The following is a 115,343-nucleotide window of genomic DNA, read 5'->3' as shown; positions in this document are numbered from 1 at the left end:
CGGAAGTCGACAGCGACGTCACCGAGCTGTTGGTCGAGCTGAGGCCCGTGGACAACGAGTTGATGCCCGTCGAGGTCGACGTGGACAGCGAGCTGATCGAGCTATTGGCCGACGACAGACCCGTCGACGTGGAGGTCGAGAGCGAGGCCACCGAACTGTTGGTCGAGCTCAAGCCCGTGGACAGCGAGTTGATGCCCGTCGAGGTCGAAGTGGACAGCGACGAGATCGAGCTGTTCGCCGACGACAGACCGGTCGACGCGGAAGTCGACAGCGACGTCACCGAGCTGTTGGTCGAGCTGAGGCCCGTGGACAACGAGTTGATGCCCGTCGAGGTCGACGTGGACAGCGAGCTGATCGAGCTATTGGCCGACGACAGACCCGTCGACGTGGAGGTCGAGAGCGAGGCCACCGAACTGTTGGTCGAGCTCAAGCCCGTGGACAGCGAGTTGATGCCCGTCGAGGTCGAAGTGGACAGCGACGAGATCGAGCTGTTCGCCGACGACAGACCGGTCGACGTGGAAGTCGACAGTGAAGTCACCGAGCTGTTGGTCGAGCTCAGGCCCGTGGACAGCGAGTTGATGCCGGTCGAGGTCGAGGTGGACAGCGAGCTGATCGAGCTATTGGCCGACGACAGACCCGTCGACGTGGAAGTCGAGAGCGAGGCGACCGAGCTATTGGTCGAGCTGAGGCCGGTCGACAGCGAATTGATGCCGGTCGAGGTCGAGGTGGACAGCGAGCTGATCGAGCTGTTCGCCGACGAGAGACCCGTCGACGTGGACGACGACAGCGAAGCCACCGAACTATTGGTCGAGCTGAGACCCGTGGACAGCGAGTTGATGCCCGTCGAGGTCGAAGTGGACAGCGACGAGATCGAGCTGTTCGCCGACGACAGACCGGTCGACGCGGAAGTCGACAGCGACGTCACCGAGCTGTTGGTCGAGCTGAGGCCCGTGGACAACGAGTTGATGCCCGTCGAGGTCGACGTGGACAGCGAGCTGATCGAGCTATTGGCCGACGACAGACCCGTCGACGTGGAGGTCGAGAGCGAGGCCACCGAACTGTTGGTCGAGCTCAAGCCCGTGGACAGCGAGTTGATGCCCGTCGAGGTCGAAGTGGACAGCGACGAGATCGAGCTGTTCGCCGACGACAGACCGGTCGACGCGGAAGTCGACAGCGACGTCACCGAGCTGTTGGTCGAGCTGAGGCCCGTGGACAACGAGTTGATGCCCGTCGAGGTCGACGTGGACAGCGAGCTGATCGAGCTATTGGCCGACGACAGACCCGTCGACGTGGAGGTCGAGAGCGAGGCCACCGAACTGTTGGTCGAGCTCAAGCCCGTGGACAGCGAGTTGATGCCCGTCGAGGTCGAAGTGGACAGCGACGAGATCGAGCTGTTCGCCGACGACAGACCGGTCGACGCGGAAGTCGACAGCGACGTCACCGAGCTGTTGGTCGAGCTGAGGCCCGTGGACAACGAGTTGATGCCCGTCGAGGTCGACGTGGACAGCGAGCTGATCGAGCTATTGGCCGACGACAGACCCGTCGACGTGGAGGTCGAGAGCGAGGCCACCGAACTGTTGGTCGAGCTCAAGCCCGTGGACAGCGAGTTGATCCCCGTCGAAGCCGACGTCGAGAGCGAGCTGATCGAGCTATTGGCCGACGACAGACCCGTCGACGTGGAGGTCGACAGCGAAGCCACCGAACTATTGGTCGAGCTCAGGCCGGTCGACAGCGAGCTGATCCCCGTCGAAGCCGACGTGGACAGGCTGGCAATGCTCGACGTCGTCGTACTGGCGACCGCATAAAGCTGGCTGCCGTTGATCGCGTCCGTGCTGGTCGCGCTGACCAGGCCCGCGGCGACGTTCTGAATGCGCCGCTCCGCCCCGGCCGCGCCGACGCTGACCACGCCGGCGGCGGAACTCGCGCCGGCGTAGGTGCCGAACGTCTGGCTGCCGATCGTCGTGCTGCTGACGGAACCCGTGCCGCCGGTCGCCGTGTTCGCGGTGCCGTTCGTGACGGCATTGGAACCGAGCGCGACCGAACCCGCCACGCTGGCGTTGGCGTTGGTGCCGAAAGCCTGGGCGTTGGTGGCGCTGGAGACGGCGCCATCACCGATCGCGGTACCGAAGGCGCCATTGACAGTCGAGCCACGACCGACGGCGATACCCGACGTGGCGGCCGATCCGACGGACGATTGCCCGCCGATCGCGATGCTGTCCGAGGCGGCCGTTTGCGCGCCCTTGGTTGCGTTGCTGCCGATCGCGATCGAACCCGCACCGGATGCGATGGTCGAGTTTGCCTGCGACAGCGGCGTCGTGCCGTTGCCGCCCGCGCCGCCGATTGCGACCGAGTTCAGCGCGGTTGCGGTCGAGCCGAAGCCGAGCGCGGTGGAGCCGGTGCCGCTGGCGGTCGTTTCGAGACCTGTCGCCACACCCCACAGGGCTGCGGAGGATTGCATGCCGGTCGCGACGGCGCCGTTGCCAGTCGCTTGCGCAAACGAGCCGTATACCGTGACGCCGGTGAAAAGGTTGCCGTTGGAGTTACAGCCTGCGACGACCGAATAGGTGCCCGAACCGTCCCCTGCCTGATTTGCCGTGCCACCCGGGTTCACGCGGCCGACCGCGCCGTTGCTTGTCGTGAAACAGGTCTGCTGCGTGTTGATCGTGTTGGCCTCCGCGAGCGCGGGGAGGCCCAGTGCGAGCACGGCGGCGACGGCGACCACGACAGCGGATTTGTTCGGCTTGCCCCGTGCCGAATCATGTTCGGATGCAGCGACCCAGGCGCCGAGGGCTTCGTTCCAGATCGAGCGGTATGTGCGGTTCATGTCCTACTACCTCCAAATAAGCACGCCACACACCGGTCTCTTTCGTTAGATGAATCTGCCGTGCGTTCGCGCGAATCTCAAAATTGATGGGCGGAGTTTATTTGAGGCGCTATTTTGAGATTGACAAACAGTGAAAAATGGAACGTTCCTAAAGTTAAAAGATGGTTAATACATCGCGTGTTGATGTATTCGATTGTAAGAAAATTGAAAATATGTGGAATGTAGGGTGAAGGGTGTTGCTGGGTGCGGTGGGTTATAAAAAAGTCTATAAAAATCAAGCACATGAATGTTTGATGTGTGCCGTGCCGCACATTGAGTGGCACGAAAAGTAAGACAAATGAAAAAGCAAACGTTTGCGGCAAACGTTAGCCTTTCACGATTGTAATGTTTGATGTGAGGCTAGCTCGGATCGATCGAACGACCTTGTTAATTTGTTAATTTGAGATTTAAAGCGGATTTTCAATTGCATTTGCTGGGTTTTCCTGAAAATCAAAAAACATGAAAAAAGGATTGTTCGGCTATGCTGGTTTGCGCATTTCGCCGGCCGTGCGCGCCCGTGGGGCGGGCCTTCCCCGGCGGTCCGTGTCACAAAGTTGTAAAAAAGTGCTACAGGCGCATTGACCCGACTATTGGGATTCCTGTTTGGAATCTGCTCTATTGACGAATTTCATGTGATGGGTTCGGAGGCGAATTGGACGACGAGCCGGGTCGTCCACGACGACGGTCCGAGACGCCCACGTGCGGACGCCGCGAGCAGCGAGCAGGAAACGTCAGATGTGAGCCACGGTCACTCGACCCTGCTGGCCAAGATGGGCATTCGGCGGGAGGAAAAACGACGCGCAAGCGCGTCGGACGAGCGCTTTCGGGCAGATGAGTGCGCGCTGGCTGGCGTGACGCCGCGCGCGAATCGAGAGACGCGAGCTGGAGGGTTGCTCGTTTTCGTCCGAAAGGGGGTGTCGCCGTGCGAATCACGGTCGTGGCCGCACGTCGAGGTTGTGCCGCCCGGTGTCCGGGCGACGCAGTACATCGCCCCGGACGAGACGCCGCCTGCAACCTGCGGTCGCGGCCTTATTTCTTCAGGAATCGCAGCGCGAGGCGCGCCATGCGCGGCACGAACATCGGGCGCAACAGCCGTTTGTCGTACCCGGCCATCCGGCGGTCGTTCTCGCTGAGGCACAGTTCGATCAGTTCGCGCGGGTTGAGCGCATCGCCGATGTCCGCGGTGCTCGTCGCCGGAAAGTTCGCGTCGTGCGCGGCGCCGTCCGCATCGATCCCGCGCGCGATACTGATGCGGTCCCGGATCAAGAACGCCCACACGGCCGCGACCCGTGCGAAGAACCATGGCCGGCGCCACCACGGCAAACTCCGCCAGTACCACGCATACCAGTTCACGAAGAACAGGATGTGCCGGCCTTCCTCCTGGATCACGGGTTCGAAGGTGTCGACGAGTTCGGGCGGGAAATAGCCGGAGCGCTGCGCCGAGCGGAACAGGCCGAACGCGAAGAAGCTGTCGATGCACTCGCTGAAGCCGGTCATCATCCACGACCACTCGGGGTCGTTCGGCGCCGGATAGGGCGGTTCGGGGGCGAGCGCGATGCCGTATGCCTGCACCAGCTTCGACAGCACGACCTTGTGCCGGGCCTCCTCGGCGCCGTCCATCTCGAGCGCCCGGCGCAACAGCGGATCGCCGACGGTCGCCGCGAAGGTGGCGACGCGGATCGACGCACGGCCTTCGGTCTGCACGGCGATGTCCCAGATCGGCAGCGACGTGAGCCGCTTGAGTTCGTCGGACTTGAGCGGCGGCCAGTCGATGACGGCCGGTTTGTACGGGTTGTGCGTATCGAGCAGCATGCGGCAGAACATCTGCCTGTGCGCATCGGAACCGATCCTGACCGGACCCTGAAGCTCGAAGGTCCAGTTGCGCATGGCGTGATCTGCCGCTGCGTGGTCTTCCTGCAGCGTGTCGGACATGGCTGTTGTTATGCGATTACGAGTCGAAAGATTCTTGCATAGCTTTCGTAATCGCGTATTTTCGAGCCGGCCCGCGCTGCCGTGCGCTGCGCTCAGGCCTGCGTGTCGATCCAGAGGCGTCCCCAGCGGGACGCATACGCGAGCGCGTGCTCCTCTTCGAAGAAGAAGTCGATCGCGTCGAACGACACGGCGCGCGGCGACGGACCGCCGCTTGCCTTCTCGATCGTCAGGTTCGCGGCGAACAGCCCGTTCGGCAGCCGGGCGGCAGCGGGGGCGACTTCGTAGCCCTTGTAGCGGATCGTGCGGTTCATGGCGTGCGCATGGAAGGTTCGGGCTTTCAGCGTACGAAAACCCGCGGCACGCGTGAACCAATCTTTCGGCCAATGCAAATCACGTGGCGGGCCGGATCGTTATCGGCGAGGGGCGACGGCATGAAGAAGGCGGCGACGGCGCGATGCGCACCGCACCGTCGGACACGCGCGCCCGCGCGCGGCGAACGTCGTCGGCCGGGCGCGGGCGGCGGGGAGGCTGGGGTTAGTGGTTGGCGATCTTCAGCACAGGCGCGAGCGCGTCGACCGATGCGGCATGCGTGGCCGCGCGATGCGACGCGAACGCGAGCGCGAATTCGGCTGCCTGCGAGCCGACGGTCTCGAGCTGTGCGACGACCTTCGGATCCGAGCAGCTGTCGGCGCTGTCGAAGCGCGTTTCGAGCGTGTTCACGGTGGCGCCGAACGGGGTCGGCCAGCCGCGCAGCGCGTGGACGATCGACCGCAGCGACGTCAGCACGGTGCCGGCGGCCTGCCAGCCGTAGGCCGTGACGATCAGGCCGACCGCGCGGCCGTCGAGGTACGGGCGCTCGTCGGCGCGCAGTTCCTCGAGCGTGTCGAGCGCGTTCTTCACGAGGCCGGACACGCCGCCGTGATAGCCAGGCGTCGCGATGATGATCGCGTCGGCTTCGCGCACGGTGTCGATCAGCTCTCGCTGCGCATCGGTCAGCGTCTTGTGTTCGGGGGCGTAGTGCGGCAGCGTATGCAGGAACGGGCCGTCGAACAGTCGCGTGCGTGCGCCGGCGGCCTGCGCGCCGCGCAGCGCGAACGACAGCGCGCGTTCGGTCGACGACGCGGCTCGGGTGGTCCCGCCGATGCCGACCACGAACGGGCGGCGGTGTTGATCGAATGCAGTCAAGGGGCGCTCCTTGGGGATGGCTTGCCCGGCTAAGCACAGGCTTAAAACCAGATGGTAACGACCCCGCCGCCACTCTGAAAACGACTTTTCGTTCTATCGATATGCCGTGCACACGGGTCGCGCGTGCGCGCGGCGACGCAGATCGATAGCAGAAATGCTTGGTTGGGACGGCGTGCCGCGCTCGATAAGATGGGCCCGTCTCCTCCATGATGTCTCTACTGACATGGGTTGGCCCCGCCACGCGGATGCAGGCGGGGCTTTTTTTCGTCCGGCGCCGGAAAGCGGGGCGACGCGCGGGCGTGATGCGGCGTTACGCGAACACCGGCCGGAAAAAGCTGCGCTCGTAGCTGACGATGCAGCGCGTTTCCTCTGCATACCGGAACGCGGCCTGGCAGGCGGGATCGGTTTTCGAGCGTTCGCGGTAGTGCTCGTATTCGGCGAGGCTCGGGAACGAGAACATCGCGAGCGCGATGTTGCTGGCGCCTTCGGAAGGCAGGAAGTAGCCGTGGTGCGTGCCGCCGAATTGCTCGACGAGCGGAATCCACATCTTGCCGTAGGTTTCGAACTGCTCGAGTTTGTACGGATCGATGACGTAGCGAAGGAAGCAGGTAACCATGGGCGCTCGCGGTGCTGTGGAGGATCAGCGAGTCTGGAGCGCGTCACGGGGCGTGTCAACGAGGAGCCGGCCGCGCTCGCGCCGGCTTCGTGCATCGCGGACAAGGTTTCGCGCGTGCGGGCTTGCGCGTCACGGACTGCTTGCGGGCGCAACGGTCGATGAATTCCGCCACTTGTACGAAGGCGCCGAACGCATGAGCATGCACGCCGTCGTGCCATCGTTCCGCTTCGATCTCGTGTGATGTTCACGACATGTTTCTTGCGACGCCTCGCGGCGCGCGGCTGCGGCCCGATTCGTCGTGCCGGTGTGGCCTGCCTCAATCGTCGCGTGTGTGCGTGTCGCTGCCGCCGCGCGCGAGGCGCCATGCGATCGTGCCGAGCACGCCGACCGCAACGACCAACGCCACCCACAGCACGTAACGGCGGATCGCATCCTTGTCGGCGGCCGGCTCCGACGGGGCCGCCGAAACCGGCAGTGCCGCGCCGACGCGCGCGGGCCGCACTTCCGGCGCCATCCCGACGAGCAGCGCTTCGCGGCCCACGGCCGACGACGGCAGCGACGCATTGCCGACGCCGAGCGTGAACGGCGGCGTGCCGCGCGCGACGAAGGTCAGGGCGGCCGGATGCCAGCCGACCGCGACGGCAGGCTGGCCACCGCCGAGACCGCCGTTGCGCATGTCGACGACGATTCGCCATGCGCGATCCGGATTCGACGCGAACGCCAGCGGCGGGTTGCGCTGTTCGCCACCCTTGCCCTGCAGCCGGAACAGCACCACGTCGGCAACGTCTCGCCACGGCGTCTGCGCGCCGGGGCGACTCTGTAGCGTTGCGCGCGCAACCGTATTCGGTTGTGGAAGGTCGATGCGCACGCGGTCGACCGGATAGGCGCCGTCGGTGTCGAACAGATACTCGCCGGGCGCGCTGCCGGCGCGCACGTGCACGGCTTCGCGCCATTGGCGCGGCACGGCCGCGCTGTCCGCCGTGCGTGCATCGTGCGGTTGCGTTTCGATCTCGATCGACCCGATCGTGGGTGCGCCGTCGAGCCAGTCGAGCCGCAGGTAGCGCGGCCCCGTACCTTCGAGCGCGATGCGTTCCTGCATCAACATGTCGCCGCCGCGCCCGACCTTCAGCAGTTGCGTGCTGCCGAGCGAGCGCCAACTGCGCAGATCGTCGCTCGCCGCGACCGCGACACGCCCCTGGTAGCTGTCGTCGCTCACGTGTACGAGCAGTGCGTCGACCTCGCCGTCCGCGTGCGACAGGTCGACGAGATCGGCCGCATGCTTCGCGCGCGCCGGCGCGGTGACGGCCGCGCGCAGCGAGCCGTCCGGCGCAACCGACACGCCGAGCGGCGCAGGCCCGTCGTCGGCGCGCGCCGGCGGCAACGGGAACCAGTGCACTGGCGTGCGCGACGGCGGCACGGCCGCCGCCGCCGGCGCATCGAGCGAGTAAGGCACGGGCTCGCCGGTGCCGTTGAAGATGCGCACGTCGCCGAGATCGTCGCGCCGGCTGGCCGCATAGACGGCCTGCGGCACGGTGAGCTGGTAATACGCGGCGCTGCCGTCGAGATCGAGCGAGAAGCGCTGGGCAACGCGTTCGGCGCCGGGGGTGCCGTCGGCCGCCGCGAACGACGTCAGCAGGCTCAGGCCGAGCAGGGCTGCGAGTCGTTTCATGGTTGGCGATCGTCCCGTTGGGCCGCGGCCTTCGGCGGCAGCGGCGAGAAATAGCCGATCAACAGCAGCAGGATGCCGATGCCGATGAACGACACGATGCGTTCGATGCCAGTGACGTGCGACAAGTCGAACAGGAACAGCTTGATCACCGTGAGCGCGAGCAGCGCGGCACCGACGAACCACAGCGGACGCAACCCGCGGCGCGTGGCCCAGATCATCGTCGCGAGCGCGCAGAGCGTCCAGTACACGGAAACCGACGCCTGCACGAGCGTCGATTCCGCCATCGCATCGAATGCGTACGGCACGCCGGTCCAGTGATGCAGCGTGCGCAGCAGGATCGCGTTCAGCCACAGGAAGGCCGTCGCGCCGGCCGCGCCGAGCAGCTCGACGCGGTAGTTGCCGAACGACCAGCCGAGCTTGCGCGCGCGCACGAACCACGACGCCGCGAGCGCATAGACCACCACGAGCACGAGGTCGAGCGGATTGAGCAGCGGGACACGCGCCCAGCTGCCGCCGTCCTGCGTGAAGTTCGCGTAGAAGGTCCAGACCCACATCACGACGATCAGCGGCAAGGACGCGAGCGCGCACACGCGCGCGATGCTGTCGCGGCGCGTCAGCCACATGCCGGCGAACGCGAACAGGCTCCAGCCGACCATGAACACCTGCTGGATGCCGAACGACGACAGCACGGCGTCGATGTCGTAGGCAAGGTGGAAACGGTGATGCAGCGTGCGCAGCAGCAGCGCGTTGAACCACAGGAACACGGTCGCGAGCGCCGCCAGGTCGGCCGCGAGTGGATGCCAGCCGACACCGAGCGTCTTCAGGCGGCGCAGCCAGGTGGCGAACGCGACGAAGATCAGCAGTTGCGCGACGTCGAGCGGATTGAGCAGCGGCAGCCAGAACAGCGGCGACGCATCGCCGTCGCTCGTCACGCTGGCGATGCTCCACAGCCACAGCAGCGCGGCGAGCGGCGCGGCGCCCCACACCTGATACGCGCGCGGGAACGCGGCGACGGGCCAGCGCAGGCGGGAGCCGGGGCCCGAAACCAGCAGAAGCAGCGCGCCGAAGCCGTAGGCCCACGCGCTCCAGCTCCACGCGCCTTCGGGCACGAACGCGCGCAAGCGCCAGAAGCCTTCGAGCGAGAACAGCCCGCACAACGTCCAGAACATCAGCGTGTGAAGCGGCGCGATCACCGGCGTGAGGGTGACCGCCACGGCCGACGTCCTCGACGTGCCCGTCGCGCCCGTGGCCGGACCAGCCGCCGCCGTGCCGCGCGACTGACGCAGCAGCAGCGCATAGCACGCGATGATGGCGATCGGCCACGCGAACGCGCCCATGCCCGACAGCGGCGCCTCATGCGCATCGAACGCGCGCAATGCGAGCAGCGCGAGCACCGGCGTCAGCGCGAGTGAGGGCCATTCGGCGATCGGCCAGACGAGCTTGCGGCGCGCGACGTGTGCAAGCCATGCGGTGCCGGCTGCGAACAGCGCGGCCGCGTCGACGACGAAGCGGTCCGCATGCAGATCGACGTGGCGGCTCGCATAGACGAGGATCTCGTGCAGCCCGCTGCTCAGCCACCACAGCAGCCCCCAGGCCGCGGCCGCCGCGCCGACGTCCGGCATCCATGCGTGCCACGCGCGCGCTTCGTCGCGCCCGTGCAGCCACCAGCCCGTGAACAGCCCGGCGAGCGCGATCAGCAGCATTGCGATGTACGGGCTGTTGAGCACCGGAAGCGCGTTCGTGTCGGTCGGCCCGAGCAGGCTCGTGAAAAATGCGCCGGCCGCGGCGATCTGCATCAGCAGGCCGAAGCCGAACGGCGCAAGGCGCTTCTCGCGCACGCCGACCCACACGATCGCCGCGCCTTCGATCGCCCACGCGGCACTCGTCGTCGGGCCCGAAAATGCGAGCGGCACCGCGAGCGTCGCGAAGATCACCGCCAGCGCGAGCATCGCCTCGAACAGCAGCGCGAGACGATCGCGGCGCCGCGCGAGCCATGCGGCGACCGCGACGTAGAACGCCGACAGCGCGACCGCGCTCCACGCGAGCCCGAACGGCATGCCCTTCACGAGCGATGCCTGCAGCGCCGTCGCGACGATCGGCGTGCCGAACACGAGCGTGCCGTCCACGTAGTGGCGCAGCGCCAGTTCGCGTTTCACCGCGTACAGCAGCGCGATGCCGACGTACATCAGGAAGAACAGGATCAGGAACGGCTCGGTGGTCGCGAACAGCGCGGGGCGGTATGCCGTCACGCCCCACGCGGAGCCGATCGTGAACGTGAACACGAAGCCGAGCAGGTTCAGCGGACGCCACGCCTTGAACCATGCGATCGCGAAGATGCCCGCATTCAGCAATGCGTAGTAGCTGAACAGCGCGACATGGCTGCCGTGGCCGGTCGACAGCAGCACCGGCGCGAGAAAGCCGCCCGCGCTGCCCATGAATGCAAGCGGCAGCGCGTTCTGCTTCACCGCGAGGAACGCGCTCAGCGCGCACACCGCGACCATCAGCGGGAACGCGGCGCCGACCGGCAGCAGCGCGTAGAGCTTGGTCGCGGCGAAGATCGTCAGGTACAGGATGCCGATGCCGCCGCCCTGCAGCACGAGGCCGTATGCCGCGCGGCGCGCACGCACGCGCCAGCCGATCGCGAGCAGCGCGGCCGCGGCGAGTGCCGTGCCGGCGAGGCGGAATTCGATCGGCAGCAGGTTGTTGTCGGCCGCGTACTTGAGCAGGAACGCGACGCCGAAGAACAGCACGATGATGCCCACGCGCACGACCGTATTGCCGCCGAGCAACCAGTCGCGTGCGGCGCGGAACGCGCGTTCGGCGATGCTAGGTTCTCGGGGTGTCGGCGGGGCGGGCGGGGCGGATGGTGAAGTCGTCGCGGGCGGATTCGTCGGCGCGCCGGCAGCGGCGGTCGCTTCGCTCATCCGCGTGGCGACGGCCGGTGCGGGAGCCGGGATGGACGTCGACGGCGGCGCGTCGGCGCGCGCGACGGCCGGCTGCACGGACGGCCGCGGCGGCATTGCGGCGGGTGCAAGCGTGACCGAGGCGGGCGTCGCCGGTGGCATTTGCGCGGCGCTGCCGGCCGTGGCGGCACCGGCCTTCGCGCCCGCGAGCTGACCACGCAATACGTCAAGCTCGCGCGTGAGCGCGTCGACCGTCGCTTCGAGGCGCGCGACGCGATCGGCGAGCGGCACGGGAGCGGGCTGTGGTGTCGCGGGATTGGCGTAAATCGCGAACGCGTCGGGTATCGCGTCGCCGCTCTTGCGCTTGTGTTGCTTGAGCGCGTGACCGATGCAGAACCCGACCGCCGCGCCGAGCAGCGTGCCGTTGGCGGCGGAGAAATCCCCGAACAATGCGGCGATACCGCCCACGATGAAACCGATTGCGGCAAAAGCCCAATTCATCGCCTTGCTCCCTCTCTCATTTCGTTATCGTCCTTCGATCGGCGCACGGCCCGATCGAGGCTGTTTCAGTATGGCCGGCAGGCGAACCGGCATGCGCACGCCGTCGGCGCGGCGCCACGCCCAAGGCGCGCGGCGACGTCGCGATCAGCGTGATTGCCGGCAATGTATCACAATGGCCATGGGGAATTTTCTGGGTTGCGGGCGGGCGGCGAAACGTGCCTGTCGCACGTTCGCGATGCGGGTTTTCGTACGACCATTCCTTTCTCAAGAAGGGGACAAGCGACGCCGTCCGATCGGACGTGGAATTGTCGCAAAGCGACGCGCGGCTTCCGCGGGTTGGTGCAAAACGGCGCCGTTCGCGCGTCGCGCTGCTGCGCACAAGCCGCGCCCGGGATGCCCGCCATTATTGGCTGAGCGCGTATTGCGTTGCCGCAATCGAGTGCCGCCGGGCGCTGTGCCCCGCGTGGCGGGGCCGCCGGGTGTGTCGTATTTGCGCAAGCGTTTGTCGTAATTCGTCGGCAGGTCGGGGTTTTTTCTGGCAACTATGTAGGCACGCTAGACACGCGTGAGTCCCCGCTACACGAGGAGAAGGTTTCGATGGATGCCCCCAAGGTCGTGGTCGAAGGTCTGTGCAAGGTATTTGGAAGCAACCCGCAGCAGGCGCTCGACATGCTCGCTGCCGGCGCGACGAAAGACGATGTGCTCAAGCGTACCGGTCAGGTCGTCGGTGTGCACAACGTATCGTTCGACGTGCAGGAAGGCGAAATATTCGTGCTGATGGGCCTGTCCGGCTCCGGCAAATCCACGCTGATCCGCCTCGTGAACCGGCTGGTCGATCCGAGCGCCGGCAAGGTGCTGATCGATGGGCTCGACGTCGCGTCGGCACGCCGCTCCGCGCTGACCGCGCTGCGCCGCAAGGACATGAGCATGGTGTTTCAGTCGTTCGCGCTGATGCCGCATCGCAGCGTGGTATCGAATGCCGCGTTCGGCCTCGAGGTCGCAGGCGTCGGCAAGAAGGAACGCGAACGCCGTGCGATGGAGGTGCTCGAGCAGGTCGGCCTCGCACCGTTCTCGCACAAGCTGCCGTCCGAGCTGTCGGGCGGCATGCAGCAGCGCGTCGGCCTGGCCCGGGCGCTGGCCGTGAACCCGTCGCTGATGATCATGGACGAGGCGTTCTCCGCACTCGATCCGCTCAAGCGCCGCGAAATGCAGGACGTGCTGCTGCAACTGCAGAAGGAACAGCGCCGCACGATCATGTTCGTGTCGCACGATCTGGAAGAGGCGCTGCGCATCGGCAACCGCATCGCGATCATGGAAGGCGGCCGCCTCGTGCAGGTCGGCACGCCGCAGGACATCATCGCGAATCCGGCCGACGACTACGTGCGTGCGTTCTTCGACGGCATCGACACGAGCCGCTATCTGACGGCGGGCGACCTGATGCAGACGGGCGCCGTGCCGACCATGTCGAAGTGCGATGCCGCGAACGTCGCGGCGACGCTGAACGGCAGTGCCGAATACGCGTTCGTGCTCGACGCCGCCCGCAAGATCCGCGGCTTCGTCACGCGCGACGCGATCGGTCAGGACACGCCGTCCGTGCGGCCGATCGAAAGCATCCGGCGCGATGCGTCGCTCGAGCATGTCGTCGCGCGCGTCGTCGCGAGCCCGAATGCGCTGCCCGTCGTCGACGACGACGGCTGCTACTGCGGCTCGGTCGACCGCGCACTTATCCTGAAGGCCATCACGCGTTCGCGAGGCTCCCATGTCTGAAATGATTCCGCTCGGTAGCTGGGTCGACCAGTCCGTTCACTACCTGCTCGACCATGACGCGGCGACGTTCGATACGATCGGCCGCGCGATCGAGGGCCTCGCCGCATTCGTCGAGCACAGCCTGCAGGCGATCCCGATGTGGCTGATGATGGCGATCTTCATCGGTGTCGGTCTGTGGCGCGTGGGCTGGCGCTTCGCACTGTTCACCACTGCGTCGCTTCTGCTGATCTTCGCGACGGGCTTCTGGGACCAGACGGTCATCACGCTCGGCCTCACGCTGTCGTCGACGATCGTCAGCCTCGTGCTCGGCATTCCGCTCGGCATCTGGGCGGCGAAGAGCAAGTGGGTTGCCGCGATCGTGCGTCCGATCCTCGACCTGATGCAGACGATGCCGGCGTTCGTGTACCTGATTCCGGCCGCGATGCTGTTCGGTCTCGGCCGCGTGCCGGGGATCCTGTCGACGGTGATCTTCGCGATGCCGCCGGCCGTGCGCCTGACGAGCCTCGGCATCCGTCACGTGAACCGCGAGATCGTCGAAGCCGGCCAGGCATTCGGTTGCACGCCGTGGCAGCTGCTGTACAAGGTCCAGTTCCCGAACGCGCTGCCGTCGATCATGCAGGGCGTGAACCAGACGATCATGATGGCGCTGTCGATGGTGATCATCGCGTCGATGGTCGGCGCGGGCGGCCTCGGCAACGACGTGCTCGCAAGTATCCAGCGCCTCGACATCGGCCTCGGCTTCGAAAGCGGTCTGTCGGTCGTGCTGCTCGCGATCATTCTCGACCGCATCACCGAGAGCTTCGGCCGTGCGCCCGGCACCGTGAAAGCACCGCTGTTCTCGGGCCTGAAACAACTGTTCCGCGCGAAGGCCACGCCCGCGCAAGCGTAAGCAACCGGCGGCCGGTTCGCCTTCCGGCCGCCTCCCCCGATTCGATACCGGCTTCCGTGGCGTGTGCCACGGGGCTGGCTGCGTGCAACCTGCTCAATTCGCCAGGAGCCCGATGTGACGTCCGCCGCCGCTGCCGCCGTGCCTGCCGCTTGCGTTTCACCGGTTTCGTCCCTTGCCCATTTCGGCTTCCTGACGCTGCCGAACTTCTCGATGATCGCGTTCTCGAGCGCGGTCGAAGTGCTTCGGATGGCGAACTACGTCGGGCGATCCGATCACTACAAGTGGTCGATCTATTCGCTCGACGGTGCGCCCGTGCATGCCAGCAACGGCATCGCGGTGCGTCCGACCCAGGCGCTCGACTACACGAACCTGCCGGACGTGATGATCGTGTGCGGCGGGATCCACATCCGCAACGTGGTCGACGACGGCGCGCGCGACACGCTCGCGGCGCTCGCCGAACGCGGGCTGCCGCTGGGTGGCATCTGCACCGGTGCGTATGCGCTGATGTCGGGCGGTCTGCTCGACGGCTATCGCTGCACCGTGCACTGGGAGAACCTGTCCGCGCTGCATGCGGAGTTTCCGCAGGTCGGGTTCGCCGACGAGCTGTTCGTCGTCGATCGCGACCGGCTCACGTGCACCGGCGGCACCGCGCCGCTCGACCTGATGCTGAACCTCGTCGGCATGCGTTTCGGCCAGCAGCTCGCCGCGCAGGTGTCCGAGCAGTTCATCCTGGAGCGCATCCGCAGCTCGACCGACACGCAGCCGATTCCCGTCGATGCGCGCGTCGGTTTCTCGCGCGCGGAGCTGATCGAGGTCGTGCGGCTGATGGAGGCGAACATCGAGGAGCCGCTGTCGCTCGAGGAACTCGCGCGGCTCGTGCGACTTTCGCAGCGGCACCTGCAGCGGATGTTCAAGGTTTATCTGAACGTGTCGCCCACTCACTATTACCTGACGCTGCGTCTGAAACGCGCGCGCGACCTGCTGCGCACGACCGACGCATCGATCGCGCGCGTGACGACGACGTGCGGATTCCATTCGCCGTGCCATTTCAGCAAGGCGTATCGCGCGCAGTTCGGTCACGCGCCGAGCTACGAGCGACGGTTGCCGGGGCGCTGACACGACCCGAGCGAGCCATTCGGTCCGCGACGCCGCCGGGATCTCGGCGCGCGGTTTCAACACTCGATCCCGCACCCATGAAAAACGACGTCACTTTGAGGAGAAGACAGATGAAGCGCCTATTGATCGCAGCGGCATGTGGGATCGGGATTGCAGCACCGATGTCGGCGGTTTACGCGGCCGACCCGCCCGTGTGCAAGAACGTGCGCTTCGCGGACGTCGGCTGGTCCGACATCGCGGCCACCACGGGCCTCGCATCGACGATGCTGCAGGGTCTCGGCTACACGCCGACCAAGACGATCGCGTCGGTGCCGATCACGTTCGCGGGCATCAAGAGCAAGCAGATCGACGTGTTCCTCGGCTACTGGTCGCCGACGATGGATCCGATCATCCAGCCGTTCACGAAGGCCGGCACGATCAAGGTGCTCGCCACGCCCAACCTGACCGGCGCGAAATACACGCTCGCGGTGCCCGACTACGTGTACCAGGGCGGCCTGAAGTCGTTCGCCGACATCCAGAAGTTCGCGGACAAGCTGAACGGCAAGATCTACGGGATCGAACCGGGCAACGACGGCAACCTGCTGATCAAGAAGATGATCGACGGCAATCAGTTCGGCCTCGGCAAGTTCAAGATGGTCGAGTCGAGCGAGGCCGGGATGCTGGTCGAGGTGAATCGCGCGATCCGCGACAAGCAGTGGATCGTGTTCCTCGGCTGGGAACCGCATCCGATGAACGTGCAGATGAAGATCGACTACCTGAGCGGCGGCGACGACGTGTTCGGCCCGAACTACGGCGAAGCGAAGGTGCTGACCGCGACGCCGCCCGACTACGCGCAGCGCTGCCCGAACGTCGCGAAGTTCGTGTCGAACCTTCAGTTCACGACGACAATCGAGAACCACGTGATGGTGCCGATCATGAACAAGGAAGACCCGAACAAGGCCGCGGCCGAGTACCTGAAGGCGAACCCGCAGGCGCTCGACAAGTGGCTCGCGGGCGTGACGACGATCGACGGCAAGCCGGGCCTGCCGGCGGTGAAGGCGTATCTCGGCGTGCATTGAGCGACCGGACGAACGGCGCGCCGGCCGAAGGTGGCGCGCCGGCGTGATGAAACGCGGCCCTCCCGCATCGTGCGGGCGGGCCGCGTCGTTTTCGGGCCGCGAGTGGATTGGCGAATCGCCGCGCAGTGAACCAGCGTCACGATTCCCTCGTCGCCGCCGGTACGTCGAACACGCGGTCGAACGCCCACTGGAACACGAACGCGTAGCAGAAGAAGAATGCGAACAGCCCGATGTCGACGACGAACGCGTCGAACCACGAGATGTCGAGCCACCACGACACCACCGGCACGAGGATGAAGATCAGCCCACCCTCGAATGCGGTCGCGTGCAGGATCCGCCGCGCGAGCGTGCGCCTGGGCCGACGGCGCGACGCTTCCCAGCGCTCGAACAGCGCGTTGAAGATCATGTTCCACAGCAGCGCGATCGCGGACATCGTCGCCGACAATGCGCCCGAATAGACGAGGCTTTGCTTGAAGATCGCCGCGATCGCGGGCGAGATGCAGGAGATCGCGATCGCTTCGTAGAGCACCGCCTGCGTGATCCTGCGCGATAGGCCTTGCACGTTGTTTCTCCGGTTCGACGGTGACTCGACGGTCGCTTGCGCGGCACGGCGCCGCGACGTCCCGCAAGGCTACGTGCGTTGCGCGAGCGCTTCAATTCACCTAATCTCACCCGGATTGAATCGAATTCAACCCGGCCGGACCCGGCCCGCGAGGCCCCGTGTTCTCGAAAATTCCCCTGACCGCATTGCGTGTATTCGAGTCGTCGGCACGGCTCGGCTCGTTCAAGGCCGCGGCGGACGAGTTGTCCGTGACGCCGGCGGCCGTATCGCATCAGATCAAGTCGCTCGAAAGCCGGATCGGCGTGCTGCTGTTCGAACGCGGCCCGAGCGGCGTGCGGCTCACGGAGGAGGGCGAACGGCTGTTTCGCGCGAGCCACGACGCGTTGCTCGCGCTGAGTCGCGGGCTCGACGCGGTGCGGCCCGAAGCGGCCGACGAGCGCACGCTCGTGCTGACCACCACGCCCGCATTCGCCGCGATGTGGCTGATTCCGCGTCTCGGCCGGTTTCGGCAGGTCGATCCGCAATTGAACATCAAGGTCGAAACCGGCAACACGCTCGCCGATCTCGACCGCGACGCGCGAATCGATCTCGCGATTCGCGCGACGTCGCGCACGTTCCCGACGCTGCACGAGATTGCATTGATCGACGAGTATTTCGGCGCGTATGCGGCCACCGGGTTCGATGCGCATCGTTCGGACGAGCGCCTCGATTTGATCGAGACGGTGTGGGATACGCCGTTGCCGATGTCGATCGATTGGGCGTCGTGGTGTCGTGCGGCGGGTCGGGGAGCGTGGCTCGAGCGCGCGGTGTTCCGGCATTACGACGACGAGCACTACGCGTTGCAGGCCGTGTTGCACGGCCAGGGCGTCGGGCTGCTCAGCTCCGTGCTGGTCGCCGAGCATGTCGAGCGCGGCGCGCTGATGCCGATCGAGCCGTCGGTGCGGCTCGCCGGCGCGCGCTTCGTCGCGCTGTGCCGGCCCGGGCGGGAACGCGAGCCGCAGGTCAGGCGGTTTCTCGACTGGCTCGAAGCGGAAATCGCGCGCACGCGTGGGGCGGTGGCGCGGATCACGCCGCATGTGTGACGCAACGGTCCGGCGCTTCCATTGCGCTGCGACGCGTGCGAATCGTTCGTTACCCGAAACGCACGCAATACACCGGCGGCAAATGCGCGGAGACCTGCCGCCAGTTGTCACCGCCGTCGCCGGACGTCCATAACCCGCCCGTCGTCGACGCCATCGCGAGATGCGTGCCGGAGTCGTCCACCGCGAGCCCGTGCCGATACACGAGGTCGTAGGCCGGCTCGGGCGGCAGCCCGTTCAACAGCGTCTCGAAGCTGCGGCCGCCGTCGCGCGTGCGCGTGACGACGAACCGGCCATTCACCGGAATCCGGCACGCATCCTTCACGGCCGGCACGAACCACGCGGTGTCAGGATCTGCCGGATGCACGGCGACCGCAAAGCCGAAGCTCGACGGCTGCGCCTCGATCCGCTGCCAGTGCGCGGCGCCGTCGGTCGAGCGGAAGATCGCACAGTGATGCTGGGTCCACAGCACATCGGGAGCGGCTGCACACTGGACGACGCGGTGCGGATCCTGCACGTTGGGTTCGCCGCGCCGCTCGGGCGGCATGTAGTCGGCTTCCATGCCGTCGGCGCTGACGCGCCAGGTCGCGCCGCCGTCGAAGGTCTGCCAGACGCCGCCGCACGAAATCCCGATCGTCACGTGCCGGCTGTCGCGCGGATCGATCATCACCGAATGGATGCCGGCGGCATCGTAGCCGCCGCCGAACCACTCGGCGCGCTCCGGGCGGTCCCATAGCGCGCGGTTGAGCACCCACGAATCGCCGCCGTCGTCGGAGCGGAACAGTCCGCCCGGTATCGTGCCGGCCCACAGCACGCCCGGCTCGTCGGCGCCGCCGGCTTCGAGCGACCAGATCTGCTGAAGCGTCCACGGTGGGCGCGGCGGAGCAGGTGCTTCGTCCTCCGAATCGCCGGCGCCTGCGTGGGTGCCGGTGTCGGCGCGAGGCGTGTCGGCGGGCTGCGGCGGATAGACGGGCACCGCACATTCTTCCCATGCGGCGGCACCGGCACGCCGCCGATGCAGCTTGACGCCGAAGTGGCCGAGATTGAGCGCCGCATACAGCGTGCCGTCGCGCGGGTCGGCCAGCGCCATGCTGACGGGTTCGCCGATGAAGTGCGGCTCGCCGAGCGACCAGCCGCCGTTGCCGTCGGCGTGCAGCACGAACAGGCCCTTGCGGGTCGCGACGAGCAGTCGATCGTTCATGTCGGGTGTCTCCAGTTGGTCCGACCGGGCACTTGCTTCGATGGAGATGCGTCCCTTTATCCGCCGGACAGCGCCTGCACGACATAGACGCGGCTGGCATCGCCGAGCGCGTCGGACAGGTGTTGCCGGTCGCGCACCGGCTGGCCGTCGATGAACACCGACAGGTGCTTTCGCAGCGCACCCTGGTCGTCGACGATATAGCCGCGCAGCCGCGGCTGCTCGCCGAAGACGGTTTCAAGCGCTTCGCCGAGCGTCCGTGCGTCGATGTCGCGCTCGGGCGTGTCGATATGGCGCTGGATCGACGCCGCGAAGAAGAGGTGGGCCATGGTAGTGGCTGGCAGGAGCCGCGCGGGGGGACGGTCTGTAGTGTAGGCGATCGATCGGGCCATCAGCGGCATTTGCGGTACGGCCGGCGGCGCGGCGACGTTGCTGCGCCGCGCAACGATCCGGCTATGCGTACTTGTCGCCGACGGTACTTCGCACCGGATGCGTGTCGTAGATGATGACCATGCGCTCGATGCGCGCGTTGTCGTCGAATTCGAAGACGTCGACGCATTCGAACCGCACCTCGGCGCCGTCCTTCAGTCCCCAGTCGTAGACGAAATAGCCGGTGGCCCGATGTGCGCCCGTCGTGCTGACGCAGATGTCGATCGGCGTGATCCGGCTTTGTCCGGATGCCGCCGCGACTTTTTCGAAAAAGGGCTGCGGCGCCATCCAGCCGAGAAACGGCGAGAATATCCGCGCATCCGGCGCGAACAGCGCGCAGATCTCGGCGACGTCGCCGCGTTCGAGCGCTTTCAGGTAGGTATCGACCTGCCGCGTATATAGTGCGTCGGACGACGAGACCATGGTATTTCTCCGTTGATAGATGACGAGCCGTCCGCGACAGCCGTCGCGAGCCGGTTCAACCACGATAGCGATGCAGCGATGACCGAACAAACGAATAATCCGCAACCCGGGTATGCCGCCCGCGCATATCCGCTGGCGGATCTCACGCGTGCGCTGCCGCCGCTGACGGCGTTCCAGGCCTTCGTCGCCGCCGCCGAACTCGGCAGTTTCAACCGCGCGGCCGAGCATCTGTGCCGGACCCAAGGTGCGGTGAGCCGTCAGGTGCAGCAACTGGAAGCGCACTACCGGTGTGCGTTGTTCGTTCGTCATCCGTCGGGATTGACGTTGACCGCGGAAGGCGGCGCGCTGCTGACGGTGGCCATCGACGTGCTCGCGCAACTGGCGCGACACGCGCATGCCCATGCGCATTCCGCGTCGACCCTGACGTTGCGCTTGCCATCCACGTTCGCGATCCGGTGGCTGCTGCCGCGGCTCCCGGCGCTCAATCACGCGTTGCCGCGAACCGAATTGCGCATTCACACGTCGGCGGACGACACGCCGGATTTCACCGACGCCGATTTCGATGCCATCGTCGTGCGCGGTACCGGAAACTGGGTGGGAATGGTGGCGGTGCCGCTGTTCGACGAGTGCCTCACGCCGATGTGTACGCGCGAGATCGGTGCGTCGTTGAAGTCGATCGCCGATCTCGCGCATGCGACGCTGCTGCATCCCGCACGCAATCGCGACGAATGGCGATGCTGGCTTGACGCCGTCGGCGCAACGCGGATCGACCCGGGCACCGGGCTCGTATTCGATACGCTCGAACTGACGTTGACGGCCGCGGCTGACGCGCACGGCGTCGCGATCGGCGATCCGCGCATGGCGGCGGACCGGCTGGCAGCCGGCGCGCTGGTCACGCCGTTCCCGGAGGTGGTGCGCAACGGCCTCGGTTACTACCTCGTCTACCCGACGCAGCGCGCCACGCAACCCGCGATTCAAGCGCTCGCGGAGGTCCTGACGCGTCTGGCGCGCGAGGATTGACCGCGACGGGCGGCCGCGGTGCGGATGGCTAGACCGGGATCGATTGCCCCCGCATCCGGATTCCGAGCCGCACGACGCCGATCACCGCATTCGACAGCCACGTCAGCAAGCGCGGCATGCCGCGCCGTCGGATATCGAGCAGCAGCACGATTCGCACTGCGTCGCTGTCGTTCCACACCTCGTGCACGAACGTGTCGTCCCACAGCAGGAAGCGGCCTTCTTCGAGCCGGTATTCATGGCCATCGATCTTCAGCACTGCAGCCGGCGTGCCGTCGGCGCGCTTCGGCATCGACAGCACGAGATAGCCGCGCAGGATGCCGCGGAACGGTCCGCGATGCGGCGGAATGTGTTTGCCGGGCGCGAGGAACGACAGCGACGCGGACAACACGTCCGGCGACGCCGCGACGATCGATTCGACGGTCGGGCAACGCGACAGGTTGCGCGGAAACGGCTGGCCGTACGCCTGCATGATGAACATCCGCCAGTCGCGTGCATCGTTGGCCGAGATGTCGTGCTGCTCGCGCATGATCTCGTGGAAGCGCGGGATGCGCGGCAGGTCGCGCGCGACGGCCAACGCTTCCGCGCGAATGGCCGGCCACGCGCGGACGAATCGCTCGGCGTCGGGGAACATGGCCGGGTCGAGCACGGCACCGCTGTCGATATGACGGTCGAACAGCGTGCGAAGCAGGCCGGCTGCATAGTCGTAAGCGACGGACATGATCGAGGCGCGATCCACAAGGTGTCGTCAGTCTGCCCCACGCGCGGTGGGGCCTGCGTTACGTCAGGTTACGCCGGCTGACGAAAGAATGACAGTTCGATGAATGTCCTGCGCAAGCGGTTCGCCATTCCGGGAATAAACGGGCACCCCGCGTCGTCATACGGGTGTAGCACGTCGTTTCGTTGACTTCCGAAGGAGTGAGCATGAATACGCATTGGCTGGTGGCCGCCACGGTGGCGGCGATGTCTGTCGCGAGTGTCGCGACGCCTGCGTCGGCACAGGCACTGACGCGCGCGCAGGTCAGGCAGCAATTGATCGACGCCGAAAACAACGGACTGCGCTTCGTGACCGATACGTCGTATCCGGACGTGAGTCCGCTATTCCGGCAGCAGGCCGAACAGATGCCTCGGCATCAGGCCGAAACCGCGGTCGGCAGCGATCCGGCCGCGACTTCCGATGCGGGGAGGCCGACGATACTGCCGTCGCGTCCGCGCTCGGCCGCGTGCGTGGGCCCCGAGAGCTTCTGCACGCCGTATTTCGGAAGCTGAAGTAGCGGGCCACCGCGGCCGGCCCGACATCCACGAAGGTCGATCGGCACGCAACATTGAAGGAGTTCATGATGAAAACTTGCATCGCACTACTGATGATGATCGGCGTTGTATCCGGTCAGTCTGCATTCGCGCAATCGAATGCGCCGCTCACGCGTGCACAGGTTCGCGAGGAACTGATTCGTCTGGAAGCAGCGGGCTACGATCCGTCGAAGGGGGACGACGGAGAATATCCGGCGGACATTCAGGCCGCGCTGGCGAAGGTCGCCGAGCAGGATCGGGCGAGGATGGCGGCTTTGCCCGCCGCGCCCGCGCCGGCCGCCGTCATGCCGGCGCAGACCGACTAACTAGGTGCCGACATGTACGTATGTGTCTTCGGGCCGACGTGCTCGCGGTACGGCAATACGCACGCCGCTCGCGGCACGCGGCCTGGCCGAACCGCACGGACGGCGAGGCCGTCGATCGCGCGCCGCTTCGCGCGGCGCCGCGATCAGCGCGTTGCCCGATTCCGATGGGCGCGCAGGTGGATTGCAGGGTGAGCCGCGATGCAGGCGAGCGCGCGATCCGTCATTGCCGGATCGCTGCCTGCGATGGTGCGCCATGGCGCATGGTGGCGAGATTACCAGGGCATCATCCGTTGCATGACGCCGTCGCGCAGGACGAAACGATGCGCGACCGCGGCCGCGACGTGAAGGCAGATGCCGCCGAACAGCACCCACGCGAGGATGCCGTGCACGTCGCCCATCGCGTGCCCGAAGCCCGAGCCGGCTGCCGACAGCGCCGGCAGCGGGACGACACCGAACAGCGTCACGGCCCATGCGCGCGACGACGCATTGATCCAGCCGAGCAACGGCACCGCGATCAGCAATGCATAGAGCCCGAAGTGCGTTGCGCCGGACACCGCGCGCATCGCAGGCGACAGTTCGTCGGCGGGCGGGCGATGCGTCACGCGCCAGAGCACGCGGCAAGCCATTGCGGCAAGCAACGCGGTGCCCACGATCAGGTGCGCGGCGATCAGGCCGACCGGTTGCGTGTCGCGATGCACGTCGGGCATCGTCCAGCCGATTAGATACTGCGCGACGACCAGCGCCACGATCAGCCAGTGAAGAAGGCGTGCGACTGCGTCGTATCGGGTGGTTGTAGACATGAAAGCTCCTGGCAAGCGGATGAGGACCGTATCTTCCGGCGGATTTTACGGCCGAATCCTTAACGAAACGTTAAGCGTGCGGTCGCGCACCGGCTTCGTCCGATAACGCCTGCGTGCGATCAATCCGGGCGGATTCGGCCGACGGCATCGAGATCGTGACGCCGAGGCCGCGGCCGCCGATGCCGGCCCCGAATTGCACGGTGCCGCCGAAGTATTGCGCGATGCGCTGGACGATCGACAGCCCGAGCCCGCTGCCGGGCAACTGCGTGCCCACGCCGCGATAGAAACGATCACCGAGCCGCTCGTGCTCGCCGGGGGCGACGCCGGGCCCGTCGTCGCGCACGACGATGCGCTGCGCGGCGCCGTCGTCGTGTACGTCGATCTCGATGCGGCCCCCCTGCCGGCCGTACTTGACCGCGTTGTCGAGCAGGTTGTCGAGCAGGATGCCGAGCAGGATCGGATCGGCCTGAATCGCTCGCCCGGGCGTGCCGCTGGCGACGATGGCGATGCAGTGATCCGACGCCTTCGCGAGATGCCGCTCGATGGCCGCGTCGACCAGTTCGCGGACGACGACGGCGCGCACCGGAATGCGTTCGTATTCGTCGAGCCGCGCGAGCAGCAGCAACTGTTCGGCGAGACGCGCGCTGCGGTCGACGCCTTGTACCACGCGCTGCATTGCGAGCTGCTTGCGCACCGGATCGTCGGTCGCGAGCGCCACCTGAGCCTGAACCTTGATCGCGGCCAGCGGCGTCTTGAGTTCGTGCGCCGCGTCGGACGTGAATGCCCGCTCGCGCACGATGGACTGCCGCAATCTGGCGAGCAGGCGGTCGATCGCGTCGACCAGCGTGCGGACTTCTTCCGGAACGGTCGTGACGCCGAGCGGTTCGAGCGAGCGCGCATCGCGCGCGCCGATCAGCGTCGACAGTGTTTTGAGCGGCGCGAGACTGCGCCCGATCAGGAACCAGAGCAGCAACGCCAGCACCGGGAGCGCGACGATCAGCGGCCAGACGATGCCGCTCGCGATGCCCGTCGCGAGATCGCTGCGCGTGTTGGCCGGCTCCATCACCCGTATCCATCGTCCCGACGCGTCGTCGCGCAGCGTGTGCGTGCGCCATTGCGCGCCGCGCACGACGATCGTTTCGGGGGTGTCGCTTCGGCCGGCTGCATCGGGCCGGCCGGGAGCGTCGACCGGCAGGCTCGACGCGACGACGTTGCCCCGCGCGTCGCGGACTTCGAACAGTACGTCGCGCGGCAGACGATCGCCGTCGTTGTCTCGGGCGGCGGCCGGCGTGCCGTGAGCCAGTTCGATGCGCGCGTCGGGCGGGAAGCGGGCGAGGCGGTCGAGGTCGGCCGGCGCGAGGTCGACGAGCAGCGACGCATATTCGACGAGACGGGCGTCTTCCCATTCGCCGATCTCGCGTGTCGCGTGCCGGAAGCTGCCGAACACGGCGACGATCCAGACGACGGTCACGCAGCCGAGCGCCATCGCCGAAACGCGGCGCCGTATCGAGCGCGAGATCATGGTTTGTCGACGACGTAACCGATGCCTCGCACCGTCCGGATCAGTTCCGCGCCGAGCTTCTTGCGCAGATTCGAGATGTGAACCTCGATCGCATTGCTTTCGATGCCTTCCTGCCATCCGTACAGGCCGTCCTCGAGACGCGCCCGCGACTGGGGCATGCCCGCATGACTGACGAGCTGAACGAGGATGGTCCATTCGCGTGACGTCAGCGCGATGCGCGCCGCATCGCGTGTCACCGTTTGGGTGGTCAGGTCGATCGTGATGTCGCGCCACACGATCTCGTCGCCGGCGCGACCCTGGGAGCGGCGCACGAGCGCGCGGCAGCGGGCGAGCACCTCGGACAGCTCGAACGGTTTCGCGAGATAGTCGTCGGCGCCGTCGTCGAGGCCGCGGACCCGATCGGCCACGGTGCCGCGCGCGGTCAGTACGAGCACCGGCGTGGTATCGCCCGCGTCCCGCATCGCACGCAGCAGTTCCGTTCCCGATTTGCCGGGCAAGCCGAGATCGAGGGCGACGAGGGCGAAGCGCGTCGTCGCGAGCGCGGCGGCGGCGGCATGACCGTCGCGCAGCCAGTCGACCTGATAACCAGCCTGACTCAGGCTGATTTCGAGGCCGCTGCCGATGAGGTCGTCGTCTTCGACAAGGAGGAGTCGCATGGTCGATTCGTGTGCAGATATATGCAATTGTACGAGCCGGACTGTGCGCGTCGTGCAACGGATTGTAATTGCGCTCCCTCAAATATCGCCCGATTCTGAAGATCGCTTAAGGTTCGGCACCGGCATTCCGGCTACGATCGGCCACAACATTTCTCGGGTCGAACTCCGCTTCCCCTGATCCCCGAACCGGGTTCCGCGCGTCCCGCACGCGCTTGCCCGTCCACCCCCGCGACCGTGTCGATCGAAGCAGGATCGATGCGGGTCGTCCGCACGGGAGGTTCATTCCTGATGGCACCCTCGACGATCGAGCGATGGCGCGCCTATCTGTTGATCGCCGCGCTCGCCGGCATGTTCATTCAGTGTTTCGTGCTGGTTTCGTTGTTTGCGCTGCGCGTACCCGAAGCGTTTTTCACGACGATGACATTCCGCATCTGGGCCGTCGTCGCGGTCGCGACCGCGATCCTGTCGGCCCGTAAGGTGGCAGACGCGGCGTTCAGGGCCGCGGATGTCTGCGGCTATGTGCGCGTGTCCGGAATCGATCGCCGCACGGTAGCCGTGTCATCTGATTGCGCGTACCGTCGGCTGGTCGTCCTGCATATCCGGCTCAACGGGAATCGATACGGCGGCGTGTACGGGTGAGCGCGCGTTCGCGCGTGCCGGCCCCGAGCGTCGCCGTCATTGGGCCACCACTGGGGAGAAGCATGGTCTTGCTGCATGTGCTGTACGCGCTGGCCGGCGCGATGTCGATCGCCTGCGGGCTGGGCGTGTTGCTCGGCATTGCCTACACTGTCACGGCCAGCGTGCTGGTCGGCCGGTTCTTTTCGCGCGCGCGGGCGGTGCCGCGCGACTATCCGGGCGTCACCGTCGCGAAACCGCTGCACGGCGACGAATGGAACCTCGTACAGCATCTTGAAAGCTTCTTCGTCCAGGATTATCCGGGGCCGGTACAACATCTGTTCGGCGTGCACGATGCGGGCGACGCGGCGCTCGCGGCCGTCGAGACGCTTCGCGCGCGCCATCCGGACGCGAACATCAAGGTCGTCGCCGATGCGCGGTTATACGGGCCGAATCGCAAGATCGCGAATCTCGTCAACATGCTCGAACACGCGGAACATTCGGTGCTGTGTCTCGCCGACAGCGATGTGCTGGTCGAGCGCGATTATCTGCGTGCCGTCGTCGGCGCGCTACAGCAGCCGGAAGTCGGCATCGTGACGAGCGTGTATCGCGGCGTCGCGTCGCCGGGCTTCTGGCCCGGTGTCGCAGTCGCGATGACGAACTACCATTTCCTGCCGGGCGTCATTACCGGGCTTTTCATCGGGCGTGCCCGTCCGTGCTTTGGCCAGACGATTGCGATCACGCGCGCGACGCTCGAACGCATCGGCGGACTCACGCGTTTCGCGCACCACCTGGCCGAGGATCACGCGCTCGGCGAAGCGGTGCGGCAGGTCGGCGCGCAGGTCGTCGTTCCGCCGTTCGTCGTCGGACATGCCTGTGTCGAAGAGACCTTCGCCAGGCTGTATGCGCACGAATTGCGCTGGAGCTGCACGATCCGCGCGGCGGACCGGCTCGGTCACGCCGGGTCGGTGCTGATGCATCCGCTGCCGCTTGCATTGCTGGCCGTGCTGTTTTCCGGCGGCACGCTCGCCGCCTGGTGGCTGGTGGTCGCGGCACTCGTCGCGCGGGCGCTGCTGATGTTCCGGACGAGCCGCGCCACCGGGGCGGGTCTGCGCGGCGCGCTCTGGCTGCCGTTCGTCGATTTGCTGCAGTTCGCGGTGTTCGTGTCGAGCTTCTTCTCGTCGCACGTCGTCTGGCGCGGCACGCGCTTTCGCGTCGACCGCGAGGGCTTGTTGTCGCCGGCGGGGAAATCATGATGCACGACGCGCATTCCGATGTCGAAGGCGCGGACCGGCCGCCCGCGCGTCGCGACGCACGGTTGCGGCATGCGGGGCGAGCGGCGGCGCTGGCCGGGCTGGTGCTCGCGGTGTGGCTGATCTGGCGCGAGCATCCGCTGGAGATCCTGCACCGGTTGCGGATTGCCGGGGCCGGGTTGCTGGTCGCCGCGCTGGCCCACATCCTGCCGATGCTCGCGAATGCGTGGGACTGGCGGATGCTGATCCGTGGTCCGCGCCGGCCGTCGTTCGCGACGATGCTCAAGCTCGTATGGATCCGCGAATCGATCAACGGGCTGTTGCCGGTCGCGCGGATCGGCGGCGAGATCGTGTCGTTCAGCCTGCTGCGGCAGGCGGGCGTGCGCCCGGCGACCGCCGTGGCGAGCCTCGTCGCGGACATGCAACTGACGCTGATCAGCCAACTCGTGTTCGCGCTGGTCGCGATCGGCTACGTGCTCGAGCACGTGTCGTCCGACGCCGCGCAGGTGGCCGCGCGCCTCGCCATCGGCATGGCGGCGCTCGTGCCGGTGCTGCTGCTGTTCGCGCTGGTTCAGCACGCGCGGCCGTTCGAACGCGCGATGCGCGTGGTCAACCGCGTCACGAGCGGCAAGGTGGTGGCGCTGGTCGGCGAATCGGCACGCACCGATCAGTCGATCCGGATGATCTGGAGAAAGACGGGTGTCGTCGTCCGCTATCTGGCGATCTGGCAGACGCTGCAATTTGTCGGCTATTCGCTGGAAATCTGGCTCGCGCTGCATTTCCTCGGCGCCGATCCGACGTTTGCGCAGGCGCTCGCGATCGAAGCGCTGATCCAGCTCCTGAGCAGCATCGCGTTCCTGATGCCGGGCGGACTGGGCGTGCAGGAGGGCGGGTTCGTGCTGATCGGCGGGCTGCTGGGGTTCGACGCGCCGACCTGCCTGGCGCTCGCCGGCGCGCGGCGTGTGCGCGACTTGCTGTTCTATTTGCCGGGCTTGCTCGCATGGCAGCATGCGGCCGGCGCGGCGCGCTCGCCGTACCAGGCGAAGCGCGCATCGATGCCCGTCGGGGAGTCCGCCGGGCCGCGTTGATGCGGCCCGACGTTGCCGGCCAGCCAGGCGGGCAGCGGTCCGCCGACGCGGCCGCTTGCCTCGCCGGGCGGCGCGGCGATCAACGTTGCTCGTCGGCGATGTAGCTGCGGATCACGTCCGCGAACGACGTGTCGCCCTTCAGGCCGAGCGCTTCGGCGCGCGTCGTGTCCCAGCGGCCCGGCCAGCTGCCGACGATCTTCTCGACGCGTTCGTCCGGCGCATGGCGGATCAGCTTCACGACGTCGTCGCCCGCGACTTCGCGCAGTGCCGCGATCATTTCGTCGACCGACACCGACAGGCCGGGCAGGTTGATCACGCGCTTGTTGCCGAGCTTCTCGCTGTCGATCTCGCAACCCGCGACGAGCGCGTCGATCGCGCCGCGCGGCGACAGCAGCCACAGCCGCGTCGAACCGGGCACCGGGCACACGCTTTCCTCGCCGTTCAGCGGTTCGCGGATGATGCCGCTCGCGAACGACGACGCCGCCGCGTTCGGGCGGCCCGGCCGCACGCTGATGGTCGGCAGCCGCAGCACGCGGCCGTCGACGAAGCCGCGCCGTGCGTAGTCGCACAGCAGCAGTTCGGCGATCGCCTTCTCCGCGCCGTACGACGATTGCGGATTCAGCGCGGTGTCGTCCTGCACGACGTCGGGCAACACGCCGCCGTAGACGGCCACCGAGCTCGTGAACACGACGCGCGGACGATGGCCGCGCGCGCGGCACACTTCGAGCAGCGTGCGCGACGCGTCGAGGTTGATCCGCATGCCGAGATCGAAATCGGCTTCGGCCTGCCCGCTGACGATCGCCGCGAGATGGAAGATCGCGCCCGTCCGCGCGTCGATCGCGCTTTCGAGCACCGTGCGATCGGCGATGTCGCCGACGATCGACGTCACGCGCGCGTCGCCGAAATCGCTGCCCTTCACGACGTCGAGCAGCACCAGCTCGTCGATCTTGCCGGTTCGGCCGTCGGGGCCGATCAGTTCGCCGCGCTCGAGCAGCTTGCGCGCGAGACGCTGGCCGAGAAAGCCGGCGCCGCCGGTGATCAGTACTTTCATGTTGTGAGACCTCTTCGGAATACGTGGATTACAGATAAGGCTTGAGCCAGCCGAGCCCTTCGGACGTGCCGGCCTTCGGGCGATATTCGCAGCCGATCCAGCCGTCGTAGCCGAGCGCGTCGATCAGCTCGAACAGATACGGGTAGTTGAGTTCGCCGATGTCCGGCTCGTGACGCTCGGGCACGCCGGCGATCTGGATGTGGCCGATGCCCGCGAAATCGCGCTTGAGCTTCATCGCGAGGTCGCCTTCGACGATCTGGCAGTGATAGCAGTCGAACTGCACCTTCAGGTTCGGCGCGCCGACTTCCGCGCGGATGTCATGCGCATCGTCCTGGCGGCTCAGGAAATAGCCGGGCATGTCGCGCTGGTTGATCGGCTCGATCAGCACCGTGATGCCGTGTGCGGCGGCGGCCTCCGTCGCATGCCGCAGGTTCGCCACGTAGGTATCGCGATGGCGCGCGCGGTCGGCGCCCGGCGCGACCATCCCGGCCATCACGTGCAGCTTCTTGTTGCCGAGCACGCGCGCATAGTCGAGCGCCTGGTCGATGCCGCGCCGGAACTCGTCCTCGCGGCCCGGCAGCGACGCGATCCCGCGCTCGCCGGCGGCCCAGTCGCCCGGCGGCGCGTTGAACAGCGCCTGCTCGAGATTGTGCGCGTCGAGGCGCGCGCGGATGTCCTCGGCGGCGAAGTCGTACGGGAACAGGTACTCGACGGCCTTGAAGCCGTCGTACGAGGCAGCGGCGAAGCGTTCGAGGAACGCGTGCTCGGTGTACATCATCGAGAGGTTGGCGGCGAAGCGAGGCATGGCAGCGGGTCCTGTGAATGAATGGGGCAGGGCGCACGGCGCCCCGCGTCGAATGACGGATCAGCGGTTCACGAGTTTCGCGGGCGTGAGCCACACGGCGATCGCGCCGATCACGAGCATGGCGGCCAGCACGTACATGCCGGACGACGTGCTGTGCGTGACGTCCTTCAGGTAGCCGATCACGTACGGGCTCGCGAACCCGGCGAGGTTGCCGACCGAGTTGATGATCGCGATTCCTGCGGCCGCGGCGGAGCCGGCGAGGAACGCGGTCGGCAGCGACCAGAACAGCGGTGCGCAGGTCAGCACGCCGCCTGCCGCGAGCGACAGGAACACGATCGACACCGCCGTATTGTGCGAGTACGACGCGGCGACCGCAAACCCGACCGCGCCCATCAGCGCCGGCACGATCAGGTGCCAGCGGCGTTCGCGGCGCTTGTCCGCGCTGTGGCCGAACAGGTTCATCACGACGATCGCGACGACGAACGGAATCGCCGACAGCAGGCCGATCTGCAACGTATCGGTGATGCCGGTCGACTTGACGAGCGTCGGCATCCAGAACGTGAGACCGTACTGGCCGGTGACGAACGCGAAGTAGATCAGCGACATCCACCACATGCGCGGATCGGAGAACACGGCCTTCAGCGAATGGCCGTGCTGTTGCTGTTCCTGCGGCTGCGCGGCGATTTCATCCTCGAGGATCTGCTTCTCGCGCTCGTCGAGCCACTTCGCGCTGCGGATGCTGTTGTCGAGATACAGGATCGTCGCGATGCCGACGAGCACGGCCGGCACGGCCTCGATCATGAACATCCATTGCCAGCCGTGGAAGCCCGAGCCGCCGTGGAAGCGCTCCATGATCCAGCCCGACAGCGGGTTGCCGAAGATGCCCGACACCGGAATCGCCGACATGAACACCGCGATGATCTTCGCGCGGCGATGCGACGGGAACCAGTACGTGAGGTACAGGATCACGCCCGGATAGAAGCCGGCTTCCGCGAGACCGAGCAGGAAGCGCAGCACGTAGAACTGCGTCGGCGTCTTCACGAACGCGAACAGCGCGGACAGCAGGCCCCACGTGATCATGATCCGCGCGATCCAGATGCGCGCGCCGATGCGGTGCATCAGCATGTTGCTCGGCAGTTCGAACAGGAAGTAGCCGAGGAAGAAGATGCCGGCGCCGAGGCCGAACACGGTTTCGCTGAACGCGAGGTCTTGCGACATCTGCAGCTTCGCGAAGCCGACGTTGACGCGATCGAGATACGCGACCACGTAGCAGAGCATCAGGAACGGCACGATGCGCCAGAACACTTTCTTGTAGGTGCGGTCGAGCTCGCCCGATTGGGCGGGTGCGGCGGGCGAGCGGCTTGCGGCCGCGTCGAGAGCAGTCATCGTCGTCTCCTGGGATGTCATGTGCCGGCGGCGCGCACGCCGCCGGATTGTGTCGTGTGTGCTGATGGAAGGGCCCGCGCACACGGCAGGCATGGGAATCGGTGCGTAGTCCTGCGTGATCCGGGCGCGATGCGTTGCGTTACCAGCGTGCGCCGAAGGTCTGGCGCAGCTCGTCGAGCGCGGCGTCGGACAGCGGCTCGGGCTTCGGGTTCGTCATCAGCCAAAGCCGCGCGGTTTCCTCGAGCTCCTCGAGCGCGTACGACGCGTGCGACACCGACTGCCCCCACATCACCGGGCCGAGGCGGTCGAGCAGCACGCCGCGCACCTGATCGGCGAGTGCAGCGACTTCGGCCGCGACGGCCGGGTCGCCGGGGCGGCGATAGCGGATCAGCGGAATGTGGCCGACCTTCATCACGTAATACGGCGTGATCGGCGGCAGCACGTCAGTGTCGCGCCATACGCCCGCGAGCGTGAGCGCGACGAGGTGCGTCGAATGCGTATGGACGATCCCGTTCGCCTGCGCGTTGCGCGCGTAAATGCCGCGATGCAGCGCGAGCGTCTTCGACGGCTTGCCGCCCGAGAGCGGCTGGCCGTCCAGGCCGACCTTCGCGATGTCGTTCGGGTCGAGGCGGCCGAGGCAGGCATCGGTCGGCGTGATCAGCCAGCCGTCGTCCAGACGCGCGCTGATGTTGCCGGCGCTGCCGACTGCATGGCCGCGCGCATACAGGCTCGCGCCGACGACGCAGATCTCCTCGCGCAGTTTCGCTTCGTGGCTCATCATGCGGCTCCGTCGAGCGCGCGCAGCGCCTTGTCGAAAAAGTCCACCGTGCCGAAGTTGCCGGATTTCAGCGCGAGGCCGAGCGGCTGCGCGTCGATGGTGGCCGTCGCCGGCACGCCCGGATCGATCTGCGCACCGATCTGCAGCGACTTCACGTCGAGCGCCTGCACGACCGCGCCGGACGTCTCGCCGCCGGCGACGACGAACTTGCGCACGCCGAGCTCGCGCAAGCCCCTGGCGATCGCCGCGAGCGTGCTCTCGACGAGATGGCCGGCCGCATCGACGCCGAGCACTTGCTGGACGGCCTTCACTTCGTCGGGTGTCGCGGTCGCGTAGATCAGCACGGGTTGCGGCAGGTGCGAGCGTGCGAACGCGAGTGCGGCGTCGACGACGGGCTCGCCGCGCGAGGCCGCGAGCGGATCGATCCGGAAGCTCGGCCGGCTTTCGCGCCACGCGGCGACCTGGGCGTTGGTTGCCTTCGACGCGCTGCCGGCGAGCACCGCCGACAATCCGTCGATGCGCGGCAGCGAGGCCGCGTTGTCGCGCTCGGGCAGCTGATCAGCGCGACGGAAATTCGCGGGCAGGCCGAGGGCGACGCCCGAGCCGCCGGTGACGAGCGGCAGGCCCGCGCACGCTTCGCCGAGCACGTAGAGGTCGCGATCCGACAACGCGTCGGCGATCGCGAAGCGCGCGCCTTCCGCGCGCAGCTGCTCGATCCGCGTGCGCACGGCGGCCGCGCCCAGCGCGATCGTGTCGTAGCGGATCAGGCCGACCTGCGACTTCGTTTGCCGCTGCAGCACGCGCACGAGGTTCGCGTCCTTCATCGGCGTGAGCGGGTGGTTCTCCATGCCCGATTCGTTCAGCAGCACGTCGCCGACGAACAGGTGGCCGCGGAAGATCGTGCGGCCGTTTTCCGGGAACGCCGGGCACGCGATCGCGAAGCCGCCGCCGGCCGCATCGAGCAGCGCATCGGCGACGGGCCCGATGTTGCCCGCGTCGGTCGAGTCGAACGTTGAGCAGTACTTGAAGAAGAATTGCCGGCAGCCCTGCGCGCGCAGCCATTCATGGGCGGCGAGCGATTGCGCGACGGCGTCGGCGGCGGGAATCGTGCGCGACTTCAGCGCGACGACGATCGCGTCGGCGTCGACTGCGGCGCCGCCGGCGGGCACGCCGATCGTCTGCACGGTACGCATGCCGCTCTTGACGAGCATGTTCGCGAGATCGGTCGCGCCGGTGAAATCGTCGGCGATGCAGCCGAGCAGGGGACGGGAAGCGGAAGCGGTCATGGCAGGAACGTCGTTCGAATCAGCGGGCGGGCGGCAGCGTGATGCCGGGGAAAGTCTTGATCACGGCGGAATCGTCCTCGCCGCCGTGGCCGGCGCTCGACGCGCTCATGAACATCTGGTGCGCGGTGGCCGACAGCGGCAGCGGGAATTTGCTGCGCCGCGCGGTATCGAGCACGAGGCCGAGATCCTTCACGAAGATGTCGACGGCCGACAGCGGCGTGTAGTCGCCGTTCAGGATGTGCGGCACGCGGTTCTCGAACATCCACGAGTTGCCGGCGCTGTGCGTGATCACGTCGTAGAGCGCGTCGGCATCGACGCCTTCGCGCAGGCCCAGGGCCATCGCCTCGGCGGCCGCCGCGATATGCACGCCGGCCAGCAGCTGGTTGATGATCTTCACCTTCGAGCCGATGCCGTGCGCGTCGCCGAGGCGGTACACCTTGCCGGCGATCGCGTCGAGCACGTCGTCGCAGCCGGCATACGCGGCGGCGGGGCCGGACGTCATCATCGTCATCTCGCCGGAGGCCGCGCGCGCGGCGCCGCCGGACACCGGCGCGTCCAGCATCTGCAAGCCCGCGGCCTCGATGCGCGCGCCGAGCGCGACCGCGAAGTCGGGCGCGACGGTCGCGCTCGCGATCACGACGCCGCCCGGCTTCATCGCCGCGACCGCGCCGTGCTCGCCGAACAGCACCGTTTCGGTCTGCGCGGCATTGACGACGAGCGTGACGACGACATCGCATCGCGCGCCGAGTTCGGCCGGGCTCGCGCAGGCCACGCCGCCTTCGGCCGCGAACGCCTGCAGCACGGTGTCGCGCACGTCGCATGCGTGCACGCGGAACCCCGCGCGCAGCAGCGAGCGGGCGACGCCGAGGCCCATCGCGCCGAGGCCGATGACTCCAACATTTCGTGACATGGTCAACCTTGATCGATTCGGGAAAGGTTCGGGACAACGACGGCACCGGTTCGGTCCGGGCCGCCGCATTCAGTAATCGTTCATCAGCAGATGCCGGCTTCCGCGAGACGGCGGGCGGCGTTATACATGTGCGTGCGCGCCGCGTTGCGCGCCGCCATCGGGTCGCGCGCGCGGATCGCGTCGGCGATCGCCGCGTGTTCCTCGCGCACCTGCCGCGAGAAATCCTCGCGCGTCGCTTCGTTGCGCCGCGTGACCTTCACGCCGGCCTCGAGGTACTGGTTCAGAAACTGCAGCGTCTTCAGGAAATACGGGTTGCCGGTGACGGCAGCGATCGTGCGGTGGAACGCGACGTCTTCCGCGACGCCGTCGCGCCCTTCGGCCGCCGCGTCGTCGATCTTGCGCAATGCGTCGTCGATGTCGGCCATGTCGTCGGCCGTGTGGTGCAGCGCGGCTTCGGCCGCGACTTCAGCCTCGATCGCGCGGCGCACCGCGAGCAGGTGCGGCAGCGAGCTCGCCTCGACGGCTTCCGCGTAGTCGATCCGCAGCGGCCGGATCGCGCCGTGCTGGTTCACGTATACGCCGCTGCCCTGGCGCGGCTCGACCACGCCTTCGTTCTTCAGCCGCGAAATCGCCTCGCGGATCACGGTGCGGCTCACGCCGAATTCCTGCGCGAGCACGGCCTCCGTCGGCAGCTTGCCGGTGGCCGAGAAACTGCCGACTTCGATCTGTTTCAGCAGCTGCTGCGCGACGTGGTCGCTCATCGCACGGGCGGGAATCTTCTCGAACATGGCGCTCTGGTTTGTAAGGTGATGTGGTCATCATACAAATTTGAAGGTGCGTCAGCATCCGGGATAACCCTCGGTTACCGGGCTGCAACGTCGGTCAAGTTGACTGGAACCGGTTCCAAATCGCGGGAAAATGCCGCGATCTTGCGAGGTCCAAGGCGCAGGCAGGATAAGGAAAGGGCGCGCGCGGGCGGCGCGCGCGATCGTCAGTCGGCGATGTCTTCGACGGGATCGGAATCGGCGGTCACCGGCACGCCGGCTTCCGCGCCGTCCCCGCCGCGCTCGCGATAGGTCGCCGGTGGCACGCCGAACTGCTTGCGGAACTCGCGGCCGAGGTGCGACGCGTCGGCGAACCCGCAACTCGACGCGATATCGGCGACGGTGCGGTCGGAACTGGTCAGCAGCCACGCGGCCGTGCGCAGCCGCACCTGCTTCGCGAACGCCTGCGGGCTCTTGCCCGTCTCGGCCTTGAACAGCCGCTCGAGCTGGCGCGTCGACATGTCGAGCTTGCACGCGAGTTCCTCGAGCGGCAGCGCGCGGCCGACATGCTGTTCCATCAGGAGAATCGCGCGCTTGACCTTCGGGTGCGTGGCCGGCTCGAGGCCCGGCGGATGCGGCTGCGGCGCATTGCCCTTCTGCATCTCGCCGACGAGCAGGATGCGCAGTGCCTTCTGCACGGTCGCATGATCGAAATGGCGCAGCAGGATCGCGGCGGCGACGTCGATCGACGCGCGGCCGCCCGAGCAGGTGATCCGGCGCCGGTCGATCACGAACAGGCGATCGGCGATCAGCATGTCGGGATCGGCGTTCGGGAAGCGCTCGATGAAATCCCAGTAGTGGAACCAGCTCACGCATGTGCGGTAGCCGTCGAGCACGTTCGCGCGCATCAGCGTGAACACGCCCGTGCAGATCCCGACGACCGTCGCGCCGCCCGTCGCCGCACGGCGGATGAAGTCGAGCGTTTCGGGGCCGGCTTGCGGCCCCGAATGCAGCAGCCCGCCGACCACGACCACGTAGTCGAACGGTTCGGCGCTCTCGAAGGTTTCCCACGGCGTGATCTGGATCCCGCAACTCGCGCGCACCGGCGCCAGCGTTTCGCCGATCACGCTCCACGCGCAGCGCACCGGCTTGCTGTAGTCGCCGTCGTCGGCCGACAGCCGCAGCATGTCGACGAAACCCGAAAAGGCCGTGAGCGTGAAGTTCGGCAGCAGCACGATGCCGAAACGGATGCGCTGCGGCGCGGGTTCGGCGAGGGGGGAAGCGGGTACGTCGGGTGTCATCGCGGTCAATCTCGTCACGCCGGGAAGGCGGGTCTCACTCGTTGCAGTCTGTTCGCGGGCACGGTTGCCGGCTGGCGCACGCGCCGGCCGACTTGTGGTTTTTCGTCGTCAATCATCGTCAAAACGCACTTTCCGGCCGTCCTGCGCGGGGCTTGGCGGCGGTATCCCACGCCGATGCCGTTTTTGTTCTATCGGCCAATTTTACGCTTTGATGTACTGATGCCAACGACATTTCACGTACGCCCACCCAGAGGAAGTCAGATGAACGTCAGCGCGTTCGACCTGTTCAAGATCGGTATCGGCCCGTCCAGCTCGCATACGGTCGGCCCGATGATCGCCGCGTGCCGCTTCGCGTCGCACATCGAGGACGCGAACCTGCTCGGCTTCGTGCGCCGCGTGCGGGTCGAACTATACGGCTCGCTCGGTGCAACGGGCAAGGGCCACGGCACCGACAAGGCGGTGCTGCTCGGCCTCGAGGGCCATTTGCCCGACACGATCGATCCGGACCTGATCGAGCCCCGGCTCGCGGCGATCCGCGCGGAGAAGTCGCTGGCGCTGCTCGGCAAGCAGACGATTCGCTTCGACGAGAAGGAGAACATCGGCTTCTATCGCAAGCTGATGAGCGGCACCAGCATCGTCCATCCGAACGGGATGCGCTTCCAGGCGTTCGACGAGCACGGCCAGCTGCTCGTCGAGAAGGAGTATTACTCGATCGGCGGCGGCTTCGTCGTGAACCGCGACGGCGATCGCGTAAACGGCGTGCGTGCTGCGGCCGACGTGCCGTATCCGTTCCGCACCGGCGACGACCTGATGCGCCAGTGCCGCGAACATGGGCTGTCGATCGCCGAGCTGATGCTGCGCAACGAATGCACGCTGCGTCCGGAAGACGAGGTGCGCGGCGGGCTGCTCGCGATCTGGCGCACGATGGCCGCGTGCGTCGAGCGCGGCTGCAAGGTCGAGGGCGAACTGCCGGGCCCGATGCGCGTGAAGCGCCGCGCAGCCGAACTGAACGGCCGCCTGCGTGCGCGTTCGGAGGAGTCGCTGCGCGATCCGCTGTCGATGCTCGACTGGGTCAACCTGTATGCGATGGCCGTCAACGAGGAGAACGCGGCGGGCGGCCGGGTCGTCACCGCGCCCACGAACGGCGCGGCCGGCGTGATCCCCGCGGTGCTGCACTACTACGTGAAGTTCGTGCCGGGCTCGAACGAAGCCGGCATCGTCGAATTCCTGCTGACGGCCGCCGCAATCGGGATCATCTACAAGGAAACGGCGTCGATATCCGGCGCGGAAGTCGGCTGCCAGGGCGAAGTGGGCGTCGCGTGCTCGATGGCCGCGGCCGCGCTCGCCGCGGTGATGGGCGGCACGCCCGACCAGGTCGAGAACGCGGCCGAGATCGGGATGGAGCACAACCTCGGCATGACCTGCGATCCGGTTGGCGGGCTCGTGCAGATTCCGTGCATCGAACGCAACGCGATGGGCGCGATCAAGGCGCTGAACGCATCGCGGATGGCGCTCAAGGGTAACGGCCAGCACTACGTATCGCTCGATTCGGTGATCAAGACGATGCGCGAGACGGGTGCCGACATGAAGACGAAATACAAGGAAACGTCGCGCGGCGGTCTTGCCGTGAACGTCATCGAATGCTAACGAAGGATCACTAACATGAGCCGCTACTCGATATTCAGCCTGTTCCGCAACGGCCTCTCGTATCACGAGAACTGGGAAAAGCAGTGGAAGAGCCCGGAACCGAAGAAGGAATACGACGTCGTGATCGTCGGCGGCGGCGGCCACGGCCTCGCGACCGCGTATTACCTCGCGAAGGAACACGGCATCACGAACGTCGCGATCCTCGAGAAGGGCTGGATCGGCGGCGGCAACACCGCGCGCAACACGACGATCGTGCGCTCGAACTACCTGTGGGACGAATCGGCCGCGCTGTACGAGAAGGCGATGAAGCTGTGGGAAGGGCTGTCGCAGGACCTCAACTACAACGTGATGTTCAGCCAGCGCGGCGTGATGAACCTCGCGCATACGCTGCAGGACGTGCGTGACACCGAGCGTCGCGTGAACGCGAACCGCCTGAACGGCGTCGACGCCGAGTTCCTGACGCCCGCGCAGATCAAGGAAATCGAGCCGACGATCAACCTGAACAGCCGCTATCCGGTGCTCGGCGCATCGATCCAGCGCCGTGCGGGCGTCGCGCGTCACGACGCGGTGGCCTGGGGCTTCGCCCGCGGCGCCGACCGCGCCGGCGTCGACATCATCCAGAACTGCCAGGTGACAGGTATTCGTCGCGAAGGCGGCGCGGTGGTCGGCGTCGATACGGTGAAGGGCTTCATCAAGGCGAAGAAGGTCGCGGTGGTCGCAGCCGGCAACACGACGACGCTCGCCGACATGGCCGGCGTGCGCCTGCCGATCGAGAGCCACCCGCTGCAGGCACTGGTGTCGGAGCCGATCAAGCCGGTGGTCAACTCGGTGATCATGTCGAACGCGGTGCACGCGTACATCAGCCAGTCCGACAAGGGCGACCTCGTGATCGGCGCGGGTATCGACCAGTACACGGGCTTCGGCCAGCGCGGCAGCTTCCACATCATCGAAAGCACGCTGCAGGCGATCGTCGAGATGTTCCCGGTGTTCTCGCGCGTACGGATGAACCGCCAGTGGGGCGGCATCGTCGACGTGTCGCCGGACGCGTGCCCGATCATCACCAAGACCGACGTGAAGGGCCTCTACTTCAACTGCGGCTGGGGTACCGGCGGCTTCAAGGCGACGCCGGGCTCGGGCTGGGTGTTCGCGCACACGATCGCTCGCGACGAACCGCATCCGCTGAACGCGCCGTTCGCGCTCGACCGCTTCTACACGGGCCACCTGATCGACGAGCACGGCGCCGCCGCCGTCGCGCACTGACCCCCGCACTGAACGAGGAGAAAGAAACATGTTGCTGATCGAATGTCCGTGGTGCGGGCCGCGCGCCGAATCCGAGTTCACGTGCGGCGGTGAAGCCGACATCGTGCGCCCGGTTGCGAACGAGAACATGACCGACCGCGAATGGGGCGAATACGTGTTCATGCGCGAGAACAAGCGCGGTATCCACCGCGAGCAGTGGCTGCACACGCAGGGCTGCCGCCGCTGGTTCAAGGTCACGCGCGACACGGTGACCTACGATATCAAGGGCTACGAAAAGTTCGGTGGCGCAGCCGCCGGCAACGCACACGAAGAGGGCACGAGCAAATGAGCCAGAAAGACCGCCTCGGCACCGGTGGCCGCATCAATCGCGCGATTCCGCTGACGTTCACGTTCAACGGCCGCACGTATCAGGGCTTCCAGGGCGACACGCTCGCGTCTGCGCTGCTCGCGAACGGCGTGCACTTCGTCGCGCGCAGCTTCAAGTACCACCGTCCGCGCGGGATCGTGACGGCGGACGTCGCGGAACCGAATGCCGTCGTGCAGCTCGAGACCGGCCCGTACACGGTGCCGAACGCGCGCGCGACCGAGATCGAGCTGTACCAGGGCCTCGTCGCGACGAGCGTGAACGCGGAGCCGTCGCTCGAGAACGACAAGTACGCGATCAACCAGAAGTTCTCGCGCTTCATGCCGGCCGGGTTCTACTACAAGACCTTCATGTGGCCGCGCAACATGTGGCCGAAGTATGAAGAGAAGATCCGCGAGGCCGCCGGCCTCGGCAAGGCGCCCGAGGTGCTCGACGCCGATCGCTACGACAAATGCTACGCGCACTGCGACGTGCTCGTGGTCGGCGGTGGCCCGTCGGGCCTCGCCGCCGCGCATGCGGCCGCGACGGCCGGCGCACGCGTGATCCTCGTCGACGACCAGCGCGAACTCGGCGGCAGCCTGCTGTCGTGCCGCGCGGAAATCGATGCGAAGCCGGCATTGCAGTGGGTCGAGAAGATCGAGGCCGAACTGCGCAAGCTGCCCGACGTGACGATCCTGTCGCGCAGCACCGCGTTCGGTTATCAGGACCACAACCTCGTGACGGTCACGCAGCGCCTGACCGATCACCAGCCGGTGTCGATGCGCAAGGGCACGCGCGAGCTGCTGTGGAAGGTCCGCGCGAAGCGCGTGATCCTCGCGACCGGCGCGCACGAGCGTCCGATCGTGTTCGGCAACAACGACCTGCCGGGCGTGATGCTCGCCGGCGCGGTGTCCACCTACGTGCATCGCTACGGCGTGCTGCCGGGCCGCAACGTGGTCGTGTTCACGAACAACGATCGTGCATATCAGACCGCGCTCGACCTGAAGGCATGTGGCGCCAAGGTGACGGTCGTCGATTCGCGTGCGTCGTCGAGCGGCGCGCTGCCCGCGGCCGCGAAGCGGCAGGGCGTGACGGTGATGAGCGGTGCGGTCGTGTCGGCTGCTTCGGGTAAGTGGCGCGTATCGTCGGTCGACGTCGCGTCCTACACGAACGGCCAGACCGGCGGCAAGCTGCAGTCGCTGCCGTGCGACCTCGTCGCGATGTCGGGCGGCTTCAGCCCGGTGCTGCACCTGTTCGCGCAGTCGGGTGGCAAGGCGTGCTGGAACGACGAGAAGGCCTGCTTCCTGCCGGGCAAGCCCGTGCAGGCGGAAGCGAGCATCGGTGCGGCCGCTGGCGAGTTCGGTCTCGCCCGTGCGCTGCGGCTCGCGGTCGACGCGGGCGCCGAAGCGGCGAAGGCAGCGGGCTTCACGGCCGCGCAGCGCCCCGTCGCGCCGCAGGTCGCGGAAACCGTCGAAGGCGCGCTGCAGCCGTTGTGGCTCGTCGGCAGCCGCGAGGCCGCCGCACGCGGGCCGAAGCAGTTCGTCGACTTCCAGAACGACGTGGCGGCCGCCGACATCCTGCTGGCCGCGCGCGAAGGCTTCGAGTCGGTCGAGCACGTGAAGCGCTACACCGCGATGGGCTTCGGCACCGACCAGGGCAAGCTCGGCAACATCAACGGGATGGCGATCCTCGCGCAGGCGCTCGGCAAGACGATTCCGGAAACGGGCACGACGACGTTCCGCCCGAACTACACGCCCGTGTCGTTCGGTACGTTCGCGGGCCGCGAGACGGGCGACTTCCTCGACCCGATCCGCAAGACGGCCGTGCATGAATGGCACGTCGAGCACGGCGCGATGTTCGAAGACGTCGGCAACTGGAAGCGGCCGTGGTATTTCCCGAAGAACGGCGAGGATCTGCATGCGGCCGTGAAGCGCGAATGCCTGGCGGTGCGCAACAGCGTCGGCATCCTCGACGCGTCGACGCTCGGCAAGATCGACATCCAGGGTCCGGACGCGGTGAAGCTGCTGAACTGGATGTACACGAACCCGTGGAACAAGCTCGAGATCGGCAAATGCCGCTACGGGCTGATGCTCGACGAAAACGGGATGGTGTTCGACGACGGCGTGACGGTGCGCCTCGCCGACCAGCATTTCATGATGACGACGACCACCGGCGGCGCGGCGCGCGTGCTCACGTGGCTCGAGCGCTGGCTGCAGACCGAATGGCCCGACATGAAGGTGCGGCTCGCGTCCGTCACCGATCACTGGGCGACGTTCGCGGTGGTCGGCCCGAAGAGCCGCAAGGTCGTGCAGAAGGTGTGCCAGGACATCGACTTCGGCAACGAGGCGTTCCCGTTCATGAGCTACCGGAACGGCACCGTCGCGGGCGCGAAGGCGCGCGTGATGCGGATCAGCTTCTCCGGCGAGCTCGCCTATGAAGTGAACGTGCCGGCCAATGCGGGCCGCGCGGTGTGGGAAGCGCTGATGGCGGCAGGTGCCGAATTCGACATCACGCCGTACGGCACCGAGACGATGCACGTGCTGCGCGCGGAGAAGGGCTACATCATCGTCGGCCAGGATACCGACGGCTCGATCACGCCGTTCGACCTCGGGATGGGCGGGGTGGTCGCGAAGTCGAAGGACTTCCTCGGCAAGCGTTCGCTGTCGCGCTCCGATACGCAGAAGGAAGGCCGCAAGCAGTTCGTCGGCCTGCTGACCGAGGACGAACAGTTCGTGCTGCCGGAAGGCGCGCAGATCATCGCGAAGGACACGCAGGTGTCGGCGGTCGATCCGACGCCGATGATCGGCCACGTGACGTCGAGTTATTACAGCCCGATCCTGAAGCGCTCGATCGCGCTGGCGGTGGTGAAGGGCGGCCTGAACAAGATGGGCGAGAGCGTCGTGATTCCGCTGGCCAACGGCAAGCGCATCACAGCGAAGATCTCGAGCCCGGTTTTCTACGATACCGAAGGGGTGCGCCAGCATGTGGAATGAAACCAGAAACCAGTCGCAAGTGGCGGGCGCGGGCGTGACGCTTGAATCGCCGTTCGTCGGCGCGGCCGATGTGCTGAAGCCGCACCAGGCGCGCGCGTCGAAGAAGTTCTTGCTGCGCGAGCGGGCGTTTCTTGATCTCGTGAACGTGCGCGGCGAGCTGAGCGACCCGGCATTCGTCAGCGCGTTCGAGCGCGTGGTCGGCTGCCGGCCGCCGTCGGCACCGAACACGGTGGCGCGCGGCGCCGAGTACGACGTGCTGTGGCTCGGTCCCGACGAGTGGCTCGTGCGTTCGAACGGGCCCGTGCAGGCGGGCGTGCTCGAGGCGCAACTCGCGGAGGCCGTGCAGGGTTCGTATGCGGCGGCCGTCGACGTCGGCAGCGGCTACACGGTGGTCGAGGTCAGCGGCGAACGCGTGCGCGATGTGATCGCGCGCGGCTGCCCGCTCGATCTGCATCCGCGCGTGCTGAAGCCGGGTCAGTGCGCGCAGTCGCACTACTTCAAGTCGCCGATCACGCTGATCCCGACCGGCGACGATACGTTCGAAATCGTCCTGCGTCGCAGCTTCGCCGACTATTTCGTGCGCATCATGCTCGACGCCGCGGCGCCGCTCGTATCATGAAGCCGTTCGACGAACCGTTCGTGGCGATCGACGCGCCGCGCCTGCGCGGGCGTGGCTGGAGCGTGTTCGTCGACGAACTGAAGGTGCCCGCGCGGATCGGCATCCACGCGCACGAGCACGAGGCGCCGCAGCCGATCGTGATCGATGCGCGGCTCGGGTATCGCTGCGAGCCGAGCGAGCAGGGCGAGTGGATCGACTACGACGGCTACTGCGCACGTGTCGCGTCGTTCCTGTCGCACAAGCCGCATACGCGGCTGCTCGAAACGCTCGTCGCCGATCTCGCGGTGATGTCGTTCCGCGAATGGCCCGCGCTGGAGTCGCTGACGCTGTCGATGTACAAGCCGAAGATCCGGCCGGGGACGAAGCGCGTCGGCGTGTCGCTCGACTGGACGCGTGGGGATTACCTGCGGTGGACGGGAGCGGCGGGGCAGCTGTGATGGGCTGAGCAGTCCGTATCGTTTCAAGGCGGCGCGTCATGACGAAGTCACGACGCGCCGATTCCCGTCCATGCGATGACCGAAACGCGTTTGCTGCCTGCGAAAACGCAGCATTTCATCGAGTTTATGCGTGCGCATTTCGCGCGCGAGTAATGGACGGTCGGTGTGTAACGTCGTGTGTCGTGCCGCTTCAGGATCGCACGTGCGGTGCGCAGTGCGCTTACTTCGCGTTGCGGCTCGCGGCGGGCGCCGCGGTCGACGGATCGCTGACCGGCACCATGTGCGCGTTCGTATCGTTCGCGCTCTTCGCGCCGTCTTCGGGTTCGAGCACGAAGCGGAACGTGTCGACCCGCTGCATCACCTTTGCCGCATACGCATTCGATCCGCCGTAGCTTTTCAGCCCGGCCTGCACGTTGCCGCCGGCCGCCCGCACATAGCCCGACAGGATCTTCGAGCCGGCTTCGACGTTCGCATTCGGTTCGGTCAGGTCTTTCACATTGCGCAGCATGCCGCGGTGCGCGGAAGGCACCACCTGCATCAGCCCGGTCGCGCCATGCTGGCCGCGCGCCTTTTCCTGGAAGCGCGATTCGATCGAGATGATGGCGTAAACGAGTGCCGGAGGCAGCGAATATTTCGTCGCGGTCATGCTCACGATATCGGCGAGCTTCGCGGCACGCTCTTTTGCGACACCGAATTTCTTCGTCAGGTAGGACGTGATGCGGCGGTTTGCTTCGTTGGGCTGATCGTTCGCGAGCGGGGCGGAGGCCTCGGCCGGCGCGGATGCCGCCGCTTCGGGCGCGGAGGCAGGCAACGCGGGCGCCTGCTGCGCCGAGGCCTGGTGCGCGATGCCGAGCGAAAGCACGATCAGCCAGAGAAACCGTCGTCGCATGGTGGAGTGCGGGGAAATGAGAGGCGCATAGTATATCGGCCAATCGTCGGATGTGTGCGAGCGCGGGCTTGAATGAAAGCGTGATGTAGGCTTTTGTCGGCGCGTGCTCCGGACAGGCTTGATCGTTGCATCAACACGTATCGGAGTCCGGATGAAGCACGGCCGGGTTTTCTCTCGCGTCCCCTATTTCATGCGCGGGTTAGCGATCGCGGATGCGTATTACGTACGCCGCGCGCTCGCCACCCGTGCAAGCGCGCCGATCGCGTCGCTGACCAGCACCGCGAGCAGCCCGACGATCACGCCGCCCTGCAGCACGAATGCCGTGTTCGACGTCTGCAGGCCCGCGATGATCACGTCGCCGAGCCCGCGCGCGGCGACCGTCGACCCGATCGTCGCGGTGCCGAGATTGATCACGACCGCGAGCCGGATTCCGTTTACGATCACCGGAAACGCGAGCGGCAGCTCGACCGACACCAGTTGTTGCCAACCGCTCATCCCCATCCCGCGCGCGGCGTCGACGACATCGCGCGGCACGTCTTCGAGCCCTGCGATCGTGCTCTCGAAAATCGGCAGGAGCCCATACAGAACGAGCGCGATCAGCACGGGTTTCAACCCGAAGCCGACGGCCGGCACCGCGAGCGCGAGCACCGCGACGGGCGGAAAGGTCTGGCCGATGTCGACGACGCTGCGCGCAACCGGCAGGAAATCCGCGCCGGACGGCCGCGTCACCGCGATGCCGGCCGCGACCGCGACCGCCGTGCCGATCAGGCTCGACAGCGCGACGGTGCCGAGATGCGCGAGCGTGAGGTCGAGCAGGCTCGCACGATCGTAGATGACGGGCGCGCCGTTGTCCGCGAACGGTGCGAACACGCCCTGCAGCCACGCGGGGCGCAACAGCAGCACGAGCAGCAGCGCGAACGCGGCCGCGCGCGCGACATGCGCGGGCAGCCGCTGCGGCAGGGGCGAACGCGCGAGCCGAGTCGTCATGCGGGTTTTCTCGCGTGTGTGCGGATCGCGTCGAACGTGATGCGGCGCGGCGCATCTCGCCCGTCGCCGCCTTCGACCGGCAATGCGTCGGCTCCGCGCCACAGCAGCTCGGACACCGCATCGCGCAGCGTGCGCGTCGCGGCGATCGGTTCGCCGTCGGCGTGACCGGGCTCGGCGACCGCGTCGATCGGCGTCAGCGCGAGCAGGCGCAGCGGCCGGTCGACGCCGGCGACGAGCTGCTCGACGACACCCGCGGCCGGCTTGCCGAGAATCTCGGCCGGCGGCGCGACCTGCAGCAGCCGTCCGCCGTCCATCACCGCGATCGTGTCGCCGAGTTTCAGCGCTTCCTCGATATCGTGCGTGACGATCACGACCGTGATGCCGAGGCGGCGCTGCAGCGCGTACAGATCGTCCTGCGCCTTGTTGCGGATGATCGGATCGAGCGCGCCGAACGGCTCGTCCATCAGCAGCATCGCGGGTTCGGCCGCGAGCGCGCGTGCGACGCCGACGCGCTGCTGCTGGCCGCCCGACAGTTCGTGCGGCAGCTTGTCCGCGAATTCGGCCGGTGCGAGATGAAACAGGTCGAGCAGTTCGCGCACGCGCGCGTCGATGCGCTCGGCCGGCCAGCCGAGCAGGCGCGGCACGGTCGCGATGTTGCGCGCGACGCTCCAGTGCGGAAACAGGCCGTGCCCCTGGATCACGTAGCCGATGCGTCTCCGCAACTGCTCGGGCGGCACGCTCGCGGTGTCGACGCCGTCGATGCGGATCGTGCCGGCGGTGGGCGCGATCAGCCGGTTGATCATCCGCAGCAGCGTCGACTTGCCGCTGCCCGATGCGCCGACGAGCGCGGTGATCGTGCCTTGCTTCATCGTCATCGATACGTCGTCGACGGCGACGACATCGCCGAAGCGTTTGCCGATGCGTTCGATCTCGATCATGCGGTACGTCCCTTCGCGAGCGTGGTCGCGGCTTCGAACACGACGGCGGCCGCCAGCGCGAGCGCGATCGTCGGGATCGCGCCGAGCAGCACGAGATCGGCGGCCGATTGCCCGATCCCCTGGAAGATGAAGGTGCCGAAGCCGCCGCCGCCGATCAGCGCGGCGACCGCGGTCAGCCCGATGTTCTGCACGAGCACGATGCGCACGCCGCTCAGGATCACCGGCAACGCGAGCACGAGGTCGACGCGCAGCAACCGCTGCGCGCGCGTCATGCCCATCGCGCGAGCCGCTTCGGTCACATGCGGCGGCACCTGCTCGAGCCCGACCACGACGCTCGACGCGATCGGCAGCAGCGAGTAGAGAAACAGCGCGAGCACGGCCGGCGCGACGCCGATCCCGCGGATGCCGAGCGCGGCCGCGAGCGGCACATGCGCGGCGAGCAGGCCGAGGGGCGCCATCATCAGCCCGTACATCGCGATGCTCGGGATCGTCTGCACGATATTGAGCACCGGCATGACGACGGTGCGCACCGGTGCGACCCGCGCGCACGCGATGCCGAGCGGCAGGCCCGCGACGAGCGCGGCCGCGACCGATCCACCCGCGAGCGACACGTGCCGGATCGCCTCGCGCCAGAAGTCGTCGCTGCGCACCGCGTATTCGCGCATCACGGACAGGCCGTCCCACCAGCCGCTCGCGAGCGGCAGCGATATCGCTGCGATCGCGACGACGAGTGCGACGAGGCGGCGCCACGGGCCGAATGCGAGCCGCGCGAGTGCGTCGGCCACCAGCACGGCCCACGCGAACAGCAGCAGCCAGGCGCCCGCCGCGGGCGACACGCGTGCGAGCACGTCGTCGGGTGCAACGACGTGCGTCGCCGCGGCGCCGACCGCGTAGGCCAGTGTCGCGAGCCACGTGCAGCCGGCCGCGAGCCGCCATGCAGGACGGCTCGCCGTCATCGCCCACAACGCGCCGACGACCCACAACGCGGCGAGCGCGGCCCCCTGCACGGCGGGCAGCGCGGCGAACGCCGACAGCCCCGTGCCGGCCGCGATGCGGTTCGGCCGAAGCACCATGAACGGCATGCCGAATACCGCCACGATCGTCAGGACACCGATCAGGATGCCGACCTTGTCGAGCGTGACGCGCCGCGCGGACGGCACCGCGCGACCCGTCACTTGACGAAGCCTTTCGACTTCAGGTAGCTCTTTGCCACGCCGGCGGCCGGTTCGCCGTTGATTTGAATGCGCGCGTTCAGCGTCTGCAGCGTCTTCAGGTCGAGGCTTGCGAACACCGGTTTCAGGTATTCGGCGATTTGCGGATGCGCTTTGAGCACGACTTCGCGAATCACCGGCGTCGGCGCGTAGACGGGCTGCACGTGCTTGTCGTCGTCGAGCACGACGAGGCCGCTCGATGCGATCCCGCCGTCCGTGCCGTACACCATCGCCGCGTTCACGCCGTCGGTCTGGTTCGCGGCGGCCTTGATCGTCGCGGCCGTGTCGCCGCCCGACAGCACGACGAGCTGATCCGGTTTCAGCTTGAAGCCGTACGCCTTCTCGAACGAAGGCAGCGCGGACGCGCTGTTCACGAATTCGGCCGACGCCGCGAGCTTCAGCTTGCCGCCGCCCGCGATCCACTTGCCGAAATCGGAGAAAGTCTTCAGGTGCTGTGCTTGCGCGACCGGCGCGAGCACGGCGACGCCCCACGTGTTGTTCGCGGGCGCCGGTTCGAGCCAGACGAGATGGTTCGCCGCATAGTCGAGCTTCTTCGCGGTGTCGTAGCCCTGGCTCGCGTTCTTCCACAGGGGATCGTCGGCCTTGTTGAAGAAGAACGCCGCGTTGCCCGTGTATTCGGGGTAGATATCGATCTCGCCGCTCGTGAGCGCCTTGCGCACGATCGGGGTCGTGCCGAGCGCGATCTTTTCGGTGACGGGGATGCCGTGGGCCTTCAGCACCTGTGCGATGACGTTGCCGAGCAGGTTGCCTTCGGTGTCGATTTTCGACGACACCACGACGGGCGTGTCGGCGTGCGCGCCGGGTGCCACGATAGCGGCGGCGAACGCGAGGCCCAGGATTCGGGCGGGCAGGGCGAGCTTCATCGGGGCCAATCTCCAGAACGGGGACGTTACGCCGAAAGTTACTTGACTGAGTCGGCTTTGGCAAACCATGTGCGGCGGCACGTCCACAGCGCGCGTGGGGGTAACCCGCACGCGTCACGCGCCGTTGTTACACTGGAGCGCATTCCCGCCTGCGGACATTTGCTGACATGAAGCCTGAGCTGCTGGTCCTTATCGCGCTGCGCGACGACGCGCAGCGCCAGATCGCCACGTCATACGACGTCCATCATGCACCGACCGCCGATGAACGCGCGCGCGCGATTGCCGAACACGGCAGCACGATCCGCGCGGTGTTGACCAACGGCAGCACGGGCCTCACTGCCGCCGAAATCGATCGTCTGCCGCAGCTCACGTTCGTCAGCGCGCTCGGCGCGGGTTACGAGCACATCGATGTCGCGCATGCGAAGGCGCGCGGCATCACCGTGGTGACGGGCGCGGGCACCAACGACGATTGCGTCGCCGATCACGCGTTTGCGCTGCTGCTGGCGGCGGTGCGCAACGTCGTGCAACTCGATGCGAACACCCGCGCCGGCGTATGGCGCGACGCGCTGCAGATGCCGCCGAACGTGTCGGGCAAGAAGCTCGGCATCGTCGGGCTTGGCAAGATCGGCGAGAAATGCGCGCGGCGCGCGGCCGGCTTCGACATCGAGATCGGTTATCACAACCGTTCCGCGAAGGAGGTTCCGCATCGCTATTTCGACCGTGTCGATGCGCTTGCGCAATGGGCCGATTTCCTGATCGTCGCGACGCCGGGCGGCGCGGGCACGCGTCATCTGGTCAATCGCACGGTGCTCGACGCGCTCGGCCCCGGCGGCTTTCTCGTGAACGTGTCGCGCGGCAGCGTTGTCGATACCGCTGCTTTGGCGGATGCGCTGCGCGAACGGCGCATCGCGGGCGCCGGGCTCGACGTGTACGAAGGCGAGCCGGAGCCGCCGCGCGCGCTCACGGCGCTCGACAATGTCGTGCTGACGCCGCACATGGGCGGCTGGTCCCCGGAGGCGCTCGATCGTTCGGTCCAGCAGTTTCTCGACAACGCCGCCCGGCATTTCGCGGGCGAGCCGGTGCTGACGCCGGTGTGAGCGGGGCGGCGCCGGGTGTGAAAGGCGAAAGGGGTGAAAGGCGCACCGGCGCGAAGTTGAACCGGCCCCGCCAACAAGAGAAAAAATTGCGTCGCGGCCGCGAATTCAGTGCTGTGAAATGCGTGTCGCATGGCTGACGCGATCGCGTTGCCGATGAAGAATGGCGCCGTGCGACGGTGAAGCAAAGTCGCACGGCGCCTTCGGTACGTTCCGCTCGGCGTCACGCGCATGCGATCGGGAGCGATCGCATGCGCGTGGCGGTCGGTCGTGCCGATCGACCGCGCCGGCTCAGGACGAAACCAGCGGCACCGTCACTGACGTGCCGGCCGGATCGAGCGCGAGCCCCGTGCCCGGTGTTGGCCGCAGCGTCGCCTCGTTGTCGCTCGACAGCACGACGAGGCCGAGCTTGTGACCCGCTTCGAGCTTGTAGTCGCGCGGCATGAACGTCAGCTTCAGGTCATACGGCATCCCCGGCAGCACGGGCTGCGAGAACCAGTCCGACACGCGATTGCGCGGATCGGTCCATGCCCGCGTGACGATCGTTGCCGAGCCATCCGGTGCGCGGTCGACCAGCAATGCCGTCACGTTCGCGACGCCGGTGAAGGTCAGCCGCACGCGTGCGGTCGCGGTGCCCGACAGGCGCGTCGCGGCCGTGAACGGCGCCGTCTCGAAGCGGCTGCGATGCTCGCCGGTCGCGGCATTCGCCAGCGTGAGCGCGGGGATCGACGCATCGTCGGTGAAGCGCGCGAGCGGACCGCCGCTCGGCAGCCGCAACAGCGTGCCGGTGCCCGCGCCGTCGCCGCCCGCGAAGTACGCGACCGGCGTGGCGTGCCGCGCGGCCCAGTCGGCTTCCTTCAGCAGCGTGCCGTCGGCCTGCTCGACCACCGCGCGCGAATCGCGTTCGACGCCGTTGTCGACGCCGATCAGGTAGCGCGTGAACCAGCGGTTCACTTCGGCGGTCCATGCATCGGCCATCGCCGGCACGCGGGTCGGGTCGGTGTGCTTCAGGCGGTGCAGCCACAGCTGCGTCGGCACGCCCTGACGCCGCATCGCCAGATACCATGACGTCGACTGGTCGACGCGCACGTTGTCGTCGGTCAGCCCCTGCGCGACGAGGGCCGGCGCGACCGCCTGTGCGGTCGGAATGTCGCGTGCGGCCCAGAACGCTGAATAGTCGCCCATCTTGCGGTCTTCCTGCTGCAACGCCTCGTCGATCAGGTGCGTGCAGCGCTCCGGATGCGCGTTCGTCAGCAGTGCCTTGATATAGACGTCGACGTCCTCGCCCTGATAGCCCTCCGGCGCGCGCACGAGCCCGCCCGAGCGGTAGTAGCCGTACATGTTCGACAGGCCGGCGATCGGCACGATCGCGTCGAGCCCGCGCGTGCGCAGGCTCGCGACCATCTTCGGCAGCGTGCCGTCGTACGACACGCCGTACATGCCGACGTGGCCCGTCGACCAGTTCGCGACGACCGGCTTGCCGCTCGCGTCCTTCGCGGCGGCATCGCGGCCGAGCCAGCGGATCACCGACGCCATCGCGACGGATTCGTCGCGCGTGAGGATCGTTGGGCAGCCGTCGGAACCGGCGGTGCCGAGCGAATCCGCATACACGATCGTGAAGCCGCGCGGAATGAAGTAGCCCTCGATCCACGAACGGCCGGCCGCGGCCGCCTCGAGCTGCTGCAGCATGCGCGTCTGCGGCGCCGCGGCCATGATGCGCGCGGAGGCGCCGGTGGCTGCCGCCGCCGCAGTGGCGGCCGGATGCGGGGTGCCGTCGAGTTCAACGTCGACGTCGTGGTTCGGGCTGTCGGCGAGCCCTGCATAGTACGGGCTTGCGAGCACGATGACCGGCGTGCGTGCGCCGTTGGCGGTTTCCGACGGACGCACGATGCGCACGTGAATGCGGTCGCGCGTACCGTCGCCGTCGGAGTCGACCGGCGTGTCGACCCACGCGTTTTCCTCGATCGTGCCGCCGGATAGCGACGGCTGCACCTGACCGTTGGCGATCACCGGCTTGTAGCGCCCGCCGCTGGCGGGATTCGCGTACGGGACGCCGGACGGCGACACGCGCCCTTGCGCATTGTCACCTTGCTGATCCTGGTTTTGCCCTTGACCTTGCGCGAGCGCGGACACGCCCGCCACGCTGCCGCCGTCATCTCCGCCGCACGCGGCGAGCGTCGCGGCTGCAACGAGCGCGGGTAGCCATGCGCGGCGCGATCCTCTGAAATGAAATTGCATTGCCGACCTCGTTCTTTTGATTGTGTGGATACGACCGTTCCGCGATACGCCCCCTGCGGGCCGGGCCGATTACTGCATGCGACGACAAGAAAACAGCACCATCGGGACAACGCCGTGCGATATGTGCCGGCTGGAAAGCAGCGGCTTCGTACGGCACGTCATGCAGGACTGCAAAGTAAATGTGCGCATGCCGCGCGTCCTTCCAGGTGAGACGGAACGACATCATTCGATGAGACGGGGATGTTGCGAGCTGCGGTGCTGCGCTGCGGAAAAACACGATGCGACGCGCGTGCGGCGACGGAATGAAACGGATCGGCGGTTTCGGCCGCGCCGCGCATCGTGATGGCTTGCCGGTTCGCGTTTGCTTTCCGGAAGCTTGCGCAAAAGTTATCTCAGTGAAAACGGCGTGTCAAACTTTTTTAACCGTGAGTAAAAAATATTTGAAGCGCCGTCGATGCGGCGCGTGGGGTGTGCTGGCGGCACGTGTGTTCGGCGATGCGCCGGCCGCCGCTTCGCGCTGCATCGGCCGATGCAAAACGGGCGATGACGAATCGTCTTCGCCATCGCCCGCTCGCTGGTGCTTTCAGCCTTCCTTCCATTCATGAACGCCGGTGAGGGTCACCCGTCGTCGGCCTTCGCCTGCAGATCCTTCAACCCTTGGATCACGACCAGCAGTGCGCGCCCGTGCTCGTCGGAGCCGTCCCAGGCGTCGACGATCGCGTCGCGCAGCAGGTCGTTGTACCGGCGGCGCGCCGGGCGGGTATCGACGCCATAGAAACTGCATAGCTTGTTGAATGGCGCGCTGCGTCGCAGCCGGTGCCCGTTCGACAGCCGAAGGCGCGACACGGTCGGCTGGCTGACGCCGGAAAGCCGCGCAATTTCGCTGGACGAGCGCGTGTCCGCCATCAGACGGCGTAACAGGTCTTGTACAGGAAAATCGTGGTCCGGGGCTTCCATGCGATGCATTATACCTATACAGTTACGGTTGTTGAATGGGCTTGCTGTCACCAGCGAGGCTGTATCCCGAGAAAGTTGATGACACTGAAACACCTCCCTCCCACGTTCTGCTGGACGAAGATCGGTACCGAGTCCGGCGAGGAACTGCCGACCGTCGTGCTCCGCAAGGAATGGGAGCGCCGGCTCGGGGGCGGGCGCTTTCTGTGGGGGATCAACCAGCCGCTCGGCAGCAGCGCGCAAGTCGCCGCGCATCGCACGGGCTCGCTGCTCGCGCTGTTTTCGCCGGTCGCGTCGCGCACGCGGCCGGGCGAGCGCAGGCGCGAGGACGCGCTGCTGTGGAATGCATGGATCGACGCCAGCGGTCAGGTGCGGCCGCTGCCGCCGCACACGTTCATCGCGAGCCGCTCGACGCTGCCGTCGGGCCGGCGGCGCGAACAGCACTACGCACTCGTCTGCGCATCGTCCACCGCACTGACGGTCGGCACGCAACTGCGCGTATTTCCCGATCACCTGCGCAGCGTGAGCACGGGCAAGCCGCTCGGCGTCGCGCAGGGCGCGGCCGTGGTCGACTGCATCGGGCGCGCGAAGGAACAAACCGGCAAGAGCTATCCGCTCGCGCTGTCGGTCGAACTCGAAGCGCCGTATTTCGTGCGGCTCGCGCAGCCGTGCGTGTTGAAGGCGCGCGATCTTGCCGAGGTGAACAAGGCGACGCGCGCCGGCGATTTCGATCGCTTCGTCGAACTGGTCGCGCGCTTGCGCGGCCGTTCGCCGACGGATGCCGTGCGCGGCGTCACGCGCGACCTGTTCGACGTGCCGCCGATCGAAACGGCGGCCGCCTACGTCGCGCCCACGCATGGCGTGCGACTGCGCAGCCGGCCCACGGCCGAGCATCCGCACGAGCTCACCGGCGATCTGTTCGATCTGTCGCCCGGCGAAGCGGCCGCGTTCGGTGGTCTCGCGCATCCGCGCATCGGGCGCGCATGACGTTCTCGCCGCGCATGTGCGGCGCGTGACGCGAAGCAGGATCGCTGAATGTGCGTGCAACGACACGCATGCATGTGGCCGCCATCCGGGCGTGCGCAAGAATTTGTTGCAATCTCGCCGTAGCGGATCGGCAAGCGTCGCGCGACAATCGCCACGAAGCGTGCCGCGCGGTCGCGCGTGTGTCGACAGGCTGCTCGCCGTCGTTCACGCCGCCGACATGCGCACCACGTACGGTGGTGCGTCGGCTTGCTTCACGCTGCAATCCTGAGGGAGAAGTGTCGATGTCGACCCACATCTGTTCGCGGGAAGCCCAGGCGGCTCAACGCTTCGTCGAAGCGACGCGCAACGTCGATCAGGCGTTTCGCGCCGTGCGCGGCGAAAGCGACGACGACGTCTCGTCGGCCGAATATGCGCGTGCGATGTCGCGCCTCGATCACGCGCTCGACGAACTGGCGCGTGCGCAGGAGTGCTTCGATCGCGTGGTGAGTGCCGACGCGGCGCACGGCAACTGAACTCGATTCGCGGCTTCCACTTTCACTTCTGCTTATGCCGTGTCGCGCCGACCGGATGCTACGCGTAGCCGCCGTGCTGGAACGACGTCGCGAAGAACTGCATCTGGTAGCGGATCGCGTGCGCCCAGTAGTCCCATGTATGTCCGCCCGGACGCTCCGCATAGTCGTGCGGCACGCCGAGCGCGACGAGTCGTTGATGCAGCGTGCGGTTCGAGCCGACGAACGAGTCGTCGCGGCCGCAGTCGATCGTCAGGTCCAGATGCGCGCGGACGAACGCGCGCGCGTTTTCGACGATCGCGTTGCGGTTCCAGAATGACGGATGGCGGCCGGGGTCGCCGAATACGTGGTCGATGCCCGGTTCGTCCTCGCAGCAGCGCGGATCGACCGCGCCGCTGATGCTGCCGACCGCGCCGAAGGTGTCGGCCCGGTCGAGCGCGATGCGCAGCGCGCCGAAGCCACCCATGCTGAGCCCGGTGATGGCGCGCGCGCCCTTGGTCGCGATCGTTCTGAAGTGCATGTCGACATACGACACGACTTCGTCGCCGACGAAGGTTTCGTAGCGGCTGCCCGAGTCGAACGGGCTGTCGATGTACCAGCTTTCGTGCCCGCCGTCGGGCATCACGAGGATCACGCGGTAGCGATCGGCCAACGCGGCGATGTGCGTGTTCGCGGTCCAGTCGGTGTGGTCGCCGCCGGAGCCGTGCAACAGGTAGACGACCGGAAAGCGCTCGACGCCGCGTTCCGGGCCGTGGCGCAGGCGTGCGTAGTCGTCGGGCAGCACGACGGTCGCCTTCAGCGTCTGGTTCATCGCGGCACTCGGAATCGCGACGACCCGCGCCTGATAGGCGAGGGCTGGGCCCGCGGCAGCGAGCAGCAGCAGTAGCCAGAACGCGCGTACCAGATTCATGGAGCCTCGCATCGGGAAAACCCTGTTCAGCGACTCTAGCAATCGTCCCTTTCAGCCATATTTCGGCGAAACCTACGGATTGTCAGGTGGCGGGCGCGCAGCCGGGCGACCGTCCGCGTCAGGCGAGACGGCGCGCGAGCGTCTCCCGGAACGCGGCGGGCCGCTCGGCCGGTATCAGGTGCCCGCAGCCGGCGATCGTTTCGAAGCCGGCACAGCGCGCGAGCGCCCAGTCCGGCACGTGCCAGCCCGCACGCGAGCGTTCACCCGCGACGAGCCACACCGGATGGCGCTCGAATACGTCGGCGAGCGCCTGCAGATATTCGGGTTCGCCCGTCGTCGCGACGACCGAGCGTCCCATCGCGCGCAGCGTCGACGCCGGCTGATGTGCGAGCCAGCGGCGTGCATCGACGAGCTGGCGTGGCGACGGATCGTCGATCGAGCCGCGCAACCAATCGAACGGATCGCCGCGCAGGCCGTCGAGCATCGCGTCGGCTTGCGCGGCCGACATGCGACTGACCGACGCCGACCAGAACGCATCGTCGAGCGTGAAGTTGCCTTCGACGTTGACGATCCGGCGCACGCGCGCTGGATGCGCATGGGCGAACAGCATCGCGATCGCGCCGCCGACGGAGTGACCGACGATATCGACCGGCTGCGCGCCGAAGTGGGCGTCGATGGCCTGTCGCAGATGCTCGACCTGTGCGGCGAGCGTGATCGCGTCGAACGGCGCGTCGCGATGAATGCCGTAGCCGAGCAGGTCGGGGGCGAGATGCGGGCCGGGCCATTCGGGCACATCGAACGTGCCGATGAAACCGTGGACGAAGACGACGGGCGGGGTGGGCGGGCTCATTGGGCGGTTGACGACGGAAGGGGCGGCAATTCGAGTTCGGCGAGCAGTTCGTCGAGTTCGAGTACATGCGTGCGATCGTGGTCGAGCAGTTCGCGCACGAGTTCCTCGAGCGACATCCGGCGGATGCCGTCGCGCAGCCCGCAGCGCGTGAGTTCGGACGGTTGCAGCGCGGCGGCTGTCGCGCACAGCGCGGCGCGGCCGGTGCGGAACGCGGCAAGCGCGTCGTCGAGCGGCTGTGCAAGGTAGTCGCGCTGCGCGGCGAGTGCCGTCCCGTCGACGGAGGCGATCACCGGCAGTTCGTGCGCACGCACGACTTCGATGCGTTCGGCGAATACCGCGTCGAGGTCGCGCAGGTGGCATGCATGCTCGACGAGCGAGAAGCCTGTGCCGGCGGGGCGGCGCGTGATCAGCGCGGCGGGAACGTGCGCGGTATATGCGGCGACCCGGTCGGGCATCGCGGCCAGCGTGGCGACGACGTCGGCGAACGGCAACACCAGCGGAAACGCGCTGAATACCGCGCCGTAGCTGAACAACGCGCCGCCGATCCGGCCGCGCGCCTGCACGACGTCGTGCCCGTGGCGGCGCATCACGTCGGCGACCATCGCGCCGCAGAACTGTCGGGCGGTCGTATCAGCTTCGATTTCGGGGAATTTGTGCGCGATCTCGTGCTGGATCGCGCCGATCGCCGCAACGCCGACTCGCGACAGCGCCGCGAATTCGACATAGCGTCCGGGTTGCGTAATCAGCGCTTCGAGCTGCGCGCCGAGGGGTGTCGCGCGAAAACGGTCGAAACGAGAATGCATGATGACAAGGCCTCGCCGAGTAACGTATCAAAACGATACGTTACTCGGCGAGGCGCCGTCAATCCGTTTATGCAGAGGATTCGGCCAGGGCGCCTGTTTCGATTGCGCTGCTGCGCCCCGGCCGGGCTACCCTTACGCGCCGTGCTTGGCGTCCAACTCCGCGCGCAGCCGTGCTTCCTGTTCCTGCAGTTCCGGCGTGAATGCCTCGCCGAAGTCCTCGGGCGAGAAGACCTGGCGGATCTCGATGTCCGATTCGGTGGGCATCGGATTCGGGCAGCGCTTGACCCATTCGACGGCTTCCTCCATCGAATTCACCTGCCACAGCCAGTAGCCGGCGATCAGTTCCTTGGTCTCGGCGAACGGGCCGTCGATGACGGTCCGGTCCTTGCCGGAGAAGTGCACGCGCTTGCCGCGCGAACTCGGGTGCAGCCCTTCGCCGGCCAGCATCACGCCGGCCTTCACGAGTGCCTCGTTGTACTGGCCCATCGCGGCCAGCAGTTCGGTATCGGGCATCGTGCCCGCTTCGGAAAAGGCCGTTGCCTTGACGATCACCATGACGCGCATTGTCGCTACTCCTTGAACGGGAAAGGGGGAATCCGCAATCGGCCGGCCGTGCGGACGGCAAAACGATCGGTTACGACACTACGACGCGTGACGATCGCGCGAATCGACATCGCCTGCAAAAAATTTGATCGCCGACGACGGGGAGGCGGCAGGCGTTCGCAGCATCGCGTAACGGACGAGGCGCCCGGCGTGGACGATTCGCTCGTGCGACCGGATGTGAACGGCACCGGTAACGGCCGCGGCGCGGCGCGGCGAGTCGCGCAAGCCGGCCGATTCCGGTACGGGGCGATCGTGCGGCGGCGCGTCGGAGCCCTGGGGCAAAACTGGTATGCTGGTCAGCATCACGTTCATGTGGAGGGCGCCATGGCAACGAAGGAAGTCTCGAAGAAAAAGTACCTGAAGATTCTGAACAAACGCCTGCGTGCCGAGCCGGATGCGCCGGCCGGCGCGTCGTTCGTGTTCTTCCCGCTCGGCGCGAAGGCCAAGCATGCGACGGGCGTCATATCCGGCGAGCCGCGCAGCAAGCGCGAACTCGCGGTGATGGCCGCTATCCAGAGCAAGGCGGCCGCCGAATTCGTCGTGACCGGCGTCTGACCGGCGACGGGCGGCCGGCGTCCGGCGGCCGCACGCGGCAGCGCGTGCGTTACGCCGCGGCCGCCTCGCAATACGCAATCACACCGGCGATCACGCGCGCAATGTCGTGCGTGATCGCCGGGCCGTGCATCGGCAGGATGATGTCGAGATCGAGCGCCTGGATGCGGCGCAGCGCGCTCGCCAGGTGCGCGAGCGACGGCAGGTAGTCCGAGCGCGTGATCGCGTCGAGGATCGCCGGCAGCGGGTCGTCGGTCTCCTCCCTGCCGAAGCGCATCAGGATGTCCGACGACAGCAGTGCCTTGTACGCCGGCAGATACACGACGAGCGCATCCCACTGATGCACGTGCTTCGTGAAGACCGGCACGACGTCGATGCCCGACAGCGTCGTCGGCTCGCCGTCCTTCAACGGAATCGCGCGCACGCCGAACACGTCGGCGAGCCCCCATGTACACATCGGATGTCCGTACGCGACGAGCGCCGGGTTGGCCGCGAGGAAGTCGGGCAGCGCGCCCATTTCGTCGGCCTCGAAGTGCGGGACGATCACGTTGCTGACCATCGACGGCGCGATGCCGACGGTGTCGAGCGCCGCGCTCAGTTGCGTGAAGTTGGAGCGCGTGCCCGTTTCGACGCACAGCACGTCGCCGTGCGACGATCGTACGAAGAACTGACTGAAGCTCAGGTTCAGCGTGTCGACGTAGGACGTGGCGCGAAACAGGCCGTCGCGGACGGCGTCGATTCGGGAGGCGCTCATCGGGGATCCTCGCGCAGGGAAGGGGGCGGGCGCCGCGCCGCCCGCGCACCGCGCGTTGCGGTGCGGCAGACGACGGCAGTCGATCTTCCGATCCAGTCTAGCAGCGCCGCTCCGGATCCGCGAACCGGGGCAACCCCGTGGCGCGCCGCGTCAGTTCTTCAGCTTGTAGCCGGTGCGGAACATCCACGCGACGATCGCGAGCAGGATCGCGAGGAACAGCGAGGTGGCCGCGAGGCTGATCCCCACGTGCACGTCGGCCAGCCCGTAGAACGACCAGCGGAAGCCGCTGATCAGATAGACGATCGGGTTGAACAGCGTGACGATGCGCCATGCGGGCGGCAGCATGTCGACCGAATAGAAGCTGCCGCCGAGGAACGTGAGCGGCGTGATGATCAGGAGCGGCACGAGCTGCAGCTTCTCGAAGCTGTCGGCCCAGATGCCGATCACGAAGCCGAACAGGCTGAAGGTGATCGACGTCAGCACGAGGAACAGCACCATCCAGAACGGATGCAGGATGTGCAGCGGCACGAACAGGTCGGCCGTCGCGAGGATGATCAACCCGAGCAGCAACGACTTCGACGCGGCCGCACCCACGTACGCGATCACGATCTCCCAGTACGACACGGGCGCGGACAATATCTCGTAGATCGTGCCCGTGAAGCGCGGGAAGTAGATGCCGAACGACGCGTTCGAGATGCTCTGCGACAGCAGCGACAGCATCACGAGGCCCGGCACGATGAATGACCCATAGCCGATCCCGTTCACGTCGCTGATGCGCGAGCCGATCGCCGAGCCGAACACGACGAAGTACAGCGACGTCGAGATCACCGGCGCGATGATGCTCTGCATCAGCGTGCGGCGCGTGCGGGCCATTTCGGCGCGGTAGATCGCGCGGATGCCGTGGAAATTCCAGTTCGCCATGTGCGTTAGGCCCCTTGTGTGCCGTTGCGGCGGTTGTCGATCAGGCTGACGAAAATGTCCTCGAGCGAGCTCTGCGTCGTATGCAGGTCGCGAAAGCCGATGCCGGCCGAGCCGAGCGCGTTGATCAGCTTCGCGATGCTCGCGTCGTCGCGCTGCGAGTCGTACGTGTAGACGAGCGCGGCGCCGTCGTCCGCGCGTTCGAGCCCGAACGCGGCGAGTTCGCCCGGCACGGTCGCGAGCGGATGCTCGAGCTGCACCGTCAGCTGCTTCTTGCCGAGCTTGCGCATCAGCTCGCGTTTCTCTTCGACGAGCACGAGCTCGCCGCCGAGGATGATGCCGATCCGGTCGGCCATTTCCTCGGCTTCCTCGATGTAGTGCGTGGTCAGCAGGATCGTCACGCCGCTTTCGCGCAACGAGTCGACCAGCTTCCACATGTCGCGGCGCAGCTCGACGTCGACGCCGGCCGTCGGTTCGTCGAGGAACAGGATGCGCGGCTCGTGCGACAGCGCCTTCGCGATCATCACGCGGCGCTTCATGCCGCCCGAGAGCGTCATCAGCTTGTTGTCGCGCTTTTCCCACAGCGACAGCGCCTTCAGCGTCTTCTCGATGTGCGCAGGATCGGGCGCCTTGCCGAACAGGCCGCGGCTGAACGATACGGTTGCCCAGACGGTTTCGAACGCGTCGGTCGTCAGCTCCTGCGGCACGAGGCCGATCATTTCGCGGGCGGCGCGGTATTGATCGCGGATGTCGTGCCCGCCGACCGTCACGCGGCCTTCGGTCGGCGTGACGATGCCGCAGATCGAGCCGATCAGCGTGGTCTTGCCCGCGCCGTTCGGCCCGAGCAGCGCGAAGATCTCGCCGGGGCGGATGTCGAGGGTCACGTGCTTCAGCGCCTGGAAGCCGGACGCGTAAGTCTTGGAGAGGTCGGAGACGGAAAGGATCGGTTGCATGCTCACGGATGGCACGGCCGGTCGGTTCGACGCTGCGCGCCGCGCGTGCCCGGCGCCGCCGCTGCGAAGCGGCCGGTGTCGAGCGCGGCATGGCGAACGGGCGTCATGTCGAACGGCGTTGTGGTGCGGGATCGCAGGACCGCCATATTAGCAATCGGAAGATGGAAATGCATTTCGACGCAAAGGACGTGCGATGCGCGTGCCGGATTTGCGGCAAATGTGTGTAAGTCATTCAATAAAGCGATGCTTTATTTGAATCGGGCGAACAATGCGTGCGGTTTTCGGGCAGTCGGATAGTGATCGCGCTTGCGCGCGGCAGCGTGGCGCGCAGCAGGCCGACTGTGCCGCCCGAACGCCGTCGCGCCGTACCGGGACGGCGTGCGCCGCGCTCGCGATAATGCGTTCCTTTCACGTCGCGGAGCGAAGCGTATGTCTTTGATCGATTTCAAGTCCGTCGCGGCCGCGCAGGCCGTTGCATGGAAATCCACGATCGTCGGCGAAGTCGGGCCCGCCCGGATCAAGGTGCTGCGCATGGACGCGCAGCCGTACGAAGCGGAAGTGCACGACTACAACGAAGGGCTGCTGGTGCTCGACGGCAGGCTGATGCTCGAGGTCGACGCGAAGACGGTCGTCGTCGAGGCCGGGCAGATGTACCTCGCGGTCGCCGGCTTGCGCCACGCGGTGCTGCCGGGCAGTCACGGCACGCTCGCGATCATCGACGTGTGAGTTTGCGTCACGGCATGCGTGCGGTCGCCGGAGGCCCACACGCCGGGCCTTGCACGAGGTCGACCGCCGACATTCAAACGCGCGTTATACTGCCTCGGTATTTGTCTGAGCAAATAAATTGAAGGCTGTTTGAAAAACTGTCAAACACCATGCTCGCACTAGGATCGCGCGGTTCGGCACGTTTGGAACTCTGCATCCATTTACTTGTGCGTAGCGTCCGATCATAGTCTCGACAAACGACGCATCACGATAACGAATCAAGCGTACGTACGGAGACCAATACATGAGACGCCTATCCGAGGGCCTTGTCGCATCGCCGTTTTCCTGCTTTTCGCCGGATGCGGGCACGACGCGCATCGCGTGCTGCCTGAGTCATCGCATCGCGTTGTCGCTGTAGCGACGCACCACATTCCATTTCGATTTCCCCGATGGCGCCGTGCCGCATGACGGCGGCGCCGGATAGCGCTTGCCTGCCGCGTCGGTCCTGATCGCATTCGCGTGACCAGCGACGCGGCGCGCATTGTGCGCATCGTCATGCGCCGCGCGTCGTCGCGACGGCGCGATACCAACCGGCGGGCCACGCAGCCCGTTCGGGCGAGACCTGTCTTACCTCACAAGGAGGGGTTGATGCTTTGCATTCCTGATTGGCGGAAGGCGATCCTGTCGTGCGCCGTGCTGGCGCTGCCGTTCGTTGCCGGTTGCGGCGGCGGCGACGATCCGGGCCCGATCAACGTGCCGCAGTGCTCGGGCAGCGCATGCGGGCCGAGCGGCGCGGAAACGACGCCGCCCGTCGTGACGAAGCTGTGTCCGGATTCGCTCGACTACACGACGACCTACACGGGTGGCGCCGGCAGCGGCGAATACGTGAAGGTGAAGTTCGACACGACGAAGCTCACTTACCAGATGCAGTTCATCGAATCGTCGGTGCCGACGTCGGCGGGGCAGGTCAACAACACGCGTGCGGGCCTGACGATCAGTGGCGCATTCCACCATCCGACCAATCTGCCGACCGCCGAGCAGAACCGCTGCGCGTTCGTGCTCGACAGCGGCGCGACGAGCGACGGCGCGTATGCGGTGACGATCAATCGCGCGGATCCGCCGATGCTGTTCGTCGGCAACGGGGTGGTCGGCGGCGGGATTCCGGGTGCGACGATCGCGTTCGCCGGTCTCGAGCCGTTCCCCGGCGTCGTGCTCGGCACCGTGCCGTCGCGCACCTTCGATTTCTATCCGTTCATCGGCTTCACCGACACCGAAACCGACTTCTCGAAGGTCGCCGGGAATTACAACGAACTCGGCATCCACCTGTCGCCGGTCGGCGGCAGCGCGCAGAGCAGCACGGGGGCGATCGGCTGGCAACCCGATGTCGTCAACTGGAACCAGACGTTCAACGCCGACGGCTCGTGCACCATCACGGCAGGCAGCGACTACTCGTGCCAGACCACCGGAACGCCGTGGGCGTTGCGCAAGAACGCGGACGGTTCGTCCGACAACGTGTTCGTGAGCCATCCGCTGGCGAACGCGGGCGGCAGCCTCATCTATCCGTTCGCGGGGCAGGGCTCGGCAATCGTCATCGTCGCACCGAGTCAGGCGAAGGGCATCATGATCGTCGGCAAGCTGAACGGCGTGCTGGTGCCGGTCGTGATTCGCGTGGGCTACACGCATATCGACGCGAGCAACCTGCTGGCGTCGGTCGCCGATGCCGAGGTGGGGATCTCGATGCTGTCGCGGACCACGGCCGTCGCGGCCAATTCGTTGAAGGGCGGTTTCATCGGCGCAACGAGCGCGTCGGCGTGCGGCGTCGTGGCGCCCAGCACCGCGACGTTCGCGATCGCGACGGCGGGGCCGAGCTTCAACAACAACATCCCGCATCCGGATCTGCCCGGCACCTTCGACGGTACCTTCTTCCTGGCACAGGCCGGCAGTTGCAATGACGGTACCGCCGTATCGACGATGGCCGCGAACTATACGTCGACGCTGTTCCAGGGCGCCACCGCGGCGTTCATCGACCCGCAGACGTCGTCGGTCACGTCGCAGTTCGCGCTCGACTACACGCAAGCCACGCCCGGAAAGATCAAGGTCACGGCCTCGCAGGACTTCAACGCGAAGGGGGCGAACGGCAACGTGGCGATCTTCAGCAAGGGCGACACCGGCTGGATCGTGACGGCCGGGAACATCTACGCGATGGTCGTCAACAACAACAAGGTCAACCCGTTCTTCACGGTCGGAGCGTTCGTCCAGTAACGGCGGCACACCTAACACGGAACACCGGCGGCGCACGCGTCGCCTCCGGCGAATCGAAATTCAAGAGGATTCCTATGAATGTGAAGCATTGGATGGCCGCGGCGTCGCTCGCGCCCGTGCTGGTCGCGTGCGGCGGCGACGGCGACCCGCCGCCCGCGCCGGTGGTCCGGCTGTGCCCGCAGACGATCGACTACAACACAGTGTTCATCGGCGGATCCGGCTCGGGCGAGCTCGTGAAGGTGCAGCTCGACACGACGAAGATGACGTACCGGATGACCTACCTCGCATCGCCGGTGCCGACGACCACCGGCACGGTTCAGCCGACGCGCGACACGGCGCCGGCCAACGTTGTCGACGGCACGCTGGCCGACGAAACCGGCTTGCCGACCATGAAGCTGAACCAGTGCACGTTCCGGATGCAGAACGCGAGCCTCGACCCGAGCCGGCCGGCGCGCCTGTTCCTCGGTGAGGGCGTGCTGGGTGGCGCGATTCCGGGCGCGACGATCCAGTTCGACGGCGTGATCGGCGTGGGCAAGATTCCGAAGACGACGTTCCCGTACTACCCGTTCATCAGTTTTTCGTCGCTCGAAACCGATCTGATGAAGATCGCCGGCACGTACAACCAGCTCGGCTACCACCAGGTGCCGTCGCAGAACTTCCAGCCGGTGGCACTCGACCAGCAGGTGACGATCAACGCGGACGGCAGCTACGTCGAGACCGACAACTTCGGCAAGAAGAACGGCGGGCAGCCGCTCGCATCGAGCGCAACCGTGAACCAGCCGTTCACGCTGCGCCCGGATGCGCCGGCGTTCCAGTCGCTGAACTACCAGCCGCAGATTCCGCCCACCCTCGCCGCGCTCGATCCGGCGAAGGCCGGCAAGGGCATGCTGATCGTCGGCAAGCTGCGTAACCAGCTCGTGCCGGTCTTCATCCGCACGGGTGCCGCGAACGCGGACCTCACGCAGGGCCCGCCGAGCGCGGACGACGAGTCGGGCATCTCGTTCCTGAGCCCGCAGACGGCCATCGCCCAAGGCTCGCAGAACGGCGAGTACACGGGTGTCGACAGCGCGTTCAACTACCGCGCGACCGCGCTCGTCGGTGCGCAGGCGACGCTGCTCGATCCGTTCAACGCGTCTCAGGCCGCGCTCACGCGCGCGCTGAACCTCGATTACACGCAGAAGGTGCCGGGCGTCGTGACGACCGTGCACGCGGACGCGGCGTCGGGGCCGGCGACCGGCAAGTTCGTGTTCACGGGCGGCGTGTTCGGGTTCCTCGACATGGCCGATACGAGCAATCCGTACTTCACGGTCGGCGCGTTCGTGCAGTGATCACACGCGGATGGAGACACGGCGGCGTCGCGCATGGCTGCGCGACGCTCCGAAAGAACGAGGGGGAGACTTCATGAAGAAGCTGATTGTCGCGGGTGTCGTCGCAGGCATGTCGACGCTCGCATCGGCCCAGCAGGCGGGCGACAACGTCGCGACGCTGGGCTGGCTGCACATCATGCCGCAGGATTCGACCAACGGGCTGACGACGAATCTCGCGAGCATGCCGATCAACGGGCCGCTGCGGCTGCCCGGCTCGTTCACGTCGCCGGGCACCAGCCTGACGGTCAACAACGCCGATACGGTCGGCCTCACGCTCACGCACTTCTTCACCGACCATATCGCGGTGACGTCGGTGCTCGGCGTGCCGCCCGAGTTCACGCTGACCGGGCACGGCGTGATCCGGCCACCGGGCCCGGCCGGTTCGCTCGGCAGCGTCAACATGGACAATCCGTCGAATCAGCCGGCCGTGAAGAATGCGCGGCAATGGAGCCCGACGATCATTCTGCAGTACTACTTCAATGCACCGACCGCGAAGTTCCGCCCGTTCGTCGGGATCGGCGTGGCCTACAGCTGGTTCAGCAACATCGAACTGAACGGCAACTTCGCGAAGGACATCAACGAGAACCTCGGCAGCGTGCTCGCGGCCGGCGCCGGCAAGCCGGGGCCGACGTCGGTGGAGGGCAAGGCATCGTCGTCGTTCACGCCGGTCTACAACGTCGGCGCGAGCTATGCGATCGACAAGCACTGGGGGCTGACGGCGACGCTGACCTACATGCCGCTGAAGACTTACTCGTCGCTCGTGATCAAGGCTGCCGACGGTTCGACGCTCGCGACCACGCGCACGCGGCTGAAGGCCGATCCGCTGATCACGTTCGTCGGGATTTCCTACAAGTTCTGAGCCGTCCGGCGTGCATTGCGCACGCCGGCGGCTTCCTGCGACCGAGCGGCCGGGCCGATCCGGCCGGGGTGTCGCGTTCCTGGCGGCATGCCGCCATTTGTGAAGAGAGAGGGGGCAGTTCAAATGAGCATTCGCAAAATCGTATCGCTTGTTGCTGCAGTGGCATTCACCGCGGTTTCGGCCGCGCCTGCTTTCGCCGTGACCGTCTCGCGTGCCGACGGGCAGGCCATGAACCCGAACGGGGAGCCGTTCTCCGCGACGGGCCTCACGGTCCTGGCCAAGGGCTCGATCAACGCGACCTGCAACGCGACGTTCAACGGCACGATCTCCTCGACGGGCATCGTCAACATCACGTCGACGACGTTTACGGGCGCCGCGACGTGCGGCCTGATCAGCGGCAGCGCGACCAGCGCATCGCCGTGGACGGGCCAGGCCGACAGCACGACGCAACTGTCGATCAACAACGCGAAGGTGACCGTTTCGCTGCTCGGCGCCTGCGGGCCGAGCAAGGTCGTGACGACGTGGAGCGATCCGAACTCGTCGCTGACGTTCAACAACGCGGTGTTGACGCCGGACTGCACGGTCAGCGGCACGGTCGCCACGTCGCCGAAGTTCCACGTGCAGTAAGCGTCGCGCGATCGGAACCGGGCGCCCGCCAGGGATGAGGGCCGTGCAACGATGCGCGGCGGGTGTTCCGGTTTCGCGATGCATTCGCGTCGTCGCGCGTATCGGCGTGACGACCGGCCGGCCGCCTGCTTCGCGATCCGATGCGGGCGGCCGTGCAGGGGCCGGTGCGATGCACCGTGCCGGCTGCTTCGAACGACATAAAACAACCATTCCGGACCACCCATGCTCACCGACCCAGCGAAGTATGGCGATGCCCGCGCTGCGACGCCCGACCGGCTGCGCACGGCCGCGTGGCTGCAATACCTGATCGAACACCTGAACGAAGCGGCGTGCGCGGCGACGGACGACGTCGCCGCGACGGCCGCCACGCCGACGCACGCGGCACGCGTGCGTGCCGGCGCGAACCTGTCGCATGAAGCGATCGCCGTCCTGCACGAACTCGCGCCATGGATCGCAACGGACGGCGGCGGTTGCGCGTGCGATACGACCGATGCGTGCATGCACGTTCCCGACACGCGGCAGCTCGCGCACGCGGAACGGTGCTGCCCCGGATCGCGCGCGGTATTCGATGCGGCGCATGGTTTCGTCGATGCGTGGGCCTTCGACGATCCGAACGACGGCTGGGCCGCGCTCGAGCGGATTGCCGGCGGCGTCGGACCCGGCAGCGACGAAGTCGGCGGGCACGAAATGCGGGAGCGACTCGCGAACGGCGAGGCGCCGCCTGCGAAGAACCTGAGAGAACGACATGCGGCCGTCGCCGCGGCCTGCGTGGCGCCGTCGGCCGGGCCAGGGGCCGTCATCGACGCGATCGTGCTGCGCGTTTGCGGGCCGCGCGACGACGCAGCGCGCATCGACGAGATGGCCGCACTCGCGATGTACTGCGCGGAGCTTGCCGCCGGCAAGGGGATGTCCTTCACCGCGTACGGCGGTCGGCACAATCTGGTTGCGCGCGCGATTCGCGAACGGCGCACCGATCTCGCGTCGGTCGATGGACTGCTCGCGGCGGTGTCCGTGTGCCGGCTCGACCGGCTTGTCGGCGCGGGCAGTTTCTGGGCGTATTACCTGCTGGCAGGCATCGTGATCGCGACGCCGGGCATGGTGCGCGAGTTCGCGCGCCGCTTTCATGGCGACGCGTGGCAGGCGTGGCTCGATGAAGTGCTCGCGTGGCCGGCGGTCGGCCGCTTCGGGATGAAGGAGGATGTCGCGTTCGAACGTCTGAGCGGCGCGATGAGCCTGACGTCGCGATCGAATCCAATCGTGCGCGCGAAACGCGTGCGGCCGAGGGGGGCTGCGATCACGCGCTTCAGTACGGGGGGCGAGAGCAGCCAATGAAATGAAAAACGGCTCGCGGCGAGAACGCCACGAGCCGTGCAGGTTGCTGCTGCTGCGCTCCGGGGAGGGCGCTTGCGCGGTTACGCCGTTTCCGGCTGCCGCACCGCCTTAGCGAGATTCCGCGCCATCGCGCCGTTCGCGACGAAGTAAGGCACGTCCACCCGCGCCAGCGGCGTGCGACCGCGAATCTTGTCGGCGATCTTCTCCGCGATCATGATCGTCGGCGCGTTCAGGTTGCCGGTCGTGATGATCGGCATGATCGATGCATCGACCACACGCAGCCCTTCGAGCCCGTGCACGCGACCTTCCTCGTCGACCACGGCCATGTCGTCGTAACCCATCTTGCACGAGCACGACGGATGGAACGCGGTTTCCGCGCGGGCCCGCACGAACGCGTCGAGTTCCTTGTCGGTCTTGCAGTCGGCACCCGGGTTCAGCTCGCGGCCGCGATAGCGGTCGAGTGCGGGCTGCCGCATGATCTCGCGCGTTGCACGGATCGCATCGCGGAACTCACGCCAGTCGAGCGATTCGGCCATGTAGTTGAACAGGATGCTCGGGTGATCGTTCGGATCGCGCGAGCGCAGTTTCACGCGGCCGCGGCTCGGCGAACGCATCGAGCCGACGTGCGCCTGGAAGCCGTGCATCTCGATCGCGTTCGAGCCGTTGTAGTTGATTGCGACGGGCAGGAAGTGATACTGGATGTTCGGCCACAGATCGTCGTCGCGCGTGCGGATGAAGCCGCCCGCCTCGAAGTGGTTGGTCGCGCCGAGGCCGGTGCCGTTCAGCATCCATTCGAGGCCGATCTTCGGCTGGTTCCACCACTTGAGCGCCGGATACAGCGACACCGGCTCCTTGCACTCGTACTGGATGTACATCTCCAGGTGATCCTGCAGGTTCTGGCCGACGCCGGGCAGATCGAGCACGACGGGGATGTCGAGTTCCTTCAGCCACGCGCCGGGGCCGACGCCCGAGCGCTGCAGCAACTGCGGCGACGCGATCGCGCCGCTGCACACGAGCACTTCGCGGCGCGCATGCGCGGTCGCGCGCTCGCTGCCGCGCAGGTACGTGACGCCCGATGCGCGCTTGCCGTCGAAGAGGATGCGGTCGGCGAGCGCATGCGTGACGATCTCGAGGTTCGGCCGCACCTTCGCCTGGTCGAGGTAGCCGCGCGCGGTGCTCGCGCGGCGGCCCTTCGGCGTGACGGTGCGGTCCATCGGGCCGAAGCCTTCCTGCTGATAGCCGTTCAGGTCGTCGGTGCGCGGATAGCCGGCCTGCACGCCCGCATCGACCATCGCCTCGAACAGCGGGTTCACGCCCGGCTTGCTGGTCGTGACCGACACGGGGCCGTCGCCGCCGTGATAGTCGTTCGGGCCGACGTCGCGCGTCTCGGCCTTCTTGAAGTACGGCAGGCAGTCGAGATACGTCCAGTTCTCGAGCCCCTTGTGCGTCGACCAGTTGTCGTAGTCGAGCGCGTTGCCGCGGATGTAGCACATCCCGTTGATCAGCGACGAGCCGCCGAGCCCCTTGCCGCGGCCGCATTCCATCCGGCGGTTGTCCATGTGCGGCTCGGGGTCGGTCTCGTAGGCCCAGTTGTAGCGACGGCCCTGCAGCGGATAGGCGAGTGCCGCCGGCATCTGCGTACGGAAGTCGAAGCGGTAGTCGGGGCCGCCCGCTTCGAGCAGCAGCACCGTGACGTTCGGATCTTCCGTCAGGCGCGTCGCGAGCACGTTGCCCGCGGAACCGGCGCCGCAGATGATGTAGTCGTATTCGCGTGTCGTCATGACGGTGTATCTCCTGTCGTTCTCAAAACACCGGGTTGTAGCGGCCGAGCTCGACCTGTACCGATTTGATTCGAGTGTAGTGTTCGAGCGTCGTGATGCCGTTCTCTCGTCCGACACCGGATTGCTTGTATCCGCCAACCGGCATCTCGGCCGGCGATTCGCCCCACGTGTTGATCCAGCAGATGCCGGCTTCGAGGCGGTGGATCGTGCGATGCGCACGCGACAGGTTCTCGGTTACGACGCCGGCCGCGAGGCCGTAGTGCGTGTCGTTCGCGCGGGCAATCACTTCGTCCTCCGATTCAAAATCGAGGATGCTCATCACCGGCCCGAAAATTTCTTCGCGGACGATCTTCATGTCGTCGCGGCAGTCGCCGAACACGGTCGGCGCGACATACTGGCCGTTGCCGAAGTGGCCGTCGGTCAGGCGCGTGCCGCCCGCGAGCAGCTTCGCGCCTTCGGCCTTGCCGCTCTCGATGAAGCCGAGCACCTTGTCGAGCTGCGCGGCCGACACGAGCGGGCCGAAGTTGGTGTCGGCATCGGTCGGCTTGCCGACGCGAATGCGCTTCACGCGTTCGAGCACCTTCTGCGTGAATGCATCCTTGACCGAGCTGTGCACGAACACGCGCGTGCCGTTGGTGCAGACCTGGCCCGAGCTAAAGAAGTTGGCGGTGACCGCGATGTCGGCGGCGCGGTCGAGGTCGGCATCCTCGAACACGATCAGCGGGGACTTGCCGCCGAGCTCCATCGTCACTTCCTTCAGCGACGATGCGCCTGCGAGCGACATCACCTTCTTGCCGGTCTCGACGCCGCCGGTGAACGACACCTTCGCGATGTCCGGATGGCCTGTCAGCAGCGCGCCGACCGAACCGTCGCCCTGCACGACGTTGAACACGCCGGCCGGCACGCCGGCTTCCGTATAGATTTCGGCGAGCTTCAGCGCGGTGAGCGGCGTGACTTCGCTCGGCTTGAACACCATCGCATTGCCGGCCGCTAGCGCGGGCGCCGTCTTCCAGCATGCGATCTGGATCGGGTAGTTCCATGCACCGATACCCGCGCACACGCCGAGCGGCTCGCGGCGCGTATAGACGAACGACTCGGCGCGCAGCGGCACCTGCAGCCCCTCGATCGCGGTCGCGAGGCCCGCGTAGTACTCGATCACGTCCGCGCCGGTGACGATGTCGACCGCGAGCGTCTCGCCGATCGGCTTGCCGGTGTCGCGCGTCTCGATCGCCGCGAGTTCGTCGTTGCGTTCGCGCAGCAGGTCGACCGCGCGGCGCAGGATTCGCGAGCGCTGCATCGCGGTCATCGCGGCCCATTCACGCTGGCCTTCCTGCGCCGATGCGACCGCGCGGTCGACGTCGGCCGCGCTCGCCTGCTGCACCTGCGCGAGCAGTTCGCCCGTGGCGGGATCGAAGGTATCGAAAGTCTTGCCGCTGGTGGCGTCGACGTAACCGCCGCCGATGTAGAGGCGCTGCAAACCGTATACGGACATGAGAATCTCCTTGAGGGCGACTGCGTGACGCGTCAGTCCGACGCGAGCAGCAGGTCGATGTAATTGTGGGCGAGCTTCAGTGCAGCCCGTGTGTCGATCGGGCCGCCGGCGAGCGCGCCGCGCAGCCACAGGCCGTCGATCAGTGCGGCGAGGCCGCTGGCGGCTTCCCGCGCCTTCGCGCGCGGCAACGCCTTCGCGAATTCCGCGCACAGATTCGAATGGAGGCGCCGCGTGTTGACGTGCTGCAGGCGCTTGAGCATCGCGTCGTGCATGCTCTGCGACCAGAACGCGAGCCAGGTCTTCATCACGGGCGCGCTGACCTGCGTGTCGTCGAAGTTCGCGGCGACGATCGCGCGCAGCCGGGAACGCGGGTCCTTGCGTGCCGCGACGCGGCGGCGCGTGGTGGCCGCCCACAGATCACGCAGCACGTGCCGCATCGTGGCTTCGAGCAGGCCGTCCTTGTCGCCGAAGTAATGGCTGACGATACCCGTCGAGATGTTCGCGCGCTGCGCGACCGATGCGAGTGTCGTGCCGGGCAGGCCAGCCTCGTCGATCGAGCGCAGCGTCGCGTCGATCAACTGTGCGCGACGAATCTCCCGCATTCCGACTTTCGGCATCGCGACTCCCTTCGCCCGGACGGGCCGTTCCTGGAAGTCGAGAGCTTAGCGGTTTTTTATTGAACGTTCAATCAATAAAAAATCGGGGTCCGACGGGAAATCGTGTGATCGGCTTGAGGGGCAGATGCTGCTGCGACGATTGTGCAGGTGCGGAAAAACGAATTGAAAGGAGGTTAAATAAATTGAAGTTTGTTTAAAACGATTTCCGAAAAGGTGACGCAATGGTTGGGAGAGTTTCCCGATTCGATTTATTACACGTCGAAAGAATGTCGAGCTATGTGAGATTTTCGGAAATCCGAAAATTCTGATCTCGCGTACCGTCATAGGGAATTTCATGGAATTCGTTTCAATCAATCGATTTAAACTTCATATCTCATTGAATTTAAAGGAAATATTGTGAGTTTGAGATCGTTTATCGGCTCGGCCGCAAACGATTGCCATCAACCCGTGATCGATTCCGTCTACCATAAAAAATGCCAAAAATATTTGAATCGAGCCTATTTCCAGATGGAGTAGAGGGGATCGTTGGAATGACTTGAGTAAGTAATATTGCCCGTATTAGTATGGCGCCGAACCAAAAGGAATGAATCGGCGCCGCGGGTTTTTCCCGCGGTGCGTCTGCAATGGGCGCGGCCAACGACCGCGACACGGCCGGCGCCCGCCATTGCGCACCTGCAGCATGCCGCGACGCCGAGACGCCGCATCCACCGGAGAACGACGATGCCGACCGAAAAACACGTGGTCCCGCTACCGAATGGTCTGAAGGTCTACGTCGAACGGAACGTGTTCGATCCGTCGTTCGACACGGCGATGCTCGTCAACGGCGCGCTCGCAACGACCGCATCGTTCGGGCAGACCGTCCAGTATCTCGGCGAGCGGATGAACACGATCTGCTTCGACCTGCCGTATGCGGGGCAGTCGCGCCAGCACAACCCCGGCTGCTTCATCCTGACCAAGGACGACGAGGCCGCGATCCTCCAGCACCTGGTCGAGCGCTTCGCGCCGGCGTTCCTCGTATCGGTGTCGTGGGGCGGCGTCGCGTCGCTGTTCGCGCTCGCGCGCGGCTGCCCGAGCGTGCGGCGCGCGGCGATCTGCTCGTTCTCGCCGTTCCTGAACGACGCGATGGTCGACTACGTGACGCGCGCACGCGACCACATCGCCGCCGGCGAGAACCTGAAGGCCGCGCAGTTGCTGAACGATACGGTCGGCCGCTACCTGCCGCGCATCATGAAGCTGTACAACTACCGCTATCTGACGCGCCTGCCGCGCGACGAGCAGGACCAGGTCGCGTTCCACGTCGACCAGATCCTGTCGCTGCAGCCGGAGCGCTACCTGAGCGAGTTCTCGAACATCGGCTGCGAGCTGCTGTTCCTGAACGGCGAGCGCGACGAATACACGACGCCGGCCGATGTCCGTCAGCTCGCCGCACACGTTCCGCGCGCGCGCTTCGCGACGATTCCCGACGCCGGCCATTTCCTCGACATCGAAGGCCGCGCGCAGCGCGAAACCACGCGCGCGGCGCTGCTCGACTTCTTCTGCGACACGCCGCCCGTCGCCGCGGGCATCGCGCTCGGCGCCGCGCACGCATGCGTGTCCGCGCCGATGCCGGCGCTGTCGTCATGACGCAGCACGTCGCGCACCGGGCACACCGGGCGCATCCGAATTCTCTTCCACACGAGGCAGGCCAGCCGTGAATATCGTTCAGACCATCGCCATCGTCGTTCCCTGGGCCGCGTGGCTCGCCTACTGGATCATGACGTCGCAGGCCGTGAAGACGACCGTGCGCAAGGAGGCGTCGCGCTCGCGCACGCTGCAGTCGATTCCGCTGATCGTCGGCGGTGCGCTGATCATCCTGCCCGATCCGTCGTGGCAGGCACTCGTGCCCGACTGGCAGCGCTTCGGGCTGCAGGCGCAATGCGGGCTCGCGGTGCTCGTCGCGGGGCTGCTGTTCTCCGTGTGGGCGCGGCTGCATCTCGGCACGAACTGGAGCGTGTCCGTCACGCTGAAGGAAAACCACGAACTCGTCCGCACCGGCCCGTACGGCCTCGTGCGCCATCCGATCTACACCGGCTGCCTGATCGCGCTGGTCGGCGCCGCGCTGATCGGCGGCGAGTGGCGCGGCGCGCTCGGCGTCGCGCTCGTGTTCGCATCGCTCGCGTACAAGGTGCGCGTCGAGGAGAGCTGGCTCACCGGTCATTTCGGGCCGGCGTACACGCAGTATCGCCGCGAGGTCGCGGCGTTGATCCCCGGCTTCTATTGACCCCCGCGAGGCGCGCGATGGCGAAGGTGATCGTGACCGCGATCGGCTCGGCGGGCGACGTGCATCCGCTGCTCGGCGTCGCACGCGCGCTCGCGTTGCGCGGCCACGACGTCGTGTTCTGCACGCATCCGCCGTTCGCGGCGGCCGCGCGCCGCTGCGGCTTCACGTTCGTGCCGGTCGGCACGGCGGCCGAGTACGAGGCCGCGATGGCGAACCCGGCGCTGTGGGATCCGCGCACGTCGTTCCGCACGCTGTGGCAGGTGATCGCGCCGGTGCTGCGCCCGCATTACGACACGCTGCGCACGCTGACCGATCGCGACACCGTGCTGGTCGGCACGTTGTGGGCGTTTTCCGCGCGCTTCATGCAGGAGTTGCACGGCACGCCGTATGTGTCGGTGCAGGTGTCGCCGTCGACGCTGTTGTCCGCGCATGTGCCGCCGACGCATCCGCGCCTGACGATCCCCGCGCGCTGGCCGCTGCCGGTGAAGGCGGCGCTGATGACGCTGATCGAGCGACAGGTGCTCGACCGCGTGTGCGGGCCGGCGCTCAACGCGGTGCGCCGCGACCTCGGTCTTGCGCCCGCGCGGCGCGTGCTCGGACGCTGGCTGCATTCGACCGACGGCGTGCTGTGCCTGTTTCCCGACTGGTTCGCCCCGGCGCAGCGCGACTGGCCTGCTGGCGTTCTGCAAAGCGGCTTTCCGTTGTTCAACGACATCGCGACACCCGACGACGATCGGGCGCTCGACGCGTTTCTTGCCGCCGGCGAGCCGCCGGTGGTCTTCACTGCAGGGTCGACGCGGGTCGATCACGCCGCGTATGCGCGCACGGTCGCGGGCGCGCTGCATGCCACCGGCGCGCGCGGCATCCTGTTGAGCCCGCACGATGTGGCACCGGGCGGCGACCGGCTGCTGGTGCGTCGCTTCGTGCCGATGCGCACGCTGCTGCCGCGTTGCCGCGCACTCGTGCATCACGGCGGGATCGGCACCGCGGCGCTCGCGTTCGAAGCCGGAATTCCGCAGGTCGTGACGCCGTTCGCGCACGACCAGTTCGACAACGCGCAGCGCGTCGCGGCTAGCGGCGCCGGCGTGCGCGTCGACGGTGCGGTCGACGGCGTGCGTCTCGGTGCGGCGCTCGCGCGCGTGCTGGATGAACCCGAATTCTCCGTGCATGCCGAACGCACGCGTGCGCTGATTCACGCGGCACCGGACGGCTGCGAAACGGCTGCCGATTACATCGAGCGCTTCGCGCCGAACCACGAGCGCGCGATCTCGCGGCCCGTTGTCGCGATGGCGGGCACATGAGCACGGCATCGCCGCTTCGGGACACACCCGCCGTCTTCGACGCGAGCGAACCCGCACCCGTTGCGCCGCCGGTGCGCGGCGCGCGGCTCGCGCTGCTGACGTTCGCGCTGTCGCTCGCGACCTTCATCGAAGTGCTCGACTCGACCGTCACCAACGTCGCGGTGCCCGCGATCTCGGGCAGTCTCGGCGTCTCGAACAGCCAGGGCACGTGGGTGATCAGTTCGTATTCGGTCGCGGCCGCGATCGCGGTGCCGCTGACCGGCTGGCTCGCGCGGCGCGTCGGCGAGCTGCGGTTGTTCGTCGGCGCGGTGCTGCTGTTCACGCTGACGTCGCTGCTGTGCGGCCTCGCGCGCGACCTGCACGTGCTGGTGGTCTGCCGCGCGCTCCAGGGGCTGTGCTCCGGGCCGATGGTGCCGTTGTCGCAGACGATCCTGCTGCGCACGTTCCCGCCGGACAAGCGCACCGTCGCGCTCGCGCTATGGGCGATGACAGTGCTGCTCGCGCCGATCTTCGGGCCGGTGGTCGGCGGCTGGATCGTCGACAGCTTCTCGTGGCCGTGGATCTTCCTGATCAATTTGCCGATCGGGCTGTTCTCGTTCGCGGTCTGCACCGCGATGCTGCGCCCCGACGCGCAGCGCGGCGCGGCCGGCCCGATCGACGTGCCGGGTATCGTGCTGCTCGTGATCGGCGTCGGTTCGCTGCAGGCGATGCTCGATCTCGGCCACGACAAGGGCTGGTTCGATTCGCCGCTGATCGTCACGCTCGCGGTGGTCGCGGGGCTCGCGATCGTGTCGCTGCTGATCTGGGAGGCGGGCGAGGCCCATCCGGTCGTCGACCTGAGCCTGTTTCGCGATCGCACGTTCTCGTTCTGCGTGCTGATCATCTCGCTCGGGATGATGAGTTTCTCGGTAGTGGGCGTCGTGTTCCCGCTGTGGATGCAGGCGGTGATGGGTTACAACGCGTTCCACGCGGGGCTCGCCACCGCGTCGCTCGGCGTGCTCGCGCTCGTGTTCTCGATTCTCGTCGGCCTGCACGCGCACCGCTTCGACGCGCGCGTGCTCGCGACCTTCGGCTTTCTCGTGTTCGCGGCCGTGCTCGCATGGGACGCGCATTTCACGCTGAAGATGACGTTCGCGCAGATCGCCGCGCCCGGGCTGATCCAGGGGATCGGGTTGCCGTGTTTCTTCATTCCGCTGACTGCCGCGACGCTGTCGCGTATTCCGGACGACCGGCTCGCGGCCGCGTCGAGCCTGTCGAACTTCCTGCGCACGCTGTCGGCCGCATTCGGAACCGCGATGAGCGTGACGCTGTGGGACAACCGTGCGACCTATCACTACGACGTCGTGTCGCAATCGGTCACGCACGCATCGACGAACACGCAGCGCTTCGTGCACACGCTGAACGCGATGGGCGTGGACGGCGTGCGCGAGCTATCCACGCTGCACCAGGTCGTGATGCAGCAGGCGTACATGATGGCGACGGGCGACATGTTCTGGATGGCGAGCATGACCTGCCTCGTGCTTGCCGCGATGATGTGGCTCACGCGGCCGAAGCGCGGCGCGGCGGCTTCATTCGGACATTGAGGAGAGCGGCATGACGACACTCGGCGCACTCGTGATCCTGTATCACCCGACCGACGCGCAGCTCGCGGCGCTCGGTGCGTGGCGGCATGCGTGCGACGCGCTGCTCGTCGTCGACAACACGCCGCAGCCGGACGCACGCGCAAGTGAAGCATGCGCGCGCGACGGCATCGCGCTGCTGCATCACGGCAATCGCGGCGGAATCGCGGGCGCGTACAACGCGGGGCTCGCGGCGCTGTTTCGCGACAACGTCGACGCGGTCGCGCTGTTCGACCAGGATTCGTCGGTGCCGGCCGGGTACTTCGCGACGATGCGCGACGCCTGCGCGGGGCTCGCGGGGCGCGCGTTCCTCGCCGGCCCGCGCATCTTCGACGAGAACGCACGCAGCTTTCTGCCCGAACTCGCGACCAACGGGATTGCGTTGCGCCGGCTGCACGTCGATCCTGATGCGCGACTGCAGCGCTGCGCGTTCCTGATCTCGTCGGGCTGCGTCGTGTCGCGCGCCGCGTTCGATGTGCTCGGCCGCTTCGACGAGACGCTGTTCATCGATCACGTCGACACCGAGTACAGCTTCCGCGCGCTTGCGCGCAACGTGCCGCTCTACGTCGTGCCGTCGCTGGTGCTGCCGCACCGGATCGGCGCGAAACAGCGTCACGCGTTCGGCCCTTTCGAAATGACGTCGATGAATCACCCGTGGCAACGGCGCTACTACAGCGCGCGCAATGCGGTGCAGCTCGGGATGCAGTACGGGCTGCGCTTTCCGGTGGCGATCGTGCCGAACCTGCTGACCGTGTGGCAGGTCGTGCAGATCGCGCTCGTCGAGCGAGACAAGCGCGACAAGCTCGCCGGCATCCTGTTCGGCATCGCGGACGGCCTGTTCGGCCGGCTCGGTCCGCTCGAGCGCACGCGGCCACGTCTGGCTGCACGGGCGCAGCGCGTCCAGCAAGGGTGAGGGAAGCGATGCGGCGTGTGAAAGAAAATGCGGCAGAGCGGGCGCGTAGCGTGAAGGGCGGTGCGTTGATCGGAGCCGCGGCGGTGGCGATGGCATTGGGCGGATGCGTGCCGACGGGCTTCCTGCCGTCGCTGTCGTTGCACGCGCCGTCCGACGATGCGCTCGCGCTTACGGCCGGCCCCGGCGTGGACGGTGCATGGCCCGCACCCGACTGGGTGAAGCAGCTGCAGGATCAGCAGCTTGACGCGCTGGTCGCCGAGGCATCGCAAAACAACCCCGACCTGCAGGTCGCGCAGGCGCGGCTGCGGATCGCGCAGGCGCAGCTTCAGCAGTTCGATTCACTGACGGGGCTGACGGGCACGGCCGGCGCGACGGTCAGCCGCGCGCGGATGCCGAAGCCGGGCGACGACGTCGCCAACGTGTCGGTCGGCGGCTATCGCGTGCCGGTAGAGATATTTGGCGATCCGAACGTATCGCCGTCGTCGGTGTTCGTCGGGCTCAACTACCAGCTCGACCTGTGGGGCAAGAACCGCGCGGCGACGAAGAGCCTGATGTCGCTGCGTGAAGCGGCTCGGGTCGAGGCCGAGCAGGTGCGGCTCACGCTGGCGGTCGCGATCGTCACCGTGTACTGCCAGCTCGACCAGGCGTACGCGACGCAGGATCTGCTTCAGCAGAAGCTGAAAGTCAGTCAGCGCGTGACGACCGTGCTGCGCGAGCGTACCGCGCGCGGGCTCGACAACGCGTACGACGCGAGCGATGCGTCGATCAAGCGCAGCAAGCTGCTCGCTCAGATCGCGCTGAACGACGAGCAGATCAAGCTCGCGCAACTTCAGCTCGGGGTGCTGTCGGGCCGCGGCCCGGAGCGCGGGCTCGCGCTGCAGCGGCCACGCGTCGGCGCATTGGCCGGCGGCGCGCTGCCCGCGCGGCTGCCGGCCGATCTGCTGGGCCGTCGGCCCGACATCGTCGCCGCGCGGCTGCGTGTCGAAGCCGCGTTCGCGAATGCCGATTCGACGCGCGCGCAGTTCTATCCCGACGTGAACCTCGTCGCGCTCGGCGGCGTGTTCGCGCTGACGCCCGCGTCGCTATTCTCGCGCGACGCGCTCGGCGCGTCCGTCGGCCCGGCGATCTCGCTGCCGGTGTTCGATCGCGGTCGGCTGAAGGCGAAGCTCGGCGCGGACGTCGCGCAGGCCGACGTCGCGATCGGGCTGTACAACAAGACCGTCGACGACGCGCTTGGTCAGGTCGCGCAGATCGTCACGTCTCTGCGTACGTCGCAGACGCTCGTCGCGCAGCAGCAGGACGCGGTCGCGGCCGCGCAAAAGATCGTGGAGATTGCGACCGACCGTCATCGGCGCGGCGTGCTGATGCAGAAGGACGTGGATGTCGCGGATCTCACGCTGATCGACGAGCGCGCACAGATGATCGCGTTGCTTGGCCGGCAGCGGACGCTGCGTGTCGGATTGATCGGCGCGCTGGGCGGTGGGTTCGACGCGGGCGCGACGGTCGCGCAGGCGCCGACCGGGCATCGGGCGCGTGGCGGGGCGGCGAAGCGTGGCACTTCGCCCGCCGCGCCCGCCGTGGCGGCTGCAACCGCCAAGACCGCACCGACCGCCGCCGCCGCGAGCCAGTCGGTGGCGGGGCCGTCGGCCGATGCGCGTGCGCAGAGCGTGGCCGCCCCGCAGGTCGTCGCTGCATCGAATGCGGCGGCCGCACGACGCGACGAGGCGGCACGCATGCCGGCCATCGGCACCACGCCTCGCGGCGCTCCCGTTTCCTCTCGCGCGGCGGCGGCGAATCCAGCGCCGATCCCCCTGTTCCAGCATGACCGCCTGATCGTTACGCAAAGCGACTGATGCACCACGACAACCTTCATACCGCCGCGCAGCCGGCTGCCCTGAACGATCCCGCACTCGACGCGCGCCGGGCGACGCGCCGCAAGCGCTTCATGCTGTTCCTCGCGGCCGTGCTGCTGGCCGCGCTCGTCTGGATCGCGTTCTGGCTGTTGCGCGACCGCTATGACGAAGACACCGACGACGCGTACGTCGCGGGCAGCATCGTGCAGGTTGCCGCGCAGATTCCGGGCGCGGTGACCGACGTGCTGGTCGCCGATACGCAGGCCGTGCGCGCCGGGCAGACGCTGGCGAGGCTCGACGACACCGAGGCGTCCGTCGCGTTCGCGCAGGCGAAGGCGCAACTCGTGCAAGCCGTGCGGCAGGTCGCGAACGCGAAGATTTCGAACACGATGTACGTCGAAGCCGTGAACGCGCGCCAGGCCGACCTGTCGCTCGCGCAGCGCGCGCTCGCCGCGCGTTCGGGCGCGTCGGTCGAGATCGTCGCGCCGGAGGAACTGGCGCGCGCGCGCGCGGCGGTCGCCGGCGCGCAGGCCAATCTCGCGGCCGCACAGGCGCAGCTCGATGCGGCGCGCGCGCTCGGCACCAGATTGCCCGTCGACGAAAGCCCGTCGGTCGTGCAGGCGGCCGCGCAGTTCAAGCTCGCGTATCGGAACCTGAAACGCACGACGATCGTCGCGCCGGTCGACGGCACGATCGGCCAGCGTTCGGTGCAGGTCGGCCAGCAGGTCGGGCCCGGCGTGCCGCTGATGTCGATCGTGCAGCTCAATCGGTTGTGGATCGAGGCGAATTTCAAGGAAGGGCAGATCCGCCACATGCGCGTCGGGCAGCCGGTCGAGGTCGTGTCGGATCTCTACGGTTCGCGCGTGACCTATCGCGGCCGCGTGCAGGGCTTCTCGGCCGGCACCGGCAGCGCGTTCTCGATGCTGCCGTCGCAGAACGCGGCCGGCAACTGGATCAAGGTCGTGCAGCGCGTGCCGGTCGTGATCGCGATCGATCCCCGCGACCTGGCCGCGCATCCGCTGCGGGTCGGGCTGTCGATGCGCGCGACGGTCGATACGCGCAACCGCGACGGCCATGCGCTCGACAGCGAGCCGCCGACGCCGGCCGTCAGCACGCGCGTGCACGACGGGGTGGCGAGCGACGCGGAAGCGGCGGCCGCCGCGATCATCCGCGAGAATCAGGGCGGCTAATGCGCGCCCACCGGCGCGCCCGACCGGCCGATCGCGCCGATCGGCCGGGGCGCGCGCTCACGCGTTCCGTGCCTTCCACGATCCCGCCCTCCGGCCGTTCTCCCTGACCCGACTTTCGCATTTCCGCCATCGATGTCGGCACCGTTCAAACGCATGTCGCGTTTGAGACATCGGGCCCCCCACCTCCGGGACTACTCTCGAACAGCACGTTGCGTAGCACCGCATCTGCCGGCGCACAGCAGCGCCATCCAACGAGACATGGAGACAATACGATGAGCAGCAATCGAGGTGTCGTCTATCTTGGGCCGGGCAAGGTCGAAGTTCAGAAGATCGATTATCCGAAGATGGTCGATCCGACCGGCCGCGCGATCGGCCACGGCGTGATCCTGAAAGTGGTGAGCACGAACATCTGCGGTTCCGACCAGCACATGGTGCGCGGCCGCACGACCGCTCCGGTCGGCCTCGTGCTCGGTCACGAGATCACGGGCGAAGTGGTCGAGGTGGGCCCGGACGTCGAGACGCTGAAGATCGGCGATCTCGTGTCGGTGCCGTTCAACGTCGCATGCGGCCGCTGCGCGATGTGCAAGGACACGCATACGGGCGTGTGCCTGAACGTGAACCCGTCGCGTGCCGGCGGTGCTTACGGCTACGTCGACATGGGCGGCTGGATCGGCGGCCAGGCCGAGTACGTGCTCGTGCCGTACGCGGACTTCAACCTGCTGAAATTCCCGGACCGCGATCAGGCGATGGCGAAGATTCGCGACCTGACCTGCCTGTCCGACATTCTGCCGACCGGTTATCACGGCGCGGTGAGCGCGGGCGTGAAGCCGGGCTCGACGGTCTACATCGCGGGCGCGGGCCCGGTCGGCATGGCGGCGGCCGCGTCGGCGCGCCTGCTCGGCGCGGCGGTGACGATCGTCGGCGACATGAACGCGGAACGCCTCGCGCATGCGCGGGCGATGGGCTTCGAGACGGTCGACCTGTCGAAGGACGCGTCGCTCGGCGAGCAGATCGAGCAGATCCTCGGCGTGCCGGAGATCGATTGCGCGGTCGACTGCGTCGGCTTCGAGGCGCACGGCCACGGTTCGTCGGGCCATTCCGAGGAAGCGCCCGCGACGGTGCTGAACTCGCTGATGGAAATCACGCGGCCGGCCGGCGCGATCGGCATCCCGGGCCTGTACGTGACGGACGATCCGGGCGCGAAGGACAAGGCCGCGCAGCACGGCAGCCTGAGCATCCGCTTCGGCCTCGGCTGGGCGAAGTCGCACTCGTTCTTCACGGGCCAGACGCCGGTGCTCAAGTACAACCGCAACCTGATGCAGGCAATCCTGTTCGACCGTCTGCCGATCGCGAAGATCGTCAACGTCGAGGTGATTTCGCTCGACCAGGCGCCGGAAGGCTACAAGAAGTTCGACGGCGGCGCGCCGCGCAAATTCGTGATCGATCCGCACGGCTTGCTGGCGGCCTGACGCACGAACGACACGCATGAAGCGGGCGGCACCGGAGACGGTGCCGCCCGTTTTTCGCTGTGGGCGTGGCTGCGGTCGCGATGCGCCGCGCGCTCAATGCCCGCGATAGACCATCGCCAATTCGGCTCCGCTCGCCGTGGTTCGCCGACCATGACGCGTATGCACGCTCACGCGGCGTATCGCGTGCCCGTGTCGCGTTGCGGCGGCGCCGCCTTTCCAGTCGGCGACGCGAACGCCGCCGCCGCGCGCGCCGTTCGGTCCGTGAATCGGCGGCGCGTGCCGCACGAGCGTCGTCGTCGGGCGCCCTGCCGCGTGTCGGGGCGTGCCCGCGTTGCCAGGTTGGGCGGCCTTGATCGACCGATCGGCGTCGGTGTCGACGTTGGCGTCGGCGAGCCGATCGGTATCGACTGCCGCGCGCTCGGCCGGATGAAATGCCTGGACGGGCGCCGCCGCGGGTGCGGGCGCGGGCCCGACCGGCGACGTTGGCGCGTCAGCCGCATGCAGATTCGCGTAGGCCGTTGTCACCGGGCGCGACGCGCCAGGGCCGCGACAGGCGGGATCCGCCCGGCACGTCCGGTCATACGTCACATAGCCGCCGACCAGCATCACGAGGGTCAGGATGCTCAGCAGCGGCGCGCTCGACGCGCTCGGCCGCTGGACCGCCGCGCCGCGCACCGCGGCCGCGACGCGCGACGACCACGTCGGGACGGGCTGCACCTCGTGCGGGGGCGTGGCCTGCGCGGCGGGTGCATCGTCGCTCGATTGATGCAGCGGCGCGAACGGCCAGTCTCCCAGTCCGCAGACGGGGCACTGCTCGCTGGCGCGGAACGCCATGAAGCCGCACTGCCGGCAGCGCTGGCTGACGGCGGCGCGCGGCTCGGCACGCAGGTTCAGTGCGCCGCGCAGCGTGTCGCGCGTGCGGACTTTCCGGTTGGGCAGGACTTGCATGATCGTTGCTACCTCGTCTGCTGTTGCCGCCCCGCGAGCGTTCCGATCGTCTGCATCGCGTCTTCGACGGCAGGGGTCCACGGTCGGCCATAGTTCAGCCGGACGTAGCGGTGAAAGGCGCCCGTCATCGAAAAGATCGGCCCGGGCGCAAGGCTGACCCCGTTCTCCATCGCGTCGCCGAACAACTGCATCGCATCCACGTGCGGCGGCAATTCGATCCACAGGAAATATCCGCCGCGCGGGGCATACACCTCCGTGTCGGCCGGGAAATACGCGCGAACGGCCGCGAGCATCTGCGCCTGGTGCGCGGCCAAGTTGCGCCGGAGCCGGCGCAGGAAGCGGTCGTACGCGCCGTTGCGCAGGTAACTGGACACGGCCATCTGCGCGGGCACGTCGGCGGCCGGCGCGCTCGCGTTCTTCACCTGCCTGATCTGCTTCACGTAACGTCCGGCCGCGACCCAGCCGACCCGGAATCCGGGGGCGAGGCACTTCGAGAACGAACCGCAATGCAGCACGAGCCCGTTATCGTCATACAGCTTCGCGGGACGCGTGGGCGTCGGGCCGAAATGTAGTTCTCCGAACACGTCGTCCTCGATCAGCGGCACCTGATGCGATGCGAGCAGTTCGATCAGCGCGCGCTTGCGCTCGTCGGGCAGCGTCGCGCCGGTCGGGTTGTGGAACGAGGTCATGAACCAGCACGCGCGCACCGGATGCGTGTCGAGCGCTTCGGCGAGTGAGTCGAGGTCGAGGCCGGTGCGTGGGTCCACCGGAATCTCGATGGCCTTCAGATGCAGCCGCTGCACGGCCTGCAGCACTGCGGGAAAGGCAGGGCGTTCGATCGCGACGATGTCGCCGGGGCGCGTGAGCGCCTGCAGGCTGAGCGTCAGCGCTTCAGCCGCGCCGGTCGTGATGACGATTTCTTCCATCGGCAACGACGCGCCCGCGTTCAGGTACCGCAACGCGATCTGGCGGCGCAGCGCTTCGTTGCCGGGCGGCAAGCCGGCCAGCAGTTTCGCGCGGTCCATGTTGCGGGCGGCCGTCGCCGCGTATCGCCACAGGCTGCTCATCGGAAACAGCGAATAGCTGGCGAATGCGGAACCGAGCGGCACGATGTCGTCTCGCTTGAGAGAGTCGATCAGCTGGAACAGTGCATCGTCGTCGCCGGTCTGCGATGCAGCCGGTTTGCGCGGTGTGTCGTGACTTGCGCGCACGCGCTTGTCATCGAGGTTCGCAACGAAATAGCCGGAACGCGCGCGCGCGACGATCAGGCCCTCGCTTTCGAGCGCGTAGTACGCGCGAAACACGGTGGAAGGACTTACACGATAGGCGCGGCACGCCGAGCGCACGGTCGGGATGCGTGCACCTGCCGGCAAATCGCCGCGCCGGATCGAATCGGCAATCGTCTGCGCGAGCACCGCATATCGCTTCATGCCTGGCCTCCGGCCGATCACGGCCGTCGCTGAAAAAAGAGTAGCACGGCGTCCGCCGCGTTCAATCCCGCCCCCAATCGTTCATCCGCGAGTTCATCCGCAACTCGCTGATACGCACGTTTTCGACCGACTCTGATCCTTTTCTTCAGACCAGCGAACCGGCATTCTTCGCAAGCCTTATTCCCGACGCGTGATCGATACGGTGTTCACGCTCCCCGACGGCGGATCCGTCACGCCCGCGCATCGTGTGCGGGACCGGGTCCGCACCGCCCTTACCTTACCCGGAAGCAACCAGCGTGAAATCGAAGTTCCTCGTCGCGGGCCTCGTGGCCGGCGTCGCACTCAACCTGTTTGGCGGCGCCGCCGAAGCGGCCTGCACCAACTATCCCCCGACTCAATCCAATGCGACGTTTCCCGCCGCACTGACCGGCAAGCTCGTCTATCACAGCTACGTGAAGTACGGCGACGGTACGAGCCAGCTGTTCCTGTACGACTTTTCGGCCCGCACGCTCACGCAGTTGAGCAAGAGCAGCTGGGGCATCACCGATCCGATGAACGGCGTGTTCAGCCCCGACGGAAAGTGGCTTGCATTCATGGGCATCAGCAATGGCGCCTGGAACGTGTTCATGCTGCAGCTCGGCGCCGGCACGCCACCGGTCAACCTGACGAACAGCACGGGCGCGACGCGCAACGAGGATCCGAAGTTCAGCGCCGACGGCAAGACGCTCGTGTTCAAGCAGAACGGCGACGTGAAGCAGGGCACGCTGTCGTACACGAGCGCGGGCCCGGTGTTCACGTCGGTCGTGAGCCTGACCAACGCACCGTCCGGCGCTGAATACTCGATGCCGTTCCTCGCGCCGGACGCGAGCGCCGTCTACTACGCGACGGGCACCGGCTCGAACATGGGGCTGATGAAGCGTACGATCGCGACCGGCACGACCGCCGTGTTTGATCAGCCGGCCGGGCTGCAGACGTATTACCCGATCGTGCGTGCGGACGGCATGGTGTTCTACGCGCGCTGGAAGGACACGGGCGGCGCCGACCAGATCTACGTAAAGACGGCGGACCCGGCGTCGACGCCGAACCAGTTGGCGCTCAACGACTGCATGAGCAACAACTCGGACCCGGCGCCGGTAAGCGGCACGAACTACGTGTTCTTCTCGTCGACGACGGCGGGCGGCTACCAGCTCTATGTGGGCGACGTGACGACCGGCCAGCGCTGGAGCCTGTCGCAATTCGGCGTGAACGCGGACACGACCAAGGCGAAGCTCGGCTCGAGCTACTTTGGCGGCCCGGCCGTCGCGCAGCCGACGCTGCTGTCGCAAGGTCGTCCGGCTGCCGCGTCGGCGAGCTACAACGCATCGCTGACGCCGGACAAGGCGTTCGACGGCAACACGACGAGCACGCGCTGGGATTCGCCGGAAGGCGCGGGCGTCGATCCGCAATGGATCTCCGTCGATCTCGGTACGGTGAAGAAGATCAGCAGCGTCGATCTCTACTGGGACGCGGGCGCGCTCGTCTACCAGATCCAGACGTCGACCGACAACGCGAACTGGACGACGGTCTACTCGACGAACAACGGCGTGTCGTACGGTCACGTCACGCTGCCGAACCTGAACGCGCAGGGCCGCTACGTGCGGATGCTCGGCACGAAGCGGGCGACGCAGTGGGGTTACTCGCTCGACGAAATGCAGGTGTGGGGATCGTAAGCACCAGCAAAAAGGCGGCCTTCGAGGCCGCCTTTTTTATCGCGCCGCGCCCGCGTCACGCATGAATCAGATGAGCCGGAAACGCCGGTGCGGTAGCCGCCGCGCCCTGCGCGAGCGGTGCGACCTGCTTGCGGCGCTCGCGCGTCGGCGCGACGCCGAACGCATCGCGATAGCTCTTGCTGAAGTGGCAGGCCGACTGGAAGCCGCACGCCATCGTGATGTGCATGATCGACATGTCGGTCTGCAGCAGCAACTCGCGCGCGCGGCGCAGCCGCAGCGTCAGGTAATAGTGCGTGGGCGTCATCCCGAGATGCTCGCGGAACAGGCGCTGCAGCTGGCGCTGCGACATGTTCGCGAGTCGTGCGAGTTCCTCGCGCGACAGCGGCTCCTCGATGTTGTTCTCCATCAGCGAGATCACTTCGAACAGCGACTTGTTCGCCGAGCCGAGCCGCGCGACGAGCGGCATCCGCTGTTGCGCGCTCGTGTCGCGCACGTGTTCGACGATGAACTGCTCGGCGATCTGCGTGACGCGCGCGGTGCCCACGCGCGCGGCGATCAGGTTCAGCATCATGTCGAGCGGCGCGACGCCGCCTGTGCACGTGATGCGGTCGCGGTCGACCACGAACAGTTCCTTCAGGAAGCGCGTGTCCGGAAACTCTTCCTTCAGCGCCGACATGTTTTCCCAGTGGATCGCGCACGCATAGCCCGCGAGCAGCCCCGACTTCGCGAGCGCATAGGTGCCCGTGCACAGGCTGCCGAGCGGCAGCCCCATGCGCGCGAAGCGGCGCAGCGTCGACAGATGGGCGGGCGTGGTCGCGCGTTGCACGTCGACACCGCCGCACACGAATACGATATCCGGCTGCCCCACGCATTCGGCCGGTCCCGTGTCGACCGTGAGGCCGTTGCTCGCCGTGACCGGGCCGCCGTCCGGGCTGATGATCGACCAGCGATAGAGCGGCTGGCCGCTCAGGTAGTTCGCCATCCGAAGCACCTCGATCGCATTGGTGAACGCGATCATCGTGAAGTCCGGTAAGGGCATGAACGCGAAGTGGGACAGCGACGCTGTGCGGTCGGGGGACATGGGGAGCGTTCCTTGAATCTCTAATAGCTTTTGGCCCGAGGGGCACGGATCGGGCTGCCGTATTGTGTGAGCGAGCGCAACAAGCGTGCCATACGGCTAAACCCTAGCTCCATACGTTGTATGGGCCCAAGGCGGATGCTGCACTGCACCGTAAGCGGGCTGCGCTGCACCTCGACGCGCAGCGCAGGCACCGGCGAAGTGCCTGTCCATGGATGAACCACATGCGGCGGTTTGCCGGGTCATCTGAAAAAGCACGACCGGTTACTTGTACAAAACGGACGCGCATGGCGGAAAAGGCAAAGAACGCGTCTAAATTCATCAATCCGCCGAAAATCCGAACGACAAGAATAGAGCCGTCGGCAGCCTTGCACTGGATGCGCTGGAAACCCAGGTATGGCGGGCCTCGAGCTTCGGTTACACGCCCTTTATTCTTCGTCACGGACGCACTATGTCGAACACCCAGCCTTTCTTCTCGCAGCCCCTTGCCGAGCGCGACGCGCCGGTGCGCAGCGCCATCCTGAAGGAACTCGAGCGCCAGCAGTCGCAAGTCGAGCTGATCGCGTCGGAAAACATCGTGTCGCGCGCGGTGCTGGAGGCGCAGGGTTCGGTGCTGACCAACAAGTATGCGGAAGGCTACCCGGGCAAGCGTTACTACGGCGGCTGCGAATTCGCGGACGAGGTGGAGGCGCTGGCGATCGAGCGCGTGAAGCAGATCTTCAACGCCGGCTACGCGAACGTGCAGCCGCACTCGGGCGCGCAGGCGAACGGGTCGGTGATGCTTGCGCTGGCGAAGCCGGGCGACACCATCCTCGGCATGTCGCTGGACGCCGGCGGCCACCTGACGCACGGCGCGAAGCCGGCGCTGTCGGGCAAGTGGTTCAACGCCGTGCAATACGGCGTGAACCGCGACACGATGCGGATCGACTACGACCAGGTTGAAGCGCTCGCACACGAGCACAAGCCGAGCCTGATCATCGCCGGCTTCTCGGCGTACCCGCGCGCACTGGACTTCGCGCGCTTCCGTGCGATCGCCGATAGCGTCGGCGCGAAGCTGATGGTCGACATGGCGCACATCGCGGGCGTGATCGCCGCCGGCCGCCATGCGAACCCGGTCGAGCACGCGCACGTCGTCACGTCGACCACGCACAAGACGCTGCGCGGCCCGCGCGGCGGCTTCGTGCTGACCAACGACGAAGAGATCGCGAAGAAGATCAACTCGGCCGTGTTCCCCGGCCTGCAGGGCGGCCCGCTGATGCACGTGATCGCCGGCAAGGCCGTCGCATTCGGCGAAGTGCTGCACGCGGACTTCAAGACCTACATCGACAACGTGCTCGCGAACGCGCAGGCGCTCGGCGAAGTGCTGAAGGCAGGCGGCGTGGATCTCGTCACCGGCGGCACCGACAACCACCTGCTGCTGGTCGACCTGCGCCCGAAGGGCCTGAAGGGCGCGCCGGTCGAGCAGGCGCTGGAACGTGCGGGCATCACCTGCAACAAGAACGGCATTCCGTTCGACACCGAGAAGCCGACCGTCACGTCGGGCATCCGCCTCGGCACGCCGGCCGGCACGACGCGCGGCTTCGGCGTCGCGGAGTTCCGCGAGATCGGCCGCCTGATCCTCGAAGTGTTCGACGCGCTGCGCGCGAACCCGGAAGGCGACCACGCGACCGAACAGCGCGTGCGCCGCGAGATCTTCGCGCTGTGCGAGCGCTTTCCGATTTACTGATCGACACCGACAACACTGGAGCGAGAGACAGATATGAGCACGCTGCATCAGGACAGCATCATCATCGACGGACTGAACATCTCGAAGTTCGAGAAGCCGGTGTTCGAGGACATGCGAAAGGGCGGCATCACGGCCGCGAACTGCACGGTGTCGGTGTGGGAGAACTTCACCAAGACCGTCGACAACATCGGCGTGATGAAGCAGAAGATCCGCGAGAACGGCGAGCTGCTGACGCTCGTGCGCACGACCGACGACATCTTCCGCGCGAAGAAGGAAGGCAAGACCGGCATCATCCTCGGCTTCCAGAACGCACATGCGTTCGAGGACAACCTCGGCTACATCGAGGCGTTCGCCGACATGGGCGTGCGCGTCGTGCAGCTTTGCTACAACACGCAGAACCTGGTCGGCACGGGCTGCTACGAGCGTGACGGCGGCCTGTCGGACTTCGGCCGCGAAGTGATCACCGAGATGAATCGCGTCGGCATCATGGTCGACCTGTCGCATGTGGGCGGCAACACGTCGTCGGAAGCGATCGCGTTCTCGAAGAAGCCGGTGTGCTACTCGCACTGCCTGCCGTCGGGCCTGAAGGAACATCCGCGCAACAAGAGCGACGCGCAGCTGAAGGAAATCGCCGACGCCGGCGGCTTCGTCGGCGTGACGATGTTCGCACCGTTCCTGAAGCGCGGTATCGAGGCGAACATCGACGACTACATCGAGGCGATCGACTACGTCGTGAACCTGATCGGCGAAGACGCAGTCGGCATCGGCACGGACTTCACGCAGGATTTCGCGAAGGAATTCTTCGACATGCTGACGCATGACAAGGGCCGCTATCGCCAGCTGACGAACTTCGGCAAGGTGATCAACCCGGACGGCATCCGCACGATCGGCGAATTCCCGAACCTGACTGCGGCGATGGAACGCCACGGCTGGAAGGAGTCGCGCATCCGCAAGATCATGGGCGAGAACTGGGTGCGCGTGTTCAAGGACGTGTGGGGCGCGTAAGCGCCCGCCGAACCGAACCGCCGCCCGCGATTCAACACAAGAACAATCGGGACGTGCCGGCGCCTGTCGCGCTGGCACGCGGACGATGTCGCGCCTGGACCCGAGCCGCGCGGCTTTTTTTCCTCACGGAGTCACCACGATGCAACCGCAACTGCCGATCAACGTCGATCCCGATACCGGCGTCTGGACCACCGACGCGCTGCCGATGCTGTACGTGCCGCGCCATTTCTTCACGAACAACCACGTCGCCGTCGAGGAAGCGCTCGGCGTCGAGGCGTATGCCGAGATCCTCTACAAGGCCGGCTACAAGTCCGCATACCACTGGTGCGACAAGGAAGCGAAGCTGCACGGGCTGACCGGCATGGCCGTGTTCGAGCACTACCTGAAGCGCCTGTCGCAACGCGGCTGGGGCCTGTTCTCGATCATCGAGGCCGATCCGGCCAGCGCGCGCGCGAAGATCGAGCTGCGCCACTCGTCGTTCGTGCTCCAGCAGCCGGGCAAGGAAGGCAAGCTCTGCTACATGTTCGCGGGCTGGTTCGCCGGCGCGATGGACTGGGTCAACGACACGACGCCGGAAGGCAAGGGCGCGCCGCGCGCGCAATCGAAGGAAGTGCAGTGTGCGGCAGAGCACCACGACCACTGCGTCTTCGAAGTGTCGCCGATCGCGCACTGATGCGCTGACATCACGACACAGCAACACAACAACACCCGCAACACGAGACATTCGAACGCCAGAGGTCGCCTGCGATGCGTTATCCCCACCTGTTCAAACCCATGCAGCTGAACCAGCTGACGCTGCGCAACCGGATCGTCAGCACCGCGCACGCGGAGGTGTATGCCGAGCCGGGCGGCCTGCCGGGCGACCGCTACATCCGCTATTACGAAGAGAAGGCGAAGGGTGGCGTCGGCCTCGCGATCTGCGGCGGCTCGAGCCCCGTGTCGATCGACAGCCCGCAAGGCTGGTGGAAGTCGGTGAACCTGTCGAACGACAAGATCATCGACCCGCTCACGCGCCTGGCCGACACGATGCACAAGCACGGCGCGAAGATCATGATCCAGGCGACGCACATGGGCCGCCGCTCGTCGTTCCATGGCGAGCACTGGCCGCATCTGATGTCGCCGTCGGGCGTGCGCGAGCCGGTGCACCGCGGTAACGCGAAGATCATCGAGATCGAGGAAATCCGCCGCATCATCGGCGACTTCGCGGCGGCCGCGAAGCGCGTGAAGGCAGCCGGCATGGACGGCATCGAAATCTCCGCCGCCCACCAGCATCTGATCGACCAGTTCTGGAGCAAGCGTTCGAACCATCGCACCGACGAATGGGGCGGCAGCCTCGAGAACCGTCTGCGCTTCGGCATCGAGGTGCTGACGGCCGTGCGCGAAGCGGTTGGCAAGGACTTCTGCGTCGGCCTGCGGATGTGCGGCGACGAATTCCACGAGGACGGTCTCGATCACGAGGCGCTGAAGGAAATTGCGCAGGCGATGTCGGAGACGGGCCTGATCGACTACCTGAGCGTGGTCGGCTCGGGCGGCGACACGCACAATACGATCGCCAACTGCATGCCGCCGATGGCGCTGCCGCCGGAGCCGTTCGTGCACCTCGCGGCCGGCATCAAATCGGTGGTGAAGATTCCCGTGATGCACGCGCAGAGCATTCGTGATGCGGGCCAGGCCGAACGCCTGCTCGCGAACGGCATGATCGACCTGGTCGGCATGACGCGTGCGCAGATCGCCGATCCGCACATGGTGATCAAGATCCGCGACGGCCGGGAAGACGAAATCAAGCAGTGCGTCGGCGCGAACTACTGCATCGACCGCCAGTACAACGGCCTCGACGTGCTCTGCATCCAGAACGCCGCGACGTCGCGCGAAGCGACGATGCCGCACATCATCGAGAAATCGCGCGGCCCGAAGCGCAAGGTGGTGGTGGTCGGCGCGGGCCCGGCAGGGCTCGAGGCCGCACGCGTCGCGAAGCTGCGCGGCCACGACGTGGTGCTGTTCGAGAAGAACGCCGAAGTGGGCGGCCAGGTGATGATCGCCGCGAAGGCGCCGCAGCGCGAACAGATGTCGGGGATCATCCGCTGGTTCGACATGGAAACGAAGCGCCTGGGCGTTGATCGCCGCCTGGGCGTCGCCGCCGACGAGAAGATGATCATGGCCGAGAAGCCGGACATCGTCGTGCTCGCGACCGGCGGTTCGAGTTTCACGTGGCAGGTGCCGGCCTGGGGCGTGGCCGAAGGGCTGGCCGTCAGCTCGTGGGACATCCTGACCGGCAAGGTCGAGCCGAAGCAGAACGTGCTGCTGTTCGACGGCGTGAGCACCCATGCGGGCGCCGGCGTGGCCGACTTCATGGCGAGCCGCGGCTCGAAGGTCGAGGTCGTGACGCCCGACGTGAAGGTGGCCGACGATTGCGGCGGCACGACGTTCCCGATCTTCTATCGTCGCCTGTATGCGCTCGGCGTGATCCCGACGCCGAACACCATGCTCGATCGCGTGTACGAGGAAGACGGCAAGATGATCGCCGTGCTGCGCAACGAATACACCGAGGAACTGGAAGAGCGCGCGGTCGACCAGGTGGTGATCGAGAACGGTTCGTCGCCGAATGACGAACTGTACTGGAAGCTCAAGCCGGAGTCCGTGAACCGCGGCCAGATCGATCCGCACACGCTGTTCGCGGCCGAGCCGCAGCCGTGCCTGTCGGAAGAACTGGGCAACGGCCGCTTCCTGCTGTTCCGTGTCGGCGACTGCATCTCGATGCACAACGTCCACGGTGCGATCTACGACTCGCTGCGTCTCGTCAAGGATTTCTAAAGATGAATCCGGCATTCCTCATTACCGCACTGCTGTGGCTGTCGGTGGCGGGGCTCGCGTTCGCGGTCGCGAAGCGCTCGTCCTACTGGCGTCTCGGGCGCGCGACGGCGCCCGGCTCGTTCGGCGTCGCGAACCTGTTCGCGATTCCGAAGCGTTACTTCGTCGACCTGCACCACGTGGTTGCCCGCGATCCGTACATCGCGAAGACCCACGTCGCGACCGCCGGCGGCGCGATCGCCGCGCTCGCGCTGGTGTTCGTCAACTACGGCCTCGCGATCTACTCGCCGTGGCTCGACAAGCTGATCTTCCTCGCGGCGCTCGCGATGCTCGTCGGCGTGGTGTTCGTCTGGCGCCGCCGCGCGGCCAAGGACGTGCCGGCGCGCCTGTCGCGCGGCCCGTGGAACGCGCTGCCCTGGCTGCTCGGCTCGTTCGCGCTCGGCCTCGTGCTGTTCATGGTCGTGCCGACCGGCGCGATGTCGGGTGCGTTCGCGGTGCTTTGCGCGCTGCTGATCGGCGCCGGTGCATTCACGATGACCGTCGGCGCCGCGAAGGGCGGCCCGATGAAGCATGCGATCGCCGGCCTGCTGCACCTTGCGTTCCACCCGCGCCAGGAGCGTTTCGCCGCCACCCGCGATTCGTTCACGGGCAACGGCACGGCCACGCCGCCGACCGCGCTGAAGCTGCCGGACATCGAGCACGAGGAGTATGGCGTCGCGAAGCCGGTCGAATTCCGCTGGAACCAGCTGCTGAGCTTCGATGCGTGCGTGCAGTGCGGCAAGTGCGAAGCCGCGTGCCCCGCGTTCGCGTCGGGCCAGCCACTGAACCCGAAGAAACTGATCCAGGATCTCGTCGTCGGCATGGCGGGCGGCACCGATGCCGCGTACGCCGGCAGCCCGACGCCGGGCCTCGCGGTCGGCCAGCACCGCGGCGAGCCGAACGGCCCGATCGTGTCCGGCCTGATCGAGGAGCAGACGCTCTGGTCGTGCACGACCTGCCGTGCCTGCGTGCAGGAGTGCCCGATGCTGATCGAGCACGTCGACGCGATCGTCGACATGCGCCGCAACCGCACGCTGGTGCACGGCACGGTGCCGGGCAAGGGTCAGGAAGTGCTCGCGAACCTGCGCGAGACCGGCACGATGGGCGGCTACGACACGGCTGCACGTTACGACTGGTCGGTCGACCTGAACGCACCCGTCGCGCAACCGGGCAAGCCGGTCGACGTGCTGTTCGTCGCGGGTGAAGGCGCGTTCGACATGCGTTACCAGCGCACGCTGCGCGCATTCGTGAAGGTGCTGAACAAGGCGGGCGTCGACTACGCGGTGCTCGGCGGGACCGAGACCGACACCGGCGACGTCGCACGCCGCCTCGGTGACGAAGCGACGTTCCAGCAGATGGCGAAGCGCCTGATCGGCACGCTCGGCTCGCTGTCGTACAAGCAGATCGTGACGGCCGACCCGCACGTGATGCACAGCCTGCGCAACGAATACCGCGCGCTCGGGCTGCGCGTGACGGTCAAGCATCACACGACGTACCTCGCCGAGCTGGCCGACAGCGGCAAGATCGCGCCGAAGGCCGTCGACGCGCTGCGCGAGAAGCGCACCACGTATCACGACCCGTGCTACCTCGGCCGCTACAACGGCGAGACGGAATCGCCGCGCAAGCTGCTGAAGACGATCGGCATCCAGGTCGTCGAGATGGAGCGCAACGGCATGCGCGGCCGCTGCTGCGGCGGTGGCGGCGGTGCGCCGCTGACCGACATCCCGGGCAAGCAGCGTATTCCCGACATCCGCATCGCCGACGCGCGCGCCATCGGCGCGGACGTGGTCGCGGTCGGATGCCCGAACTGCACGGCGATGCTCGAAGGCGTCGTGGGCCCGCGCCCCGACGTGCTCGACGTGGCCGAACTCGTTGCCGCCTCGCTGGAGTGAATCGATGAACACGATCAAACGAATCGATCCGCGCCGGCCGTTCATCATCACGGCCGCGGGCCTGAAGCGCATCACGCTGGGCGAGGAAGGCAGCGCCGATGCGAACGCCGCGCAGTGGTCCGCGCACGGTCATGGCGCCGCCGCCGCGAAGCCGCGCCGCGCGGTGCAGGACCCGAAGCACGTGATGCTGGTGGTGGCGCACACCGAGCGCGGCGCGCTCGACGACCATGCACGGCAGGCGATCGCCGCCGCCGCGGTGCTCGCCGACGCGCAGACGGAAGTCGCGCTGCTGGCGTTCGGTGAACTGAAGGATGACGCAGCGGCGCTCGGCGTCGACAAGCTGATCGAGCTGGCCGACTTCGACCGTCGCGCCTTTGCGCCCGAAAGCGAATTGCAAGCGTTGCAGGCCTGTGCTGCGGCGCTCGCGCCGAAGCACGTGTTCGTGCCCGACAACGCGACCGGCGACGGCGATCTCGGCCGGCGTTACGCGGCGGCCGCCGGCGCGAGCGTCGCGACCCACGTGGTCGAGATCGACGCGAAGCATGTCGGCGCGTATGCGCAGGCCGGCCGCGCGTTCGCGACGCGCGGCTTGCCCGATGTGATCCTGCTCGCGCAGAACGCGGTCGAAGCGAAACTGCCGTTCGTCGGCGCCGGCGAGCGCCTGGCCGCCGACTTCATCCGCCCGGCCCGCGACGCAGAGCAACCGTACCGCGATCTCGGCCTAGAGGAAATCGACGCGGCGCAAGTCGCGCTGGAGGAAGCCGACTTCATCGTGTCGGCCGGCAACGGCGTGTCCGACATCGGCGCGTTCGAGCGGCTCGCCGGCGCGTTCGGCGCGGCGATCGGCGCGAGCCGCGTCGCGGTCGACAACGGTCACTTCACGCGCGACAAGCAGGTGGGCGCGACCGGCAAGACGGTCGAGGCCAGCGTGTACATCGCGTTCGGCATCTCGGGCGCGGTGCAGCACTTGCAGGGGATCAAGGACTGCCGTCACGTGATCGCGGTCAACCTCGACGGCAGCGCGCCGATCGCGAAGCGCGCCAACCTGACGGTGGTGGGCGACGCGCAGGCGACGATCGCCGCGCTGATCGAACAGGTGCAGGCCGCACGCGCGTCGCGCGGACAATCGCCGACCGCGGTCGGCGCCCGTGAATCCGAAGGAGTCGCAGCATGAACGCCCCCCGCCAGTTGCAACGCATCGCGGTGCTCGTCTCCGTGGGCCGGCACCCGGTCAGCGGCACCGCGCGCTACAGCCGCAACGACGCGGCCGCGCTCGAGATCGGCCGTCAGCTCGCGGAGCGGCATCGCGCGCAGCTCGACGTGCTCCATGCGGGAGACCCCGCGAATGAAGCGCTTGCTGAATACCTCGCGCTCGGTGCGCGGCAGGTCGAGGTGCTGGCCTGCCACGACGGCGACGATGCCGCGCATGCGCTCGCCGCGCGCGTCGAAGGCTACGACCTCGTGCTGACCGGCACCCGCGCCGAGGGCGCGTATGACACCGGGATGCTGCCGTATCGCGTCGCCGCGACGCTCGGCTATCCGCTTGTCGGCTCGGCCGTCGACGTGACGGTCGACGGCGGCCGCGCGGCGGTCCGGCAATTCTTGCCGAAAGGGTTGCGGCGGCGCGTAGACGCGGCGCTGCCCGCCGTCGTCGCGGTCCATCCGCTCGCCAACGTGGCGCCGCGCTACGCGTATGCGCGGCTGCGGGCCGGCGCGATCCGCCCGGCGCTGACGTCGACCGGCGCGGATGCCGATGCCGCCGCGTGGAAGGTCGGCCCGATCGAGCGTAAACCCGTAAAGCTGGTCGCCGCCGAGAAGCGCTCCGGGCATGCCCGGATGCTGTCGGCGACGACGACCGAAAGCCGCGGCGGCAACGTCGTAAATGAAGGGAGTTCAGTCGAAAAAGCACAAGTGATCCTCGCGTATTTGCGCGAGCATCAGCTCATCGACTACTGATTTTGATGCCTGTCGGCAACCACACTGGGACGCAAGGAATCCGGAGCAAACGATGAAAGTATCGGCAGACATTCGCGCACTGATCGAACGACGCAAGGAAGGTTACAGCCTCGAGGCGCCGTTCTATACGAGCGAGGAAATCTTCGCCCTCGACATGGAGGCGATTTTCCGCCAGCACTGGATCCAGGTCGCGGTCGAACCGGACATTCCCGAGCCGGGCGACTACGTGACCGTGGAACTGGGCAGCGACTCGATCCTGATCGTGCGCGACGACGACATGGAAATCCGCGCGTTCCACAACGTGTGCCGTCACCGCGGCGCGCGTCTGTGCAACGAGGACAAGGGCTCGGTCGGCAACATCGTGTGCCCGTACCACAGCTGGACCTACAACCTGACGGGTCAGCTGATGTTCGCCGAGCACATGGGCGAGAAGTTCGACCGCTGCAAGCACAGCCTGAAGTCGGTGCACGTGCAGAACCTCGCGGGCCTGATCTTCATCTGCCTCGCCGAGGAGCCGCCGGTCGATTTCGCGCAACTGCGCGCCCAGATGGAGCCGTATCTGCTGCCGCACGATCTGCCGAGCACGAAGATCGCCGCACAGATCGACATCATCGAGGAAGGCAACTGGAAGCTCACGATGGAGAACAACCGCGAGTGCTATCACTGCGTCGCGAACCATCCCGAGCTGACGATCTCGCTGTACGAATACGGCTTCGGCTATCAGCGTTCCGAAGCGAACGCCGAAGGCATGGACGCATTCGCGGAAACCTGCGTGCGCCGTGGCAAGGAGTGGGCCGAAATGGGCCTGCCGTCCGCCGAAATCGAAAAGCTGCTCGACGTGACGGGCTTCCGTACGCAGCGCCTGCCGCTCGACCGCCACGGCGAATCGCAGACGCTCGACGCGAAGGTCGCATCGAAGAAGCTGCTCGGCAAGTTCGACCAGGCCGACCTCGGCGGCCTGTCGTTCTGGACGCAACCGAACTCGTGGCACCACTTCATGAGCGATCACATCGTGACGTTCTCGGTGATTCCGCTGTCGGCCGGCAAGACGCTCGTGCGCACCAAGTGGCTCGTGCACAAGGATGCGAAGGAAGGCATCGACTACGACGTGAAGAACCTGACGGCCGTGTGGAACGCGACCAACGACCAGGATCGCGCGCTCGTCGAGTTCTCGCAGCGCGGCGCGACCAGCAGCGCGTACGAGCCGGGCCCGTATTCGCCGTACACGGAAGGTCTCGTCGAAAAATTCTCGGCCTGGTACATCGGCCGGCTCGCCGAAAAAACCGGCGCGTAGTAGTCAGCGGAACAGCAAGCGGAGTCACACATGATGCGAGATGCGGCCAATTTCGAGCCGGCGGACAGCCGGGTTACGCACCCGGCCTTCTGGAACGCGCTCCCCGAGCGCTGGACGAGCGACGTCGAGGAAACGCTGGTGTGCTGCCACGTGCGGCAGGAAACCCACGACGTGAAGAGCTTCTTCTTCCGTTCGCCGCAAGGCCGTGCGTTCTCGTTCGAGCCCGGGCAGTTCATCACGCTCGAGCTCGACATCGAAGGCGAGACGATCAACCGGTGCTACACGATCTCGTCGTCGCCGGCGCGGCCGCACACGATCTCGATCACGGTCAAGCGCGTGCCGGGCGGCAAGGTGTCGAACTGGCTGCACGACAACCTGCAGCCGGGCGCGGCGGTGCGCGTGCTCGGCCCGGCCGGCGAGTTCACGTGCGCGCGGCATCCGGCGCGCAAGTATCTGTTCCTGTCGGCCGGCTCGGGCGTCACGCCGCTGATGTCGATGAGCCGCGCACATCATGATCTCGCGGAGGATCGCGACATCCTGTTCGTGCACAGCGCACGCACGCCGGACGACATCATCTTCGCGCGCGAACTCGATCTGATCGCATCGAACCATACGAACTTCCGCACGTCGTTCGTCGTCGAGCGCGTCGGTGCACGCACCAACTGGCCGGGCGTCACGGGCTTCCTGACGCTGCCGCTGCTGAAGCTGATCGCACCGGACTTCATGGAGCGCGAGATCTTCACGTGCGGCCCCGCGCCGTACATGAAGGCCGTGCGCGACCTGCTCGACGAAGCCGGCTTCGATCGCAAGCAGTATCACGAGGAAAGCTTCTCGTTCGAAACGCTCGCGCAGACCGCGAGCGACGACGTGCTCGCCGAACTCGTCCCGGCCGCCGACGGCGCGGACGCCGCGACGAAGCAGTACACGGTCAGCTTCGCGAAGAGCAACCGCGAGATTTCGTGCGGCTCGGAGCAGCACGTGCTCGACGCGGCGCGCCAGTCGGGCGTGCGGCTGCCGGCGTCGTGCACGCAGGGCATGTGCGGCACCTGCAAGGTGAAGCTCGTGTCGGGGCAGGTCGAGATGAAGCACAACGGCGGCATCCGCCAGCGCGAGATCGATCAGGGGATGGTGCTGCTGTGCTGCAGCAAGCCGCTGTCGGATCTGGTGATCGACAAGTAGTCAAAACAAGCCATCGCTTGTCCGGCCGCGTCGCGTCGCGTCCGGACAAGCATCCGTCGGAAAACAACGATACCGCGGAATTGTGGTTGAAGAACCTAGAGAGACAACGCGCACGGTGCGCATTTCAAGGAGATCGACCATGAAGTTGTTCGGAAAACTGTTGTGGACCGGCGCACTGTCGGCGATGGTGGCACTGAGCGCGTCGGCGCTCGCCGATACGAAGCCCACGCTGAAGATCGGCTACGTCGAAGGCTGGGATGACAGCGTCGCGACGTCGAACGTCGCCGCTCGCGTGATCGAGAAGAAGCTCGGCTACCAGGTCCAGCTCGTACCGGTCGCTGCCGGGATCATGTGGCAGGGCGTGGCGCGCGGCGATCTCGACGCGACGCTGTCCGCGTGGCTGCCCGTCACGCACGGTTCCTATTGGGGTGAATACAAGGCGAAGGTCGTCGATCTGGGCGCGAACTTCCCCGACGCGAAGATCGGCCTGATCGTCCCCGACTACGTGAAGGCGAAGAGCATTGACGACCTGAATGCCGAGAAGAGCAGCTTCGGTGGCCGGATCGTCGGCATCGATGCAGGCGCGGGCGTGATGCGCAAGACCGACGAAGCGATCAAGAGCTACGGCCTGAACTACACGCTGATGCCGAGCTCGGGCAGCGCGATGACGGCCGAGCTGTCGCGCTCCGTCGGCGCGAACAAGCCGGTGATCGTGACCGGCTGGGCGCCGCACTGGATGTTCGCGAAGTGGAAACTGCGCTTCCTCGAGGATCCGAAGAAGGTGTTCGGCGGCGCGGAGCACGTCGACAGCGTCGTGAACCCGCAGCTCGAAACGAAGGCCAAGCCGGTCGTCGCGTTCCTGAAGAAGTTCCAGTGGAAGCCGGGCGAGATCGACAGCGTGATGCTCGCGATCCAGAACGGCTCGAAGCCGGAAGCGGCCGCCGATGCATGGATTGCGGCGCATGCGGACCGCGTGAATTCGTGGACTGAAGGCACGCAGTAACACCGCGGCGATTCATCGCGCGCAATCATAAAACAACACGCCGGGAATGACTCGCAGGAATCCGAAATAATCGTGAATTCATGCGGCCATATCCCGGTTTTCTTTTTCCGATTCTGCAAAAATGCGCGCAAGTTGTTACACTAGCGCCCTCGTGCGGAGTCATCTGCTTTGTATCGGACGAGAGTAAGCGCTGAAGCGCTCACTCTGATCGAGAGGAGGAATTGGATGAGTCAGGCAGGACTGCGTGCTAATCGCACCAGTGATGTTGAGGCAGACATCTCACATGATTCGACGGGCCACACGCTGCACCGTGGCCTGACTTGGAAAGACGCATTCTGGGTGACGAGCGGTGTGCCGGCAGGCGTACTGTTCACGATCGGCGGCGTATGCGCGACGATCGGCCAGCCCGCGTGGGCGATCTGGATCGCCGCGATCACGATGGGGCTGATTCAAAGCGCGACTTATGCGGAAATATCGGGGCTATTTCCTCATAAATCGGGCGGCGCGTCGGTATACGGCGCGATCGGCTGGGTCCGATACAGCAAGCTGATTGCCCCGGTTTCCGTGTGGTGCAACTGGCTCGCGTGGTCGCCGATGCTTGCACTCGGCTGCGGCCTCGCGGCGAGCTATGCACTGACGAGTCTCTTTCCCGCCGATGCGGCGGTGCTGCACTGGCAACTCAAGGTTGCGGATCTCGGCTTCATCAAGCCGGGGCTTTCCCTGCGAATCAACGCGACGTTCATCATCGCGACGATTCTGCTTCTCATCACGTTCAAGCTTCAGCACAGCGGCGCGTTGAAGGCGGCACGCACGCAGCGCATTCTCGGCATCGCGTCGCTCACGCCGCTCCTGATCGTCGGCATCGTGCCGTTCGTCACCGGCGACGTGCCGATGTCGAACCTGCTCCCGCTGCTGCCGCTCGGCCATGATGCTCAAGGCAACCTCACGACCGCGACCTTCGGCTCGTGGAACGGGCAGGGCGTCACGATGGCGCTCGGCGCGATGTTCATGGCTGGCTGGGCGTCGTACGGCTTCGAGACGGCGGTTTGCTACACGCGTGAATTCCGCGATCCGCGTCGCGACACCGCGAAGGCGATCTTCTGGTCGGGCGCGCTGTGTCTCGTCGTGATGACGCTCGTGCCGATGGCGTTCCAGGGCGCGCTCGGCACGCAGGCGATGCTCGATCCGTCGATCGGCGACGGCACCGGCGTCGCAGCCGCGATGGCGAAGATCGTCGGCGGCGGCGCATGGGTCGCGAATGCGGTCGTCGTGATGCTGATGCTGTCGATCCTGCTGATCGTGATGACGTCGATGATGGGCTCGTCGCGCACGCTGTACCAGGCATCGGTCGACGGCTGGCTGCCGAAGTACCTGTCGCACGTGAACGAGCACGGCTCGCCCACGCGCGCGATGTGGACCGATCTCGGCTTCAATCTCGTGTTGCTGATGATGTCGGACTACATGACGGTGCTGTCGATCTCGAACGTCTGCTATATGCTGTTCGTATTCCTGAACCTTCAATCGGGCTGGATCCACCGGATGGATCGCGGCAACTGGGATCGGCCGTTCCGCTGCCCGACCTGGCTGCTCGTCGCCGGTTCGATCTGCGGCTACGCGAACCTCGTCTATGTCGGCGCGGGTGCGAACCTGCAGGGCGAAGGCACGCTGCGCAACGGGCTGATCGCGATGCTGCTGATCGTGCCGGTGTTTCTCTATCGCCACTACTGGCAGGATCGCGGTCGTTTCCCCGCGCAGATGCAGCGCGACATGGAACTCGAGGTGCCGAAGCGCGCGATGTGGCTGAACCTGATGCCGTATGCGGCGCTGATCGGCGCGGCGCTGACGATCTGGCTGTCGTACTACTTCGCGTGGGTGAAGTAAGCACCTGACCGCGGCACGCACTTCGCGCGACGAACCCGGACACCGCACCCGGGGCCGTCGCGCGAAGCGTCGAATGCCAGGCGATAAAAAACCCGACCGGCTGCTGCCGGTCGGGTTTTTTGTTGGCCGCTCGCCGAACGGATGCGCTTACGGAAACACCACGGTCCGGTCGCCGTTCAGGAACACGCGGCGCTCGATGAACGCCTTCACCGCGCGTGCAAGCGTGATGCACTCGACGTCGCGGCCCACCGCGAGCAGTTGTTCGGGGCGCAGTGCGTGATCGACGCGTTCGACCACCTGCTCGATGATCGGACCTTCGTCGAGATCGTCGGTCACGAAGTGCGCGGTCGCGCCGATCAGCTTCACGCCGCGTGCGTGTGCCTGGTGATACGGCTTCGCGCCCTTGAAGCCGGGCAGGAACGAGTGATGGATGTTGATCGCGCGGTTCGCGAGCTTCGCGCTGGTTTCCTGCGACAGCACCTGCATGTAGCGCGCGAGGATCACGAGTTCGGCACCGCTCGATTCGAAGAAGTCGAGCCACTGCGCTTCCTGCTGCGCCTTGGTGTCGGCCGTGATCGGGAAGTGGCGGAACGGCAGCCCGTGCTGCACGGCGAGCGCCTCGAAATCCGGATGGTTCGACACGATGCCGACGATGTCCATCTTCAGCTCGCCCATCCGCCAGCGGAACAGCAGGTCGGCGAGGCAGTGCTCGAGCTTCGACACCATGATCAGCACTTTCGGGCGCGCGTTCACGTCGTGGATCGCCCATTGCGTGTCGCTTTCACCGCCGCCGCCGAGCGCGGTCGCGATCGGCCCGAACTCCTGGCGCAATGCGTCGATCTGCAGCGTCTCATCCGTCGGATGAAACACGCAGCGCACGAAGAAGCGGTTGCTGAGATCGTCGTCGAACACGTTCAGCGCATCGACATAGCAGCGATGGCGCTCGAGAAAGCCGACGACGGCGGCGACCTGGCCGGCCGCGCTCGGGCACGACAGCGTCAGGACGAATTGATCGGGGCGTGAGTCGGCGGTCATGAGATTCCTCGGAGTCATGGAGCGCGAACCCGCGCGGCGGCGCGCCGGGGCGCCAGGCTACGCGGGTAGCGGGAGACTCAAGTAAATCAGGACGTTTCTGGCGCGGATAGAACCAACCCGCCGTGTGGCTGGTATCGGCGCGCCAGCGCGGCTGAGGGACGAGGGCGGGGCTGCGTGCGGGGCGGGCGGCGGGCGTCAAGCGGGGCGGCCATCGCCAACCCAGCCGGCGTCAGGAGAATATCCGCTGGACGCCGGACGGCCATTTACGCAGGTGCGCACGCATCCAGCAGCCAGCGCCGGAACACGTGGGTCGCGTCCGGCTCGGGTCGCTGCGGAGGACGCACCAGGAAGTAGCCGCGCGACGTGACGACGGGCGCGTCGACGAGCTTCACGAGCTGCCCGGACGCGACGAGCTCATCGACGAGCGGCGACCAGCCGAGGGCAACGCCCTCGCCGAGCAGCGCGGCATGGATCACGAGCGCATAGCTGTTGAAGGTCACGCCGCGCGCGGCGGCCGGCGCATCGAGGCCATGCGCGTCGAACCAGCCGGCCCACGACAGCCAGCGTTCGGGGCGCGTCGGCTGCACGTGCAGCAGCGGCAGCGCATGCAGGTGGTCGGGCCGGGCGACGTGCGGATGCGCGGCGCGGAACGCGGGCGAGCAGACCGGCGTGACGGATTCCGGAAAGAGCCGCGCGGCGGTGCACGATGGCCAGTGACCGTCGCCGAACAGGATCGCGATGTCGGCGTGGTCGCGCTGCGCATCGTAATCCTGTGACGTGACGACCCGCACGTCGACGTCCGGCATCACGCGCTTCAGGCCCGCGAGGCGCGGCATCAGCCAGTAGGTCGCGAAACCGAAATCCGTGACGATCGTGAGCGCGCCATGCTCGCGGCGCGCGCGCAGCGTCGCGGTGGCGCCGCGCAGCGTGTCGAGGCTCACCCGCACGGCTTCGTACAGGCACTGGCCGTCGCTCGTCAGCGTGACGCCGCGCGGGCTGCGCTCGAACAGCGGCACGCCGAGTTCCGCCTCGAGCTGGAACACCTGCTGGCTCACGGCCGGCTGCGTCGAGCCGAGCTCGCGCGCGGCGGCCGTGAAGCTTTGGAGACGGGCGGCCGATTCGAACGCGCGCAGCGCCTGCATCGACGGTAACGGTTCGGATTTCGACATAAGTCTCTCTAATGGCCCCATAAGGGCCGGACGCCTTCCCGCGCGAATTCGGGCGGGGGATAGTGCTTCGGACGGCACGACACCGTGCCGGTTCTTCCGCGATTCTAGCCAGTCGCGGCCGGTGCGCGCGGCACTTTCTTCAGGCTGCGTCCGTCATGCTGGCCGCGCCGCTGCCGAAGCGTCGCACCGTTCCGTTCGAACACCGATTTCCCCACGACCGCCGATGACGAACCCGACTCCCAACATCCTGATCCTGATGGCCGACCAGCTGACGCCGTTCGCGTTGCCGGCCTACGGCAATCGCGTCGCACGCACGCCGACGCTCGACCGGCTCGCCGCGCAAGGCGTGGTGTTCGATGCCGCGTATTGCGCGAGCCCGCTGTGCGCGCCATCGCGTTTCTCGCTGCTGACCGGCAAGCTGCCGTCGGGTATTGGCGCCTACGATAACGCCGCCGAATTGCCGGCGCAAACGCTGACCTTCGCGCATTACCTGCGCGCGGGCGGCTACCGCACGATGCTGTCCGGCAAGATGCATTTCTGCGGCCCTGACCAGCTGCACGGCTTCGAGGAACGGCTGACGACCGACATCTATCCCGCCGACTTCGGCTGGGTGCCCGACTGGGACCGCCCGACCGAGCGGCCGAGCTGGTATCACAACATGAGCTCGGTGCTCGAGGCCGGCCCGTGCGTGCGCACGAACCAGCTCGACTTCGACGACGAGGTCACGTTCGCGGCGAAGCAGAAGCTGTACGACGTCGCGCGCGAGCGTGCGGCCGGGCATGACGAGCGGCCGTTCTGCATGGTCGTGTCGCTGACGCATCCGCACGATCCGTACGCGATCACGCGCGAATACTGGGATCTGTACAGCGACGACGAGATCGACATGCCGGCCGTGCGGCTCGATGCGGCCGAAAGCGATCCGCATTCGCAGCGGCTGCGCTTCGTGTGCGAAAACGACCGCACGCCGCCGACCGACGCGCAGATCCGCGCCGCGCGCCGCGCCTACTATGGCGCGACGTCCTACGTCGACGCGCAATTCGGCAGCGTGCTGGCCGCGCTCGAGCAATGCGGGTTCGCCGACGACACGATCGTGATCGTCACGTCCGACCACGGCGACATGCTCGGCGAGCGCGGACTCTGGTACAAGATGACGTTCTTCGAGGGCGGCTGCCGCGTGCCGCTGATCGTTCACGCGCCGGGCCGCTTCGACGCCGCGCGCGTGCGCGGGCCCGTGTCGCACGTCGACCTGCTGCCGACGCTCGTCGACCTGGCCAGCGCGGCGCCGGCCGGCGGCTGGCCCGACCCGGTCGATGGCGCGAGCCTCGTGCCGCATCTGCGGGGTGCGCCGGCGCACGACGTCGTGCTGGGCGAATACCTCGCGGAAGGGGCGGTCGCGCCGGTCGTGATGATCCGCCGCGGCGACTGGAAATACGTGCATTGCCCGGCCGATCCCGACCAGCTCTACAACCTCGCCGACGATCCGCGCGAGCGCACGAACCTGGCCGGCCTGCCCGAAGCCGCCGACGTGCTCGCCGCATTCCGAACGGAGGCCGCGCGGCGCTGGAACCTGCCGGAACTCGACGCCCAGGTGCGCGCGAGCCAGCGGCGGCGCCGCTTCCATTACGCGGCGACGACGCAGGGCCGCATCCAGGCATGGGACTGGCAGCCGTTCACCGATGCGAGCCAGCGCTACATGCGCAATCACATCGAACTCGACACGCTCGAAGCGATGGCGCGCTTTCCGCGCGTCGGGCGCTGAACGTACCGCATCGCGGTCATTGACGAACGACGGAGGAAGCGAATCATGAAACGACAATGCAATGCAGCAATCCGGAGGCTCGGCACGGCGCTTGCCGCGGCCGCGTGCGTAGTGGCGATGCAGTCCGCACACGCCGCCGATCCGCAGACGTGTCGCGACGTGAAGATGGCGGCGCCCGGCTGGACCGACATCGACGCGACGAACGCGATGGCCGGCGTCGTGCTGAAGGCGCTGGGCTACAGGCAGGACGTCGCGAACCTGTCGGTGCCGATCACGTACCAGGGCTTGAAGAAAGGGCAGGTCGACGTGTTCCTCGGCAACTGGATGCCCGCGCAGGCGCCGCTGGTGAAGCCGTTCGTCGACGAGAAGTCGATCGACGTGCTGCACGCGAACCTCAGCGGTGCGAAGTTCACGCTGGCCGTGCCCGACTACGTCGCGGCCGCGGGCGTGCACACGTTCGCCGATCTCGCGCGCTATGCGGACCGCTTCGGCGGCAAGATCTACGGGATCGAGCCCGGCGCGCCCGCGAACCAGAACATCAAGCGGATGCTGTCCGACCATGCGCTCGGGTCCGCGAACTGGTCGCTCGTCGAATCGAGCGAGACGGGGATGCTCACGCAGGTCGAGCGCGCGGTGCGGGACAAGCGCTGGATCGTCTTTCTCGCGTGGGAGCCGCACCTGATGAACACGAAGTTCCACCTGACCTACCTGTCGGGCGGCGACGCGTATTTCGGCCCGAACTATGGCGGCGCGACCGTCAACACGGTGACGCGCCCGGGCTTTGCCGGCCAGTGCGCGAACCTGGCGCGGCTGTTCCGGCAGATGACGTTCTCCGTGGACGTCGAGAACCGGATGATCGCCGACATGCTCGACAACAAGACGCCGCCCGCGCTCGCGGCGCAGCACGTGCTGAAGGCCGACCCGGCGCTCGTCGAGGGCTGGCTGGACGGCGTCACGACCGCATCCGGCACGCCGGCACTTCCGGCCGTGCGCGCGGCGCTCGACGCCCGCTGATCTGCCTCCGGGCGGCCGGTTTTTGCCGTGCCGCCCGTCTCCGTGTTTTCCCGAGCCGTCGCATCAAGACCATTTAGTGTCGCCTTCAGACGGGTGGCCTGAAATATGGGTTTGTATTTTTCGCCAATGGCTCCGTTATTGCGGAAAACGAAATGCCGAAGCCAGCGGACGTACCGAATTCGAATCAGCCGGCGTATTGCTGCGCGCGCCAGGCCACGGTTCTTTCCATCGAAGGGTTCAGGGAGGGTGGTCGACAATGAAGCAAAAGAAAGTTGCCGTAGCCGCCGCGCTGGCATGCGCGGCCTGTATTCCCGCCATCGGCCACGCGCAGAGCAGCGTGACGCTATACGGGATTCTCGATGCGGGCATTACGTACGTGAACAACACGGGCGGTTCGCACGTGGTCAAGTTCGATGACGGCGTCTCGTACGGGAACCGCTTCGGCCTGAAAGGCACGGAAGATCTCGGCGGCGGCCTGAAGGCCGTGTTCGCGCTCGAGAGCGGCTTTCACCTCGGCAACGGGCAGCTCGGCTTCGGCGGGGCGGAGTTCGGGCGGCAGGCTTATGTCGGTCTCCAGAACGACTGGGGCACGCTGTCGTTCGGCAACCAGCTGGACATCACCAACGAGCTCGTGTCGATCTACAACATCTCGGCATGGGGCAGCGGCTACGCGATCCACCAGGGCGACTTCGACCGCTTCAACGGCGACCGCCTGCCGAACTCGGTCAAGTTCCTGTCGAACGACCTGAGCGGCTTCAAGTTCGGCGCGATGTACTCGTTCGGCAACGTCGCCGGCAACTTCCATCGCAACAGCGCATGGAGCGCGGGCGCAAGCTACACGAAAGGCGACTTCTCGATCGGCGCCGCTTACACGCGCCTGAACAACCCGAACGGCATCTACGCGTTCGACCCGTACGCGATGATCGGCACGCATACGTTCCTCGGCCAGCAGACCGTGACCGTCGATCCGGCGACCGGCGCGCGCACCGACCTGTTCGCGAACACCGCGATGGACGTCGACAGCCAGGGCACGTTCGGCATCGGCACCAGCTACACGATCGGCAAGCTGTCGCTCGACGCCAACTTCTCGTACACGACGATCAAGGGCTTCGGCCAGTCGTCGCACATGCAGGTATACGAAGGCGGCGGCTTGTACCAGTTCACGCCGGCGCTGAGCTTCATCGCGGGCTACCAGCACACGCGCTTCGAAGGTCACCACTGGAACCAGGGAACGGCCGGCCTGCACTACCTGCTGTCGAAGCGCACCGACGTGTACATCTCCGGCGACTACCTGCGTGCTTCGCAGGGTGTCGATGCGGTGATCGGCTACAGCTTCACGCCGTCGACGACGCAGACGCAGGCCGACGTGCGGATCGGGATGCGGCATTCGTTCTGAGCGGGGGTAGGGTAGTTCATTCGACGTCTTCAGCGAGGTCTCTCTTTGGCGCGAACCGCGGTTCGCGCTTTTTTTTGTAAGGCGGGCTGCCGCGCATGACGGACGCGCGCGAGACGCGGTTTCGGCGGTTGGCGATATCATCGCGGTTTGACGCGCCCTGCGTCTCGCCGATCGCCCGCTCTCGCACATCCCTCCGATGACCGCCCCGTTACCCGAATCCCGTTCGCCGTCGCCGTTACCCGCCAACCTGTTTCGCCACGCACCGTTCCAGCGCTTCTGGGGCACGCGCGTGATGTCGTCGCTCGCGTTCCAGATCCTGTCGGTCGCGATCGGCTGGTACGTCTATGCGCTCACGCACAGCGCGTTCGCGCTCGGTCTCGTCGGGCTTGCGCAGTTCGTGCCGATGTTCGCGCTGACGCTGGTCGTCGGGCAGGTGGCCGACCGTTACGATCGCCGGCGCATCGCGACGATCTGCCAGAGCGTCGAGGCGCTGGCCGCCGGCGTGTTCCTGCTCGGCGCCGCGACAGGGGGGCTCACCGCGCCGGGCGTGTATGCGCTCGCGGCGATCGTCGGCACCGCGCGCGCGTTCGAATCGCCGTCGGTGTCGTCGCTGCTGCCCGCGGTCGTGCCGCGCGGCGACCTGCCGCGCGCGACCGCGCTGTCGACGTCCGCGAACCAGGCCGCGCAGATTCTCGGGCCGGCGTTCGGCGGGCTGCTGTATGGCGTTGGCGCGCCCGCCGCGTTCGGCACGAGCGTCGTCGCGTTCGCGATCGCGGCGGTGCTGAGCGGCACGATTCCGCTGCGCAGCGCGCCCCCCGCGCGCGAACCGGTCACGCTGCGTTCGGTGTTTTCCGGTATCGCGTTCATTCGGCGCGAACCGGCGATCCTCGGCGCGCTGTCGCTCGACCTGTTCGCGGTGCTGTTCGGCGGCGCGACCGCGCTGCTGCCCATCTATGCGCGCGACATCCTGCAGGTCGGGCCGTGGGGGCTCGGCGCGTTGCGCGCGGCGCCCGCGGTCGGCGCGCTCGCGGGCACGCTGTGGCTCACGCGTTTTCCGCTGAAGGGGCGGCCGGGCCGCGCGATGTTCGGCGGCGTGATCGCGTTCGGCATCGCGACCATCGTATTCGGGCTGTCGAGGCATTTTGCGGTGTCGCTCGTCGCGCTGGCGGCGTTGGGGGCGTCGGACGTGGTGAGCGTCGTCGTGCGCCTGTCGCTCGTGCAGCTGCGTACGCCCGACGACATGCTCGGCCGCGTGAGCGCGGTCAACTCGTTGTTCATCGGTACGTCGAATCAGCTTGGCGAATTCGAATCGGGCGTGACGGCGGCGTGGTGGGGCGCGCCGGCCGCCATCGTCGTCGGCGGCGCGGCGACGATCGCCGTCGCGCTGACGTGGATGAAGCTGTTTCCTCAGCTGACCAACATGAAGTCGCTCGAACGCGACGTATGACGAGCGTCAGGCGTCCTGCGTCACGCGCACGGCCGTGCCGTAGCAGATGACTTCCGTGATGCCCGACCCGATATCGGTCGAGTCGTAGCGCATCGCGACGATCGCGTTCGCACCGAGCTTGCGCGCGTCGGCGAGCATCTTGTCGAACGCTTGCTGCCGCGCTTTCTCGCACAGCGACGTATAGAGCGTGATGTTGCCGCCGAAAATGGTTTGCAGCGATGCACCGAACGAACCGACGATCGAGCGCGAACGCACGATGATGCCTTGCGCGACGCCGAGCGAGCGGACGGTCGTGTGGCCGGGCAGGTCGAAGGCGGTCGTGACGCGCTCGGGCGAGAGATCGTCGGCGGAGCGGGAGAAGTCGGTCATGGCGTTGCACCGTGTCGCGGAAGTGATCGGACGACGATTCTATCCGGAACGGGAAATCGGACTCGAACGGGCGCGCGTGACGCGCGCCCGTTCGGCGAGGTGTTGAGCGACCGCGGCCCCGTCAGTGCTTGACGGTCGCAGTGCCGTCACCGCCGAGATCGACGGCATACGCGAGCGCCAGCTTGCCGAACTTCAGCGCGTGGTTCGCTTGCCGATCCGAATTCTCCAGCGTGTCGTTCACGGTATGGATATACGGACTGTCGTTCTGGTCGGCCTCGAACGGGAACGACGCCGGATAGCCCTGCGCATTCCACGACGCGTGATCCGAACAGGCATACCCGCACTGCGACGTGCCGATCGCGAGTTCCGGCAGGTAGGTCTTCGCCAGATTCGTCAGATAAGTGTTCTGAGCGGCGTTCGTGTAGTCGGTGATCAGGTAGATGTCTTTCGGATCGCCCTTGTAGTTCGTCATGTCGAGCTGCAGCACGCCGACCACGTTCGCATTCTGCGTGCGGAACTGCTTGGCGATCGCCTTCGATCCGAGCAGACCTGCTTCCTCGGCCGCGTAGCCGACGAACTTGATCGTCCGCTTCGGCCGGTAGCCGTTCGCGAGCAGCACACGCAGCGCTTCGGTGAGGCTGGCAATGCCGGACGCATCGTCGTCGGCGCCGGGCGAGCGCGTGTTTTCCGTCGTGCGGCCGACCGTCGAATCGAGGTGGCCGCCCAGCACGACCGTGCCCGCGGCGGGATCGCTGCCGCGGATCGTCAGGATGACGGATTTCTGCGGAAAGCCCGTATGCGCGAACTGCTCGACGGCGATGTCGGTGCGCGAGCCGGCCAATTGCTTCCACTGCAGCGCGAGCCAGTCCGATGCGGCGACGCCGTGCGACGTCGTGTAGTAGCGGTTCGTGAAGCCGGACATCGACGTGATCGTGCCGACGATGTTACTGGCCTGAAGTTGCTGGATCCAGGTCTTGATCTGCGGCGCGTTCGACACCGTGTAAGCGGTCGCGGCCGCCTGTTTCGCGAGCGTCGCGGGTATCGGCTGCAACGCCTGGCGTGCGTCGTCGAACGAGTCGTGCACGATGTAGCCGGGCCCGTGGCCGCGCGCATGGTGTACCGCGTGGGCGAGTTCTCCGAGCCGCGCATCGTCGATCTCGACGACGTGCACGGTTTCGCGGCGGGCGGCGCCGTCGGCCGTCTTGCCCGTGTCGACCGTCGTGCTGTACTGCGCGGTCGCGCTCGCATCGATGCGTTGAAGCTGGCGGAAAGCGGTGTCGCCGAGCGTGATCCACACCGGCGTCGCGTGCGCGGCGGCGGTCAGCAGCATGCCGCCCAGCGCGGCGCTCAGGCGGGTCAATGTCAGAGTAGGCATGTTCGATCTCGTGAGGATGGCGATGTCGAGGAAGAGGGCGCGCCGCAGGTCGTGCGACGCCGCCCCGCCTGCTGCGGAATTACGACTTCTGCGGCACGGTCACGCCGTACGTGCAGCTCTTGTTGTACGCGTTGCCGATCGCCGTGAGCTGCGCGCTGCTGTAGCCGAGCGCGGCGGCGGCCGTCAGCACCGCTTGCGCGGCGGCCTTCTGGTTCGTCGAGCTGTTGGTCATCGACAGCCCCTTCATGAACGCCTTGTCCATCGCCTGCGCGCCGATCGCATCGCGCGCGACGAGGTTGCACGACGCCCAGTACTGTCCGGCCGTGTGGATCTCCGCGCCGCGTGCCTGCGCGTAGGTGCGACCGACGTTCCAGTTCGTCACGCGGCCGCCCCAGTATTCGTTGTGGCCGTCCCAGTTGTAGACCCAGTGATACTGCGCGTCCGACGGGCTCCATTGATTGAAGTCGCGGCTGTACGCGGCGGCGAGATAGTCGCCCGTGCCTTCCGACAGGCCTTCCTGCTGCGACAGGCCGCCGTTGGTCACCCAGTCGTGGATGCCGTGGCCGAGCTCGTGGATCACGACGTCCGCATCTTCCGCATCGTCGACACCGCCCTGCCCGAAGGTGAGCCGGCCGCTGCTCGACGAATACGACGAGTTGTCGTCGCCCGATTCGCCGTGCGGGTCGTACTGCACGCCGCCCGTGTACTGGTACGGCATCGCCTTGATGCCGAGCGTCTGGTTCACGTAACGAAGGAACGTGTCGATGTGGTAATACGTGTTCACCGCCTCGAAGTACAGATTGCCGCGCGTGAACTCGAACGCGGGCGTCGCCTGTGCCGGGCACGCGTTGTCGCGCGGCGCATCGAAATCGACGCACGACGCATACGGGCCCGACAGCACGTAGCGTGAATTCGATTGCGCAAGATCCTTCAGCGTCACGCGTACGCGCGAGGCCGTGAGCTGCGTGGAGTCCGCGTCGTTGTTGTCCTTGTAGCCCGTGCTGCCGTAGCTGCTCTTCGTCGACGAAAGCGGATCGGGCCGGAACACGAAACCGGTGCCGTCGGTCGCATAGAACGCCTTGTCCTCGGCGCGCAGCACTTCGCCGCTGCCCGCGTCGATCAGCAGTTCCCAGTCGCCTTTCGGGCCGTCCTGCGGGCGGCCGCGCACCTTCCATGCGGTATGCGTGCCGGCCTTGTCGACGAACGCGACGAGCTGCGCGTCGAGGTTCGTGAAGCCGCCGACGCCGAGATACGCGCGCGCGCGGTCGAGCGCCTGCTGCTGGTCGACGGCCTGCGCCTTGCGCGCGGTGGCGACCACGCCGTTGATCGTGTTGCTCGCGACGTACAGGATGCGGCCATCCTTCGCGACCGTCACCGCGATGTCGCTGCCGTACACGGGCAGCCCGGCCGCCTGCTGCTGGAAGCGCACGACGGTGAAATCGGCGTCGTCGCGCTCCGACGTCACCGCGAGGCTCGCGAGCGTGGCCGGGTCGAGCCCGAGCTGCGTGGCCTGCGATGCGACGAAATCGCGGGCGGTGGCGGCGGGCGTGGCGGCCGCCTTCTTCGCGCGATACGCGGGGTTGTACAGCGTGACGGCGACGCCATCCGCGCGGAACTGGCCGGCGGCCGTATCGGCCTTGGCCGCGGCCGGTGCCACGCCGCGCGTCAGGCTTTCGCGCAGGCTCGACGCCTGCGGATTCGCGACCTTGGTATCGGCCGCGCTGCCGCCGACGATGCCGAAACCGAGCGCGAGACCCAGGGCGAGCGGTAATGCTTTGCGTGATGTCTGCATACGTGATCCTCATCTCAACGGTTGGACACGCCCGCGCGCTTGTGACGAGCAGGCACGACACGGCTCGCGCGCCGGCTCGATGGAACCGGTGCGGTGAAGCGGTGCAGGGAGATTCGACTGACTGAGGAGGACTAAGCGTCAGGTCGAAAGGAATCGGAACGGAACGGCGGCGGGGAAGCGAACGGCAGGCAGGTGCGGCGACGGCGAAGCGAGCATCGTCATGTCATACCCCTCGGATCGGCATTGATGGCGGTTTGGCAGCCTGCGTGGCGCGACGTGCGTCAGGCCCGGGCTCTCATCTCCTTAGGGCTGCCTATCTAATTGCGAGGTATGTTACAGAATATTTTCGACGACATTGCAATTTATTTTCGAAGGCCGCTTCGGTCCGTCGATCAATCGGCGGCATTGTTCATCGATTGACGTGAAACGCTGCCGAAGCGCGCAATAGCGCGCCGGATTGTACGTAAAAGCGGCGCTGCTCAGCGCGTCGCGCGGCGGTCGCTGCGCGGGCTCACGCCGAAACGCGCGCGATACGTGCGCGAGAAATGCGACGGCGATTCGAAGCCGCATGCGACGCACACCGACGTGATGCTCATGTCGGTCTGCTGCAGCAGCTCGCGGGCGCGATCGAGGCGCAGGTTCAGGTAGAAGCGCGTCGGCGTGTCGTTCAGTGTCGCGCTGAACAGCCGTTCGAGCTGGCGCCGCGTGATCGACACGTCCTGCGCGAGCGCGTCGGAGCCGAGCGGGCTTTCCATGTGCCGCTGCATCGTGTCGATCACGTGGATCAGCTTGCGGTTGTGCACGCCGTAGCGCGCGGCGATCTCGAGCCGCTGGCTGTCCGAGCGTTGCCGGATGCGGCTGACGACGAACTGCTCGGAGATCGCCGCCGCGAGGTCGGCGCCGTGCCGCCTGCCGATCAGGTCGAGCATCATGTCGATCGACGCGGTGCCGCCCGCGCAGGTGATGCGCCGGTCGTCGATCTCGAACAGTTCCTGCGTTGCATTCAGGCCCGGGTAGCGTT

General features: G+C 66.9%; 100 protein-coding genes and 2 pseudogenes (2 of these 102 only partly in view). 53 read left to right on the top strand and 49 right to left on the bottom strand.

All coding sequences use genetic code 11. The features are described 5' to 3' along the window. The 7 genes from WS87_RS26875 to WS87_RS26845 all read right to left on the bottom strand — a co-directional run. Window positions 1-2,824 carry the beginning of an ESPR-type extended signal peptide-containing protein gene (locus WS87_RS26875; RefSeq protein ID WP_107938224.1) on the bottom strand. Its footprint begins 6,383 nt before the window's first position, so 2,824 of the gene's 9,207 nt are visible here — the first part of the coding sequence; the start codon lies at window positions 2,822-2,824; its stop codon lies off the left edge, out of view. A 1,068-nt stretch (window positions 2,825-3,892) separates the two neighbouring features. Beyond that, window positions 3,893-4,795 (bottom strand): hypothetical protein, encoded by a 903-nt coding sequence (locus tag WS87_RS26870; protein WP_059819598.1) that lies wholly within the window; start codon window positions 4,793-4,795, stop codon window positions 3,893-3,895. A gap of 92 nt (window positions 4,796-4,887) precedes the next feature. Further along, entirely contained in the window at window positions 4,888-5,106 is a 219-nt protein-coding gene (locus WS87_RS26865) for a hypothetical protein (RefSeq protein ID WP_059534037.1), read from the bottom strand. Window positions 5,107-5,329: 223 nt separating this feature from the next. Beyond that, complete coding sequence (locus WS87_RS26860; protein WP_059534039.1) at window positions 5,330-5,980, bottom strand: NADPH-dependent FMN reductase; 651 nt, start codon at window positions 5,978-5,980, stop codon at window positions 5,330-5,332. 310 nt (window positions 5,981-6,290) lie between these two features. Continuing rightward, on the bottom strand, window positions 6,291-6,596 hold the full coding sequence (locus WS87_RS26855; protein WP_059819597.1) for an NIPSNAP family protein: 306 nt from the start codon (window positions 6,594-6,596) through the stop codon (window positions 6,291-6,293). A 316-nt stretch (window positions 6,597-6,912) separates the two neighbouring features. Continuing rightward, window positions 6,913-8,265: a DUF3999 domain-containing protein gene (locus tag WS87_RS26850; protein WP_059819596.1), complete on the bottom strand. Its 1,353-nt coding sequence runs from the start codon at window positions 8,263-8,265 to the stop codon at window positions 6,913-6,915. Further along, window positions 8,262-11,669 carry a DUF2339 domain-containing protein gene (locus WS87_RS26845; protein ID WP_059819595.1) on the bottom strand — a complete coding sequence of 1,136 codons (3,408 nt, stop codon included), beginning with the start codon at window positions 11,667-11,669 and terminating at the stop codon, window positions 8,262-8,264. The genes WS87_RS26850 and WS87_RS26845 overlap by 4 nt, the downstream gene beginning before the upstream one ends. Window positions 11,670-12,027: 358 nt before the next feature. Here WS87_RS26845 and WS87_RS26835 point away from each other — a divergent pair. The 4 genes and pseudogenes from WS87_RS26835 to WS87_RS26820 form a co-directional block, all read left to right on the top strand. Beyond that, window positions 12,028-13,436: pseudogene (locus WS87_RS26835) on the top strand (quaternary amine ABC transporter ATP-binding protein); the annotation flags it as partial. Then, window positions 13,429-14,325: a choline ABC transporter permease subunit gene (gene choW, locus WS87_RS26830; RefSeq protein ID WP_059819594.1), complete on the top strand. Its 897-nt coding sequence runs from the start codon at window positions 13,429-13,431 to the stop codon at window positions 14,323-14,325. The pseudogene WS87_RS26835 and the gene choW, both read left to right, overlap by 8 nt. A gap of 114 nt (window positions 14,326-14,439) precedes the next feature. Further along, a complete protein-coding gene (locus tag WS87_RS26825; RefSeq protein ID WP_059534051.1) occupies window positions 14,440-15,441 on the top strand; it encodes a GlxA family transcriptional regulator in 1,002 nt (333 codons plus the stop codon). A 110-nt stretch (window positions 15,442-15,551) separates the two neighbouring features. Further along, window positions 15,552-16,499, top strand: coding sequence for a choline ABC transporter substrate-binding protein (locus WS87_RS26820; protein ID WP_059534053.1), 948 nt, complete (start codon window positions 15,552-15,554; stop codon window positions 16,497-16,499). Window positions 16,500-16,635: 136 nt separating this feature from the next. On the opposite strand, the gene WS87_RS26815 is transcribed toward WS87_RS26820, so the two are convergent. Continuing rightward, complete coding sequence (locus WS87_RS26815; protein ID WP_059819593.1) at window positions 16,636-17,061, bottom strand: PACE efflux transporter; 426 nt, start codon at window positions 17,059-17,061, stop codon at window positions 16,636-16,638. A gap of 158 nt (window positions 17,062-17,219) precedes the next feature. Here WS87_RS26815 and WS87_RS26810 point away from each other — a divergent pair, with 158 nt between their 5' ends. Then, window positions 17,220-18,143 (top strand): LysR substrate-binding domain-containing protein, encoded by a 924-nt coding sequence (locus WS87_RS26810; protein WP_059819592.1) that lies wholly within the window; start codon window positions 17,220-17,222, stop codon window positions 18,141-18,143. Between the two features lie 49 nt (window positions 18,144-18,192). Here the strand turns inward: WS87_RS26810 and WS87_RS26805 are convergent, their stop codons facing one another. The 3 genes from WS87_RS26805 to WS87_RS26795 all read right to left on the bottom strand — a co-directional run bounded on the left by WS87_RS26805 (window position 18,193) and on the right by WS87_RS26795 (window position 20,190). Further along, a complete protein-coding gene (locus WS87_RS26805; protein ID WP_059819591.1) occupies window positions 18,193-19,341 on the bottom strand; it encodes a WD40/YVTN/BNR-like repeat-containing protein in 1,149 nt (382 codons plus the stop codon). A 56-nt stretch (window positions 19,342-19,397) separates the two neighbouring features. After that, a complete protein-coding gene (locus tag WS87_RS26800; RefSeq protein ID WP_006749905.1) occupies window positions 19,398-19,667 on the bottom strand; it encodes a MoaD/ThiS family protein in 270 nt (89 codons plus the stop codon). A 124-nt stretch (window positions 19,668-19,791) separates the two neighbouring features. Further along, entirely contained in the window at window positions 19,792-20,190 is a 399-nt protein-coding gene (locus WS87_RS26795; protein WP_059819590.1) for a nuclear transport factor 2 family protein, read from the bottom strand. Between the two features lie 78 nt (window positions 20,191-20,268). Here WS87_RS26795 and WS87_RS26790 point away from each other — a divergent pair, with 78 nt between their 5' ends. Then, window positions 20,269-21,210: a LysR substrate-binding domain-containing protein gene (locus WS87_RS26790; protein WP_059819589.1), complete on the top strand. Its 942-nt coding sequence runs from the start codon at window positions 20,269-20,271 to the stop codon at window positions 21,208-21,210. A gap of 28 nt (window positions 21,211-21,238) precedes the next feature. On the opposite strand, the gene WS87_RS26785 is transcribed toward WS87_RS26790, so the two are convergent. Continuing rightward, window positions 21,239-21,928, bottom strand: coding sequence for an aspartyl/asparaginyl beta-hydroxylase domain-containing protein (locus WS87_RS26785; protein WP_059819588.1), 690 nt, complete (start codon window positions 21,926-21,928; stop codon window positions 21,239-21,241). A gap of 203 nt (window positions 21,929-22,131) precedes the next feature. Between WS87_RS26785 and WS87_RS26780 the strand changes: the two genes are divergently transcribed. Together WS87_RS26780 and WS87_RS26775 are read left to right on the top strand one after the other, a co-directional pair. After that, entirely contained in the window at window positions 22,132-22,476 is a 345-nt protein-coding gene (locus WS87_RS26780) for a DUF4148 domain-containing protein (protein WP_059819587.1), read from the top strand. A 71-nt stretch (window positions 22,477-22,547) separates the two neighbouring features. After that, complete coding sequence (locus WS87_RS26775; protein WP_059689009.1) at window positions 22,548-22,823, top strand: DUF4148 domain-containing protein; 276 nt, start codon at window positions 22,548-22,550, stop codon at window positions 22,821-22,823. A 272-nt stretch (window positions 22,824-23,095) separates the two neighbouring features. Here WS87_RS26775 and WS87_RS26770 read toward each other — a convergent pair whose 3' ends face one another. The 3 genes from WS87_RS26770 to WS87_RS26760 form a co-directional block, all read right to left on the bottom strand. Next, the gene (locus WS87_RS26770) at window positions 23,096-23,623 is read right to left on the bottom strand and encodes a cytochrome b (protein ID WP_059819586.1); all 528 of its coding nucleotides are present in this window, start codon (window positions 23,621-23,623) and stop codon (window positions 23,096-23,098) included. 70 nt (window positions 23,624-23,693) lie between these two features. Continuing rightward, complete coding sequence (locus tag WS87_RS26765; protein ID WP_059819585.1) at window positions 23,694-25,145, bottom strand: ATP-binding protein; 1,452 nt, start codon at window positions 25,143-25,145, stop codon at window positions 23,694-23,696. Continuing rightward, entirely contained in the window at window positions 25,142-25,801 is a 660-nt protein-coding gene (locus WS87_RS26760; protein WP_059819584.1) for a response regulator, read from the bottom strand. Before WS87_RS26760 ends, WS87_RS26765 begins: the two co-directional genes overlap by 4 nt. Before the next feature lie 327 nt (window positions 25,802-26,128). Here WS87_RS26760 and WS87_RS26755 point away from each other — a divergent pair, with 327 nt between their 5' ends. From WS87_RS26755 to WS87_RS26745, 3 genes are all read left to right on the top strand, one after another. Next, window positions 26,129-26,440 (top strand): hypothetical protein, encoded by a 312-nt coding sequence (locus WS87_RS26755; protein ID WP_159085709.1) that lies wholly within the window; start codon window positions 26,129-26,131, stop codon window positions 26,438-26,440. Between the two features lie 62 nt (window positions 26,441-26,502). Then, window positions 26,503-27,672, top strand: coding sequence for a bacteriohopanetetrol glucosamine biosynthesis glycosyltransferase HpnI (gene hpnI, locus WS87_RS26750; RefSeq protein ID WP_059819582.1), 1,170 nt, complete (start codon window positions 26,503-26,505; stop codon window positions 27,670-27,672). Further along, entirely contained in the window at window positions 27,669-28,757 is a 1,089-nt protein-coding gene (locus WS87_RS26745; RefSeq protein WP_059819581.1) for a lysylphosphatidylglycerol synthase domain-containing protein, read from the top strand. Before hpnI ends, WS87_RS26745 begins: the two co-directional genes overlap by 4 nt. Before the next feature lie 79 nt (window positions 28,758-28,836). Here WS87_RS26745 and denD read toward each other — a convergent pair whose 3' ends face one another. The 8 genes from denD to WS87_RS26705 all read right to left on the bottom strand — a co-directional run bounded on the left by denD (window position 28,837) and on the right by WS87_RS26705 (window position 37,038). Next, window positions 28,837-29,808, bottom strand: coding sequence for a D-erythronate dehydrogenase (gene denD / locus WS87_RS26740; RefSeq protein WP_059819580.1), 972 nt, complete (start codon window positions 29,806-29,808; stop codon window positions 28,837-28,839). Between the two features lie 28 nt (window positions 29,809-29,836). After that, on the bottom strand, window positions 29,837-30,613 hold the full coding sequence (gene otnI, locus WS87_RS26735) for a 2-oxo-tetronate isomerase (protein WP_059819579.1): 777 nt from the start codon (window positions 30,611-30,613) through the stop codon (window positions 29,837-29,839). A 60-nt stretch (window positions 30,614-30,673) separates the two neighbouring features. Next, window positions 30,674-31,999: an MFS transporter gene (locus WS87_RS26730; protein WP_059819708.1), complete on the bottom strand. Its 1,326-nt coding sequence runs from the start codon at window positions 31,997-31,999 to the stop codon at window positions 30,674-30,676. A 139-nt stretch (window positions 32,000-32,138) separates the two neighbouring features. Further along, the gene (gene otnC / locus WS87_RS26725; protein ID WP_059819707.1) at window positions 32,139-32,777 is read right to left on the bottom strand and encodes a 3-oxo-tetronate 4-phosphate decarboxylase; all 639 of its coding nucleotides are present in this window, start codon (window positions 32,775-32,777) and stop codon (window positions 32,139-32,141) included. Continuing rightward, window positions 32,777-34,063, bottom strand: coding sequence for a 3-oxo-tetronate kinase (gene otnK, locus WS87_RS26720; protein ID WP_059819578.1), 1,287 nt, complete (start codon window positions 34,061-34,063; stop codon window positions 32,777-32,779). Before otnK ends, otnC begins: the two co-directional genes overlap by 1 nt. A 19-nt stretch (window positions 34,064-34,082) precedes the next feature. Next, entirely contained in the window at window positions 34,083-34,973 is an 891-nt protein-coding gene (gene ltnD, locus WS87_RS26715) for an L-threonate dehydrogenase (RefSeq protein ID WP_059466901.1), read from the bottom strand. Window positions 34,974-35,056: 83 nt separating this feature from the next. Beyond that, window positions 35,057-35,761, bottom strand: a complete 705-nt coding sequence (locus WS87_RS26710) for a FadR/GntR family transcriptional regulator (RefSeq protein ID WP_059534092.1) — start codon at window positions 35,759-35,761, stop codon at window positions 35,057-35,059. A 203-nt stretch (window positions 35,762-35,964) separates the two neighbouring features. After that, complete coding sequence (locus WS87_RS26705) at window positions 35,965-37,038, bottom strand: GlxA family transcriptional regulator (RefSeq protein ID WP_059534345.1); 1,074 nt, start codon at window positions 37,036-37,038, stop codon at window positions 35,965-35,967. A 261-nt stretch (window positions 37,039-37,299) separates the two neighbouring features. Between WS87_RS26705 and WS87_RS26700 the strand changes: the two genes are divergently transcribed. The 7 genes and pseudogenes from WS87_RS26700 to WS87_RS34335 form a co-directional block, all read left to right on the top strand. Further along, entirely contained in the window at window positions 37,300-38,685 is a 1,386-nt protein-coding gene (locus WS87_RS26700) for an L-serine ammonia-lyase (protein ID WP_059534094.1), read from the top strand. Between the two features lie 15 nt (window positions 38,686-38,700). Further along, window positions 38,701-39,945 carry a sarcosine oxidase subunit beta family protein gene (locus WS87_RS26695; RefSeq protein ID WP_006480591.1) on the top strand — a complete coding sequence of 415 codons (1,245 nt, stop codon included), beginning with the start codon at window positions 38,701-38,703 and terminating at the stop codon, window positions 39,943-39,945. A gap of 28 nt (window positions 39,946-39,973) precedes the next feature. Next, window positions 39,974-40,273 (top strand): sarcosine oxidase subunit delta, encoded by a 300-nt coding sequence (locus WS87_RS26690; RefSeq protein WP_059534095.1) that lies wholly within the window; start codon window positions 39,974-39,976, stop codon window positions 40,271-40,273. Further along, window positions 40,270-43,281 carry a sarcosine oxidase subunit alpha family protein gene (locus WS87_RS26685; RefSeq protein WP_059819577.1) on the top strand — a complete coding sequence of 1,004 codons (3,012 nt, stop codon included), beginning with the start codon at window positions 40,270-40,272 and terminating at the stop codon, window positions 43,279-43,281. Before WS87_RS26690 ends, WS87_RS26685 begins: the two co-directional genes overlap by 4 nt. Continuing rightward, the gene (locus WS87_RS26680) at window positions 43,271-43,900 is read left to right on the top strand and encodes a sarcosine oxidase subunit gamma (protein WP_059819576.1); all 630 of its coding nucleotides are present in this window, start codon (window positions 43,271-43,273) and stop codon (window positions 43,898-43,900) included. The genes WS87_RS26685 and WS87_RS26680 overlap by 11 nt, the downstream gene beginning before the upstream one ends. Next, window positions 43,897-44,337, top strand: coding sequence for a dihydroneopterin aldolase (locus tag WS87_RS26675; protein WP_059452158.1), 441 nt, complete (start codon window positions 43,897-43,899; stop codon window positions 44,335-44,337). Before WS87_RS26680 ends, WS87_RS26675 begins: the two co-directional genes overlap by 4 nt. A gap of 54 nt (window positions 44,338-44,391) precedes the next feature. Beyond that, a pseudogene (locus tag WS87_RS34335) lies at window positions 44,392-44,490 on the top strand (LysR family transcriptional regulator); the annotation flags it as partial. Between the two features lie 67 nt (window positions 44,491-44,557). On the opposite strand, the gene WS87_RS26665 reads toward WS87_RS34335, so the two are convergent. The 5 genes from WS87_RS26665 to osmF all read right to left on the bottom strand — a co-directional run bounded on the left by WS87_RS26665 (window position 44,558) and on the right by osmF (window position 49,246). Continuing rightward, complete coding sequence (locus tag WS87_RS26665) at window positions 44,558-45,226, bottom strand: lytic transglycosylase domain-containing protein (RefSeq protein ID WP_059819575.1); 669 nt, start codon at window positions 45,224-45,226, stop codon at window positions 44,558-44,560. A 219-nt stretch (window positions 45,227-45,445) separates the two neighbouring features. After that, window positions 45,446-46,213 (bottom strand): ABC transporter permease, encoded by a 768-nt coding sequence (locus tag WS87_RS26660; protein ID WP_059819574.1) that lies wholly within the window; start codon window positions 46,211-46,213, stop codon window positions 45,446-45,448. Further along, entirely contained in the window at window positions 46,210-47,151 is a 942-nt protein-coding gene (locus WS87_RS26655) for an ABC transporter ATP-binding protein (protein ID WP_059819573.1), read from the bottom strand. Before WS87_RS26655 ends, WS87_RS26660 begins: the two co-directional genes overlap by 4 nt. Continuing rightward, on the bottom strand, window positions 47,148-48,326 hold the full coding sequence (locus tag WS87_RS26650) for an ABC transporter permease (RefSeq protein WP_059819572.1): 1,179 nt from the start codon (window positions 48,324-48,326) through the stop codon (window positions 47,148-47,150). The genes WS87_RS26655 and WS87_RS26650 overlap by 4 nt, the downstream gene beginning before the upstream one ends. After that, window positions 48,323-49,246 (bottom strand): glycine betaine ABC transporter substrate-binding protein OsmF, encoded by a 924-nt coding sequence (gene osmF, locus WS87_RS26645; protein WP_059819571.1) that lies wholly within the window; start codon window positions 49,244-49,246, stop codon window positions 48,323-48,325. The genes WS87_RS26650 and osmF overlap by 4 nt, the downstream gene beginning before the upstream one ends. A gap of 167 nt (window positions 49,247-49,413) precedes the next feature. Between osmF and WS87_RS26640 the strand changes: the two genes are divergently transcribed. Next, window positions 49,414-50,343 carry a 2-hydroxyacid dehydrogenase gene (locus WS87_RS26640; protein WP_059819570.1) on the top strand — a complete coding sequence of 310 codons (930 nt, stop codon included), beginning with the start codon at window positions 49,414-49,416 and terminating at the stop codon, window positions 50,341-50,343. A gap of 288 nt (window positions 50,344-50,631) precedes the next feature. Here the strand turns inward: WS87_RS26640 and WS87_RS26635 are convergent, their stop codons facing one another. Next, a complete protein-coding gene (locus tag WS87_RS26635; RefSeq protein ID WP_059819569.1) occupies window positions 50,632-52,578 on the bottom strand; it encodes a Xaa-Pro dipeptidyl-peptidase in 1,947 nt (648 codons plus the stop codon). A gap of 302 nt (window positions 52,579-52,880) precedes the next feature. On the opposite strand from WS87_RS26635, the gene WS87_RS33740 reads away from it, so the two are divergent. Continuing rightward, window positions 52,881-53,183 (top strand): hypothetical protein, encoded by a 303-nt coding sequence (locus WS87_RS33740; RefSeq protein WP_159085708.1) that lies wholly within the window; start codon window positions 52,881-52,883, stop codon window positions 53,181-53,183. Between the two features lie 13 nt (window positions 53,184-53,196). Here the strand turns inward: WS87_RS33740 and WS87_RS26630 are convergent, their stop codons facing one another. Further along, entirely contained in the window at window positions 53,197-53,535 is a 339-nt protein-coding gene (locus tag WS87_RS26630; protein WP_041490713.1) for a helix-turn-helix domain-containing protein, read from the bottom strand. 78 nt (window positions 53,536-53,613) lie between these two features. On the opposite strand from WS87_RS26630, the gene WS87_RS26625 reads away from it, so the two are divergent. Then, complete coding sequence (locus tag WS87_RS26625; protein WP_059819568.1) at window positions 53,614-54,519, top strand: hypothetical protein; 906 nt, start codon at window positions 53,614-53,616, stop codon at window positions 54,517-54,519. A 281-nt stretch (window positions 54,520-54,800) separates the two neighbouring features. Next, window positions 54,801-55,031: a hypothetical protein gene (locus WS87_RS26620; protein ID WP_059819567.1), complete on the top strand. Its 231-nt coding sequence runs from the start codon at window positions 54,801-54,803 to the stop codon at window positions 55,029-55,031. Between the two features lie 58 nt (window positions 55,032-55,089). On the opposite strand, the gene WS87_RS26615 is transcribed toward WS87_RS26620, so the two are convergent. The 4 genes from WS87_RS26615 to WS87_RS26600 form a co-directional block, all read right to left on the bottom strand. Beyond that, complete coding sequence (locus WS87_RS26615) at window positions 55,090-55,938, bottom strand: alpha/beta hydrolase (RefSeq protein WP_175908758.1); 849 nt, start codon at window positions 55,936-55,938, stop codon at window positions 55,090-55,092. A gap of 118 nt (window positions 55,939-56,056) precedes the next feature. Beyond that, entirely contained in the window at window positions 56,057-56,788 is a 732-nt protein-coding gene (locus WS87_RS26610) for an alpha/beta fold hydrolase (RefSeq protein ID WP_059819565.1), read from the bottom strand. Beyond that, window positions 56,785-57,591, bottom strand: coding sequence for a DinB family protein (locus tag WS87_RS26605; RefSeq protein WP_059819564.1), 807 nt, complete (start codon window positions 57,589-57,591; stop codon window positions 56,785-56,787). The genes WS87_RS26610 and WS87_RS26605 overlap by 4 nt, the downstream gene beginning before the upstream one ends. 132 nt (window positions 57,592-57,723) lie before the next feature. Beyond that, complete coding sequence (locus tag WS87_RS26600; RefSeq protein ID WP_059819563.1) at window positions 57,724-58,155, bottom strand: YciI family protein; 432 nt, start codon at window positions 58,153-58,155, stop codon at window positions 57,724-57,726. Between the two features lie 363 nt (window positions 58,156-58,518). Between WS87_RS26600 and WS87_RS26590 the strand changes: the two genes are divergently transcribed. Then, window positions 58,519-58,749, top strand: a complete 231-nt coding sequence (locus tag WS87_RS26590; RefSeq protein ID WP_059805456.1) for a hypothetical protein — start codon at window positions 58,519-58,521, stop codon at window positions 58,747-58,749. 49 nt (window positions 58,750-58,798) lie between these two features. On the opposite strand, the gene WS87_RS26585 is transcribed toward WS87_RS26590, so the two are convergent. From WS87_RS26585 to WS87_RS26575, 3 genes are all read right to left on the bottom strand, one after another. After that, window positions 58,799-59,500, bottom strand: coding sequence for an MBL fold metallo-hydrolase (locus WS87_RS26585; RefSeq protein ID WP_059600272.1), 702 nt, complete (start codon window positions 59,498-59,500; stop codon window positions 58,799-58,801). Window positions 59,501-59,650: 150 nt separating this feature from the next. Further along, window positions 59,651-60,421: an ABC transporter permease gene (locus WS87_RS26580; protein WP_059819561.1), complete on the bottom strand. Its 771-nt coding sequence runs from the start codon at window positions 60,419-60,421 to the stop codon at window positions 59,651-59,653. Window positions 60,422-60,426: 5 nt separating this feature from the next. Continuing rightward, a complete protein-coding gene (locus WS87_RS26575) occupies window positions 60,427-61,371 on the bottom strand; it encodes an ABC transporter ATP-binding protein (protein WP_059688969.1) in 945 nt (314 codons plus the stop codon). A gap of 429 nt (window positions 61,372-61,800) precedes the next feature. Here WS87_RS26575 and WS87_RS26565 point away from each other — a divergent pair, with 429 nt between their 5' ends. From WS87_RS26565 to WS87_RS26540, 6 genes are all read left to right on the top strand, one after another. After that, a complete protein-coding gene (locus WS87_RS26565; RefSeq protein ID WP_059534137.1) occupies window positions 61,801-62,097 on the top strand; it encodes a cupin domain-containing protein in 297 nt (98 codons plus the stop codon). Between the two features lie 627 nt (window positions 62,098-62,724). Beyond that, window positions 62,725-64,338, top strand: coding sequence for a DUF2957 domain-containing protein (locus WS87_RS26560; RefSeq protein ID WP_059819560.1), 1,614 nt, complete (start codon window positions 62,725-62,727; stop codon window positions 64,336-64,338). Window positions 64,339-64,412: 74 nt separating this feature from the next. Beyond that, window positions 64,413-65,666, top strand: a complete 1,254-nt coding sequence (locus tag WS87_RS26555; RefSeq protein WP_059819559.1) for a DUF2957 domain-containing protein — start codon at window positions 64,413-64,415, stop codon at window positions 65,664-65,666. Window positions 65,667-65,739: 73 nt separating this feature from the next. Beyond that, window positions 65,740-66,564 (top strand): OmpW/AlkL family protein, encoded by an 825-nt coding sequence (locus WS87_RS26550; protein ID WP_059819558.1) that lies wholly within the window; start codon window positions 65,740-65,742, stop codon window positions 66,562-66,564. 123 nt (window positions 66,565-66,687) lie between these two features. Next, window positions 66,688-67,191: a hypothetical protein gene (locus WS87_RS26545; protein ID WP_059534146.1), complete on the top strand. Its 504-nt coding sequence runs from the start codon at window positions 66,688-66,690 to the stop codon at window positions 67,189-67,191. A gap of 222 nt (window positions 67,192-67,413) precedes the next feature. After that, entirely contained in the window at window positions 67,414-68,523 is a 1,110-nt protein-coding gene (locus WS87_RS26540; RefSeq protein WP_059819557.1) for a hypothetical protein, read from the top strand. Window positions 68,524-68,603: 80 nt separating this feature from the next. On the opposite strand, the gene betA is transcribed toward WS87_RS26540, so the two are convergent. From betA to betI, 3 genes are read right to left on the bottom strand one after another with little or no spacing between them, the layout of a single operon-like run. Further along, entirely contained in the window at window positions 68,604-70,304 is a 1,701-nt protein-coding gene (gene betA, locus WS87_RS26535; protein ID WP_059819556.1) for a choline dehydrogenase, read from the bottom strand. Between the two features lie 22 nt (window positions 70,305-70,326). Beyond that, complete coding sequence (betB, locus tag WS87_RS26530) at window positions 70,327-71,796, bottom strand: betaine-aldehyde dehydrogenase (RefSeq protein WP_059819555.1); 1,470 nt, start codon at window positions 71,794-71,796, stop codon at window positions 70,327-70,329. A 32-nt stretch (window positions 71,797-71,828) separates the two neighbouring features. Further along, window positions 71,829-72,413 carry a transcriptional regulator BetI gene (betI, locus tag WS87_RS26525; RefSeq protein WP_059534154.1) on the bottom strand — a complete coding sequence of 195 codons (585 nt, stop codon included), beginning with the start codon at window positions 72,411-72,413 and terminating at the stop codon, window positions 71,829-71,831. A 720-nt stretch (window positions 72,414-73,133) separates the two neighbouring features. Between betI and WS87_RS26520 the strand changes: the two genes are divergently transcribed. The 8 genes from WS87_RS26520 to fdhA all read left to right on the top strand — a co-directional run bounded on the left by WS87_RS26520 (window position 73,134) and on the right by fdhA (window position 83,018). Continuing rightward, window positions 73,134-74,036, top strand: coding sequence for an alpha/beta fold hydrolase (locus tag WS87_RS26520; protein ID WP_059819554.1), 903 nt, complete (start codon window positions 73,134-73,136; stop codon window positions 74,034-74,036). A 67-nt stretch (window positions 74,037-74,103) separates the two neighbouring features. After that, complete coding sequence (locus tag WS87_RS26515; protein ID WP_059692019.1) at window positions 74,104-74,673, top strand: methyltransferase family protein; 570 nt, start codon at window positions 74,104-74,106, stop codon at window positions 74,671-74,673. 17 nt (window positions 74,674-74,690) lie between these two features. Then, window positions 74,691-75,974, top strand: coding sequence for a glycosyltransferase (locus WS87_RS26510; protein WP_059819553.1), 1,284 nt, complete (start codon window positions 74,691-74,693; stop codon window positions 75,972-75,974). Then, on the top strand, window positions 75,971-77,557 hold the full coding sequence (locus WS87_RS26505) for a DHA2 family efflux MFS transporter permease subunit (RefSeq protein WP_059819552.1): 1,587 nt from the start codon (window positions 75,971-75,973) through the stop codon (window positions 77,555-77,557). Before WS87_RS26510 ends, WS87_RS26505 begins: the two co-directional genes overlap by 4 nt. A 10-nt stretch (window positions 77,558-77,567) precedes the next feature. Next, window positions 77,568-78,506: a glycosyltransferase family 2 protein gene (locus WS87_RS26500; protein ID WP_059819551.1), complete on the top strand. Its 939-nt coding sequence runs from the start codon at window positions 77,568-77,570 to the stop codon at window positions 78,504-78,506. Window positions 78,507-78,514: 8 nt separating this feature from the next. After that, a complete protein-coding gene (locus tag WS87_RS26495) occupies window positions 78,515-80,359 on the top strand; it encodes an efflux transporter outer membrane subunit (RefSeq protein ID WP_059819550.1) in 1,845 nt (614 codons plus the stop codon). Further along, window positions 80,359-81,549: an HlyD family secretion protein gene (locus WS87_RS26490; protein WP_059819549.1), complete on the top strand. Its 1,191-nt coding sequence runs from the start codon at window positions 80,359-80,361 to the stop codon at window positions 81,547-81,549. The genes WS87_RS26495 and WS87_RS26490 overlap by 1 nt, the downstream gene beginning before the upstream one ends. 272 nt (window positions 81,550-81,821) lie before the next feature. Next, window positions 81,822-83,018, top strand: coding sequence for a formaldehyde dehydrogenase, glutathione-independent (gene fdhA, locus WS87_RS26480; RefSeq protein ID WP_059600256.1), 1,197 nt, complete (start codon window positions 81,822-81,824; stop codon window positions 83,016-83,018). Window positions 83,019-83,111: 93 nt separating this feature from the next. Here fdhA and WS87_RS33735 read toward each other — a convergent pair whose 3' ends face one another. Both WS87_RS33735 and WS87_RS26470 read right to left on the bottom strand, forming a co-directional pair. After that, complete coding sequence (locus WS87_RS33735; protein ID WP_059819548.1) at window positions 83,112-83,966, bottom strand: hypothetical protein; 855 nt, start codon at window positions 83,964-83,966, stop codon at window positions 83,112-83,114. An 8-nt stretch (window positions 83,967-83,974) separates the two neighbouring features. Continuing rightward, window positions 83,975-85,396, bottom strand: a complete 1,422-nt coding sequence (locus WS87_RS26470) for an aminotransferase-like domain-containing protein (protein ID WP_059819547.1) — start codon at window positions 85,394-85,396, stop codon at window positions 83,975-83,977. 296 nt (window positions 85,397-85,692) lie between these two features. Here WS87_RS26470 and WS87_RS26465 point away from each other — a divergent pair, with 296 nt between their 5' ends. After that, the gene (locus WS87_RS26465) at window positions 85,693-87,105 is read left to right on the top strand and encodes a discoidin domain-containing protein (RefSeq protein ID WP_059819546.1); all 1,413 of its coding nucleotides are present in this window, start codon (window positions 85,693-85,695) and stop codon (window positions 87,103-87,105) included. A 55-nt stretch (window positions 87,106-87,160) separates the two neighbouring features. On the opposite strand, the gene WS87_RS26460 is transcribed toward WS87_RS26465, so the two are convergent. Then, the gene (locus WS87_RS26460; protein WP_059692028.1) at window positions 87,161-88,186 is read right to left on the bottom strand and encodes a GlxA family transcriptional regulator; all 1,026 of its coding nucleotides are present in this window, start codon (window positions 88,184-88,186) and stop codon (window positions 87,161-87,163) included. 448 nt (window positions 88,187-88,634) lie between these two features. Between WS87_RS26460 and WS87_RS26450 the strand changes: the two genes are divergently transcribed. The 11 genes from WS87_RS26450 to WS87_RS26400 all read left to right on the top strand — a co-directional run bounded on the left by WS87_RS26450 (window position 88,635) and on the right by WS87_RS26400 (window position 102,966). Continuing rightward, a complete protein-coding gene (locus WS87_RS26450) occupies window positions 88,635-89,909 on the top strand; it encodes a serine hydroxymethyltransferase (protein WP_059819545.1) in 1,275 nt (424 codons plus the stop codon). 33 nt (window positions 89,910-89,942) lie between these two features. After that, the gene (locus WS87_RS26445) at window positions 89,943-90,914 is read left to right on the top strand and encodes a dipeptidase (protein ID WP_044844362.1); all 972 of its coding nucleotides are present in this window, start codon (window positions 89,943-89,945) and stop codon (window positions 90,912-90,914) included. 139 nt (window positions 90,915-91,053) lie between these two features. Further along, window positions 91,054-91,587: a DUF5943 domain-containing protein gene (locus WS87_RS26440; RefSeq protein ID WP_006488993.1), complete on the top strand. Its 534-nt coding sequence runs from the start codon at window positions 91,054-91,056 to the stop codon at window positions 91,585-91,587. Between the two features lie 74 nt (window positions 91,588-91,661). Continuing rightward, entirely contained in the window at window positions 91,662-93,725 is a 2,064-nt protein-coding gene (locus tag WS87_RS26435) for an NADH:flavin oxidoreductase (RefSeq protein ID WP_059819544.1), read from the top strand. A gap of 2 nt (window positions 93,726-93,727) precedes the next feature. Next, window positions 93,728-95,653, top strand: a complete 1,926-nt coding sequence (locus WS87_RS26430; protein WP_059534184.1) for a (Fe-S)-binding protein — start codon at window positions 93,728-93,730, stop codon at window positions 95,651-95,653. Between the two features lie 4 nt (window positions 95,654-95,657). Continuing rightward, entirely contained in the window at window positions 95,658-96,827 is a 1,170-nt protein-coding gene (locus tag WS87_RS26425; protein WP_059819543.1) for an electron transfer flavoprotein subunit alpha/FixB family protein, read from the top strand. Next, the gene (locus WS87_RS26420; protein ID WP_059819542.1) at window positions 96,824-97,609 is read left to right on the top strand and encodes an electron transfer flavoprotein subunit beta/FixA family protein; all 786 of its coding nucleotides are present in this window, start codon (window positions 96,824-96,826) and stop codon (window positions 97,607-97,609) included. The genes WS87_RS26425 and WS87_RS26420 overlap by 4 nt, the downstream gene beginning before the upstream one ends. A gap of 52 nt (window positions 97,610-97,661) precedes the next feature. Further along, a complete protein-coding gene (locus WS87_RS26415; protein ID WP_059534190.1) occupies window positions 97,662-98,903 on the top strand; it encodes an aromatic ring-hydroxylating oxygenase subunit alpha in 1,242 nt (413 codons plus the stop codon). Between the two features lie 30 nt (window positions 98,904-98,933). After that, window positions 98,934-100,082 carry a hybrid-cluster NAD(P)-dependent oxidoreductase gene (locus WS87_RS26410; protein WP_059702351.1) on the top strand — a complete coding sequence of 383 codons (1,149 nt, stop codon included), beginning with the start codon at window positions 98,934-98,936 and terminating at the stop codon, window positions 100,080-100,082. 139 nt (window positions 100,083-100,221) lie between these two features. Next, entirely contained in the window at window positions 100,222-101,085 is an 864-nt protein-coding gene (locus WS87_RS26405) for a glycine betaine ABC transporter substrate-binding protein (protein WP_059819541.1), read from the top strand. 225 nt (window positions 101,086-101,310) lie between these two features. Then, window positions 101,311-102,966, top strand: a complete 1,656-nt coding sequence (locus tag WS87_RS26400; protein ID WP_059819540.1) for an APC family permease — start codon at window positions 101,311-101,313, stop codon at window positions 102,964-102,966. A 147-nt stretch (window positions 102,967-103,113) separates the two neighbouring features. Here WS87_RS26400 and purU read toward each other — a convergent pair whose 3' ends face one another. Beyond that, window positions 103,114-104,001: a formyltetrahydrofolate deformylase gene (gene purU / locus WS87_RS26395; protein ID WP_059819539.1), complete on the bottom strand. Its 888-nt coding sequence runs from the start codon at window positions 103,999-104,001 to the stop codon at window positions 103,114-103,116. 263 nt (window positions 104,002-104,264) lie between these two features. Next, complete coding sequence (locus WS87_RS26390) at window positions 104,265-105,191, bottom strand: choline sulfate utilization transcriptional regulator (RefSeq protein ID WP_082725391.1); 927 nt, start codon at window positions 105,189-105,191, stop codon at window positions 104,265-104,267. A 202-nt stretch (window positions 105,192-105,393) separates the two neighbouring features. Here WS87_RS26390 and betC point away from each other — a divergent pair, with 202 nt between their 5' ends. The 4 genes from betC (at window position 105,394) to WS87_RS26365 (ending at window position 110,786) form a co-directional block, all read left to right on the top strand. Further along, window positions 105,394-106,929: a choline-sulfatase gene (gene betC / locus WS87_RS26380; protein WP_059819538.1), complete on the top strand. Its 1,536-nt coding sequence runs from the start codon at window positions 105,394-105,396 to the stop codon at window positions 106,927-106,929. Window positions 106,930-106,974: 45 nt separating this feature from the next. Then, on the top strand, window positions 106,975-107,943 hold the full coding sequence (gene choX, locus WS87_RS26375) for a choline ABC transporter substrate-binding protein (RefSeq protein ID WP_059819537.1): 969 nt from the start codon (window positions 106,975-106,977) through the stop codon (window positions 107,941-107,943). A 256-nt stretch (window positions 107,944-108,199) separates the two neighbouring features. Further along, on the top strand, window positions 108,200-109,339 hold the full coding sequence (locus WS87_RS26370) for a porin (protein WP_059534205.1): 1,140 nt from the start codon (window positions 108,200-108,202) through the stop codon (window positions 109,337-109,339). Between the two features lie 196 nt (window positions 109,340-109,535). Further along, window positions 109,536-110,786, top strand: a complete 1,251-nt coding sequence (locus WS87_RS26365; RefSeq protein WP_059819536.1) for an MFS transporter — start codon at window positions 109,536-109,538, stop codon at window positions 110,784-110,786. A gap of 6 nt (window positions 110,787-110,792) precedes the next feature. Here the strand turns inward: WS87_RS26365 and WS87_RS26360 are convergent, their stop codons facing one another. The 4 genes from WS87_RS26360 to WS87_RS26345 all read right to left on the bottom strand — a co-directional run. Beyond that, entirely contained in the window at window positions 110,793-111,155 is a 363-nt protein-coding gene (locus WS87_RS26360; protein WP_059692038.1) for a YbjQ family protein, read from the bottom strand. A 121-nt stretch (window positions 111,156-111,276) separates the two neighbouring features. Then, window positions 111,277-112,530, bottom strand: coding sequence for a M20/M25/M40 family metallo-hydrolase (locus WS87_RS26355; RefSeq protein WP_059819535.1), 1,254 nt, complete (start codon window positions 112,528-112,530; stop codon window positions 111,277-111,279). Window positions 112,531-112,609: 79 nt separating this feature from the next. Further along, on the bottom strand, window positions 112,610-114,322 hold the full coding sequence (locus tag WS87_RS26350; RefSeq protein WP_059819534.1) for a M36 family metallopeptidase: 1,713 nt from the start codon (window positions 114,320-114,322) through the stop codon (window positions 112,610-112,612). 479 nt (window positions 114,323-114,801) lie between these two features. After that, window positions 114,802-115,343: the 3' portion of a GlxA family transcriptional regulator gene (locus tag WS87_RS26345; RefSeq protein WP_059819533.1), read on the bottom strand. 403 nt of this gene lie beyond the right edge of the window; 542 of the gene's 945 nt are visible here — the last part of the coding sequence; the start codon falls outside the window, past its right edge — the gene reads right to left on this strand; the stop codon is at window positions 114,802-114,804.

Source organism: Burkholderia sp. MSMB0856, assembly GCF_001524645.2.
GTDB classification, from domain to species: Bacteria; Pseudomonadota; Gammaproteobacteria; order Burkholderiales; family Burkholderiaceae; genus Burkholderia; species Burkholderia diffusa.
This window is presented reverse-complemented; position numbering and strand designations above follow the sequence as displayed.

Bases quoted from the DNA above. Each gene is read 5' to 3' on its own strand.
- WS87_RS26460 (WP_059692028.1), bottom strand. From the start codon at position 88,186: ATGTCCCCCGACCGCACAGCGTCGCTGTCCCACTTCGCGTTCATGCCC.
- WS87_RS26630 (WP_041490713.1), bottom strand. From the start codon at position 53,535: ATGGAAGCCCCGGACCACGATTTTCCTGTACAAGACCTGTTACGCCGT.
- WS87_RS26400 (WP_059819540.1), top strand. From the start codon at position 101,311: ATGAGTCAGGCAGGACTGCGTGCTAATCGCACCAGTGATGTTGAGGCA.
- otnC (WP_059819707.1), bottom strand. From the start codon at position 32,777: ATGAGCCACGAAGCGAAACTGCGCGAGGAGATCTGCGTCGTCGGCGCG.
- WS87_RS26745 (WP_059819581.1), top strand. From the start codon at position 27,669: ATGATGCACGACGCGCATTCCGATGTCGAAGGCGCGGACCGGCCGCCC.
- WS87_RS26665 (WP_059819575.1), bottom strand. From the start codon at position 45,226: ATGCGACGACGGTTTCTCTGGCTGATCGTGCTTTCGCTCGGCATCGCG.
- WS87_RS26605 (WP_059819564.1), bottom strand. From the start codon at position 57,591: ATGCATTCTCGTTTCGACCGTTTTCGCGCGACACCCCTCGGCGCGCAG.
- WS87_RS26805 (WP_059819591.1), bottom strand. From the start codon at position 19,341: ATGAACGATCGACTGCTCGTCGCGACCCGCAAGGGCCTGTTCGTGCTG.
- WS87_RS26425 (WP_059819543.1), top strand. From the start codon at position 95,658: ATGAACACGATCAAACGAATCGATCCGCGCCGGCCGTTCATCATCACG.
- WS87_RS26820 (WP_059534053.1), top strand. From the start codon at position 15,552: ATGAAGCGCCTATTGATCGCAGCGGCATGTGGGATCGGGATTGCAGCA.
- WS87_RS26865 (WP_059534037.1), bottom strand. From the start codon at position 5,106: ATGAACCGCACGATCCGCTACAAGGGCTACGAAGTCGCCCCCGCTGCC.
- betA (WP_059819556.1), bottom strand. From the start codon at position 70,304: ATGACGACACGCGAATACGACTACATCATCTGCGGCGCCGGTTCCGCG.
- WS87_RS26590 (WP_059805456.1), top strand. From the start codon at position 58,519: ATGGCAACGAAGGAAGTCTCGAAGAAAAAGTACCTGAAGATTCTGAAC.
- WS87_RS26355 (WP_059819535.1), bottom strand. From the start codon at position 112,530: ATGCCTACTCTGACATTGACCCGCCTGAGCGCCGCGCTGGGCGGCATG.
- choW (WP_059819594.1), top strand. From the start codon at position 13,429: ATGTCTGAAATGATTCCGCTCGGTAGCTGGGTCGACCAGTCCGTTCAC.
- WS87_RS26580 (WP_059819561.1), bottom strand. From the start codon at position 60,421: ATGGCGAACTGGAATTTCCACGGCATCCGCGCGATCTACCGCGCCGAA.
- WS87_RS26565 (WP_059534137.1), top strand. From the start codon at position 61,801: ATGTCTTTGATCGATTTCAAGTCCGTCGCGGCCGCGCAGGCCGTTGCA.
- WS87_RS26445 (WP_044844362.1), top strand. From the start codon at position 89,943: ATGAGCACGCTGCATCAGGACAGCATCATCATCGACGGACTGAACATC.
- choX (WP_059819537.1), top strand. From the start codon at position 106,975: ATGAAACGACAATGCAATGCAGCAATCCGGAGGCTCGGCACGGCGCTT.
- WS87_RS26765 (WP_059819585.1), bottom strand. From the start codon at position 25,145: ATGATCTCGCGCTCGATACGGCGCCGCGTTTCGGCGATGGCGCTCGGC.
- WS87_RS26675 (WP_059452158.1), top strand. From the start codon at position 43,897: ATGAAGCCGTTCGACGAACCGTTCGTGGCGATCGACGCGCCGCGCCTG.
- WS87_RS26420 (WP_059819542.1), top strand. From the start codon at position 96,824: ATGAACGCCCCCCGCCAGTTGCAACGCATCGCGGTGCTCGTCTCCGTG.
- WS87_RS26690 (WP_059534095.1), top strand. From the start codon at position 39,974: ATGTTGCTGATCGAATGTCCGTGGTGCGGGCCGCGCGCCGAATCCGAG.
- otnK (WP_059819578.1), bottom strand. From the start codon at position 34,063: ATGACCGCTTCCGCTTCCCGTCCCCTGCTCGGCTGCATCGCCGACGAT.
- betB (WP_059819555.1), bottom strand. From the start codon at position 71,796: ATGTCCGTATACGGTTTGCAGCGCCTCTACATCGGCGGCGGTTACGTC.
- WS87_RS26855 (WP_059819597.1), bottom strand. From the start codon at position 6,596: ATGGTTACCTGCTTCCTTCGCTACGTCATCGATCCGTACAAACTCGAG.
- WS87_RS26510 (WP_059819553.1), top strand. From the start codon at position 74,691: ATGGCGAAGGTGATCGTGACCGCGATCGGCTCGGCGGGCGACGTGCAT.
- WS87_RS33735 (WP_059819548.1), bottom strand. From the start codon at position 83,966: ATGCAAGTCCTGCCCAACCGGAAAGTCCGCACGCGCGACACGCTGCGC.
- WS87_RS26660 (WP_059819574.1), bottom strand. From the start codon at position 46,213: ATGACGACTCGGCTCGCGCGTTCGCCCCTGCCGCAGCGGCTGCCCGCG.
- WS87_RS26550 (WP_059819558.1), top strand. From the start codon at position 65,740: ATGAAGAAGCTGATTGTCGCGGGTGTCGTCGCAGGCATGTCGACGCTC.
- WS87_RS26730 (WP_059819708.1), bottom strand. From the start codon at position 31,999: ATGACTGCTCTCGACGCGGCCGCAAGCCGCTCGCCCGCCGCACCCGCC.
- WS87_RS26705 (WP_059534345.1), bottom strand. From the start codon at position 37,038: ATGACACCCGACGTACCCGCTTCCCCCCTCGCCGAACCCGCGCCGCAG.
- WS87_RS26850 (WP_059819596.1), bottom strand. From the start codon at position 8,265: ATGAAACGACTCGCAGCCCTGCTCGGCCTGAGCCTGCTGACGTCGTTC.
- WS87_RS26615 (WP_175908758.1), bottom strand. From the start codon at position 55,938: ATGAATCTGGTACGCGCGTTCTGGCTACTGCTGCTGCTCGCTGCCGCG.
- WS87_RS26435 (WP_059819544.1), top strand. From the start codon at position 91,662: ATGCGTTATCCCCACCTGTTCAAACCCATGCAGCTGAACCAGCTGACG.
- denD (WP_059819580.1), bottom strand. From the start codon at position 29,808: ATGAAAGTACTGATCACCGGCGGCGCCGGCTTTCTCGGCCAGCGTCTC.
- WS87_RS26545 (WP_059534146.1), top strand. From the start codon at position 66,688: ATGAGCATTCGCAAAATCGTATCGCTTGTTGCTGCAGTGGCATTCACC.
- WS87_RS26780 (WP_059819587.1), top strand. From the start codon at position 22,132: ATGAATACGCATTGGCTGGTGGCCGCCACGGTGGCGGCGATGTCTGTC.
- WS87_RS26785 (WP_059819588.1), bottom strand. From the start codon at position 21,928: ATGTCCGTCGCTTACGACTATGCAGCCGGCCTGCTTCGCACGCTGTTC.
- WS87_RS26370 (WP_059534205.1), top strand. From the start codon at position 108,200: ATGAAGCAAAAGAAAGTTGCCGTAGCCGCCGCGCTGGCATGCGCGGCC.
- WS87_RS26520 (WP_059819554.1), top strand. From the start codon at position 73,134: ATGCCGACCGAAAAACACGTGGTCCCGCTACCGAATGGTCTGAAGGTC.
- otnI (WP_059819579.1), bottom strand. From the start codon at position 30,613: ATGCCTCGCTTCGCCGCCAACCTCTCGATGATGTACACCGAGCACGCG.
- WS87_RS26795 (WP_059819590.1), bottom strand. From the start codon at position 20,190: ATGGTCTCGTCGTCCGACGCACTATATACGCGGCAGGTCGATACCTAC.
- WS87_RS26640 (WP_059819570.1), top strand. From the start codon at position 49,414: ATGAAGCCTGAGCTGCTGGTCCTTATCGCGCTGCGCGACGACGCGCAG.
- WS87_RS26610 (WP_059819565.1), bottom strand. From the start codon at position 56,788: ATGAGCCCGCCCACCCCGCCCGTCGTCTTCGTCCACGGTTTCATCGGC.
- WS87_RS26440 (WP_006488993.1), top strand. From the start codon at position 91,054: ATGCAACCGCAACTGCCGATCAACGTCGATCCCGATACCGGCGTCTGG.
- WS87_RS26655 (WP_059819573.1), bottom strand. From the start codon at position 47,151: ATGATCGAGATCGAACGCATCGGCAAACGCTTCGGCGATGTCGTCGCC.
- WS87_RS26770 (WP_059819586.1), bottom strand. From the start codon at position 23,623: ATGTCTACAACCACCCGATACGACGCAGTCGCACGCCTTCTTCACTGG.
- betC (WP_059819538.1), top strand. From the start codon at position 105,394: ATGACGAACCCGACTCCCAACATCCTGATCCTGATGGCCGACCAGCTG.
- WS87_RS26540 (WP_059819557.1), top strand. From the start codon at position 67,414: ATGCTCACCGACCCAGCGAAGTATGGCGATGCCCGCGCTGCGACGCCC.
- WS87_RS26575 (WP_059688969.1), bottom strand. From the start codon at position 61,371: ATGCAACCGATCCTTTCCGTCTCCGACCTCTCCAAGACTTACGCGTCC.
- WS87_RS26495 (WP_059819550.1), top strand. From the start codon at position 78,515: ATGCGGCGTGTGAAAGAAAATGCGGCAGAGCGGGCGCGTAGCGTGAAG.
- WS87_RS26415 (WP_059534190.1), top strand. From the start codon at position 97,662: ATGAAAGTATCGGCAGACATTCGCGCACTGATCGAACGACGCAAGGAA.
- osmF (WP_059819571.1), bottom strand. From the start codon at position 49,246: ATGAAGCTCGCCCTGCCCGCCCGAATCCTGGGCCTCGCGTTCGCCGCC.
- WS87_RS26560 (WP_059819560.1), top strand. From the start codon at position 62,725: ATGCTTTGCATTCCTGATTGGCGGAAGGCGATCCTGTCGTGCGCCGTG.
- hpnI (WP_059819582.1), top strand. From the start codon at position 26,503: ATGGTCTTGCTGCATGTGCTGTACGCGCTGGCCGGCGCGATGTCGATC.
- WS87_RS26365 (WP_059819536.1), top strand. From the start codon at position 109,536: ATGACCGCCCCGTTACCCGAATCCCGTTCGCCGTCGCCGTTACCCGCC.
- WS87_RS26800 (WP_006749905.1), bottom strand. From the start codon at position 19,667: ATGGCCCACCTCTTCTTCGCGGCGTCGATCCAGCGCCATATCGACACG.
- WS87_RS26790 (WP_059819589.1), top strand. From the start codon at position 20,269: ATGACCGAACAAACGAATAATCCGCAACCCGGGTATGCCGCCCGCGCA.
- WS87_RS33740 (WP_159085708.1), top strand. From the start codon at position 52,881: ATGAAACGGATCGGCGGTTTCGGCCGCGCCGCGCATCGTGATGGCTTG.
- WS87_RS26680 (WP_059819576.1), top strand. From the start codon at position 43,271: ATGTGGAATGAAACCAGAAACCAGTCGCAAGTGGCGGGCGCGGGCGTG.
- WS87_RS26430 (WP_059534184.1), top strand. From the start codon at position 93,728: ATGAATCCGGCATTCCTCATTACCGCACTGCTGTGGCTGTCGGTGGCG.
- WS87_RS26625 (WP_059819568.1), top strand. From the start codon at position 53,614: ATGACACTGAAACACCTCCCTCCCACGTTCTGCTGGACGAAGATCGGT.
- WS87_RS26490 (WP_059819549.1), top strand. From the start codon at position 80,359: ATGCACCACGACAACCTTCATACCGCCGCGCAGCCGGCTGCCCTGAAC.
- WS87_RS26620 (WP_059819567.1), top strand. From the start codon at position 54,801: ATGTCGACCCACATCTGTTCGCGGGAAGCCCAGGCGGCTCAACGCTTC.
- WS87_RS26350 (WP_059819534.1), bottom strand. From the start codon at position 114,322: ATGCAGACATCACGCAAAGCATTACCGCTCGCCCTGGGTCTCGCGCTC.
- WS87_RS26450 (WP_059819545.1), top strand. From the start codon at position 88,635: ATGTCGAACACCCAGCCTTTCTTCTCGCAGCCCCTTGCCGAGCGCGAC.
- WS87_RS26600 (WP_059819563.1), bottom strand. From the start codon at position 58,155: ATGCGCGTCATGGTGATCGTCAAGGCAACGGCCTTTTCCGAAGCGGGC.
- WS87_RS26710 (WP_059534092.1), bottom strand. From the start codon at position 35,761: ATGTTCGAGAAGATTCCCGCCCGTGCGATGAGCGACCACGTCGCGCAG.
- WS87_RS26845 (WP_059819595.1), bottom strand. From the start codon at position 11,669: ATGAATTGGGCTTTTGCCGCAATCGGTTTCATCGTGGGCGGTATCGCC.
- WS87_RS26390 (WP_082725391.1), bottom strand. From the start codon at position 105,191: ATGGGGCCATTAGAGAGACTTATGTCGAAATCCGAACCGTTACCGTCG.
- WS87_RS26695 (WP_006480591.1), top strand. From the start codon at position 38,701: ATGAGCCGCTACTCGATATTCAGCCTGTTCCGCAACGGCCTCTCGTAT.
- WS87_RS26685 (WP_059819577.1), top strand. From the start codon at position 40,270: ATGAGCCAGAAAGACCGCCTCGGCACCGGTGGCCGCATCAATCGCGCG.
- WS87_RS26635 (WP_059819569.1), bottom strand. From the start codon at position 52,578: ATGCAATTTCATTTCAGAGGATCGCGCCGCGCATGGCTACCCGCGCTC.
- purU (WP_059819539.1), bottom strand. From the start codon at position 104,001: ATGACCGCCGACTCACGCCCCGATCAATTCGTCCTGACGCTGTCGTGC.
- WS87_RS26470 (WP_059819547.1), bottom strand. From the start codon at position 85,396: ATGAAGCGATATGCGGTGCTCGCGCAGACGATTGCCGATTCGATCCGG.
- WS87_RS26585 (WP_059600272.1), bottom strand. From the start codon at position 59,500: ATGAGCGCCTCCCGAATCGACGCCGTCCGCGACGGCCTGTTTCGCGCC.
- WS87_RS26700 (WP_059534094.1), top strand. From the start codon at position 37,300: ATGAACGTCAGCGCGTTCGACCTGTTCAAGATCGGTATCGGCCCGTCC.
- WS87_RS26870 (WP_059819598.1), bottom strand. From the start codon at position 4,795: ATGTCCGACACGCTGCAGGAAGACCACGCAGCGGCAGATCACGCCATG.
- fdhA (WP_059600256.1), top strand. From the start codon at position 81,822: ATGAGCAGCAATCGAGGTGTCGTCTATCTTGGGCCGGGCAAGGTCGAA.
- WS87_RS26360 (WP_059692038.1), bottom strand. From the start codon at position 111,155: ATGACCGACTTCTCCCGCTCCGCCGACGATCTCTCGCCCGAGCGCGTC.
- WS87_RS26775 (WP_059689009.1), top strand. From the start codon at position 22,548: ATGAAAACTTGCATCGCACTACTGATGATGATCGGCGTTGTATCCGGT.
- WS87_RS26410 (WP_059702351.1), top strand. From the start codon at position 98,934: ATGATGCGAGATGCGGCCAATTTCGAGCCGGCGGACAGCCGGGTTACG.
- WS87_RS26505 (WP_059819552.1), top strand. From the start codon at position 75,971: ATGAGCACGGCATCGCCGCTTCGGGACACACCCGCCGTCTTCGACGCG.
- WS87_RS26760 (WP_059819584.1), bottom strand. From the start codon at position 25,801: ATGCGACTCCTCCTTGTCGAAGACGACGACCTCATCGGCAGCGGCCTC.
- WS87_RS26405 (WP_059819541.1), top strand. From the start codon at position 100,222: ATGAAGTTGTTCGGAAAACTGTTGTGGACCGGCGCACTGTCGGCGATG.
- ltnD (WP_059466901.1), bottom strand. From the start codon at position 34,973: ATGTCACGAAATGTTGGAGTCATCGGCCTCGGCGCGATGGGCCTCGGC.
- WS87_RS26555 (WP_059819559.1), top strand. From the start codon at position 64,413: ATGAATGTGAAGCATTGGATGGCCGCGGCGTCGCTCGCGCCCGTGCTG.
- betI (WP_059534154.1), bottom strand. From the start codon at position 72,413: ATGCCGAAAGTCGGAATGCGGGAGATTCGTCGCGCACAGTTGATCGAC.
- WS87_RS26500 (WP_059819551.1), top strand. From the start codon at position 77,568: ATGACGACACTCGGCGCACTCGTGATCCTGTATCACCCGACCGACGCG.